Below are 110,868 nucleotides of genomic sequence, written 5' to 3' on the forward strand. Positions count from 1 at the left end.
CCAGGTAGGCGATGCGGAAACGCTCCGCCGGATCGCGTTCTCCCCGTGCCTCCGACAGCAGCCCGTCGGCCTTGCGCAGCAGGTCGCCGGCGCGGCCCGGGTGGCCCGGACGTTCAGTTTTCCCGGTCATTTCGCGTACCTCCCCACTCGCACACCCGAATCACATCTATAAGGACAACGCGTCCCGATCAGGCATTTCACCCGAGTCGATGATCGAACAGGCATTCGAAGGTTTCTGTTGGGTTTGAATATAGAGAGACCCACCGACAAGTTGAGGCGCCCACCGTGGCGCTACTGTCGACCCATCCGTCCGCGCCAACGAGAGTTGCGTCCAGCCGATGACCGCAGTCACCCCCAAACCGACGCCGGCACCCGTCGTGGTCGATCTGTCGGCCGCGACCCTGCGGCACCGGCTGCACGACGCCCTGGCGGTCTACGTCGCGGCCATGGACTACCCGCGCGGCACCGAACATCAGCGCGCGCCCATGTGGACCGAGCACACCACCCGCCCCGGCTGGCAGGCCGTGGCCGCGGTGCTGCCCGACGACGACGGACGACTGGACCTGCGCACCGCGCCCATCGTGGCCATCGCGTACGGCTATCACGGCGCGCCGCACCAGTGGTGGCATCAGCAGGTGTACAGCGGTATGCGGCGTACCGGCTGGCCCGAATCCGGCGCGCGGGAACTGCTTTCGGACTACTTCGAGCTCACCGAACTGCACGTGCACCCCGCCGCGCAGGGCCGCGGGCTCGGCGAGATCCTGCTCACCCGGCTGCTGCAGAACCGGCCCGAGCGCACCGTGCTGCTGTCCACCCCCGAGGTGGACCGCGAGTCCAACCGGGCCTGGCGGCTCTACCGGCGCCAGGGGTTCGGGGATGTGGTGCGGCACTTCATCTTCTCCGGCGACACCCGGCGGTTCGCGGTGCTCGGGCGGCGGCTGCCCCTGTGAGTAGGCGCGACAATGGTTCCCGCACAGTCGTAGTCGTCGGATCGGGGCACAACGCGCTGGTCGCGGCCTGCTACCTGGCCAAGGCCGGGCATCGGGTCGAGGTGCTCGAACGTGACACCGTGCTCGGCGGGGCCGTCTCCACCGTCGAACGGTTCCCCGGCCATCTGGTCGACCGGGGGTCCTCGGCGCACATCATGATCCGGCACACCGGGATCATCGAGGAGCTGGAGCTGGCCCGGTTCGGGCTGCGCTACATCGACTGCGACCCCTGGGCTTTCGCGCCCGCGCCCGCCGGGAGCGGGCTGGCGCCCATCGTGTTCCACCGGGATCTGGACCGGACCTGCGCGTCCATCGCCGCCGCCTGCGGGCAGCGTGACGCCGACGCGTACCGGCGGTTCGCGACCGTGTGGGGTCCGCGCAGCGCGCGGGTGATGCGGGCGTTCTCGGGCACCCCGACCGGCGGGCATCTGCTGAAGTCGTTCTGGGGCATGGATCCCCGCGAGGCGGCCGGGGCCACCGGGCGCGCCAGCGGCGGGGCCTTGTCCCGGGAGATGATGCAGACCGGAGACGCGCTGCTGGACAGCCTGTTCGACAGCGAACGGCTGAAGGCGGCGCTGGCCTGGTTCGGCGCGCAGTCCGGGCCGCCCATGTCCGAACCCGGGTCCGCGCCCATGGTGGGGTTCGCGGCGCTCATGCACACCTTGCCGCCCGGGCGCGCGGTCGGCGGCAGCGGCGCGCTGAGCGCGGCACTGGTGGCGCGGCTGGAGTCCGACGGCGGCGTCGTCTCCCCCGGCGACGCGGTGACCGCCCTGACCCGCCGCGGCGACCGGTGGGAGGTGCGCACCGCGAGCGGGCGAAACCTGGCCGCGGACACCGTGATCGCGGGCAGCCACATCCTCACCACCCTGAACCTGCTGGAGCAGGGCGGATTCGACACCGCGACGATCGCCGACTGGCGACGCCGCATCCGGGTGGGACCCGGCATCGGCATGGTGGTGCGCGCCGCGATCAGCGAACTCCCCCACTATCCCGGGGCCGAGACCGCCGAATCAGCGCACGGGCTGCAACTCCTCGTCACCGACCGCCGCGAGCTGCGGCGCGCTCACGGCGCGGCCCTGGCGGGCGACCTGCCGCCGCGCCCGGTCGTGCTGGCCATGACGTTCAGCGCCCTGGACCCGACCATCGCCCCCGCGGGCGAACATCAGGTCACCCTGTGGTCGCAGTGGCATCCCTACGACCTCGCCGACGGCAGCGACTGGTCCGCGCACGCCGAGACCGAGGCCGACCGCATCATCGCCGAAGTCGACGCCCTCGCACCGGGATTCGCCGCCTCGATCACCCAGCGTCACATCCAGACCCCCGCCGACCTGGAACGCGAGATGGGCCTGCTCGGCGGCAATGTCATGCACGTCGAGATGTCCATCGACCAGATGTTCATGTGGCGCCCCCTGCCCGAGCTCGCCAACCAGCGCGTCCCCGGCGCCCCCGGCCTCTACCTCACCGGCGCCTCGACCCACCCGGGCGGCGGCGTCTCCGGCGCCAGCGGCCGCAGCGCCGCCCGCCTCGTGGAGCGAGACCTGCGCCCCCGCCGCCTCTTCCCGCCCCGCCGATGACCGACCCCGCCCTATCGGGCCCCCGCCACGAAACCCATCGCCGGCCTGCCACGACTGCCTCGCCGGAACGGACCACCCTCTCGACCGAGCGACGGGCGGTGACGATCTCGGCGGTGCCCGCGGTGTTGTTGGTGCTGGTGCAGATCGCGTATCCGCTGGCGCACGGGGTCGGGCGGGATCGGGTGACGGTGGCGGTCGTATTGCTCTCGGCCGGTGCGGCTTTGACGCACGCGGCGGTGACGCGCGGGGTGCGGTGGGCGGCCGGGGTGCTGGTGATCGTGTCCGGGGTGGGGTTGGTGGCCGAGGTGGTGGGGACGGCTACCGGGATTCCGTTCGGCGGTTACGACTACGCGAGCGGGCGGTTGGGGCCCGAGGTGCTGGGGGTGCCGGTGGTGGTGCCGCTGGCGTGGACGGGCGGGTTGTACCCGGTGTGGGTGGTGGCCGGGCTGCTGGCGAAGGGGGCGGCCGGGCGGGTTTCGCTGACCGCGGCGGGGGCGGTCGGGTGGGATCTGTTCCTGGATCCGCAGATGGTGGCCGATGGGCAGTGGACGTGGCGGTCGCCGATTCCCGGGCTGCCGGGGCTGGGTGAGATTCCGGTCAGCAACTATGTCGGCTGGTTCGCGGTGGCGACGGTGATGGCGGGATTGCTGGAGTGGTGGGATCGGACGGCCGCGGGTTCGGGTGCGGCGCGGGCGGTTCCGGTGGCGGTGTTCGGGTGGACGTGGCTGGGGTCGACGCTGGCGCACGCGGTGTTCCTGGGGCTGCCGGTATCGGCGGTGTACGGGTTCTGCGGGCTCGGGGTGCTGGGGATTCCGCTGGTTCGGGGGCTGAAGGCCCGTCGAATCACGCTGTGGCCCGGGACGCATGGCACGATGTGAGCCGTGCAGCCGAGTCCGAACATGTCGACAGCAGAGGGAACACTCGAATCCGCCCCACCCCGGCGACGATCGCGGCGATGGGTGCGGACCGTGGCCGTGGTCCTGTTCGCGGGGCTGGCGGTCCTGTTGACCGGATGCCTGCGGGTGCAGGTGTCGATGGGCGTGTCCTCCAACGACCGGGTGTCCGGGCGCATCGTCGCCGCGGCCGTGCCGCAGCACGAGAAGGACAAGGGCCCGCAGCTCAAGGCCCCCGACGGCCTGTCCGGCAAGGTGCGGGTGGACTCCTACGCGCAGGACGGCTACGTCGGCAGCCAGGTGTACTTCGACGATCTCACCTTCGGTGAGGTGCAGCAGCTCGGCGGCCTCTCCGACCAGACCTCCGGCATGTTCAACCTGCTCTTCGCCCGCACCGGCGACCTGGTCACCCTGACCGGCCGGGTGGACCTGAAGTCGCTGCCGCCGCAGGGCTCCGACGTGCAGCTGACCGTCGCCTTCCCGGCGCGCGTCGCCACCACCAACGGCACCCGCGAGGGCGACTCGGTGGTCACCTGGAAGCTGCCGCCCGGCGATGTCAGCACGCTGCGCGCCGAAGTCGGCTACGCGGACCCGAACACGCGGTCCTTCGCCGGATGGGCGGGCATCGTCGGCGGCATCACCCTCGCGGTGGCCGCGGTGGTCGCGGTGCTGGCGTACATGACCCGCAACCCCGATCCGCCGGCCTACGTGCGCGCCGCGCGCTGGCTGCGCCCCGATCGCACCAACACGCGTTAGCACCCACCCCATGACTCTTGCCCCGAAGGCGGTGACGGCCGCGAGCGCCGTCGCCGCCTTCGGCGCATCGGTCGCCCTCGCCAATCGCCTCACCGTCCCCCGGCTGCGGCGCGGCGGGCCCACCGTCATCGAACCGGTCACCGTCTGCATCCCGGCCCGCGACGAGGCCGACCGGCTGCCCGAGCTCATCGCGGATCTGCGCGCCCAGCCCGATCTGCCGCGCCTGCGGGTCCTCGTCCTCGACGACGGCTCCACCGACGACACCTTCGAGGCGGCGCGCGCGGCCATCCGCGGCGACCACCGATTCCTGCTTTCCCGCAGCGACACCGATCCGGCGCCCGGCTGGACCGGCAAGACCGCGGCCTGCGCCCGGCTGGCCGAACTCGCCGACACCGCCGACGGCGTGCTGGTCTTCCTCGACGCCGACGTGCGGCTCGCGCCCGGCGCGCTGTCGGCCGCGGTCCGTGAACTGCGGTCGGCCCGAACCGATCTGCTCTGCCCGTGGCCCCGCCAGCTCGCGGTCTCCCCCGCCGAACGCCTCGTCCAGCCGCTGCTGTGCTGGTCCTGGGCCTCGACTCTGCCGGTCGCGCTGGCGAATCGGACCCGGCGGCCGTCGATGGCCGTGGCGTGCGGGCAGTTCCTGGTCTTCGACGCCGCCGCCTACCAGGCCGTCGGCGGGCACGCCGCGGTCGCGGACAGCGTCACCGAGGATCTGGCCATCGCCCGCGAGCTGCGGCGCGCGGGGCGGCCCACCACGCTGGTCGCGGCCGGACCGCTGGCCGAGACCCGGATGTACCGGGACGCGGCCGAGGTGAGCGAGGGCTACACCCGCTGGCTGTGGTCGGCCTACGGCGGGCCCGCGGGCAGTCTCGCGATCGGTTCGATTGCGGCGCTGGCCTTCTGGGTTCCGCCCATCGCGGCGGTGTGCGGGCGCGGACGGATCCGCCGGACGGGGCTGCTCGGCTGTACCGCCGCCGTCACGGCCCGCCTGCTGGCCCGCTCCACCGAGAACGGCGGGCCGGTCGACGCCACGGATGCCGTTGCGGCGCTGGCACACCCGTTCTCGGTGGCCGCCTACCTGGCCCTGTCGGCCCGGTCCCACCGCGCGCACCGCACCCGCGCGCTGCGCTGGAAGGGCCGGACCGTCGCCTGAGTCCCGATCAGGGAACCGGCGTCATCCCGATGGTCGGCAGGAAGAAGCAGGTGGCGTCGCCATTGCGGACCGTGCCGAACATGGCCGCCAGCACCGTGCCCGATCCCGTGTTCACCGGCACCGCGCGGACGCCGCCGGCCGGCAGGGCCGCGGTGAAGTAGTCGTGCACGGCCTGTTCGACCATGGGCCGCAACTCGTTCGGGACCTGCTGCGGGATCATCGCATTGAGCACCTGGTTCAGCGGGCCCATCGGCACCAGGCCGCCGCGGCCGGTGGTGGTGTTGAACCAGGCGACCTGCATGCCGGAGGTGTCCGCGCCGTCGGGGGCGATGCCGTAGGGCACGAAGGCGAACATGGCCTGGCCCGCCTTGACGGCCGAAAGATCCAGGCCGGGAATGGAGATCGCGTAGTGCGGCCACGGGCCCGGGATGCTGCCCGCCATGGCGGGGGACAGGCCCAAGGTGGTGCCGCCGAGACAGAACGGCGCGGCGGTCGGGTACAGGAAGGGCTTGATGCCCAAGGTCTGGAGTCCTTCGACGGCCTGACCGTAGGCCGACAGCCAGTCCGTCGGAGCGGCCGCCGGCCCGGCGGCATCGGACCGGCCGGTGGTGTCGGGGCGAGCCGCGGCGTCGGGACGGGCGGTGGCATCGGCGCGGCCTGTGGTCTGGTTCACCGCGGTGATGGCGGCAAGTGCGGCGGCGGCCTCGGGGCTCACCGCGGCGACCGCTGCGGCGCCGGTATCGGCCGGCGCCGGGGCCGCGGCGGCGGGTCCCGCCAGGGTTGCCGGTCCGGCGGCGGCGAGCACGGCGCAGGCGCTGACAGCGCCGGCCACCCGGGCGAAGTGGTGGAACACGGACATGAAGGGCTCCCCTCGAGGTCACGAGTCGTGAGGGGAAGGTACTCCGCTGACCAGTGCATTCCGGTGATTTGCTCCGGCATGCCGGAGCCGATTCACGGTGCGAACCGGTCCGTTCAGGCGTTCGCCGGAGCGGCCGAGACCGAATAGCCCAGATTCGCCAGCACTTCGCTGGTGGCCTTGGCGAAATTCAGGGTGATGAAATGCAGGCAGGGCGCGCCCTCGGAGATCAGGCGCTGCGCCATCTCCGTGGCGATCTGGATGCCCTCGGCCCGGACCGCCGCGCGATCCTCCTCCGGCCCGGTGCCCGCGGCCTTGCGCAGCCGCTCGATCACCTTCGCCGGGAGCGGACGGCCCGACAGCTCCTCCGCGCGCTCGACCGTGCGCAGCGAGGTGACCGGCATGAGCTCGGGAATGATCGGCTTCGCGCCCTCGATCGGATCGGCCGCGATGGCCCGATCCCGCAGGCGCAGATAGTGATCCACGTCGAAGAACATCTGGGTGATCGAATACTCCGCGCCCGCGCGCAGTTTCGACACCAGGAAGCGGGTGTCGTCGTCGAGGTCGGTGGAGCGCGGGTGGCCCTGAGGGAACGAGGCGACACCCACGTGGAAGTCGCCCAGGTCGCGGACGATGCGCACCAGTTCCTCGGCGTACTCGACGCCCTCGGGGTGCTTGAGCCACTCGCCCAGCACGTCGCCCGGCGGATCGCCGCGCAGCACCAGCAGATTGCGGATGCCCGAGTCGGCGTACGCGCCGACGATGGAGCGCAGTTCGGCGACCGAGTGGTCCACCGCGGTCAGGTGGGCGACGGTCAGCAGCGTGGTCTCGCGCGCCAGCTCGCCGGTGACCCGGATGGTGCGGTCGCGGGTGGAGCCGCCCGCGCCGTAGGTCATGGACACGAACGCCGGATGCAGCCGCTCGAACTCGCGGGCGGCCCGCCACAGGCGCGCCTCGCCGGCCGCGTCACGCGGCGGATTGAACTCGACCGAGAAGGGAATCGACCCGTCCGGACGGGGGCCCAGCTGCTGCACCACGGAGCGAGTTCCGGACACATGGGGTGTGCGGGAAACTCGGCCAGGGGTCGAATATCCCCGTACATTGTCGAAACTCACGCCAGTATTTTACGGGCCCGCACCCGGGCCCCGGACCCCGACCTGTGCCTATCCCAGCAGGTGGGACCGGACCGGGCCCGACCGATTCCCGGCCGCGACCCGGTGGTCGGTAGAGTCGGGGCGAACCCCGCGCGCGGACCTGACGCCCGCGCGATCGGGCCGGTCATCGGGGGCGTTCGCCATCGTCGCACGCGCACCGGGACCGATCACCGGGGGAATCGCGCTCGCGCCGCGCCGCGCACTCACCAAGGAGGCTCCCCTGTCCGCCGGACCCGGTACCCCGACCCGCCACCCGGTCGGCGCGGGATCACTCGTCGCCGCCGTGGAGGACCGTCTCACCGCCTTCTTCCGCACCCGCGAACCGATCGTCGAACCCCTCGGCCCGGTCTTCGTGGACGCGGCCGCGGCCCTGGAGGACTTCGTCATTCGCGGCGGCAAGCGCACCCGCCCCGCCTTCGCCTGGACCGGCTGGCTGGGCGCGGGCCGCAGCCCCGAGGACCCGGACGCCGACGCGGTGCTCACCGCCTGCTCGGCGCTGGAACTGGTGCAGGCGTGCGCGCTCATCCACGACGACATCATCGACTCCTCGCGCACCCGGCGCGGCTTCCCGACCGTGCACGTGGATTACGAACAGCGGCACCGGGATCAGCACTGGACCGGTGACGCCGACCACTACGGCGTCAGCGTCGCCGTCCTCATCGGCGACCTGGCCCTGGCCTGGGCGGACGACATGACCCGCGACGCCGGGCTGCCCGCCGACGCCGCCGCCCGCTTCGCCCCGGTCTGGGCGGCCATGCGCACCGAGGTGCTGGGCGGGCAGCTGCTCGACATCCACGGCGAGTCCGCGGGCGACGAGTCGGTGGAGGCCGCGCTGCGGATCAACCGGTTCAAGACCGCCGCCTACACCATCGAACGCCCGCTGCACATGGGCGCGGCGCTGGCCGGGGCCTCCCCCGACGTGATCGCCGCCTACCGCGAATTCGGCACCGACATCGGCATCGCCTTCCAGCTGCGCGACGACCTGCTCGGCGTGTTCGGTGACCCGGCGGTCACCGGCAAGCCGTCCGGCGACGACCTGCGTGAGGGCAAGCACACCGTGCTCATCGCCGAGGCCCTGCGGCGCGCCGACGCCACCGCGCCCGCCACCGCCGCGCTCATCCGCACCAGCCTCGGTACCGATCTCAGCGCCGAGCAGGTCGCCGAATTGCGCACGGCCCTCACCGACCTCGGTGCGGTCGACGCCGTCGAGCAACGCATCGCCTCGCTCACCGAGCAGGCCCTGACCGCGCTGGACGCCAGCACCGTGACACCGGACGCCGCCCGGCAGCTGCGCGGCATGGCGCTGTCGGCCACCGCGCGGCACTACTGACGCCGGATCCGACGGACAGCACGGGCCGCAGGAGGGTGGCATGAAAACGGTTGCGGGACCGACCGATCGGGTGGTCGTGGTCGGCGCGGGACTGTCCGGGCTCGCCGCGGCGCTGCACCTGCTGGCGGCCGGACGGCAGGTGACCGTGCTCGAACGCGACGACCGCCCCGGCGGGCGGGTCGGGTCCTACAGCGGACCGGACTACGAGATCGACTCCGGGGCAACGATTCTCACCCTGCCCGAACTCATCGACGAGGCGCTCGGCGTGGTCGGGCACACCCGGGAGTCGGTCGGCCTGACGATCCTCGACATGGCACCGGCCTACCGGGCGCGCTTCGCCGACGGCACCCAGATCGGCGTCTACTCCGACGAGGAGCGGATGGCCGACGAGGTCGCGCAGGTGCGCGGCCCCGCCACGGCCCGCCGCTACCGGCGGCTGCGCGGCTGGCTGAAAGGCGTGTACGAGGCCGAGTTCCGCCAGTTCATGGACACCAACTTCGAGTCACCCCTGGACATGGTGCGGATTCCGGAGAAGCGGACCGCACTGGCGCGGCTGGTACGGCTCGGCGCGTTCGGGCGGCTCGGTCCCAAGGTCGGTCGCGTGATCCGGGATCCGGACATCGCCCGGCTGTTCAGCTTCCAGGCGCTGTTCGCGGGCATGGCTCCGAACAAGGCGCTCGGCGTGTACGGCGCGATCCCGTACATGGACACCTGCCTGGGCGTCACCTACCCCGAGGGCGGCATGCGGGCCATCGCCGCGGCGCTGGGCCGAGCGTTCACCGCCGCCGGCGGGACCCTCGAACTGAACGCCGAGGTGATCGGCGTCGACTACACGGGCCGCCGCGCCACCGCCGTGCACACCGCCGACGGCCGTGTCTTCGACTGCGACGCCCTGGTGGTGACCGCCGACATCGGGTCGCTGACCCGGTTCGGGCTGCGGCATCGCCGCGGACTGCGGGCCTCCCCGTCCGCGGTGGTCGCGCACGGCACCATCCCCGCGGAGGTGGCGGCCGCCTGGCCGGTGCAGGCGCATCACACCATCGACTTCGGCGCGGAATGGGACCGGACCTTCGCCGAGATCGCGGCCCGGCGCGGCCGCGGCGCGCTGATGAGCGACCCGTCGCTGCTGCTCACCCGGCCCGCCCTCACCGATCCGACCCTCTACATCGACCGCCCCGAACAGCACATCGACGCCGCGGGACACCTGCGCGACACGGTCCGCTACGAACCGCTCTCGCTGCTCGCCCCCTGCCCGAATCTGGATGCAGCGCCGCTGGCCTGGGACGAACTCGGCCCGCACTACCTGCGCGAACTGCTCCAGGTGCTGGAAGCGCGCGGCTACCAAGGCATTTCGCGGCACTTCCGGGTCGACCACCTCGACACCCCGCGCACCTGGCGGGCCAAGGGCATGCTCGCGGGCACCCCGTTCTCGGCGGCACACCTGTTCCGGCAGACCGGTCCGTTCCGGACCCGGAACCTGGTGGCCGGGCGCGCGAATGTCGTTCTCGCAGGCTCGGGCACCGTGCCCGGCGTCGGCGTGCCGACCGTGCTGCTTTCGGGCAGACTGGCGGCGGCACGCATCACGGGTGACGTACGACATGCCGGTATCGGATCCGCCGACACCGGGGCGGTGGCGTCCGCGCACACGCACTAGACTGACCGCGTCCTGAACCAACGCGGCTGCCGCCGCTGACCTTTCCGGGGGGAACGACCGCCTATGCCGACCCCCGATATGGACGCAGCCACCCCCGACACCGGCGCTGTCGCCACCCGTCCCGCCGGCGCTCCGAGCACCACGGATGCCGCCGACCCGGACGCTCCGTCTCCGAGTGCCCGGACGAGCTGGCAGACCCGGGTGCGCCACGCCGCCGACTTCGCCCGCACCCCCGAGGGACACGCCGCGACGCTCGGCTTCTTCGGCGCCCTGCTGATCACCTTCGGCGGCTTCGGCGCGGGCGGCGTGCGGCGCAGCGACCCGCTGCTCGAGGCCATGCACCTGTCGTGGCTGCGGTTCGGGCACGGCCTGGTGCTGTCGTCGATGTTCGTGTGGCTCGGCGTGATCGCCATGATCACCGCGTGGGTCCGGCTGGGGCGCATCGTGATCGGCGGCCAGCCCGGCACCTCGGTCACCCTCAACGAACTGCGCGGCATCGTCGGCGTCTGGACCTTCCCGCTGCTGTTCGCGGTCCCCATGTTCAGCCGCGACGCCTACTCCTATCTGGCGCAGGGCGCGATGCTGCGCGACAACATCAACCCGTACCTGTACGGGCCGGTGGAGTTGAAGGCCAACGCCGCGGTCCTGCTCGACAATGTCAGCCCCGTCTGGACCACCACCACCGCGCCCTACGGGCCGGTATTCCTGCTCATCGGGCGCGCCATCACCACCATCACCGGGGACAACGTGGTGGCCGGGACCATCGCGCTGCGGCTGGTCATGCTGCCCGGGCTGGCGCTCATGGTGTGGGCGGTCCCGCACCTGACCAAGCACCTGGGCGGCAAGCCCACCACCGCGCTGTGGCTGGCCGTGCTCAACCCGCTGGTGCTCGTCCACCTCATCGGCGGCGTGCACAACGAGATGCTCATGGTCGGCCTGATGGCCGCGGGCATCGCGCTGGTGCTCGAACACCATCACGCCGCGGGCATCGTGGTGGTCGCCATCGGCGTGGCCGTGAAAGCGACCGCGGGCGTGGCGCTGCCGTTCCTGGTGTGGATCTGGATGATTCACGAACGCGAACGCCGCGCCGCCCAGCACGAGGGCGAACTGCCGCATCCGTTGCGCACCTTCGCCAAGATCGGCGCGCTCGGCGTGGCGGTGTTCGCGGCCGTGTTCGCCGTCGCCACCTTCGCGACCGGGCTGCGCGATCACCAGATCGGCTGGCTCACCGCGCTGTCGGGCTCCAAGAAGATCATCAACTGGCTCTCGCTGCCGACCATCATGGCCCACGTCGTCACCTGGGTGACTCCGCTGCCGATGGACAAGGTGCTGCCGTGGACGCGCATGCTGTGCGCGATCGCCATGGTCGCCATCCTGGTGTGGGCCTGGTGGCGGTTCAAGAACAGCGAGAAGGAGGCCGTGCTCGGCATTCTGGTCGCGTTCGTGGCCATCGTGATCCTGTCCCCCGCCGCACTGCCCTGGTACTACTCGTGGCCGCTGGCCCTGGCCGCGGGCTTCGCGCTGTCCACCCGGACACTGCAGGTCCTGGTCGGGTTGTGTACCTGGCTCATGCTGATCTTCCAGCCCGACGGCGCACCCGTGTCCGATTATGTGCACGGCACCCTCGCGATCGTCGCCGCCGTGGTGGCCGCGGTCTCGCTGTGCAAGGTGGATCCGCTGAAACTGCGTGCCGGACGCCCGCATTCCGATCAGCTCGCCGGCGCGCCCGCGCCCAGCCCCGCGTGATGCTGGACCGCGCCTACCGCGACTGCCGCCGCATCGCCGCCGCCCACGGACGCACCTACTTCCTCGCGACCCGGCTGCTGGAACCCGAGCGAAGACCGGCCGTGCACGCGCTGTACGCCTTCGCCCGCCTGGTCGACGACATCGTCGACGCGAGCGACGCGCCCAGCCGGGCCGCCGAATCCGCGGCCCGGCTCGACCGGATCGAACACGAACTGCGGGCCCGGCTGGCCGACGCGCCCACCGAACCGGGCGACAGCCACGAACAGCGGGTGCTGCTCGCGGTCTCCGACACCATCCGCCGGTACTCGATTGCCGCCGAACACTTCTGGGTGTTCCTCGACTCCATGCGCATGGACATTCCGGGCGCGCCCCAATACCGCGACCGCTACCCCACCATGGGCGAGCTCGAGGACTACATGCGCGGCTCGGCGGCCGCCATCGGGCTGCAACTGCTGCCGGTGCTGGGCACCGTCGTCCCGGTCGCCGAGGCCGAACCGGCCGCGGCCGCGCTCGGGGAAGCCTTCCAGCTCACCAACTTCCTGCGCGATGTCGGCGAGGATCTGGGCCGCGGCCGGGTGTACCTGCCCGCCGACGAACTGGCGGCCTTCGGCGTGGACGACGAATTGCTGTTCCACTGCCGCGAATCCGGCCGCACCGAGCCGCGGGTGCGGCGTGCGCTCGCACATCTGATCGCGATCAACAGGGGTGTCTACCGTCGCGCCACCCCGGGCATCGAACTACTGGCCCCGCGCGTGCGCCCGGCCATCCGGACGGCGGCCACCCTCTACGGCGGCATCCTCGACGAGATCGAGCGCGCCGACTACGCCGTCTTCACCGGCCGAGCGGTCGTCCCCCAGCACCGCCGGCTCCGGGTCGTGGCACGCGAATTCGTCGCGGCCAGTCCCCTCGGGAACTGACCGCGTCCGCGGTCGGGCTATGTCAGAAGGGGTCCGCGGCGGCGCGGCGGATCACTTCGCGGGCCAGCGGCCCGTGGATGGCGTCGATGGGACGGCCGGGCAGGGTTTCGTCCTCGGTGTAGATCCACTCGAGGATTTCCTGGTCGGTGTACTTGCCGTCACGCATGACCGTGATCAGCGGGGTCAGGTGCTTGGCGACGGCGCCGGTGGAGTCGAAGAACTCCTTCGGGATACCGGCGATACCGTCCCGGCGGACCGCGATGATCTGATGGTCACGCAGCATCTGATGGACCCGGGTCACCACCATGCCCAGCTGCTCGGCCACGTCGGGCAGCGGGATCAGGGTCACCGAATCCGGCAGGACGTCTTCGCTGCAAGGAAAGGCACTCACGCCGACCACGGTAGTCTCTCGCGTCGCCACAGTCGCATCACACCCCGACGCGGCTACCATCGGGTGAGCCGCGCTGGGCGGCATTGACGAAAATCGGAAGGGTCGCAGTTGATCGGCCAGATGCTGGAAGGGCGCTACCGCATCGACGCGCCGATCGCGCGTGGCGGTATGTCCATGGTGTTCCGGGGGGTGGACACCCGGTTGGACCGACCGGTCGCCATCAAGGTGATGGACCCGAAGTTCGCCTCCGACCCGCAATTCCTCACCCGCTTCGAACTCGAGGCGAGAGCGGTGGCCAAGCTCAAACACCCCTCCCTGGTGGCGGTCTACGACCAGGGCGTGGACGGTGACCACCCGTTCCTCATCATGGAACTGGTCGAGGGCGGCACCCTGCGCGAACTGCTGCGCGAACGCGGCCCCATGCCCCCGCACGCGGTGCGCTCTGTCGCCGAACCCGTGCTCTACGCCATCGGTGTGGCCCACGCGGCCGGGCTGGTGCACCGCGACATCAAGCCGGAGAACGTGCTCATCTCCGACTCCGGCGAGGTGAAGATCGCCGACTTCGGTCTGGTGCGCGCGGTCGCCGAGGCCAAGATCACCTCCGACAGCGTCATTCTCGGCACCGCCGCCTACCTCTCCCCCGAGCAGGTCACCAGCGGCAGCGCCGACGCCCGCAGCGACGTGTACTCCGCGGGGATCCTGATCTTCGAAATGCTCACCGGCCGAACCCCGTTCACCGGCGACAACTCGCTCTCGATCGCCCTGCAGCGGGTCGAGAAGGACGTGCCCGCGCCCGGCCGCCTGATCGGCGGCGTGCCCGCCGAGATCGACGAGCTGGTCGCGCACGCCACCGCCCGCGAACCCATGCACCGGTTCTCCAACGCCACCGAGATGGCCGACGAACTGCGCCGCGTCGCCCGCGAACTGCAACTGCCCGACTACCGGGTGCCCGCGCCGACCGAATCCGCCGAGCACCTCAGCGCCAAGTACCGGGTCGGGCCCACACCGGCCCCGCGCGGCCCCGTACATCCCCCGTCGCGGCCGATTCCGGGCGCGGCGGACCAGACCACCCGGTTCCAGGCCGATGCCACCACGCGGCTGCCTGCCGACCCGCCGACCGTGTTCGCGCCGCCGCAGCAGCCCCAGCACACCCGGGTCATGACCGCGGCGCGCGAGATCCCGGCCGAGTACCGGCAGAACGACTACGCCCCGCCGCCGGGCGCCCAGCACCCCGGCTCCGATCTGATCGAGGACCGCGGCAAATCGCGGCGCCGGGTCGTCGTGTGGCTGAGCATCGTGGTCGCGCTGGCGGTGCTGCTGGGCATCGGAGGCTGGTGGCTGGGCGTCGGGCGCTATTCGCCGGTGCCCACCATCGCCGGCATGGACACCCAGCGCGCGGTCTCCACGCTCGAGGACGCGGGCTTCGAGACCGAGACCCGCAACAAGCCCTCCGACATGATCCCGGTCGGCAACGTGGTCGGCACCGACCCGCCCGCCGGCACCCGCGTCACCAAGGGTTCCCTGGTCGCGGTGCTGGTCTCCAGCGGCAAGCCGAAGGTTCCCGACGTGAGCGCGGGCCAGGACGTCAGCTCGGTCAACAAGGCCATCCGCGACGCCGGGCTCACCCCCGTGGACGCGGGCGAGGTGGGCAGTTCCGCTCCGAAAGGCTCACTCGCCAAGGTGGATCCGGCGCCCGGCACCGTCCTCCCGGCCAACGGCCAGGTGAAGGTCTACCGCAGCAAGGGATCCCTGCCGGTCAAGGTGCCGGACCTGCGCGGCAAGACGCAGGAGGAGGCCAAGATCGCCCTGCAGAAGGCCGGACTCACCGTCAGCTCCACCCGCGAGCAGTTCGACCCGAAGATCAAGTCCGGCCAGGTGATCGGCACCGATCCGGCCGCGGGCACCAGCGCCGAAACCGGCTCCGGCGTGGTCCTGATCCTCAACAGCGCCCTCGACATGCCGAATCTGCTGGGCGCCAATGTCGGCACCGCGCGCGGCAAACTGCAGCAGATGGGGCTCTCGGTCACCGTGCGCCAGCTGGCGAACAACGACAGCTCGATCGTCATCTCGCAGAGCACCGCCCCCGGCGACGCGGTCGAACCCGGCTCCACGGTCACCATCGTCGCCATACCGTAACCGCCTCCCCGCGACTTCAGCAGGCAGCTGAGAGCCGCCGACCGTCTCGCATCCGGATCTCGGTTCGTATCAAACCGATTCTGGACGTACCCGACGAGTTACCCCCACCGCTACGAGATCAATAGTCGCCTTGGACAACGCAATACAGACGCGAGTGCCCGGACCGCTGACGTGGTCCGGGCACTCGAATCTTCTGCGAGCCGCATCCAGCTAGCGCAGCATCTCCGCGACCAGGAAGGCCAGTTCGAGGGACTGCTGGGTGTTCAGGCGCGGGTCGCACGCGGTCTCGTAGCGCTCCTCCAGATTGAGGTCCGAGATGTCCTGCGCGCCACCGAGGCATTCTGTGACGTTCTCACCGGTGAGCTCGATGTGCAGGCCGCCCGGGTGGGTGCCCAGCGCGTGGTGCACCTCGAAGAAGCCCTGCACCTCGTCGACGATGCGGTCGAAGTGGCGGGTCTTGTAGCCGGTGGACGCCTCGTGGGTGTTGCCGTGCATGGGGTCGCACTGCCAGATCACCTGGTGGCCGGTGGCCTGCACCTTCTCGATGATCGGAGGCAGCACGTCGCGGACCTTCTGGTTGCCCATGCGGGCCACGATGGTCAGGCGGCCGGGCTCGTTGTTCGGGTCCAGGCGCTCGACGTACTCCACGGCCTGCTGCGGCGTGGTGCTCGGGCCGATCTTGAGGCCGATCGGGTTGGCGATCAGCTCGGCGAACCCGACGTGCGCGCCGTCGAGCTGACGGGTGCGCTCACCGATCCACAGGAAGTGCGCCGACAGGTCGTAGAGCACCGGCTCGCCGGTGACGGGGTGCTCGCTCAGGCGCAGCATGGCCCGCTCGTAGTCGAGCACCAGCGCCTCGTGGCTGGCGTAGAGGCGGGCGCTGGACAGGTTCGGGTCGTTGACCCGGCAGGCCTTCATGAACGCCAGCGCGCGGTCGATCTCGGTGGCCATCTGCTCGTAGCGGGCCCCGGCCGGGGACTGCGCCACGAACTCGCGGTTCCAGTCGTGCACCTTGTGCAGATCGGCCATGCCGGCCGAGGTCAGCGAACGCACCAGGTTCATCGCCGCGGAGGCGTTGGCGTAGGCGCGGACCAGGCGCGACGGGTCGTGCTCGCGCAGCCCGGCGTCGGCGACCAGCGAGTTCACCATGTCGCCGCGGTAGGACTTGAGGCCCAGCGAATCGACGTCGGCGGAACGGGGTTTGGCGTACTGGCCCGCGATGCGGGCCACCTTCACCACGGGCAGGCTCGCGCCGTAGGTGAGCACCACCGCCATCTGCAGCAGGGTGCGGATATTGCCGCGGATGTGGGGTTCGGTGTTGTCGGCGAAGGTCTCCGCGCAGTCACCACCCTGCATGAGGAAGGCCTCGCCGCGCGCTACCTCGGCTAAGCGTAGGCGCAGTTCCTCGACCTCGGCGGGCACGCAGATCGGCGGCACGCTCTCGAGGACGGTGCGCATCTTCTCGGCCTGCTCGGGATCCCAGGACGGCTGCTGTAGGGCCGGTCGGGCGAGCGCCTCGTCGAGACGCCGACGGAGCTCGTCAGGCAGCGGAGGAAGTTCCGGCAGGCGATCGATCGGTACGTCGACGGTCCAGTTCACGTGTTCAGAATACGGATTGCTCTTGGACAGGCGAAGCACACCCAGGGCTGGTGTCCTCTCACCCGGCGCTCGGCCCGTACAGTTCGACAGAGGCAGACAGAGTCGAGGGAACCGATTGAAACGCGTTGACGAACGGAAGGGCTTCCGGTGGTTGCCGCCGAAAGCTAAGTCAGCGCGCTCCTTCCGGGTCATACCGAGCGATAATTTCGCGCGCCCAATCGAGCATATCCTCGACTCGCTGCCCGATCGGCTGACCCGTGATCCACAGTTCCAAATTCTCGGGCCTATTATCGAGCTTGTCACCATTGATATGGTGCACGTTCTCACCCCGATACAGCTTTCGGCCGAGAACCTGCTCCATGATCAAGCGATGCTCCAGCATCCAACCGCCTTCCGGAAGCCGGAGCAGCCGATAACCGAACGAAGTAATGCGACTACGACCGTCATGCGTACTCTTACGACGTCGTCCGGGCGCGCCTCGTCCCGGCGCGGCCTCGACCGAACCCCACCGGCGAATCTGCGTCTGATGAGGACGACAGACACCGCGCTTCAGGATGGCCGGGCGCTCGCAACCCGCAACCGAGCATCGCGGATACACCTCTTGGAGCTCCTTGACATAATGCCGATGACACATGCCACGCGAGTAGCGCTCCGGCACCGTCCGAGAGCAATCGGAAACAACACAAACTGATTCCACCTGAATACCCCCACGATCGATTTTACGCACCGCTCTTCAGGTTACTCGAAAGGACCATCGCTTGAGGTATTTTTACGATTCCGAATTCATTGAGGATGGGGTCGTAATAGACCTGGTGTCCATTGCGGTGGTCTGCGAAGATGGCCGCGAATTCTATGCGATCTCGAACGAATTCAATGCCGACAAAGCGGGCCCTTTCGTCCGGCGAAACGTACTGCCGAAACTCCCGCCCACCTCCTCGCCGCTGTGGCGTTCCCGTCAGCGCATCCGCGACGACCTCTACAAGTTCCTGGTCCCGCGCCCCGGCGTGGAACCCGAGCTGTGGGCCTGGGTCGGCGCCTACGACCATGTCGCGCTGTGCCAGCTGTGGGGTTCGATGGTGGACCTGCCCAACGCGCTGCCCCGCTACACCAACGAACTGCGCCAGCACTGGGACCAGCACGGCCGCCCGCCGCTGCCGCCGGTGCCGAAGGACGCGCACGACGCGCTGGCCGACGCCCGCCACAACCTGGCCAAATTCGAGGCCATCGAAGCCCACCGGCGGATCCGAGCGGTCTGAGCCGCGACACCGGGCATGCGAAAGGCCCCGGGAGACTTGGTCTCCCGGGGCCTTTCCGGTTCCATCCGACGGGGACTAGCCCGCCAGGGTCTCCGGGACGCGGTCGGCGTCGGGGCGGCTGCCCGAGGGCACGCCCTTCTTCAGGCTCGCGGCGTAGACGTCCACGTACTCCTGGTCGCCCATCCGCATCAGCTCGTACATGATCTCGTCGGTGACGGCGCGCTCGACGAAGCGGTTGCCGCCCATGCCCTCGTAGCGCGAGAAGTCGATGGGCGCACCGAACTTCACGGTCACCTTGCGCGGCCGCCAGCGGAACGGACCGGGCGGGCACACCTCGTCGGTGCCGATCAGGGCGACCGGGATCACCGGCACTCCGGTCTCCAGGGCGAGGCGTGCCACACCGGTCTTGCCCTTGTAGAGGCGGCCGTCGGGCGAACGAGTGCCCTCGGGGTACAGGCCGACCAGGCGGCCCTCACCGAGCAGCTTGCGCGCGGTGTTGAGCGCCGACTCGGCGGCGTCCGCACCGGAACGATCGATGGGATACTGGCCGGTGCCGGAGAAGAAGAACTTCTGCAGCCGACCCTTGAGACCGGGGGTGGTGAAGTATTCGGCCTTGGCCAGGTAGGTGATCCGGCGAGGACTCATCAGCGGGGTGAACAACCAGTCGGTGAACGACAGATGGTTGCCGGCCAGAATGGCCGCACCCTTCGGCGGAATGTTCTCGACGCCCTCGACCTCGGGCCGGTTGATGAGATGCATCAGCGGCCCCACCAAGACGAACTTCAGCAGCCAGTAGAACATCGCGTCCTTTCCCCTGTTTTCGATACCCGGGACCGGCCTCATTGCGGGCACCACCACTCGCTTGCCTACCCTACCGCCGAGACAACTCGGCAACCAACCGTGGTGACCCGTTTCTCTGATCCCGGGACCAAAGTCCCACGCTCCGGAATACCCAAGTCGGTGAGCAGGTCCCGCGCTCAGCGTCGCGCGGGGGCGACCGACACTGCGTTCGAGTCGGCGAGCACCGCCGCGCGCGCCAGTTCCGCCGCGCCGATCATGCCCGCGGCCTCACCCAATTGGGCGGTGCGGATACGGGCCAGGCGGCGGTGGCGGGCGCCGGTGATGGAACCGGCGTAGTGCTCGCGGGCCTCGTCGAGGAACAGCGGGGCCGAACTGCTGACGCCGCCCGCCACCACGATCAGGTCCGGGTCGAAGATGTCGCTCACGAACGCCAGGCCCAGGCCGAGCCAGCGCGCGAAGTCCGCCATCACCTCGAGGGCGACCGGGTCGCCGTCCTGGGCCGCGCCCGCCACCCGGCGACCGGTCAGCGAGCCCGGGTCCCGGCCCGCCTCCCGCGCCAGCACGGTGGAGCGCTGCGGATCGGTGGCCAGCAGTTCCAGCGCGGTGTCCACCAGAGCGGTTCCGCTGCAATACCGTTCCCAGCACCCGCGCTTGCCGCACGCGCAGGCCCGGCCGTTCGGGACCACCTGCAGATGCCCGAGTTCCGGTGCGACGCCGTAGCTTCCGCGATACAGCTGGCCGTTGATCAGGAGAGCCGCGCCGATGCCGGTGCCGATGGCCACCAGCACCACATTGCGCCCGCCCGCCGCCGCGCCGAACCGGTATTCGGCCCACAGCGCGGCATTCGCGTCGTGCTCCAGGATCACCGGCAGGCCGAGCCGATCGGTGAGCCGTTGCGCGACCGGGGCGTCCTCCCACGGCAGATGCGGGGCGAAACGCACGGTGGCGCGGTCCTCGTCGACGAAACCCGCTACCGCCAGCCCGACCGCGCCGATGGCGTGGCGGCCGCGCAGTTCGCGCACCGCGCGGGCCAGGCCGTCCTCGAGGGCGCGCGCCGAATGCGGGGTCGGCGCGGTCACGGTGTCGAGGACCTCGCCCGCACCGTCGACCACCGACGCCCGAATATTGGTGCCGCCCACATCGATACCCACGGTCAACGGCACATCCACACCGCCCGTCATGCCTTGATGGTTACGTCGATCGGCACATACTTGCCCCGTGTGGGCCGCCGCCCGGACTGCGCGGCGCGACCCGGCGCGGAGGCCTCACGACCGGACGGTCCCGCGGCCGGATCGCCCGGGGTCGCCGGTCGGGCGGGGTCGTCGGCGGGGCGTGCCACCGGCGGCCCGAACGGTTGCGCGGCGACGTCCACCCGATCGTCCGCACCGTTCGTGGCGCGAAAGCCCGTGCCCGACACCGGGTCCGGGTCCTCTGGGCGGCGTGCCGCGCCGGGGCCCTGCCCCATCGAATCGTCGGACTCGTCGTCGTCGTGGTGGTCCCGGGCGCGAGCCGCCGCACGACCCTGCGCACCCGCGACGAACCGCGCGAACACCGCCGCGAGGTTCGCGGCAGCGCCGTGGTGGCCGGCGGATTCGGCTGGGCTCGCGGTGGATTCGGGCCCCGTCGACCCGTGCTCCTCGTCGTGTTCGCCGCGGGCGTTCGCGTAGGCGTCGGCGAACGGCAGATCGCCTGCGCCGGACTCGGTCCCGGCTCCGTGCGAATACCGGTGCCAGGCTTGATATTCCGGCGATTCGGGATCCAGATCGGGCGGGATCACCGGGTCCACCGGCACCCCCGCGAGCGCCTCGCGCAGCACGGTCACGATGGCGGTGCCGTGTTCGGCGATGGCCGCCACCACGTCGTGGTGCTCGCCGCGCACGATCGCGGCGGCCGCGCACACCGGGCACCAACTGCAACTGGACCATTCGGTGCGCCCGTCGGACGCGGTGCGGCGCAACACCGGTTCCACGCGTTCGAGCAGGGCTTCGGCGAGCAGCCGTAACTCCTCGGCGAATTCGCCGAGGTTCTCCTCCGGGTGGCCGGGGCGGGGGTGGTGCGTGGTGGTCATTTCGGCCAGACCTGCGGGTCGGGCCGGAAGCGGATCACCAGGTGGTCGCCGTCGAGTTCGGCGGCGTCGACCGTGCACCGCCGCAATACCGGGGCCAGCCGCAATCGCCGCCGGACCCCGTCCGCTCCCACGATCAAATCGTCCTCCACTCGTCCCAGCCGCAGTGTCGACGCATCGACCACCGGCAGATGCATGCGCATCGCGAACACCGAAGCCACCCCCGCCCCGGACTCGAGCCGGACCACCGGTTCGGCGGCGACGGGCGGCGCCCCGTCCGCGTCTGTGCCAAGCATAGGGACCGGACGCCATCCCACCCAGTTACCACTCGCGTCCACCGCGTAGGACAGTGCGGCCAGCGAGCCCAACCCCACCGGTTCGGTCCCGGCATGCCCCACCACCTGCACCGGAACCTCGCTCAGCCGCTTGCGCAGCTCGGTCACCACGTCGAGTTGCTCACCGCGCCGGTTGAAATACCACTGCACCGCCGGATGCTCCGGCGCGGCCGGGTGCGGTTCGGGCATCTCCGGCAGCACCTTGTTGACCAGCACCGCGTCCAGGCGCAGGCCCAGCAGCGCGGCGGCCGAACGCACCCGCGCCGATTCCGCCACCGCCACCTGTTCGGCGACGGTCACCAGGCGCGCGCCGGTGCGAGTCCGATCCGCCAGCAGGTCACGGGCTTCGGTCACCGCGTCCACGATCTGTTCGACGGTCACCGCCAGCACCGCCTTGCGGAAGTCGGCGCCGATGGCCTCCATGGTGCGAGAGTGCGCGGGCCACACCCGTTCCAGATAGCCGAGCAGGGTGTCGGGGGCGGTCACGATGCGCAGCATGTCCGCCGAGGGCGGGCAGTCCAGCACGATCACGTCCCACCGCTGGTCCTTCGCGAACTGCGTGATCTCCAGCAGCGCCAGCAGTTCCTGCACCCCGGGCAGCCCGGTGAGCTCGGCGGGATCCAGTGCGCCCAGATCGAATCCGTGCTCGTGCCCGGCGCCGGAAGCCATCATCAGCACCTGCCGGAAGCGATCCTCCAGCAGCGCCAGCGAATCCACCTCGATGACGTCGAGGGCCGGCGCGGCGGCGGACCCGACCACCGGCAGCCCCGGATCGGTGGCCTCGGGGTCGCGGGCGAGATCCGGTGCGGCCGTGGCGAACACGGGCAGCGGAACGCTGGCCACCGCCGGTTTCGCGCCGTGGCGCAACCGGTAGCCGAGCGCGTCGCCCAGAGAGTGCGCCTGATCGAGGGAGGCCAGCAGCACCCGCCGCCCGGTCCGCGCGTAGGCGATCGCGGTCGCGCAGGCGAGGGTGGTCTTTCCGACGCCGCCCTTGCCGATGAACAGCTCGACTCGGGCGACGGGGCGGGTCGGGCGTTCGGTACCGCCGGCGGTCAGCCTTCGACCCGTTTCTTGAGTTCCTTGAGAGCGGTGTCGGTGATGACCTTCTCCGCCTTGCGTTTGAACATGCCGATCATCGGAATGTTCAGGTCGACGGTCAGCTCGTAGACCACCTGGGTGGTGCCGTCGGGCAGGGCGATCAGTTCGTAGGTGCCGTCCTGCGCCTTCTGCAGTTCCCCGGCGACCAGGCTCCAGCTGACCGCGCGGCCGTCGGGCCGCCAGGTGTAGGCCAGAGTGTAGGTGTCCTTCACGACCCCGGCGTCCAGCACAAAGCGCGCGGTGCGGGCCCGGCCGTCGGGTAGTTTGTCGAGGACTTCGACCGAGCGGGCCGCGGAGACCCATTCCGGATACGACTCCAGGTCGGCGATGACGGCCATCACTCGGTCCGAGGGGGCGTCGATCACGATCGACCGCTGAGTTCGATCGGCCATGGGCGGCAACGCTTCCTTTCTAGTGAGCGGCCGCGGGCGCGACCCCGGCCTTGCGCCCCGCCTCCAGGCGGGCCTTGATCTCGAACGACATGACCTTGCCCGCGACCCGGCGGGTGCGGTTGAGCGCCAGCAGGTCACGCCCGGACATACCGGCGACGCCGCCGCGCGGTTCGGCGTGCATGAAGTAATGCATGAGGACGCCGTCCAGCATCGGCTCGAGCCAGAGTTCCATGGTGCCCTCGGCGCCCCCGCTGACGGTCCAGCGGATTCCCTTGTCGCCCCGATCTTCCCGCACGTCCAATTGCAGGTCCGGCCACCACTGACGCCACCGCCCGCGATCGGCCAAGATCTCGGCCACGGCCTCGCCCGGCGCGGCGATGAAAGTCATATCGGCAACCTGGATACTGCTCACGCGGGTGAGCCTATCGCAGGATGCGTCACCCCTCAGACCCCGCGCCGACCTGGACCGGCGGCTCAGCCCAGGTGACTGGGGCGCAGGTTCGGATCCAGCAGCTGCTGTAGTCGCTGACCCATGAGATCCCAGCGCCACTGCTGCTGCACCCAGGCGCGGCCCGCCGCGCCCATGGCGGCCGCGGCGTCGCGGTCGGAGAGGATGTCGACGATGGCGTCGGCGAGCGACTCCAGCTTGCGGCCGTTGACCACCCGGCCGGTCTCGCCCTCGCGCACGGTCTCGGGCGCACCGCCCGAATTGCCCGCGATCACCGGTACTCCCGTGGCCGAGGCCTCCAGGAACACGATGCCCAGGCCCTCGACGTCCAGGCCCGCGCCGCGGGTCCGGCAGGGCATGGCGAACACGTCGGCGATGGTGTGGTGGGCGGCCAGCTCCTGCGACGGCACCCGGCCGGTGAACACCACACTGTCGGAAACGCCCAGGGCCGCGACCAGTTCGCGCAGCTTCTGCTCATAGGGTCCGCCACCCGCGATCACCAGCACCGCGCCCTTGACCCGCTTGCGGATATCGGGCATGGCCGCGATCAGCGAATCCTGCCCCTTGCGCGGCACCAGCCGCGACAGGCACAGGATGGTCGGCCGGTCCCCCAGCCCGTAGCGCGCCCGCAATTCGGCGCGCGCGGCCGGATCCGGCTTGAACACCTCGGAGTCCACGGCGGGCGGCAGATACTCGAGCGCCGACTGCGCGCCGAACGCCGCCGCGAACCGCCGCCGCGTGTACTTGCTGACATAGGTGACGACATCGGTGTGATCGCCGATGACCCGCAACGCCTGCCGCGCGCCGGGCAGCATCGACCAGCCCACCTCGTGGCCGTGGGTGGACGCGAGAATCCGTTCGGCCCCGGCCTTGCGCAGCACCGGCGACATCAGCGCCAGCGGCGCGGCCGCCCCGAACCACACCCGATCGCATTGCTCGTCGCGCAGAAGTTTCCTGGCTCGGCGCGCGACCAGCGGCGTCGGCAGCATCAGTGTCGTGGGATGCCGCACCACCTGGAACGGCTGCTGCGCGTCGAACTTCCAGTGGCTGTCGCCCTTCCAGCGCGGCGCGTACACCACCAGCTCGTCGGCGGGCAGCTGTTGGGCGAGCGCGTGCAGATACGACTGAATCCCGCCGGGTCGCGGCGGGAAATCATTGGTAACCAGCAGAGTTCGCCCCATGCCACAAACCTACTGCACCCGCGGACCAGGCGGCTTTACGCGCCCTCGGTCGTGCGGCTGGTGAGCCAGGCGCGCCAGCCGCCGACGAGGTCGGTGTAGGTGGTGCCGAGCGCGTCGCGCAGCACGGCCTCCACGGCGGCCCGGTCCTTCGGTCCGGAGGCCAGCTGCCGGTACAGGTCGACCAGGGCTTGATCGCCGTAGCGGTCGGCGATGAAAGCGCAGGCGGACCAGCCCTGTTCATACGCGAGCGAGGCCTTGCCGCTGGAGGGTTCGAACATCGCGTCGGCGGGGAGATCGGCGGGCAGGTCACCGGCGCGGGCGCGGGCGGTGAGGGTCGGGGCGATCTGGGTGACGGGGTGACGCATGCCGCGGTGCGCCGAATACTCGGCGAAACCCTCGAGCATCCACATCGGCGAACCGTCGACGGTCACCGCGCGGCTGGCCATGTGGGTGAGTTCGTGACGCAGCACCGAGCGCAGTCCGTCCGCGCCCAGGCGGCGTCCGGAGTCGGGCCCGAAAACCACGCGCTGCCCGGTCAATTGCGTGCCGGGCCGGTACGGGTCGGCGACGGTGGAGGCGGCGACCTCGGCGGGCACGTCACCGGTGGCGCGGGTCAGCGCCGCGAATTCCGAAGGGCTGGAGGCGACCACCACGACCGGCGCCCGATTCCAGTCCTGGCCCCACAGCGCGGAGACCGCCGCGGTGGATGCCGCGAGTTCGCTCGCCAGCACATCGAGGTCGGCGCGCTGGCCCGGATGGCCGAGCACGATGCCGGTCCGGCCCGATCCGGTCGGCACCGGTTCGGCGACCACCTTCCCGTAGGCGTCCATGGACCGCTTCACCAGCGGCACCTGCGGATCGGTGGCCTGGCTCGCGTCCTGGCCCGGCACCACCGCCCGCAGCGTCGGCAGCACCGAGTTCGGCAGCATGAGCAGCGCGCCGCACGCGCCGGTCAGGGCGCTGACCATGACCAGGGTGAGCACGAACTGGAACCGCCGTTTCGCCGACAGCCAGCCGCGGACCTGCCGCAGAGCGCTCATCGCCGCCTCTCGTTCAGTACCGACGAGCCGAATGGAACGGGGTCGAACCCAGCGGCGCGACCTGGACGGGAACGCCGAAAGTCGACGCGTGCAGCATCAACCCGTTGCCGGCGTAGATGCCCACATGCGAGATATCCGAGTAGAAGAAGACCACATCACCGGGCTGCAGGTCCTTCTCGTCGACCGGCGTGCCGTATCCGGCCTGCTGCTGCGAGGTGCGCGGCACGCTCTTGCCGACCTGATGGAAAGCCCACTGCACCAGGCCGGAGCAGTCGAACTGGTCCGGTCCGGTGGCACCCCAGACGTACGGATCGCCGACCCGGGTCAGGCCCGCGGCCAGCGCGCTGGTGCCCGAACCCGGGACCAGACCCTTGAGCAGGCTGTCGCGATCGAAGCCGGGCGGGAACATGGAGCCCGCGAGCGCGGACTTGTCACCGGCCGAGAGCTGGCCCCACGCGGCGATGACCTGGGCCATCGAGCCTTGCAGCGCAGCGCGTTTGGCCTCCAGGTCCGTGCGGACCCGGTCGGCGGCGGCGCTGGCGGCGCGGGCGGAGTCGGCGGCGGCGCGGGCACCGGATTCGGCGGCGGCGGCCGCGGTGGTGGCCTTCTGATACTGGGCCAGTTGATCATTGGTGCGCGCGCCCACCAGGTCCACGATGGACATCTGGTCGAGCAGCTGCTGCGGCGAATTGCTGACCAGTAGCGAGGTGATCCGGTTGGTGCGGCTGCCGAGCAGCGCGGAGGTCGCGGCGCGTTCGATGACCGGTTGGTAGCGGCGGATTTCGGCCTTGGCGGCGTCCAGCGTGGCGGCCGCGTCGGCGGCGCGCTGGTCGGCGGCGTCCGCGGTGGCGGACTTGGCGTCGAGATCGGCCTGGGCGTCGAGCGCCTGCTGATTCATCTGCTCGGACTGCCGGGAGAGGTCGATGAGCTTCTGCACCGCGTCGCCCGCGGAAGCCGGTGCGGCCACCGGATCGGCCCCGGCGAAGCCGTAGCCGCCGTAGGTGCCGACCATGAGGGCCCCGACCGTGAAGGCTCCTCCTACCAGTCGCCTGGTCCGCTCACTGTGTGTCCGCTGATGTCGCTGTTGCGCTGCCACCGCTGGTGTCGTCCCGTTCTCTTACCCCGAGCCGGTCAGAAGGTCTCGGTAAGATTACGAAACGGCGACCGCTTGTGTCCAGCAGGCCACGGAAGCATTACGGTCGCCGTTTCCCCCGCGGGTCGCCCGCCCGCGGTCGGCTGGGGGACGAATCCCCCGGTAGAGCAAGGGATCAGATGCGCGTGGCGCCCGAGAACGGCATCGACGAAATCGGGGCGACCTTGACGGGCTGACCGGAGGTCGACGCGTGCACGACATTGCCGTCGCCGATGTAGATGCCGGAGTGGCCGCCGCCGTAGAACGACACCACGTCGCCCGGCTCGAGGGCGTCGTAGGAGACCGGGCTGCCCGCACCGGCCTGCTCGTAGCTGGTGCGCGGCAGGTTGACGCCGGCCTGGGCGTAGGACCACTGGACCAGACCCGAGCAGTCGAAGGCGTTCGGGCCGGCGGCGCCGTACACGTAGGGGTCGCCGACGCGGCTCATGGCGGCGTCGACCGCGGCCTGACGGAAGCTGCGCTGCGGGCCGGGCGCCGGGACACCCGGGACCTCGATGCCGGGCAGAGCCGGGATGGTCACCGGCAGGGACTCGGGCAGGCCCGGGATCCCGGCGGGGAGCTGGATGGCGTCGGGCACGTCGATGACGCCGACGGGGGTGTTGACCGGCTGAGCGGCCGCGGGCGTAGCGGGCAGCAGCAGCGCGCTCAGCGTGGCAGCGCCGACGGCGCCGGCCGCGGCGGCGCGACGCGCAGTGCGCTGCATGCCCCGGACCTGTCGCTTGACGGTGGTGGTCGCCATGGTGAGGTACTTCCAATCTGCCCCGCGACGCCGCACCCGGTGGTGCGTCGGACTCCGCGAGGTCTCAGGAAGATTACGAGGACATAACGGTGCTTTGTAAAGCCGAGGTGGTCGATGCCTGACTCAAAATTGTTGCGCACTCGCATTTCGGTGCGACAAACGTCACAGCAATCACGAAACGATAACAGCGGCCGTTTTTCTGAGAGCGTCCTGAGAGCTACCCGCCGGTAGCAAGCGCCCGTCCGAGGCCCCTCCGACCTTGGCAAATTCCGCATAACTCCAGGTCATCGCCATGGCCCGCGACCTGGGGGATTCCCGGACCGACACCCGGCGCGCCCGGGCGCGGGACACCGGGCCAGCACTCGCCACACGCGAATCCGGACCAACCGCCCTCCCCCACAAAATTGATCCATTTTGTGAATAACTGTGACCCTGGTCACAAACGCGCATATTCGCTCAATTCGGGGATTTCATCTCGAGAATCGTCATCGTATTTTCGAGCATTTCCCCAGGCCGCCTCGAAAGATCAACTTCGGGCGGAGTTGTCGGACCCTGCGCCTAGGCTTGCCCCTCGTGTCCGGACAGCTGGCCTTCGATGAGCTCGAAACCCCGCTCTATGACACAACGTTCGTGGTCGTGGACCTGGAGACCACCGGAACCAGCCCCGAGGGCGACTCGATCACCGAGATCGGCGCGGTCAAGGTGCGCGGCGGTGAGGTGCTCGGCGAGTTCGCGACCCTGGTCAATCCGGGCTGCGCCATCCCGCCACAGATCGTGCAGATCACCGGCATCACGACCGCCATGGTGATCGACGCGCCCCGGATCGAGCAGGTGCTGCCCGGGTTCCTGGAGTTCGCGCGCGGCGCGGTGCTGGTCGCCCACAACGCCCGTTTCGATCTGGGCTTCCTGAAGGCCGCCGCCGCGAAGTGCGAAGTGGCCTGGCCCGCCTTCCAACACGTGTGCACCGTCCAGCTGGCCCGCCGCGTGCTGCCCAAGGACGAGGCGCCCTCGGCCAAGCTCTGGTACCTGGCGCAGCTGCTCGGCGCGGAGACCCGGCCGACGCACCGCGCCCTCGACGACGCCAAGGCGACGGTGGACGTGCTGCACGCGCTCATCGCCCGGGTCGGCAATCAGGGCGTGCACAGTCTCACCGAGCTGCTCGACTATCTCCCCGAGGTGACCCGCCGCCAGCGCGCGAAACGCGTGATGGCCGCGGACCTTCCGGCGACCCCGGGCGTGTACCTGTTCCGCGGCCCCTCCGACGAAGTCCTCTATATAGGGACGGCGGTGAATCTGCGCCGCCGCGTCCGCAACTACTTCACCGGTTCCGATACCCGCCCCCGCATGCGCGAGATGGTGCAGCTGGCCACCCGCGTCGATCATGTCGAGTGCGCGCACGGCCTGGAGGCGGGCGTGCGCGAGCTGCGGCTGCTGATCGCCCACACCCCGCCCTACAACCGGCGCTCGAAGTTCCCGCAGCGCGCGTGGTGGCTGACCCTCACCGACGAGCCCTTCCCCCGCTTCGCCGTCTCGCGCACCCCCACCCGGGATGCGCTGGGCCCGTTCACCTCCCGCACCGACGCCCAGGAGATCGCGGCCACCCTCGCCGAGCAGTCGGGCCTGCGCACCTGCACCACCCGCATCCCGCGGACGGGCCGCCACGATTGCCAGCCCGCCATCGTCGGCGGTTGCCCCGCAGCCACCGAGAACAGCCCCCTATATATAGAGGAGTACGAACCGACCCCCGCCGCCATCCGCGCCCTGTTCACCGGCGTGGACGACGCACTGCTGCACGCCATCGCCGTGAGACTCGAAACCCTTTCCACCGCAGAACATTTCGAGGCCGCAGCCCGCCTCCGGGACCGCACCGTCGCGGTGGTCCGCGCCCTGCGCCGCACCCAGCGCCTCACCGCCCTGGCCGCCATCCCCGAGCTGATTGCCGCCCACCCCGACGGCGCCGGTGGCTGGCAGTTCGCGATCATCCGCCACGCCCGCCTGGCCGCCGCGGGCACAGCGGTCCGCGGCATCTCCCCCATGGCCGTGGTCGACCGCCTCGCGGCCGCCGCCGAAACCGTCCTCCCCCAACCGCTCCCGGACTCCGGCGACACCCCCGCCTTCCCCCCGCTGCGTGGCGCCCTCCCCGAGGAGGCGGGCCTGCTGGTCCGCTGGCTCGAACAGCCCGGCACCCGCATCGTCCGCACCACCGACGGCTACGGCGAACCCCGCCTCGGCGCGGGCCCCTGGCTCGACTGGGTCGACCGCGCCGAGGCCGCTGCCCGGATCCTGACGCCGGGTGAACCGCTCACCTCCGACCCGTCGAACCCCTAAGCCTGTTCCAAGACGTCGAACGGGATCGTCGCCTCGACGGGATCATCGAGCAGGAGGACACGGCGGTGGACGTCGTGGGCGCGGTAGCGGCGGCCGGACCAGTCGAGGCGGTATTCCTCGATTTCCTCGATCCGCTCTTCTTTCTGGTCCAGTCGGACGATCAGATAGCGCGGGACGCCCGCCATGGCGTATTGGATGCGCTTGTCGGTGATGTCGGCGTCGATCGTCGATTCGGAGGTCACTTCGACGATGAGCAGGATGTGGTCGCGGACCGTATTCACGTTGTACGGCTCGCAGTCTCGGATCCAGATATCGGGGTACCGAATGTTCAGGCGGCGGTCGGCGGCGGCCGAATCACTGTCGGCGAAGCGGGCGGCGACGTCGGAATCAACCACCATGCATGGCCCCCCGGGGCGACGTCCTGCCTCCAGGAGCCCCGCCAGCCGTCGTACCACCCGGCTGTGCACCGGGCTCTGCGCCATCATCTGAACGACGCGCCCATCCACGATCTCGATGTCACCGAGCTCGGAAGTCGCTCCGTCGTCGAACTCCTCGGCTGTCACGCGCTGGGCGTCTTGCTCGTCGGGAGCGCTCATGCCGACCATCATTGCAGCTCGGCCGGTGACGAGCCAGGAACGGGGAAGGCCCCGAGTCGAATTCGACTCGGGGCCTTCCCTGGTGACGATCCGATCAGTGATCGGTCTGCTTGCCGGAGGCGGCGTTCTGGGCCGCTTCCAGCACGGAGAGCATCTTGTGCTCTTCCTCGTGGGCGATGGCGACGTTCTCCGCCTGCTCCGACGCGGGGTCGGGGCGCATGAACGAGCCGGTGCCGGGCTTGCCGGCGGAACCGAGCTTGGCCATCTTCTTGGGCACCGGGGCGCCCTGGTACTCCAGCGGGACCGGGTGGCCGTGCGAGTCGACCGGGCCGAGGGGCTGGTGGACCTCGATGTACTCACCGTGCGGCAGCCGCTTGATGACACCGGTCTCGATGCCGTGCTCGAGCACCGCGCGGTCGGACCGCTGCAGGCCGATGCAGAAGCGGTAGGCCACGAAGTACGCCAGCGGCGGGGCCAGCAGCAGCGCGATGCGGAAGAACCAGGTGGTGGCGTTCAGCGAGATGTCGAACTTCAGCGACAGGATGTCGTTGACACACGCCAGGGTCAGCACCATGTAGAACGCGATGGCCATGGCACCGATGGCGGTGCGGACCGGCACGTCGCGCGGACGCTGCAGCAGGTTGTGGCGAGCGGTGTCGCCGGTGAGGCGCTTCTCGATCCACGGGTAGGCGATCAGCACGGTGAACACCAGACCCATGATCAGGGCGACCCAGAACGGCGCCGGGACCGTGTAGCGGCCCAGGTACAGCTCCCACGGCGGCATGAGACGCGCCATGCCGTCGGTCCACATCATGTAGAAGTCCGGCTGCGAACCCGCGGAGACCTGAGACGGGTTGTAGGGACCCAGGTTCCAGATCGGGTTGATCTGGAAGACGCCACCCATGATCGCGACGATGCCGAGGGTGAGCGCGAAGAACGCGCCCTGGTCGGCGGCGAACACCGGGATGATGCGGGCGCCGACGACGTTCTTCTCGGTGCGGCCCGGTCCGGGGAACTGGGTGTGCTTCTGGTACCAGACCAGCGCGACGTGCGCGGCGATGAGCGCCAGGATGATGCCCGGCAGCAGCAGCACGTGCGCGATGTAGAGGCGCGGGATGATGATGGTGCCCGGGAAGTCGCCGGCGAAGATCAGCCAGTGCATCCAGGTGCCGATGACCGGCACGCCCATGGTGATACCACCGAAGGCGGCGCGCAGACCGGTGCCCGACAGCAAGTCGTCGGGGATCGAGTAGCCGAAGAAGCCCTCGAACATGGCCAGGATGAGCAGCAGCGAGCCGATCACCCAGTTGGCCTCACGCGGCTTGCGGAACGCGCCGGTGAAGAAGATGCGGAACAGGTGGATGATGATCGACGCCGCGAACAGCAGCGCCGCCCAGTGGTGCACCTGGCGCACGAACAGACCGCCGCGCACCTCGAAGGAGATGTTCAGCGCGGTCTCGTAGGCCCGCGACATGGTGACACCGCGCAGGGGCTGGTAGGCGCCCTGGTAGACGGTCTCGCTCATGGACGGGTCGAAGTACAGCGTCAGGTAGATGCCCGACAGCAGCAGGATGATGAACGCGTACAGCGCGATCTCACCGAGCAGGAACGACCAGTGGGTCGGGAAGACCTTGTTGATCGATCGCTTGGCGAACGCAGCCATGTGGTAGCGCTCGTCCATTTCGTTGGCCTGGACGGCCGCTTTGCTAGGGCTCATGAACGACGCTCCCAGAAGGCCGGGCCGAGCGGCTCGATGAAGTCGCCGGCGGCGACCAGGTAGCCATCGGCATTGACGGTGATCGGCAGCTGCGGCAACGCGCGGGCGGCGGGACCGAAGACCGGCTTACCCCACTCGGTCGCGGAGAACTGCGACTGGTGGCAGGGGCACAGGATCCGGTTGGTCTGCTGCTCGAACAGTGAGGTGGGGCAGCCGAGGTGAGTACAGATCTTCGAGTAGGCGAAGTAGTCGCCGTAGTTGAAGCTCTCCTGGCCCTTGCGCTTGATCGCGGTCTGGGCGTCGTGCGGGCGCAGACGGATCAGCATGACCGCGTTGCGGATTCCGCGCAGCGACTGCAGGGTCGCGTGCTCGTCTCCGCGCCAGGATTCCTTCCAGGGGAAGACGGTTTCCATGGCGCCGCCGTCGAGGTCCTCCGGCTTGACCAGGACGATGTCCTCGGGGCGGCCGGTGTCACGGCGCAGGAAGACGGTCTCGCCGGGGTAGTCCGGGGTCCAGCCCGAGACCCACAGCGGCGACTTGTCGCGCTTGGCCCACGGGTTCTTGATCATGCCGCCGACGAACAGGAACAGCGCGCCGACGCCGACCAGGCCCGCGCCCAGGCCCGCGGTGCGGGTGATGAGCTTGCGGCGGCCCAGGGTGGAGGTGTCGGCGGCGTCCTGCAGCTGCGCGACCAGGGTGCGCCGGTTGACCTCGGAGGACGGGCCGTCGTGGCGGTCCTGGATGGAGATCTCGGCGGGGATGAAGTGCTTGCGGATCAGCACGATCGCCACACCGACGGCCAGCACGGCGATGCCGAGGGTCAGGCCGTAGAGCGGGGTGGTGAGGGTGTACATCCCGTTGCCGTCCTGGTTGCGGCCCTTGTACTCCCAGGGCCAGAACAGGAAGACGCCGATCAGAGCGGCACCCGCGAGCGCGGAGATGCCGAACCACAGGGCCACGCGACGCTCGGCGCGCTTCTCGGCCCGGGTGCCCTCGACCGGCCAGCGGGGGGCGCGGTAGGCGACGTCGACGCCGTCGAGCTCGGTGCCGAGCTTGACCAGCTCGTCCCGCGACATGGCGTCGAGCTGCTCGTCGGTGGGTTCGGTGGGGTTGTCCCCCATGCTGTTTCGCTCCTGTTCACTCATGACCGGGAACCGATCCACATCGCGGAGCCGACCAGGGCCACGATGCCGACGACCCAGATCGCCAGGCCCTCGGTCGCGGGACCGAAGCCACCGAGGCCGTAGCCGCCCTCGGACTTGGTCTCCATGCGGTCCTTGATGTACGCGACGATGTCCTTCTTCTCGTCCGGCGTCAGCTGCCGGTCGGAGAACTTGGGCATGTTCTGCGGGCCGGTCAGCATGGCCAGGTAGATCTGCTGCTCGCTGGCTTCTTCCAGCGGGGGCGCGAACTTGCCGGAGGACAGCGCGCCGCCCTTGCCGGTGAAGTTGTGGCAGGAGGCGCAGTTCAGGCGGAACAGCTCGCCACCGCGGCCGAGGTCGCGGCCCTCGATGAGGGATTCCTGGGCGACCTCGCCGTTGGCGTCGCGCACGACGGTCGGGCCGCCGCCGTTGGCCTGGACGTAGGCGCTGATCGCGTCGGTCTGGTGCGCGTCGAACTTCGCCGGCTTGCGCACGATCTGCGCCTCGTTGCGGGCGGCGGGCATGCGGCCGGAGGAGACCTGGAAGTAGACCGCGGCCTCACCGACGCCGATCAGGCTGGGGCCGCGATCCGGGACACCCTGCAGGTTGACACCGTGGCAGGTGACGCAGGAGGTGTCGTAGATCTGCTTGCCCTCGCGGATCAGCGCGGACTGATCCTCATGCGCGGTCGCCACCTGAGCCTGCGGGGTCAGGGCCGATGCCGCGAAGCCGGCTCCGACGAGGCCCATCAGGAGGACCAGCCCGCCGGCCAGCTTCCGGCGAATGCGGCGCTGCTTGCGGGTCTTGGTGGCCTGGCCGATCCCCTCGGGATCTGGCGCTGACGGGGGAGATGAACTCATCTGTGTCCCTTTGGAGTAGACGGAACCGACTTGTACAAGTTTGGGTTGCCGATGGCGGGCAGGCTCAGGGGGGTGGGTGCCGTGCTCGGCGTGTCCGTTGTTAGCGGACGAAGTAGATCGTCGCGAAGAGGCCGATCCAGACGATGTCGACGAAGTGCCAGTAGTACGACACGACGATCGCCGCGGTGGCCTGCGCCGGGGTGAACTTGCTGAGCTTGGTACGCACCAGCAGGAAGATGAACGCGATGAGACCGCCGATGACGTGCAGACCGTGGAAGCCCGTGGTGATGTAGAACACCGAGCCGTACACCGAGCTGGAGATCGTGGTGCCCTCTTTGACGAGGTTGGTGTACTCGTAGCCCTGGCCGCCCACGAAGATCGCGCCCATGATGAAGGTGAGCAGGTACCAACGGCGCAGGCCGAACACGTCGCCCTTCTCCGCGGCGAAAACGCCCATCTGGCAGGTGAAGGAGGACAGCACCAGCACCGTGGTCACCGGCACGGCCAGCTTCAGGTTCAGCTCGGTCGGCTCCGGCGGCCAGACGCCGTGTGCCTGGGCACGAGCAACGAAGTACATGGCGAACAGGCCGGCGAAGAACATCAGCTCGCTCGACAGCCAGATGATGGTACCGACGCTGACCATGTTGGGCCGGTTCAGCGAATGCACACGCTGGGTAATGGCCGATCCTGGGGTCCCTACTGCGGTCGTCACGCCGGTAAGTATGACTTGTCGTAGTACGACAGGCGTAGGCGGGTACGAAACTTTGTCGTACGTGTCGGAAAGCCCAGGGCGAGCATGGCTCTCGCCGGGTCCCCGGCGTGTCCGCGCAGAGCCTAGATTGCGCAGGTAAGAGGAAGCTGAGGCCCCTTTTCGGGGCCCGCGAGAGGGAGTCGACGTGAAGTCGTGGTGGCGGCGGTGGCGAGGGCGCGGCGGCGCAACACAACTGGATCCGGCGCGCCCGGATCTGGTGGTGGTGGCATCGAGTTTCGATGACGCGGAGGCGTGCTCGGCGGCCCTCGGCAAGGCCTTGGACTGGACGGCGGATCAGCCGGTGGTGCTCAGGCACCATCTGCGCCTGCCCGCGGCCCAGGTGAATGCGGTGCAAGTCATTGCCGCGCAGGGCGGCTATGAAACCGCCTCGGTCTCCGCCGCGGACCCCGCGAAGCTGGTCTTGCAGCGCGTGCAGATCCTCGACGCCGTGCACTGCTCCCAGGAGCGTTCCCGGATGGCGGGCCTGGCCCAGCGTCACGACGGCGACGCTCTGGGCTGGGACGCCCTGCAACCCGCCGAGCGGCCCCGATAATCGGGGGTTCGGTGGCGAAGCACCCGGAGAGTCCCGGGAGTCGGGTTCCCGGCACTAGGCTTGCCTCCGAACCACACTGGTGTCCGGGCATCCGGCAACGGGAAGAGAAGGCAATGAGCGCGCGCAGCTGGCGAGAAGTTCTCGGCATCCTCACCGACGGCAACGACCTGTCCTCGGACGAGGCCGCGTGGGCGATGAACGAGATCTTCACCGATAACGCCACCTCGGCGCAGATCGCCGCCTTCGGTGTGGCCCTGAAGATGAAGGGCCCGACCCCGTCGGAGTTGAACGGTCTGGCCGGGGGCATGCTCTCGCACGCGCGCCGGGTGCGCCACGACGGCGCGGCGGTGGACATCGTCGGCACCGGCGGCGACCGGTCGGGCAGCGTGAACATCTCCACTATGTCCTCGATCGTGGTGGCGGCCTCCGGGGTTCCGGTGATCAAGCACGGCAATCGCGCGGCCTCCTCCAAGAGCGGCGGCGCGGATGTGCTGGAGGCGCTGGGCGTGAAGATCGCCCTGGGCCCGGAGTCGGTCGAGGAGTGTGTGCGGCGGACCGGGATCGGTTTCTGTTTCGCGCCGGTGTTCCATCCGTCGCTGCGGTTCGCCTCGCAGGCGCGCGGCGAGATCGGGATTCCGACGGTCTTCAATATCCTGGGCCCGCTGACCAATCCGGCGCAGCCGGGCGCGGGCCTGATCGGCTGTGCGTTCCGGGAGCTGGTGCCGGTGATCGCGGGCGTGTTCGCCGAGCGCGGGGCCTCGGCCCTGGTGGTGCGCGGCAATGACGGCCTGGACGAGATCACCACCGCCGACACCTCCGACGTGTGGGTGGTGGCGGGCGGCAAGCTGCACGAAACCACCATCGACCCAACGACTCTCGGCATCGAGCGGGTGGATCCGTCGGCGTTGAAGGGCGGCGACGCGGTGATGAACGCGGCGATCGCGCGAGCGATGTTCGCCGGCGAGCCGGGTCCGGTGCGGGACGCGGTGCTGTTGAACTCCGCGGCCGCGCTGGTCGCGTTCGACCTGACCGCCGACGATGTGCACGCCGATCTGCACGGCAAGCTGGCCGAGGCCCTGAAGCGGGTGGCGGAGACGGTGGATTCGGGTGCGGCCACCGCGCTGCTGGAGCGCTGGGTGACCGTCTCCAACGAGCTCGGCGCGGACTAGCCGGCTTTCGTGGCCTCGACGAACCGGCGCATGGCATCGAAACTCTTGATGCCGGGCGCGGTTTCGAGCGAGCTGGACACGTCGACGCCGAAGGGCCGGTGGGTGGCGATGACCTCGGCGACATTGTCGGGGGTCAGCCCGCCCGCCAGCACCACCTGACCGGGCGCTGTCTCGAGCCAGTCGGGGAATGCGGCGAAGACGCCGGAGCCGTGGCTGGCGTCGTAGAAGAAGTACCGGCAGCTCTGGCCGGGTTCGGGCCGCTCGGCCGAGCAGTAGGCCAGGTTCGGCAGGTCGGTCCAGTGGTAGAGCTGAATGATGTCGAAGTCGTCGATCACCTCGTCGACTTCGCTCTTGTCGAAGGCGACCACGAAGGATTCGATCCGGCCGCGCGCGTAGGCGGCGAGTTCGCGGGCCCGCGCGGGTTCGACGTACCGTTTGCTCTTGGTGGTGCCGACCACGCCGATGGCGGTGTAGCCGAGGTCGACGGCCCAGTCGATCTGTTCTTCGGTGGTCAGTCCGCAGACTTTCACGAACATGGGTTCCTGCCTTTCCCTGGGCGGATTGCTCAGAGTGTCCTGGGAGTTCGGGGCCCGCGGCGTCGCGTGGTCGTTCGGCCGCCCGCGGCGGCGTTACAGTTCGGCTATGCGATACGCGGTGGTGCTACCCGGCCTGGTGGTCGTGCTTCTGGGCCTCGGAGTCTCGGTGAGCGCCGCTCATCCCTCGGCTCGGGCCGAGTCCACCGATCCCGACGCGCTGTCGGTGGACGGCCGCAGCTACGGTGTGCCGTCCGATTGCGTGACCGTCCACCACTGGCCGCATCGACTCCATGTCGCCAATGCGACCGGGCTGCCGGCCAGCGTCTACCTGCTGCCGGGCTGCAAGGGCGGGGTCACGCACGTGATCGAACCGGGTCAGAGCGGCCGGGCGCTGGGCGCGTCGGTGCTGACCCGCTGATCCGGGCGGCTATTCGCCGATCGAGAATCCGGCTTCCACGTCCGCGCGCGAGTAGGACTTGAACGCGATGTGGGTGGCGGTGCGCAGCACGCCGGGCGTCTTGTTGATGTGCCCGGTGACGACGTCGGCGATCTCCTCGTGGTCGCGGACCCGGACCTTGGCGATCAGGTCCACATCCCCCGCGCACGAATAGACCTCGGTCACCCCCTTGATGTCGGCCAGTTCCTGCGCGGTCTCCGGAATCCGATCCGGTTCGGCGGAGATCAACACGATCGCGGTAATCATGTGCCCAACTCTAGTGGTTCGCCGAGCAGGTCGGCGGCGGCGCGGTGGATCTTGGCGAGCGCGGACATCAGGTGTTCGCGTTCGTCGGCGGTGAGGTCGGCGGTGACCTTGTCCGACAGCGCCTTCCGACCGGCCTCGACGGGTTCGCGCAGTTCGCGGCCGTGATCGGTGAGCCAGAGCCGGACCAGCCGGTTGTCCTTGTCGTCCCGCCGGCGCGTGAGCAGTCCGGCCGCGGCCATCCGGGTGGCCATCTTGACCACGGTCGGCGTCGTGACATTCAGCGCCGCGGCCATCTCCCCCGGCGTCCGCCCGTCCTGTTCCCACAGCGCGGCCAGCACATGGTTCTGCCCGAGATGCAGCCCGAGGCGCCGCATATCCCGATCAGCCAGGGCGCGCAGCACTTTCGAGGTGAGCCCGTGCAGATCGAGAAATTCGACTGAATCGCCGGCGGCCACGAAGCCTCCTTCGCACAGTGGCGTTGACGTTCGATCGTTAGCCGTCTAACGTTTTTCAATAGACGGCTAACGATCTGGAGAAGCCATGCTACTGCTGACCGGAGCGACCGGGAACATCGGCCGCGAACTCACCCGCATCCTCGATTCCCACCACACCGATTTCCGCGCCCTGGTACGCGATCGGACCCGTGCCTCGACCCTGCCCGCCCGCGCCGAGGCCGTGCTCGGCGATCTCGACGACCCCGCGAGCGTGGACCGCGCCATGTCCGGAGTCACCGCCCTGTTCCTCCTGGTCCCCGGCATCGGCCTCGACCACACCCGCACCCTGCTGCGCGCCGCCGAACGAGCGGACGTGCAGCGAATCGTCCTCATCTCCTCGGCCCACGTCCTGATCGACCCCCTGCCCGCCATGGGCACCTGGCACCGCGACCGCGAGAACCTGGTGCGCGACACCGGAATTCCCGCCACGATCCTGCGCCCCGGCGGCTACATGTCCAATGCCCTGGAGTGGATCCCCCATCTCCGCTCCGGCGACCCGATCCTGGACCCCTCGGGCCCCGGCCGTTTCGCCCCCATCGACCCGGCCGACATCGCGGAGGTCGCGGCCCGCTGCCTGACCGAGCCCGGCCACACCGGGCAGGCTTACCACCTCACCGGCCCGGACCCCCTGACCGCCGCCGAACAGGTCACGATCCTCGCCCGAATCCTGAACCGGGACATCAAGATTCGCGAGACGACGACACCCGAGGAGGCGATTGCCGCCCGATACCCCCACGGCGCTCCCCCGGCCCTGGCCGCCGCCATCCTCGAAGGCTTCGCACTACTGCGAGCAAATCGCGCCGACGCCCGGACCGACACCGTCACCGAACTGCTCGGCCGCCCGCCACACTCCTTCGCGGCATGGTGCGAGGCACACCGCGCCGCCTTCACCGACTGACGGACTCCCCGAATTCTCTTGCACCGGTCGCGGGATGCGAACCGCGACCGGTGTACTCGGAACCGCTACTTCCTGGCAGGCTCGATCGCTAATGTCGAGCGCATGGACGCGGTGCAGGTGCAGAAGAAGCTCGAGCTGTCTCCTGATGAGGACTTCATCCTCACGGTGTGGCAGTACCGGATGATGCAGCGCGACATCGCCGCATCGAAGGGCAAGCACCTGCCGTCCAAGCGCGAAATCCGCAATGCCTTCCGCGACGCCGCGGTTGCGGCGATCATGCAGCGCAGCGAGAAAGATTGGTCCCGCGCTATCGCTGAGGTTGTCAGCCAGATCCTGGTGGAGGGCGAGTCTCCGAATCTCGAGGCGCTCGAATCCGCTGGGCCAGAGATCTTCTCGGTCGTGGCCCGAAGGTCACGAGCTCTGCTTCTGCTGATCGACTTGTATGGCTTCGAGCCATGGGTGGAGGGCAGGTGGGAGAAGGCTGTCCGCGCCGAGGCTCTCGTCGCAGCTCATGGATCGATGGATCAACTTCATCCAGAAGACCTCCATGCTGTGGAAACCGCATACAAGGACGCGATCAAGAAGCTGTCGAAGGCGAGTAACTGGAGCAAGTACGCGCTCCTCGCCGGAGCCGGTCTCGGACTCGGTGTCCTGACCGGCGGTCTCGCCGCACCCGCAATCGCGGGTGCGTACGGAGCGCTTGTTCTCGGCTATTCGGGCGCGGTCGCCACTTCCGCGGGCATGGCCGCGATCGGTGGCGGCTCTCTTGCCGCCGGTGGTCTGGGAATGGCCGGTGGTGCTGCCATCATCACCGGCGTCAGCGGCGCGGTAGGGGCCGGGGCAGTCACGCTCGCGGGTAAGGCATCCGGGTTCACGGCAGCTCGCATCGCGGCCGACGCCATCCGACTCCACGTCGTAACTCAGCTTGTCCTTCGTGATGTCGACGGAAACGAAGAGGCAGCGAAGGCCGTCATCGTCAGTCTCCGCGAGCGAGTCACAAACCTCGGCAAGACCGTCGTGGCCCTTGCCGAGCGAATCGACGATCTCCGTGCGCAACTCGAGGCCAAGCAGGCGGAGCTGAGCGCGGAGAGGGGCCAACGCCTGGCTGCCGAAGATCGCGTCGCTCGCTTCCGCATCGTCGCCGACCGGCTCAAGGAGCGTGTCGCCGGGCCTGAGAGTGAGGAACTCCAGGCCCTGATCGCCGAACTCGAAGACCTCGAGAGCGAGAAGAAGACCGTCGAGGGCCTTGCTCAGGGCGTCTGCCTCCTCGCAGACGACCTCGAGGACGCGGCGTGAGCACCGCCGGCAACGACTCCAGCGACCGGGTCTCGCCGATCGATGACGACTACATTGGCAACTTGGACGCACTCACACGCGACCTGGACGACATCGAGCTGATCGCCGCAACAGCGCTTTCGGACAAGCCGATCGACCAGGCAGCGAGTGAGCGTATCGCGAGCATTCCGACAGACCTCACCTATTCCGAACTCACATCCCGTCATCAGGATCGTCGCGCAGTCGAGGGTTGGGGAGAGCCCGAACTGGCCGATATCCTCGACCCGATCGCGCTGGAACAGCTCGATGGATGGCGGGCAGCCCAACGGATTTCGTGGGAACGAAGCGACCTGGTGGTGGTCGGCATCGCGGGGCTTATCGGCGCGTTCGGCAACCTCTACGACAACTGCGTAGACGCTTCGGTTCTCGGTGGCCTGTCCTTACTGAAGAAGAGCGACCTGCTGCGCCGGTGGGAGAGGGAGGCCGCCCGACTTCCGATCGATTACACCGGTCCAAGATTCGGCGGTCCGGCCCATCGCGTCCGGTCCGCGGGCCACGACATCGGCCGGTTCTTCAACGCCCTCGATCAGATCCGCACCGGAACCTTCGAAGGAATCTGGTGGAACGACGGACAACGGATGGTCGAGCGCGTGACGGCAACTCGATCCGGTCTACCGTTCGTGCAGGCACCCGAGCCACATCTCGCGCTCGCTCTCTTGCTGAAGCACTGGGTCGCCGACTTTGTCACTCCGATGAACCTTCCGCTGCCCGGGTGGACGCTTCTCTGCGAGATGCCGAATCCCGACCTGCGGAAGTTCGCCAATGACGCGTACGCAGGCACCAATGCCGGTAACGGGTTGAACCTTCGCTCCGCAGTATTGACACCTGGGCTGGGGATGGTCGCGACCGATGTAGTCGTGCGAACCCACTCGCACCTCGGGGCCTACCTTTCCACGGGCACCGCACGCCTGACGACCTCCGCGAGGGCCAAACACACGGAGATGCTTCTCGCCGCGCACTCGGTAGCCGGGGCGGTCAGCTTGTCGAAGACCGCGGCGGCGACAATCGCTGGTGAAACCGCAGTTGCCGCTCGACATCTCAATATTCCTGTTCTCATGCGGATCGGCATGCTCGCGCTGAAGGTCCGCTCCGATGCCGCGGCCCGCGCGGAAGCCGGAGCACCGTCGTGGGAACAGCTGCTCGCTGCGGAGGCCGCGACTTGGACCTTGCCCGAGGCCGTCACCATCGCAGACCTGTTGATGACCTAGCCGTGCCCGGACGCCCAGGACGTGCCGGGGCCCCGGAAAACCTGCGGACCTGTGCCGAGGTGTCACGACTTCGAGCCCCGTCAGCTTCCGACAGCGCATTCCATCGAATCCGTCTGCATGGCCGCGCATTCCAGCCGAGGCGAACGAGCTGCTGCGCCCAATTGCGGTGGCGGGCACGACACCGGAAGCCATCCAAACCTGCCGTATCCACGAATCACAGTGGTGCAGGTGCGGAGACGATGTTCCGCAGATACGGAGGAATCCTGCGTGAAAACGCGGAAGAAATCAGTGTGTAAATGCGGAAAATATTGCCCCGGAAAGCCGCCTTGTAGTGCATAGTAACGGCATGGATGTCCTGCTCACAGGAATCGCGCCTCGTCGGCTCTGCAACGTGCTTCAGGCTCGGGTCGCCGAGGAGCCCGTTGTCGTTCTCAATGGACCTCGCACTGTCGGCAAGAGCACCCTGTTGGCGCACCTCGCGGCCGCCACCAATCGGAAGGTCATCGACTGTGATGATCCAGCGACCCGGGCCGCGGTCCGCAACGACCCGGGGCGATTCGTCGGGGGAGACGACTTGGTGCTGATCGACGAGTATCAGCTTGTCCCGGAACTACTCGATGCGATCAAGGCCGAACTCAACCGCGACCTGCGGCCGGGACGGTACGTACTCGCAGGGTCCACTCGCTATTCAACGCTCCCTCAGGCCGGCCAGTCATTGACCGGCCGAGTCGACATCCTCGACGTCCTACCCTTGTCCCAGGGCGAAATCGCCGGCACACGAGAGGGTTTGATTCACAGCCTCCTGGAGGGCGACCAGCCGGACTTCAGCGGCTTCACATCCGATACCAGCCGGGACGAGTACGCACGCCGGATCACCTCCGGCGGCATGCCGGTCGCCCTGCGCCGCCCGCCGGGACGATCACGAAACCGATGGTTCGCGAACTACCTCGAGCTCGTCCTCGAACGGGATGTGATCGAACTCAGCCGCGTTCGCCAACGAGAGATGCTGCCACGTCTGCTCGAGCAGCTCGCCGCCCGCACCGCGCAGGTGCTCAACATCTCCACGGCAGCACAGAACATCGGCATGGAGAAGTCCAGCGCCGAGAACTATGTCCGGCTGCTCGAAGCCGTCTTCCTCGTCCACCGACTGCCAGCCTGGGGAACCACCCTTGGCTCACGGATTGCCCGCCAGCCGAAGCTGCATGTCGTCGATTCCGGCGTCGCGGCCTGGCTGCTCGGCCTGACACCGGGCAAGATCGCCGCGGCAGATCCAGCAGTCCTCACCCAATACGGCCATCTCACCGAAACCTTTGCGGTCGGAGAGATTCTCAAACAACTCAGCTGGTGGGATGCCCCGGTCACGGTCGGCCACTTCCGCACCGGTACCGGTGATGAAGTCGACCTCGTGGTGGAGGCGGACGACGGCTGCGTGATCGCGTTCGAGTTCAAGGCCGGAACCCGAATCCACGGCGAAGATCTCCGCGGCATCCGCGCGCTCCGAACCAAACTCGGCAACCGCCTGACGACCTCGATCATCCTCTACACCGGCCCACACGCCTACCGCCATGAGGAAGGCAGCCTGGTGCTCCCGCTCGATAGTCTGTGGACCGCGTCGAGTGGACACGGAGCCCCCTGAAACTCCTTGCGCCAGTGGCGGGATTCGAACCCGCGACTTCTGCCATCACACCGGCTGGACCACCCCACGTCCTGCGCGCCAGGGCGTCGGTGGCGACAAGGACAGTAACCGCCCGCCGCGGAAATCGGTATCGAATTTCCGCGGCGGGTGGGCGGTCACCACTGGCCGGGGGTGTATTCGCCGCCCAGTTGCCCGGAGATGACGTTGAGGCGGTTCCAGGCGTTGATGGTGGCGATGAGGGAGATGAGGGCGCCGATCTGGTCGTCGTCGTAGTGCTTGCGGACCTGGGCCCAGGTGTCCTCGGTGATGGCGGTGGAGGTGTCGGCCAGGCGGGTGCCTTCCTCGGTGAGGGCCAGGGCGGCGCGTTCGGGGTCGGTGAAGACGGTGGATTCGCGCCAGGCCGCGATCATGGCCAGGCGGACGGGGGTCTCGCCGGCGTGGGCGGCGTCCTTGGTGTGCATGTCCAGGCACATGCCGCAGTTGTTGATCTGCGAGGCGCGGATCTTGACGAGTTCCTGGGTGGCCTTGGGGAGGCTGGAGTCGTCGATGACGCGAGCGGCGGTGACGATGCGCTTGCTGAACTTGGCGGCGATCTCGTTCTCGTACAGGGCGAAGCGGGTCATCGTTCTCTCTTTTCTGGTGGGTGTTCGTTGGCTTCATGAGGTTGACGATGTGGCCCGCACAGGTGTGACATCGCCTCGCGTGTGAGGCCGGTCACCCCCGGAAAGAGGGGTCTGGCGCGAAAAGTGAATCTGGATTTCACCAATTCGCCTCCGCGCGGCACGATCCCACGCGATCATGAATCGGTAGATTGTGAACCGACCGGTAGTCACATCCCGGCTACCTAGGGGGTTGCGATGCTCGAATCAGGCAGACACCGCCGCGTCTCGTCCGCGAGCCAATGGCAGTGGGTTGTTCCGCAGCTGCGGCGCACCCCGCCCGGCCGACATCATCGGCAGACACCGAACACCTTGCGCACCAAAACCTTACAGGCGCTGCTCCCCGGAGCGACGGTCGTCGCCCTGGCGGCGGTGTCGACCCCGGCGCACGCCGAGGCGGTGAACCCGCCTCCCGCCGATTCACCCGCCCCGCCGCTCGCGGACTCGGGCACCCAGCCATCGGCCGAGTGGGAGGCGCCGCAACAGGTCGCCTCGGAGACCCGGCTAATACCGGGCGACTCGGCGGACCGGCCGCCGCAGGTCGATCCGGTGTTCGGCCTGTCCCAGGACCTGCCGGAGGCCTTCGACGCGGTCAAGTCGATCAATATTCCGGGCATGGATCTGCCGGGCCTGGATCTGCCCGCGCTGTTCACCCCCGACACCGCGATCGTGGTGCTCGGCTACGGCCTGCTCGCCGACGGCCAGATGCGCCCGGAGCTCATGGCCCGCCTCTCCGCGGGCTACGTCTCGGCGCTGCTGTCGCCGCAAGCCCCGGTCATCGTGACCGGCGGCAATCCGCAGAACGGCGTCACCGAGGCCGATGCCATGGCCGACTGGCTGGTCGAGCGCGGCATCGACCGCAATCGCATCCACACCGAGACCAAGGCGAATTCGACGGTCCAGAACGCCGCTTTCTCGGCGCATCTGATGGATGTCATCGGCGCGCACGCCGCGATCCTGATCACCTCCGCCGATCACATCGCGCGGGCGCTGACGAATTTCCGGGCTGCCGGAATCTCGGTGGTGGCCACCCTGACCCCGGATTCCGCGCCGCTGTCGGCGCAGCCGTTCGGGCCGGGCGCGAAGTAGGCCGGTACGGAACTCGAAGGCCCGCCGATCGATTCGATCGGCGGGCCTTCGGCGTGCGATGGGCTCAGGCGAGGTAGCGGGCGATGCTCTCGGCGACGCAGGCGGGCTTGTCCGCGCCCTCGATCTCGACGGTCATGGTGCGCACGGCCTGCACACCGCCGGGAATATCGGTGACGGTGTCGAGGGTGAGCCGTCCGCGAATGCGGCTGTCGACCAGCACCGGATTGATGAAGCGAACCTTGTCGAGCCCGTAGTTGATCGCCATGTTCGCCGCGCTGACGGTCATGATCTGCCCGGTCATCGGCACCACCAGCGACAGGGTGAGGAACCCGTGGGCGATGGTGCGGCCGTAGGGTCCGGCGGCGGCGCGGGCGGCGTCGACGTGGATCCACTGGTGGTCGTCGGTGGCGTCGGCGAAGGTGTCGATGCGCTGCTGGTCGACGGTGATCCAGTCGCTGACGCCGAGTTCGGTTCCGGCGGCGGCCCGCAGTGCGTCGAAGTCGCTGAAGTCGATCATGGTCCTGCCCTTCAGAGGTATCGCTGCTTCAATTCGCGTTTGAGGATCTTGTGGGTCGGCCCCATCGGCAGCTCGGTGACGAACTCGACGCGGCGCGGGTACTTGTACCGGGCCACATGCTCTTTCGCGTACTCGATGACCTCCTCGGCGGTGAGTGGTCCCGACGGCACGACGACCGCGAGGATCTCCTCGCCGTAGTTCTCGTCCGGTACCCCGATCACCGCGACCTGCGAGATGTCCGGGTGCCGCAGCAGCGCGGCCTCGACCTCGGTCGGGTACACGTTGAACCCGCCGCGGATGATCATCTCCTTGATCCGGTCCACGATCCGCAGGTAGCCGTCCTCGTCCTTGACGCCGAGGTCCCCGGTGCGGAACCAGCCGTCCACCATGACTTCCGCGGTGGCGTCGGGTCGTCCGGTGTAGCCGCCGAACACATTGTGGCCGCGGATCACGACCTCGCCGATGGTGCCGGCGGGTTGCAGGTCGATGCGTTCGCGGACGGCGGCGTCGGCGATCTCGACGTCGACGCCCCACACCGGGTGCCCGACGGTGCCGGTCTCGGGGCCGAGCAGCGGCTGGTTCACCGTTGCGGTGGGCGAGGTTTCGGACAGCCCGTAGCCCTCGAGGATGTGCGCGCCGTACACCTTCTCGAACTCTTCGATGATGACCGGCGGCATGGCGGCGCCGCCGCTGATGCACAGCCGCAGCGCGGGCAGCGTGGTCGCGGTCGCCGCGGCCTCGAGCAGCCCGTGGTACATGGTGGGCACGCCGTGGAAGGTGTTGACGTTCTCGGCGACCATGAGCTCGATGGCCTGTGCCGCATCGAATCTCGGCATGAGGACCAGGGTCGCGCCGAGCCGCCAGTGCGAGTTCATGGACACGGTCTGCCCGAACACGTGGAACAGCGGCAGCGCGCCCAGCGCGATGTCCTCACGTTTGACCTCGTTGGCGTCGAAGGCGTTGACCGTCGCGCACATGACCATATTGAGGTGGCTGAGTTCCGCGCCTTTGGGGCGGCCGGTGGTGCCGCTGGTGTAGAACACGACGGCGGTGTCGAGCGGACTGCGGGCCACGAACGCCGGGATCGCTTCCCCGGTCAGCTCTTTCGGGTTCACGCAGGGGATTCCGGCGCGGCTCGCCGCCTCCTGGCCGACGGCCTCGACCATCGGATGGCACACCATCACCGTGGCACCGCTGTCGCGCAGCACGTATTCGGCCTCGTCGGCGGTGAGCAGCAGATGCACCGGCACCACGGTCGCGCCCGCCGCCAGGATGGCGAAGTACGCGCGCGGGAAGTCCGCGGTATTGGGTCCCATGAGCGCGACCCGGTCCCCCGGCCGGACCCCGAGTTCGATGAGGGCCCCGGCCTGTTCGCGCGCCTGCCGCCACAGTTCGCGGAAGGTGATGCGCTGTTCGCCCTCGATGAGGGCGAGATGGTCGGGCCGCCGCCACGCCGGTTCGGCGAGGATGCTGGCCAGGGACAGGGTCGCGTTCATCTACAGCCCCATGTCCTTCGCGATGATCATCTTCATGACTTCGCTGGTGCCGCCGTAGATCCGGTTGACGCGGTTGTCGGCGTAGAGGCGGGCGACCGGGTATTCATTGATGAACCCGTACCCGCCGTGCAGCTGCAGGCAGCGGTCGATGACCCGGTGGGCGACCTCGGTGCAGAACAGCTTGGCCGACGCGGCGTCCGCGGCGGTCAGGGTGCCGGCGTCGAGGGCTTCCAGCGCCCGGTCGACCACGGCTTCGGCGGCGTCCACCTCGGCCTGGCAGGCGGCGAGCTCGAACTTGGTGTTCTGGAAGCTGGCGACCGGCTGCCCGAAGACATTGCGCTGCTGGGTGTATTCCTTGGCGAACCGAATCGCGGATTTGGCCTGCGCGTACGCGCCGACGGCGATGGACAGCCGCTCCTGCGGGAGGTTCTGGCCGAGGTAGGAGAAGCCCTTGTGCTCCTCGCCGAGCAGATCCTCGACCGGCACCCGCACGTCGGTGAAGTTGAGTTCGGCGGTGTCGGAGACCTTCAGTCCCAGCTTGTCGAGCTTGCGGCCGACACTGTACCCGGCGGACGTGGTGTCCACCACGAACAGCGAGATGCCGTGGCGGCGATCGTGCTCGGCGGGTGCGGCGGTGCGGGCGCACACGATCACCCGGTCGGCGAGCACACCACCGGTGATGAAGGTCTTGGACCCGTTCAGCACGTAGTGCGTGCCGTCCTCGGAAAGCTTTGCCGTGGTGCGCATTCCGGCGAGGTCGGAGCCGGTGCCGGGTTCGGTCATGGCGATGGCGAACATGATCTCGCCGGTGACGAAGCCGGGCAGCCAGCGCTGCTTCTGCTCCGCGGTGGCCAGGTTCTTGATGTAGGGCAGGCACAGCCCGACATGCACCCCGGACCCGCCGAACGACACCGCCGCCCGCGCGCACTCCTCCATCAGAATGGCCTGGAACTTGAACGATTCGATGCCCGCGCCGCCGTACTCCTCGGGCACCTCGATGCCGAAGACGCCGAGTTCGCCCAGCTTGTAGTAGAAGTCGCGGGGCGCGATCCCGGCGGCGTACCACTCCTCGTAGACCGGCACGACCTCCGATTCGATGAAGGCGCGCACGGTCTCGCGGAAGGCGTCGTGGTCTTTGTCGAAAACTGTTCTCTGCATGGATATCTCTCTCGCGATTAGAGGCGACGGCCGCCGTCGACGTAGATGGTCTGCCCGGTGACGAACGAGGCGTCGTCGGAGACCAGGAACGACACCACGTTGGCGATGTCGGCGGGCTCACCCACGCGGCGCAGCGGCGTGATCTTGGCGGCCTCGGCGCGGAACTCCTCGGGCGAGACGCCGACGCGGGCGGCGGTGGCGTCGGTCATCTCGGTGACGATGAATCCGGGCGCGACGGCGTTCACATTGATGCCGAACGGCCCCAATTCCATGGCGAGCGTGCGGGTCAGGCCCTGGATGCCCATCTTGGCGGCCGAGTAGTTGGCCTGCCCGCGGGCGCCGAGCGCGGACACGCTGGAGGTGTTCACGATCTTGCCGGACTTCTGCTTCACCATGTACTTCTGAGCCTCGCGGGTGCACAGGAAGGCGCCCTTGAGGTGCACGGACATGACCAGATCCCAGTCGTCGACCGACATCTTGAACAGCAGGTTGTCGCGCAGCACGCCGGCGTTGTTGACCAGCACGTCCACCGAGCCCAGTTCCGCGGCGATGCGTTCGAACGCGGCGGCGACCTGGGCCTCGTCGGTGACGTTGCAGCCCACCGCGATCGCGGTCCCGCCCGCGGCGGCGATGGCGTCCACGGCGTCCTTGCAGGCGGCTTCGTCGAGATCGACGATGGCGACGGCGAATCCGTCGGCGGCCAGGCGGGCCGCGGTGCCCGCGCCGATTCCGCGGGCGGCGCCGGTGACGACTGCGACTTTCGACATCTTGGGTATCTCCCTGGGTGAGTGGTCAGTTGAAGGCGTTCACGCCGGTGAGGGCGCGGCCGATGAGCAGTTTCTGGATCTGGCTGGTGCCCTCGTAGAGGGTGAGGACACGGGCGTCGCGCAGGTACTTCGCGACCGGGTACTCGTCGATGTAGCCGTAGCCGCCGAACACCTGGATGGCATTGTTGGCGGCCTTCACCGCGGCCTCGCTGGCGAAGAGTTTGGCGACCGAGGCCTCGGTGCCGAACGGCTTGCCCTTCTCCACCAGGTCCGCGACCCGCCAGGTGAGCAGCCGCGCCGCCTCCACGTCGACGGCGATGTCCGAGATGAGTTCCTGGACCAGCTGATACGCGGCGATCGGCTTGCCGAACTGCTCGCGCTGCCCGGCGTATTTCACCGACTCCTCGAGGCAGCCGCGCGCGACGCCGACGCATCCTGCGGCCACACCCATGCGGCCCTTGTCGAGGGCGGCCATGGCGATCTTGAAGCCCTGGCCGAGGTCGCCGAGCCGATTGGCGTCGGGCACCCGGACCTGGTCGAGAACCAGTTCGGCCGTGGCCTGGCCGCGCAGCCCGAGCTTGCCCTTGATCTCGGTGCGGGTGAAACCGGGTGCGTCCGTGGGCACCAGGAACGCGGTGACGCCCTTGGGGCCGGGCCCGCCGGTGCGCGCGAAGATGATGGCGACATCGGCCCAGGTGCCGTTGGTGATGAAGATCTTGGTGCCGGACAGCAGCCAATCGTCGCCGTCGGCAACGGCTTTGGTGATCAGGCTGCCCGCGTCCGAGCCGGTGCCGGGTTCGGTGAGCCCGAAGCAGCCCAGCGCCTGCCCGGCGCACAGCCGCGGCAGCCATTCCCGTTTCTGCGCCTCGGTCCCGTAGGTCTTGATCGACTTCGACACCAGGCCCAGGGACACCGACACGATGCCGCGCACCGAGCTGTCGCCGCGGCCGAGTTCCTCGAGCAGCAGGCAGTAGTCCAGGGCGGTGCCGCCGGAGCCGCCGTACTCCTCGGGGATCTCGATGCCGAGGAAGCCCATGTCGCCGAGTTTGCCGACGATGGCGGTGTCCACCGATTCGGCCCGGTCCCACGCGGCGGCGTACAGGACGACTTCCTTGTCGACCCAGGCGCGGGCCAGTTCGCGTAGTTCGCGCTGCGACTCGCCGAGTTCGAAGTCCATGGTTGCGATAGCTCCTAACCAAACGTTGTTAGGTTTATGACTCGAAGTTATCCTAACAGTGTTCGGTTTATCAAGGACCGGGTGTTAAATTCGACGTCCGCCGGTGTCGCACCGGCCGATCGACCGCAGGAGGTGAGCCCGATGGCCCGGCCGAAAGTGCCGTTGCTGAGCCGCGAACGCATTCGCGACGCGGCCCTGACCCTGATCGACCGTGACGGGCTCGGTGAGCTCTCCATGCGCAAGCTGGCCGCCGAACTGGGCGTGCAGGCGGCCTCGCTCTACACCCACTACCCCACCAAGGACGCGGTGCTCGACGACATCGCGGGCGGTCTGATGGCTCGCGTCGACGTCTCGGCGTTCGATCAGGGCTGGCGGGTCGGCCTCACCCACTGGGCGCACTCCTATCGCGACGCCCTGGTCCGGCACCCCAACTTCGTGGCCTACCTGGCGGCGGGCCCCGGCACCCGCGACGAGAATCTGCGCGCCGCCGACGCGGTCCACGGCGGTCTGGTCGCCGCGGGCTGGCCGCCGCGCGACGCCACCATGATCGGCGCGGCCACCCGCTATCTGGTCATGGGCGCGACCATGGGTTCCTTCTCGCGCGGCTTCGTCGACGACGTGCAGGTGTATCGGGACCGCTACCCGCATCTCGAGCAGGCGCACCTGCTGCGCGCCAAGGCCGACGAAATCGATGCCGAGAGTTTCGAATTGGCGCTGTCGGCCTTCACCGACGGTCTGCAGTTGCGTTTCGAGGCGATCGAGCAGCAGCGGGCCCGCCGACGGCGGTAGCCGTTCACTATCAGCGGACCATTTTTGGTCAATTGTCCGAATTTGCTGCGGAAGTGCCGAACCCCCGCTAACCTGCCGCGCATGTCTGGAACTCGTGCATGGGTGGCCGCCGTCGCGCTGGCCGCACTCCCGCTGGCGTCGGCCGCCCCGGCGACGGCCGCTCCCGTGGTGAACAAGGTCGTGGTGATCGGCATCGACGGCACCCTGTGGAGCGAGGTGCAGGCGGCGAACGCGCCGAACCTGGGCCTGCTCGCCGCGCAGGGCACCCTGGCCCGGACCTCGATCGCCCCGCACACCACCATGTCCTGCGTCTCGTGGGCGACGGCGCTGACCGGCGTGTGGGACACCAAGCACGGCATCAAGGACAACGACGCCACCTGCAACCCCACCCCTTTCGCGCAGTATCCGACGGTGTTCACGCAGTTGGAGCGCTACAAGCCGAGTCTGGCGACGGCGTCGCTGGGCACCTGGGACAAGATCGGCATGATCGCGCGGACCGGAAGTCCGGCGGCCGACAAGGTGTCGGTGACGCAGGTCGACCCGACGGGCGCGGGAGTCTGTGAGACGACGGCGGATTCGGTCGCGGCGTCGAAGGTGGTGTCCTCGATCACCGACGACGGCGCCGATTTCACCTTCACCCACCTCGATCAGGTCGATATCGTCGGCCACACGCTGCGCGGGGTATGGCCGCAGGCCTACCGTGACGCCATCGGCCGGGTGGACACGCTGGTCGGCAATATCACCAAGGCGGTGGACGACCGGGCCCGCACGCACGCCGACGAGCGCTGGACGATCCTGGTGACCACCGATCACGGCCACAAGCCCGAGGGCGGGCACGGCGGTCAGAGCGCCTACGAGACAGCGAGTTTCGTGATCGCGCGCGGCCCCGACTTCACCGCCGGCGCCCAGAACAACGGCTACGCGCTGGCCGACATCACCCCGACGGTGCTGGATCTGCTGGGCGCCCCGGCGGATCCGAACTCCGACGGCCGGTCCATGCGGCTCGGCGGTTCGGGCGATCCCGCCGCGACTCCGCCGAACACGCCCGCCCTCGATTCCGGGCTCACCGGTTCGTCGTCGGGTTCGGCGCAGATGCTGATGGTCAACAACCCGCTGTGCCTGGTAGCCAGCGGCTCGGCCGGTGGCTCCTACGGCAAGTAGGCCGCTCGACATCGAAAAGCCGGTCCCGGGTTCGGTTCCCGGGACCGGCTTTCGCGTCGGTGGGTGATCAGGAGATGAGACCCGCCGCCTCCGCGTACCCCGCGGGCGCGGGCTCCTCGGCGGGCCCGTACACCATGTGCACCACCCCGGTCTTGAACGGCGTGGCCGAGATCAACCGCAGCGGAACCGAATTCCCGTCGTCGAACAGCCGCACCCCGCCGTTGCGCAGCGCCACCGGATGCACCAGCAGATGCAGCTCGTCCACCAGTCCGGCGGCGAGCAGCTGCACCACCACCGACGGCGAGCCGCTCATCGCGATATCCCCGCCGTCTTCCGCCTTGAGCGCCGTGACGCCCTCGACCAGGTCGCCGCGCAGCTGCTCGGAGTTCCGCCACGTGAACTCCAGATCCTGGTGCGAGACCACGACTTTCCGCATATCGCCGAGCGCCTTCGCGAATCCGGCGTCCTCGCCGCCCGCGGCCTCCCGCTCGGGCCATGCTCCCGCGAACCCTGCATAGGTGGCCCGCCCGAACACCAGGGTGTCCGCCCCGGCGATCTGAGCCGAAACCGCTTCCCCCATCTCGTCATTGAAGTACGGGAAGTGCCAGTCCTGGGGCTCCGCCACGATTCCGTCGAGCGAAATGAACAGTCCCGCCGTTACCTTGCGCATCAGTGTGCTCCTTGCCGATCAGTAGTCGAATGTCTCGCGCGCTTACCTGATACGACGGCGTCCCGGCCCCGAATTCATCGCTCCCCTGCCCAATTCCCCCCGACTCGCCCCCGCGCGCCCCACCACCGCCACCACGCCGCCCATCCCATGGTGCGCCGGTCCCCGCCCCTCATACGGTTGAATCCCGCCTTGTGGAGCCAAACGTGAAGCGACTGCTCTTCATCACCGCCGCGGTCATCCTCGCCGTATCCACCTACACCTACGCCCTCTCCCCCGGCCACTACGGCGCCGGCATCGCCCTGGGCGCCGTCCTCACCCTCTGGTTCGTCGGCAAAGCCATGGACTAGCCCCCACCTCGAGACGTTCGCCGATGTCGATGGCGAGGGCACGCAGCTTGGTGAGGTTGACGCCGTGGTCGTCGACGTGCCGCTCATTGACGGCGCGGGCCTTGGGTCCTCCAGGGCCGCCAGATCGGCCAGGGCGGCGGTCAGGGTCGGCTCGGAAGCGCTGGTCACACGAACTCACGATAGCGCCGATCGTGATCTCCGAGCGGGAACGGGTATGCGGCAAGTAGCCCTGTCCGACCTGGTTGGGAGGTTGTCATGACCGCTGATCCCCAGCGGGCGAAGCGTCCGGTGAGTGCGGTGCTGGCCGGGCCCTACGGCCATCCGTTCCATCCGATCCTGGTCACCGTGCCCATCGGGGCGTGGGTGGCGAGCGTGGTCTTCGACCTGGCCTCACATGTGGCGGGAGATCCGGACGCGCTGGCCTACGGCGCGCGGTGGCTGATCGCCATCGGCGTGCTGGGCGCGCTGGCCGCGGCGACCGTCGGGTTCCTGGATTTCCTGGCCATTCCGGCCGGAACCCTGGCCTTCCGCATCGGGTTGACGCACCTGAGCCTGAATCTGGCGGTGACCGCGGCTTTCGCCCTGAACTTCTGGTGGCGCGGCTCGCCCGACGGCGCGGTGCCGATCGGCCCGCTGGTGCTGTCGCTGGTCGCGCTGGCGACGTTGTCGGTCTCCGGCTATCTCGGCGGCAAGCTCGCCTACCGCTACGGCGTCCGGGTCGCCGACGAGTCCACCCAGGCGGAGGGTTTCCGCCGCTGAATCCCCATCCCCTCGCATTCGACAGGAGTTCGTCATGGCCATCGCGGCACTGATCACCTGGCTGCTCACCGCAACGGGTGGCTTCGTCCTGCTCGGCACCTGGATCGCCAAAGGCGGTGTGCGCGAACCACGTACCAGCCACCTGCCCCCGCCCGTCATCTTCGGCCATTTCCTGCTGGCCGTGATCGGGCTGGTGCTGTGGATCATCTATCTCGTCGTCGATTCCGACGCTCTGGCCTGGGTCGCCTTCGGCTTCCTGGTGCCGGTGGCGGCGCTCGGTTTCGTGATGCTGCTGCGCTGGCTCCCGATCTACCGGGCGTCCCGCGTTGCCGACGCGGAACCGGCTCCGGTGTCGATCCCGGGCCGGGAACCGGCGGAACGGCATTTCCCCGTGCTGGTGGTCGGCGGCCACGGCCTGTTCGCCGTGATCACCGTCGTTCTGGTGCTGCTCACCGCGCTGGGGGTGGGAGCGAGCTGAGGGAATCATCAAGCGTGTGCGGTCTTTCCGCCGTCGATCACCAGTTGCGCGCCGGTGAGGTAGGGGAATTCGGGCGAGGCCAGGGTCAGCGCGAAGGCCGCGATCTCCTCCGGCGTGGCGAGCCTGCCCAGGCCGGGCACATTCGATGCGGCCCACTGCTTCATGGCGACCCGGTAGGCGTCGTCGGGTAGGTGGCCGATCGGGCTCGCGTTGCGGACGAGGTCGGTGTCGGTGGTTCCCGGGACCAGGGCGTTGACGCGAATCCCGTGACCCGCGTAGTCCAGTGCCGCGGATTGGACCAGGCCGACGAGACCTCGTTTGCTCGCCGTGTAGGCGGCGCGGCCGGAATCGGTGGCCAGCGCATTGCTCGACGCGGTGACCACGATCGTTCCGCCGCCGCGGCGGATCAGGTGCGGGATCTCGTATTTCATGGCCAGGAAGCTGCCGCGCAGGTTGGTGTTCACGACACGGTCGAACTCGTCGGCGGAGTACTCGTGCAGGGGCTTCTGGATGGTGATGCCCGCATTGTTGAACGCGACATCGAGTCCGCCGTAGCGCTGCACGGCGGCGTCGACGAAGTCACGGACATCGGATTCGATCAGGACGTCGGCGTGGATGTAGGTGGCTTCGCCTCCCGCCGAGCGGATCTCGCGCTCGACGGCGCGACCCCGGTCGACGCGGCGTCCGCAGAACGCGACGCGCGCGCCCTCGGCGGCGAACAGGCGGGCCGCGGCGGCGCCGATCCCGGAGGTCGCTCCGGTGATCACGACGACCTTGTTCTCGAACCGTCGCGCCGAGGGGCGCAGGTGTGGCGGATTCGCGTCGGCCGCGAGCGCGACTCCGCTCGCGACCCCCGCGGCCGCGCCGGCCACCAGTCCCCCGGCCACCGCACCCAGGACCCGGCGGCGGCTGGGACCCCGCTGTGGTGACTGCGCGTCCGGATCAGAGGACTTACCCGTCTTCGTGTCGTCGTTCGTCGGATTGTCGTTGAGGCTCATGCCTTTCACCCTCGCCGCCGAACCGGCGCGAGGGATCCGACCACGGGCCCCTCCCAATGGCCCGATGTCGGAGAACGATCTCCTCCCTGCGGAGGAATCGCCACGCCCTGCGCGTGCGCCATCATGGGAACGTGGTTGGTTCCTCCGGCGTCACCCGAAGTGCCGAGTCGCTGCTCGGCGAGCGCATGCTGCCGGTCCGCCTCGCCGTGCTCGCGGTGCCGGCAGCCGGTTGTCTGCTGCTGCTCGGGAACCAGCCGACGGTCTTCGACTGGGCGACAGGCCTTCTCGCGGTGCTGGCGACAGCTCTCGGGGTGCGCCGCCCGATGGCGGCCTCTTTGCTGACGACCGGGCTGCTGGTCCTCGGCTTCGAATTCGGCCATACCGGACCGATTGTCGCGAAGGTGGCGGCGGCATTCGCCCACGCGGAGCTGACCGCTCGCCGCGGCGGCTGGCGCTCATGCCTGGCCGCGGTCGCCTTGGGGGCCGCCTACCTGCTGCATCCGGTCGGCGGAACGGCGGTGATGCTGTATCGCGCGGTGGTGATGGCCGTGTTGCCGCTGTTCATCGGCGGTCTGCTGCGCGCCGCGTGGGCCCGCGCCGAACAGTCCGCCCGTGAGGCCGACGCGCTCGAGCAGCGCCGGGAGGGCGAGATCGCCGCAGCCCGGGAATCCGAACGGACCGCCATCGCCCGCGAACTCCACGACCTGATCGCCCATCACGTCTCCTCGACCGTGCTACGGGTCGGAGTCGCCCGCCACGCGGTACCGGACGCGCCGCCCGTACTCCTCGAGGTCCTCGACGACATCCACGCCACCGGCAAGCAAACCCTCACCGATCTGCGGAAATTGGTGACGATCCTGCGCGATCCGGCAAGTGACGGCGCATCCTTCCTGTCCCCGGCGGACCTGCCCGCCGCGCTCACCGAGACCGTCGAACGCGCCCGCCGTGGCGGCCTGGCCGTGACCGCGAACGTGGCCGTGGACATCACGGCGGTGGACGCCTTACGCGCGCTGACCGTGCTGCGCCTGACCCAGGAAGGGCTGTCCAATGCCGTCAAACATGCCGGACCGGAGACCAGCGTGTGGTTGACCATCTCCGTCGACAGCACCGGCGACCTCGATTTCGCCTTACGGGACAACGGCTCTCCACGACCGGCCCCGTCCCGGCTGCCCGGCGGGGTCGGCCTGATCGGGCTGCGCGAGCGGGTCGAGCTACTGGACGGCCTGTTCGACGCCGGACCGAACGGTTCCGGCTGGCGGATCACCGCCCGTCTCCCGCGGCGCATCGGCGCGGCCGCATGACGATCCGCGTACTCCTCGTCGATGATCAGCAATTGGTCCGCGCGGGCCTGCGCATGCTGTGCCACACCGCCGACGACCTGGAGGTGATCGGCGAGGCTTCCGGCGGTTCGGACGCCGTGCGACTGGCCGCGGACACCACACCCGACGTCATCCTGATGGACTTGCGCATGCCCGGCATGGACGGAATCCGCGCGACCGAACGCATCCTGGCCGCCCGCCCGTCCGCCCGGGTGCTGGCCCTGACCACCTTCGACGACGACGATCACCTGTATCCGGCGCTGGAAGCCGGGGTCTGCGGATTCCTCGTCAAGGACGCCGCTCCCGCCGACCTGCTCGACGGCATCCGCCGCGCCGCGATCGGCGAACGCCCGTTCTCCCCGGACGTCCTGCACCGCTTGGTCGAATCGGCGGTGGCCGCACGCGCCGACGGCGAACTCGACACTCCCCCGGAACTGTTCACGCTGACCCGCCGTGAGGCGGATGTGCTGGCCCTGCTCACCGAGGGCCTGTCCAATGCCGAGATAGCCGCACGCCTGGTCCTGGGCGTCACCACCGTCAAAACCCACGTCACCAACCTGATGGCGAAGACCGGCTCCCCCAACCGGGTCCGCCTCGCCATCTACGGCCTTCGTCACGGCGCGCACTGAGACCCGGAAAGAACTCGGGCCCCGAGCTGAGTTCAGCTCGGGGCCCGCATGTTTCGGGACTTACTTCAGCCGCAGGCTGCCGAAGAGGCCTTCCTTCTCGGAGTTCGGCCCGGCGGTGAAGTACAGCGCGTCGGCGTCGCCGAGGCTCTCACCGTTGCCGAACATCAGACCCCACAGGCCGTCGATCTCGGCGGGCTTGCCGTCGGCGTCGCGCAGGTAGTCGACGAACTTGCCGGACTGGTCGTCGAGGGCGAGGATGTGGCCGGCGCCGGCGAAGTTGCCGATCAGCAGCTTGCCGGAGAGCGGTCCGAAGCCCTGCGGGGCGACGACGACGGCCCACGGCGCGTTGAGGCGGCCGTCGGCGTCGATGGTGCGAACCAGCTTGCCGCTCTTGTCGAATTCGGCGACCTGGCCCTTCTTGGCCTTGTTGCCTTCCTTCTTCTCCTGGTCCTTGTCGAGGGAGTCCTCTTCGCCGACCTTGAGCTTGTTCGGGTCGCCGCCCTCGGAGCCGGTGATGGCGTAGGTGACGAACACGCGGTCGCCGATGGTGGCGACGTTGAACGGGGCCGGGTCGCCGACCTTGATCTTCTTGCCCTTGGTGGCGTCGGCCGGGTCGACGGCGTCACCGGTGGCGAAGGGGTTGGCGAAACCGGTGGTGGGCACCAGCTTCCAGTTCTTGTCGAAGGTGCGGACCTGCGGGTCCTTGCCGAAGTCGGCGGCCAGCAGCTTGGTGCCGGACGGGTCGAGGGCGATGCCCTTGAAGTTCATGCCCTGGGCGGTGCCGTCGTATTCGAGGACAGCGGGGCCGTCGTGGCGGACGATCGCGCCGCCCGCGCCCTGCTCGGTCCAGCCGGAGATCTTGCCGGAGTCGGTGGCGAAGATGAATCGCGCGGAGCCGGTGAGCTTCTCGTCCTTGCCGTCGTAGCTGACGGGCTGGTCCTTCACCAGGAAGATGTCGGAGGTGATCGGGGCCGGGTTGAAGACGACGCCGGTGGTCTTGCCCTCGCCCTCGTCGCCGTCCTCGTCCGGGATGGAGTCGGCGCCGGGGATGGTGACCAGCTTGAGCGGGTCCTGGAACATCTTCTGGTACTTGGCGTCCGGGGACTTGGTGACGTCGCCGACGTACTGGAAGGAGTAGCCGCCCGCGCCGACCCAGAAGTGGCCGCCCGCGCCCTTGGGCCGGTCCGCGATGCCCCAGGCGTTGATGAAGTTGGGGTCGGTGAACTGGGCCTTGTCGGATGCCTTGTTGGAGGCGATGTTGACCTGGGCGTAATGGTTGCCGTCGAGGGCCTTGACGTCGTCGGAGTCCGACTTCGTGCTGCCGCACGCCGCCGCCACGACCAGCGCCGCACCCAGCGCGGACACCCGCAGCAGGGTCTTGCGGCCCGGGGTACCGCTCGCTCGTCCGTTCATGTCAGTCCTTCCAACGAAACGCCCAGGTTCGGCGTTAGGTGACGCTAACCATAACTGGGTGAAACGCCCCTGTCGTTAGGGGACCCTCATTTCTATTCGGAAGTGATATTCGCGCCGGTCCAGGGCGCGCGGAGCAGTCCGCGAGCCGTGTCGGAACCGTCCAGAACGCGGGTGACACGACTGGTGAACCGCCAGCCTTCGGGGGTACGGGCGAGGCGGAAGTGGTTGGCCCCGGCACGCCAGACGAAGAACTCGCCGTCGCGGTGGCGGATCAGCAGGGATTCGCACACGGCTTCGGCGGTGTCGCCATCCAGGGTGACCGCCGCCGGGCCCAGGAAATGCGCCGATCCGGCCGCGATCAGTGATTGATGCGCGGTCGAGTCGACCATGGCGCGCACGTCTTCGCGGCTGCGCATGTGCCAGCCCTCGACGTCGTATTCGCCGTCCTCGGTCCACAATTCGGCGACCTCGTCGGCGACCCCGGCGTCCACGAGCGGGCCGTAGGAGGCGATCAGTCGCGTGATGGCGAGCTCGTCCTCGAGGCGCAGCAGCCGGGCTTCGAGGGCGGCGAGACGCTCGTCGGTCATGGGAGTCCTTCTGCTAGACGAGATGGCAGTCGACGAGTTCGCGGAGAGCGGCGAGTTGCTCGCAGTAGTGCCCGGCGTCGGTGGCGCGCACGGTGCAGGTCAGGTGGGTGGCGCCCGCGTCGCACAATGCCGTGAGCCTGCGCAGCGAATCCGCTTCGTCGCCTTGCGGATCCAGCGGGGCGCCGGGCGAGAGCACGATGTCGAAGCCCTCGGGAACCGTCACCGTGGCGAGCATGTCGGCGATCTGCTCGGCCTTCAGCCCGAACGGCACCCACCCGGTGCCGAGTGTCACCGCCCGGCGCAGGGATCGGCGGGTGCGGCCGCCGACCCAGATCGGCACGGCGTGGTCGATCGCATGGGGTTCGATGACGAAGTCCTCGGCTTCCCGGCGGCCCCAGGCCCGTTTCAGTCGTGCCAATGCCGCGTCGGCGAGTGCGCCCCGGTCCTCCCAGGCCGCGCCGAGCAGCGCGAATTCCTCGGCGAGAGAACCGACTCCGACGCCGAGCACGACGCGGCCGTTGCTCAGCCGGTCGAGGGTCCCGTAGCTCTTGGCCAATGCCAGCGGATGGTGGTAGCCGAGCACGAGCACCGAGGTGGCGAGCCGGATCCGGCTGGTGTGCGCGGCCAGATAGGACAGTGTCGCGAGGGGATCCCAGTAGGTCGCGCCGCGCACGGCGGCCGCCGCGGCGGGCACCCCGACGTGGTCCGCGCAGGTGAGGTGGTCGAACCCGAGTTCGTCGGCGGCCCTGGCGATCCGGGTGAGTTCCTCCGCCCCGGCCGTGGCTTCCCACGGTGACGCGATCCCCGGAAACTGCACGACGATGGGTGTGGACAGTCCGAGCCGCACGGTCATCGCGCCACCCGCTCGGGCAGTCCCATGAGCCGTCGCATTCCGCGATCGGCGCGCAGCACGGCGGTCGCCCGATCCGGGTCGTTGCGCTGCGCGGCCCCTGCCTCGTTGCCGGACATGATGTGGACCGGACCGTGCCCGAGGTTCGACAGTCCTTCGCGCGCCACGTCATCGGGTTCGGACACCGTCATGCCGGGCACGTCGAAGTTGAGGCCGACCCGTTCCATGGCGGGTGTCCGCGTCACCCCGAGCACCAGTTCCAGGACGTCGACCCCGTATTCGCCGAGTTCGAGCCACAGGCTTTCGGCGAAGATCCGCCCGAACGCCTTCACCCCGCCGTACACGGTGTGATGCTGCGACCCCAGATATCCCGCGAGCGACCCGACCATCAGGATCCCGCCCCGCCCACGGGTTTTCATCCGCGCCCCGAAGTGGTGGATCAGTCCGAGCGGCGCGGTGATGTTCAGATCGATGACCTGCTGGAACGCGGTCAGATCGCCGTCGACGAAGGGCGCACTGTGGGTATTGGCCCCGGCATTGAGCACCAGCAGCCCGACCTCGACGTCCTCGACCGCGGCCACGATCCGGCCTACCGCCGCAGGGTCGGTCAGATCGGTTGCGAGCGTCCGCACCTCGACCCCGAGCTCCCGGCATTCCGCGGCCGTGGCCTCCAGCGGTTCGGCCCGCCGAGCCACCAGTAGCAGCCCGATCCCGGCGGCCGCGAGTTCCCTCGCGAACGACCGTCCGACCCCCTCCGATCCCCCGGTGATGACCGCCCACGGCCCATAACGCTGCGGGTCTACACCGCTCATTGCGACTCCCTCACCTGTGAGATCGAACTCGGTCCCTTCCAGTTCTACAAACTTCCACCCAGAAAAACTAGAGTGAATTCTAGTTATCGGACAGAAGGTGGTTCCATGCCGCGCATCCAGGACTCCCGCGCCCCCGGCCGCGTCTCGACGGCCCGGCAGCTGGAACGCCAGCGCGCCATCCTCCGCTCCGCCGCCCGCCTCGGCGCCGAGCACGGCCTCGAACGAGTCCAGATGTCCGAAGTAGCCCAGTCCGCCGGAGTAGCCCTCGGCACCCTGTACCGCTACTACCCCTCCAAACACCACCTCTTCGCAGGCGTCCTCGACGGCGCTGTCCGCGAACTGCCCCACCCCACCCCGGTTCCCGGCGACCCGATCACGGGCGCGTCCGAATTCCTGGCCGCCGCCGTCGATGAACTCCTCCGCCACCCCCACCTGGCCCGCGCCATGATCGTCTCGATGAACGCCGTCCGCGCCGAAGGCCACGCACTGCGCGCCGAACCCCCCGCCGCGGCTTCCTCCGCCGCGGCGGCCGTCCTCGAAACCGACCACATCATGCCCGAGCGCATCCTCTCCGCCGCCGGCATCACCACCCCCACCGACGAGGACCGCCGCCTGGCCCGCCTCCTCGAACAATGCACCTACGGCATCCTCACCTGGACCATCGCCGGCCGCCTCACCACCCCCCAAGCCGTCTCCGACGTCCACCGAGCCTGCACCCTCCTCCTCGCCCCCTGGCGCGAACAGCCCTGACCCCCAACCGGTTTGCCCCGGACTCGGGGCCACCCGGCCTCTCCGCTCAGATCAATTCCCTACTCGTGCACGAGGTTACGGCCTCGAATGCGGCTGGCGAACATGCCCCGGCCGACGATTCCTCCTCGCGCTCGAAACACGGTGTGCATCGTCCACATTGGCGTGTCAGAGATCTTGGTTATCGTTCCGAGCGCCGCCGTCTCACTGCGTCGCAGCACCCGGCAGCCACGCGTAATTGGCTGTGCGCGAGCCGTATTTCGCGTACCGGTTGATCGATTCTTTGCTGAACGCGGCCAGTCGTCCGGAGACATAGAGCCGGCGTGGAACGTCATCGCGGCGCGAGGCTTGCACGACCCCGTCTCGGCGCCCGAGGCTGAGCGCTTGGCCGGTGTAGCCCATGGAGAATCGCTTCGGCGCCCGGCCCGCGATCAACCGCGCCAGCGTCGTGGCCGCGTGCGCGCCCTGCGGTGTGGCGGTCGCGCAGGCGAATCGGGCGTTCGGCACGGCGGCGCAATCGCCGACGACGAAGATCCTCGGATCACCTGTGCTGCGCAGGAACTCGTCGACCACCGCACGACCGTCGCGGGTCACCGGCAGGCCGCTGCGCGCCGCCAGATCGGGCACCCCCGACACGATCGCCCACAGCGTGAGCTCCGATGCCAGCACCTCACCCGAGCCGAGGGTGATCGTGCCGCCACCGGCGTCCACGTCGACGACCGTGTCTCGTACGAGGTCCACCCCCAGCCGTTCGAGGGCGTCGATCACACGCTGCTGCGCGCCCGGGGACAAGCTCGCGCCGATGGCCGCGCCCACCAGGCGGACCCGCAGGCGCGGGTGTGCCGCGGCGATCTCACTCGCGGTCTCGATCCCGGTCAATCCACCCCCGACAACCGTCACCGTGTTGTCCTCGGTCAACTGCCCCAGCTGGTTTCGTGCCTGCCGCGCCCCCTCCCAGGTGCCTACCGGGACCGCGCCCGCCGGTGCCTCCACGGTGCTGCCGACCGCCAGCACCGCGTAGTCGAACCCGAGTTCGCCACCATCACCCATGGTGAGGACGCCGTCGCCGATCTTGTCGACCGCGCCGACACGCAAGGCGATTCCAGCCCGCAGCATCGCGGTCAAAGGCGTTGCCGCACTCCCTGTTCCGGCTATCTGTTCATGCAACCGAACTCGCTCGACGAACTCCGCACGCGGATTGACCACGGTGATCTCCGCGTCCCGCACCCTCCTGGCCAGCCGGTTCGCCGCGATGGTTCCCGCGTATCCAGCACCCACTACCACGATTTTCATCGGTTTCTCCCCTATTCGAACCGGACCGCGTATTCGATACGCGGTCAGTGATTTCCGTCGGCGGGCCCACTCAGCGCGAAGCCGATGACCTCACGCAGTTGTTCGAGTGGCGACCCGCCGACGGCGGCTTGGTTTCCCGCGGTCATCACGATGCCCAGGTAGGCGAAGTACACGATCCGCGCCCGCCGCGCGGCCTCCGCCCGATCCAATCCGGTCCCCGCGAGCACGTTCTCGATTTCAGCGACCAGCGCCAACGCGAGCTCGGCGAAGATCGCCGATTCGTGCGTGCCACGGACGATGATCGAGCTGTACTCGCGAGACAGCCCGGGATCCTGCGCGAAGTACACGATGAACGGCTCGAACAACGCCATGACAGCCTCGCCCGGCGCCTCGGGCAGTTCCCCACCCTCGCCACGAGCCCGATGAACCGCCCCGATCCATTCGTCGAACACCGCGACCAGCAACGCGTCCTTGTCCCCGACCGCCATCACCGACCCCGTGCTGACCCCGGCGTCCGCGGCGATCTGCCGAACGGTTGTCGCTGCGAAACCCTGTGCACGGAACAGCCTTTCAGCCGCCGCCAACACCTTCCGCCGCGTCGAGTCACGCGCCTCGACCCGCGACTGAACACGTTCACTGAACATGTTCAGTACACTCCCCCACTTCCCGTCACCTGTCAAGGATCAATCGCCCACAGGCTTTCGACGTTTGCCGGCGGCCAGCCCTTCTCGTCGCTGTCCATGGGCCCGGTTTCCGGCTCGCCTAGGCCAGGTACGGAAGCTGTGGATCACGCTGGCGAGCGGAAGAAACCATCGGATCTCCTCCAGCACCGACTCCATCACGGCTCCAAGCCAAGGTGCGTATGCGAGCCAACATATTCCGGAGCCCGGAGGGCACGCACAGCGTCGACGGCAAGAGACACTGCCCAAGTAACACAGGTGCCAACTCCTCAGCGCACAGTCGATTCGGCAGCCGCGGACACCCGGTTGGCGCACAGCGACGCGGACTGGACGGTTCGTATACCCTCCGAAAGGTCCACTTCGGAAGGGGGCGATCCGACGTGGCTCGCGCTCTTCTTCACGTCAATGGTTGTGTGGGGTAAAGAGATGGCGAGTAGCGACGTCGAGCTGGCGGCACGGTGGTGGCAGTGGGCGATGTCGGTGCCGAACGCCAAGAATCCGGTAGTCGACGAGACCGGCGAGTTCGCCGCGATGGATCAGCCGACGGATGTCTGGTTCCTGGCAGGCACTTTCGGTGGGCGAGTCGAGCGGCGGTGCACGATCCCGCACGGCCGACCGATCTTCTTCCCGGCTTTCAACATGTTCCAGAAGGTCCCGGACGGCTTGTTCGCGCGTGGCGAGGTGCCGGTGGCGCCCGCGCCGTCCGGCCACGCCGCCTTGAACGGAGTCCCACTGCCGGTACGAGCAGTGACCAACGACAAGGCATTCCGCGTCACGGCGGCAGCGGGCGCCCCCTTCGGCTACACCGGCCGCTTCAAGGCCAAGGCGTGGGGCCTGTGGGTTCGCCTCGACGATCTCGCACCCGGCGACTACGTCCTCACCTTCGGTGGCGAATACGAGCCCGGCGGCTTCTGGGTCGAAGTCACGTATCAGTTGGAGATCCGCTAGTTCCGGCCCGCAGACCCAAGGCACCGAACCGGTCGGAGCCCCTGGGTACAGCCGAGCTGTGCCACCATCGTGGCCGGCTCGGTCAGGCCGACGGGTGCAGGTTGTCCAGCATCAGGGTGAGGGTGAACGTGAAGCGGTCGGGGCCCGTGCCGGAGGTGAGTTCGGCGGCGTAGCGCCGGGTTTGCGGGAAGGTGTCGGCGGGCAGCGCGGTGAACCGCTGCACCAGTTCCTCGCGGCTGACGACCCATTCCTGGTTCGGGTGTTTGCGCCGCTGCTGGACCAGCGACTGCTCCAGGGCGTAGGCACTGACGTAGAGGGACATCGCGTCCAATGCCCATGCGGCGGTGCGGGGTTCGATTCCACCCGTAAGAAGGATCGCGAACATTCCCTCCCGGACCCGCAGGGCCTCGAGGTTCGTGGGGACCATGGCCAGGGCGGCGCGTGAGACTCCGGGGTATTTCAGGTATTGGTCGCGGATCTGGCTGAACACGTCGAGGAGCTGATCGCGCCAGGTGGCCGGATCCGGTTCGGGCAGCACGATTTCGGCACTGAGCCTGCCGACCAGCAGATCGTCGATATCGTCCTTGTTGACGATGTGCGCGTACAGCGACGACGGCCCGGTGCCGAGCAGCGCGGCGACCCGGCGGATGGTCAGCGCGTCGTAGCCCTCGGTGGCGACGACCTCCAGTGCGGCGTCGGTGATCCGAGTGACCGTGATGGGCTCCTTGCGGCGCGAGGACGCCGCGGTCTCGTCGGCGGATTGGGCGTGACGAGCCGCTCGGCGCTGTCGGGGAGCTGCTGGCATGCCGGTCACTATAGCTTGACACGAACTTAGTTCCCCCAGTAGAACAATGTTCGTTAGAGTAGAACTAAGTTCGTTCGGAGGTGCGTAATGCGAGTTTCCGTTATCGGAGCCGGTCTCGGTGGCCTGTGCCTGGCGCAGGGTCTGCGCGGAGCCGGAATCGAGACCGCGGTGTTCGAACGGGATCCGGCGATCACCGCCCGGTTCCAGGGCTACCGGCTGGTGCTGAACCAGGTGGGCTTCGACGCGCTGCGCGGCTGCCTACCCGAGCGCTGGCACCCGCTACTGGACGCCGTAGTCGGCGACGCCTACGGCGAGCGGCTGATCCTGGACCCGCAGCTCAACAAGATCGGCGAGCTCGAGCCGGGCCGCAACGCCATTGTGGTCGACCGCGACGTGCTCCGCCACCTGCTGCTCACCGGCCTGACCGTGCACACCGGCAGCGCACTGACCGGCTACGACCTGCTGGCCGACGGCCGGGTCGAAGCCCGGTTCGCCGATCGCGATCCGGTCACCGCGGACTTGCTCGTCGGAGCCGACGGCGTCAACTCAGCCGTCCGATCGGTCCTGTCCCCGAAGACCATCCCGACCGACACGGGCGTCCGGTTCGTCATCGGCCGCACTCCGCTGACCGAGCAGTTCACCAGCCTGTCCCGAGCATTCGGCTCGAAGATCGCCGGCGACGGAGTGAGTCTCCTGCTCGGCGCAATGCGTTTCCGCACCCCACCGAAGCAGGCCGCCGAAGCGCTCGCCCCCGAAGTGACCCTGCCCGACATCCACGACTACGTGCGCTGGGCCATGATCCTGCCCCCGAACGGCTCACTCGGCCCCGAAACCCCGCAGGAGGCAGTGCTTTCCAGAATGCCCGGCTGGCACCCGGACCTGCGCGCCCTGATCGAGCAGTCCGACCCCGACAACAGCACCCTGCTCTCCATCCGAGTGGTCGAACCCGGCCAACGCTGGACCCCCGGCCCGGTCACCCTGCTCGGCGACGCCATCCACGCCACCTCACCGACCGGCGGCAACGGCGCCAACACCGCCCTGCGCGACGCCGACCTCCTCCGCCGCACCCTCACCCAAACCCCCACCCTCCTCGACGCACTCGACACCTACGAACGCCACATGCTCACCTACGGCGCCGAAGCCGTCCGCCTCAGCCTCTCCGCCCTCCCCGCCTACACCTCCCAGAGCAAATAACCCTGACGGCGGCCTTCCGGTTCGACGAGGAACCGACCATGACTGCTTGTCTCTAGCGGCTGGCCACCGACAGCAACCGTCACCCGCGCCGGCCGGTTCGGCCAGCGCGGTATGCGGCATGTCAGTGCGTTCCTCAGTAATGGCCGATGCCGTAATACTGGTCGGATGCGGTGGATTCGCGACTACTACGCGGACGAGGACATCTGGCTCCTCATCGAACTCGATGATGATGGCTGGCCGAACCGACAGGTCGATCTTCGAGGTGCTGACGGTGAGCCGCTCACGGCTGCGGCGCTCGCGGAGGTCATACGTGCGCGAGACCACGGGGGAATTGCTGAGGTTCAGGCATATGAAGGCAAATACGGTGTCCTCGCGGAGGGCAGCGCCGCCGATTGGGACTTCGAGGGAAGTGCCCTCGACGAAATGACGGCTGAGGAATTCGAAACTGCGTGGACCGTGGCTCGCCAGGCGATAGAGCACCGATGGTCCACCAGTAGCTGAGCGGGGTTTCGGACCACACAAGCCGCTCGGTCATCGGCATCAGCGTGCATAGCTGGGACCCGTACGGCGCTCTGCGCGTTGATCTTCGGCAGCCTCGCGCTGGCCGACTCGGTCGGCGCGCCACGGGCGCTCCAGTGCGTTTCGGTTGGCGGGATTATTGCGGTGGAATGGGACGCTCATGTGCCGATTTGGGGGTACATACCAGCGGGCTGCCCAGCCAAGCCGGAGTGACCCGCCCGCTGCCGGGTCGGCGCGAGTCCAGCGATTGTCCAAAAACCAAGCACTTGTTAGGGTTTCGGGATGGAGCTTTCCGGTCCAGTGGCTGGTCCGATCAACCTGATCTCGACGTTCTTCCCACTGTCCGATGTCGGTTACGTCGCCGAGGAGTACCTCCTGTCCGGTACAGCCGGGTCCTACCGCCTGACCGGCTCGGCCGGTGCCGACGGGGAGTGGGCGACCGAGCCGGACGGCCTCGCACCGTTCACGACCAGACTCGTGGTGTACCGGCCGGTCGAGGGCTACTGCGGAACCGCTGTCGTGGAGTGGCTCAACGCCTCCTCCGGTGCGGACGCGCCGCCGATCTGGCTGCTGGCACACCGGCATCTCATCCGGGCCCGGATGGCCTGGATCGGGGTTTCCGCACAGTACGCGCCGATCCACGGCGGCAGCGTCATGGCCGCGGCCGCCGAGGAAGACGACACCTGGAACTCGGTCCTGCTGCCGCCGCTGAAGCAGTCGGATCCGGTGCGGTACGCCGATCTGTCGCACCCTGGGGATGCCTACTGCTACGACATCTACCGGCAGGCGGGAGAACTGGTTCGAAGGCTGCTGCCAGGGACCCGGCAGTTGCTCGCGGCCGGGCAGTCCCAATCCGCGGCCACGCTCGTGACATATGTGAATGCCATTGCGCCGCATGGCTCGCCGTACGACGCGTACCTCATCGACGGGCGGCCGGGCCGCCCTGCCACGCTGACCGGCTTGGTGGACCCCGAGGCGCTGGACGGCGGTACGCGGGTGCGTGCGGATTCGACCGCGCCGGTGCTCGTGCTCCAAACCGAGTTCGAGGTGGTCGGTCTCATGCGCTCGATTGCCGCCCGCCAGCCCGACTCCGACCGGTTCCGGCTCTGGGAGCTGGCTGGTGCCGCGCACGCGGACTCCTACAGCGTCGGTGCATCGTTCACCGACTCGGGCTTCCTGACCGCGGAGGAGCTGGCCGAGCGGATGGCGCCGCGACGCAATCCACTGGGCGTCGATTTCCCCGAGCCGATCAATTCCGGGCCACAACATCACTACGTAGTCCAGCGAGCCATCGCGGCGCTGTCCCAATGGGCCGATGGCGGACCCGCTCCGGCGCAGGCCGATCGGCTCACGGAATCCGCCGGGGAACTGGTGCTCGACGCCCATGGCAACGCGCTGGGTGGCATCCGCACGCCGTGGATGGACGTACCGCTGGTGGTGCTGTCCGGGCTCGGACAAGAGGACGGCGGCCCGGCGATCATGTTCGGCTGCACGCGACCACTCCCGGGACCCCCTCCGGACGACTACCTCCGAGCATTCCGAGTGGCAACCGACAAGGCGGTCGCGGCCGGCTTCTTGCTGGCTGAGGACGTACCGGAAATCGTTGCCACGGCAGCCGCGAATCAAGCGATGAGCATCAAGGACGCATCCCGATAGCACCACCGATCAGCTGGTGGTCACCGCGTGAGAACTTGTGGCGTCGGTGAATTCGAAAGTAATGCTCGCGTCGTCTCGCGTATTGACGTCGGAGATGCTGCTCCGACTATCGGCGCAGCGGCCGTGGGGGGATGGTGTGGGGAATCGGCGACGGTCACGGCCTGCGTACTCACGATGTCGCCGGATTCCGGGTGGGCGGCCTGTCGTGCTGGGAGAACTGGATGCCCCAAGCCCGTCACGCCCTGTATGCCGACGGGGAAACCCTCCATATCTCCACCTGGCCCGGATCGGTCCGAAACACCCGAGACATCACCCGATTCGTCGCGCTGGAAGGTCGGGTCTATTCCCTGGCCGCCGGAGCCGTGCTCGACTACAGCGATGTACCTGAGGACTTCCCGTTGCGAGACATGCTGATCTCACAAGGCAAGCCGGCCGGCTATGACGGCGGCTCCGCGATCGCCGGGCCCGACGGCGACTGGCTGGTCGAGCCGGTGATCGGTGCGGAACGCCTCGTGGGCCGATTTCGATCCCGCCCGGTTAGCCCAGGAACGACAGAATTTCGATCCCGCCGGCCACTACTCTCGCTCCGATGTCTTCTCGGTCACTTTAGACCGCCGCCGGTCCCCGGCAACCTTTCTCGACGACTAGCTACTGCCTGCGTTGCGGCGCAATTCGTGCAAGGGAGTCGATACGTCGCGGCCGGTGCTGAGCCGCGGCCGGTCGATCGGAATCTCGGTCAGTGGTAAGGTCTCCCGCATCGAAGCCAACGACCTCTTGGCCAATTCCTGATAGACCTTGACGCCGTTGGCTTTCCACCGCAAGGTCTGCTCATCCAAGGGCCGGGTCTCGGTGACCGGGTTACCGACCGCGAGATGCTCTGCGGGGATCGCCGTGTCCGCCCGAACCATGCTTCCGGCGCCCACGAGCGCGCGGGCTCCCACCCGTGCGCCATCCATCACGATTGCGTTCATGCCGACCATCGCCCCCGACTCGATGACGCAACCGTGCAGTACCGCACCGTGTCCGATGTGGGATTCGTTCTCCAGCACCAACTCTCGCCCCGGAAACGAATGCAGCACGCAGCCATCCTGAACATTGGATCCCGCACCGATGACAATCGGGCCGAAGTCGCCTCGGACGCTGGCCACCGGGCCGATGTAGCAGCCACTTTCGACCACGACATCTCCGATCAGCACCGCTGACGGGTGCACGAACGCGTCGGCGGCTATAACCGGTATAACTCCGTCAATTTCATAGCTGGGCATACCCACTCCTGTTCCCCCGGGCGGGCCCGGTCAGTTCCGGAGCCTCTCACAACGTCTCGGGACGTCAGAATTCGGCGTCGAAGCAGGGCTTGAGCCTGTAATCGGCAGTTGCGGTCGTTCTGCACCGCAACGGGATCCGGCCGCCCGCGCCCCGCGCTGGCCGGTTCGGTCAGCGCGGTATGCGGCATGAGCGGATATTCGAGTTCTGGGGCTTCATCGTGTTGAGTGGGGTGATGGGTCTGGCGCGCAAGGGAACTCGAATTCTCGACGTTGACGGCGAGCGCTTCAGATGGGTCGTCGCACCTGACGACGAACCTGGTCTCGCCATCGTCGTCGAGATCGCCGAAGGCCAGGGACAACGCATGGTCACATGGGTCGACCACGGCACAGTCATCACGCCCGGTGTGGTCGCGGAGATAATTCGCAAGGCTCTCCGCAACGGATGGACTCCGAAGCAGCGAAATCGACAGATTACCTACCGCGTTCAAGATGCCAAGTTCACAACCTGGCCATCTCTGGCACCATGAACCGCTCACTGCACTGAATTCGGTATTACAGCGCGTACGCAGTCCGTACGCAGCAGCGCCACACGGCACCGGCTCTCACCAACGAGCCCAACGACGATTCGCCCCGGTCAGACCAACCCGCCAACGCCGCCAACCACTCACATGCCGGGCAAAACAGACTCAGGAGGCCCCCCTGAAGCGGGTATCGCAGGTTCGAATCCTGCCGAGGGCACACCATCAGCGCCGGATATCGCCGAAGTCCCCGGCCGAGCGCCTACCCTGAACGACACGAATGCCCCACCGGATAGGTCCCGGCGGGGCATTCGTCCGTCCGGGCAGTGATCAGGCTGCGATGCGGTGTGACCCGGGCCTTCGGGCGGGCGTTGCGTCCCTCACCGGCCGCGGTCGTCTCGTGTGGGCGGCAGTGGCCCGTCGCTCCCGTTCGATCCGCACTCTGATCGCACTCACACTGTTCTCCGGGGGGATTCGCTCCGGCCAGAGCGTGGCCCGGAGCAGTGCGCCGCCGGGGACCAAGAACGCCAGCATCCACCCCCAGAACAGGGCGGTCTCGTGGTGGGCCAGGTAAGTGATCATCTCTCCAGGTCCTCTCGCGCCAAATCTGTTGGACTCCAATGAATCTCACGAACACTTACGTGCTCCACTTCGATGACGGTCACGCTCAGCGGCTCCAGGGCCGACACGTCGGTCTCCAGTTCGCGCAAATGCGCCGGGTATTCGTCCATGGGCACGGGCCAACCGTCCGCGCCTACCACCGACCACGACCCGTCCGAGCCCTGGAGGTAGCGACCCCCGGGCTCCACGCGCCGCGGCGCGGATTGCCTTGCGGGCCGCGCCCTTCGGCGGCTCATCGCGCGTACCTCCGGAACTTCGTGGTCCAGGCCGCACGCCCTCTGGGGGTGATCGACCATCGGGACGCGTGCGGGACGGCCATTACCAGCCCGCGTGACTCCAGTTGCCCGATCGCCCGGCGGGCCGACCAGCCGGTGATCCCAGCCTGTTCGCCGATCTGCGCTGCGGTCAGCCTCTCGCCGGGTGCGAGCACCCCCAGCACCGCCGCCTCTGCCATCGCCCCGGCTGCCATCGGCACCCCCTTGTAGTCAAAATCCGTCCCCGCACTGCCCGAACGCGCCTTAGCGTATACGCAGCTGCGTATACGCACAAGGCTCACGCACGCACAGGTTTTGATGTGTCATGACTGCCAACACCCACAATGGGTATACGCAGTTGCGTATACTGAAGATCATCCATTGCACTGCACCAAGCATCGAGGGGGCTGAAACGTGGTGGGAGAACCTGCCTACGTCTCCATCGCAGGCGAGTACGCGCACCGAATCCGAACGGGGATACTGTCACCCGGATCTCAGCTGCCCAGCCTCGCCGAGATGGCCGCCGACAACGGCGTCTCGGACATTGTGATCCGCAGGGCGATCAAGCTCCTGCTAAGCCAAGGCCTGGTCCGCACGATCGAGCGTCGCGGGACCTTCGTCGCAGATCGACCGAACCTGATCCGGGTCTCGCCTGAACGGCAAATGGAAAGTCCCGAAACAACCTTCGGTCATGAGTCTGATCACGCGGTTCGAATCGAACGCGACTCACAGCGCATACACGCTCCCGCGACCATCGCGGAGCCGCTGGGCCTCGCCAATGGCGCTGAGATCACCCACGTCGCCACCCGTACCAGCGAGAACGGCAAACCGATCTCGATCTCCGATTCCTACCAACCCGTGGGCATCCACGGCACGACTGCCGCGGCGTTCCTGGAGGAGACGATCGCCGACCGACTACCGACACAAGCCCATGCCACATGGCTTGGTACGCCCGCAGGCGAGTTGGTCAAGACGGTCCATCAGCGCTTCGTCGACCCTGATGGCCGAGTGATCATGATTTCCGACGTGTCCTATCCGCTCAACCGGTACGACGCGTTCGTGTTCCGCATGGCACTCACAGGTGACGACGAGTCCTGAAGGCGACTACCGGCGCACCCACCCTTGAGCGACGTCGGACAGGTTCCACCACGAAACATATTGGGATGGAGCAGATTTAAGCTCCCAACCTTCGACCAGTGCATCGAAGAAGGCATCATCACCGGTCTTGCCGCCCTTGGGTTCACCGACGAAGATCAGTCGTTGACCTCCGTGCGCGGCAAACCGCGCGAGGGCCTCGGAGGCCATCGGACTTCCCCATCCGGGCGGCCAGCACATCAGAAGCGTGTGATCGGCCTTGCCGTCGGTCCGATCCAAGTACTGTTCCACACTGCCGATGCCATGCCAGACATCACGCTGACCAGCGGCGTCGGGGAACGAGACGTTATCGGCGATATCCGGCGGTTCCGAGTCGTAGGCGTCTGTCTCCACCCCTGCACGCTCGAGCTGCGCAGCCCAATACCCACGCCCTGCACCGAGTTCGACGACACTACTTGCTCCGCAGAACTCCCGGACCCACATGACCGTTCGTGGGGACGGGATGGCGTACGCGTATGCGGACTGAAGGATCGTTTGAGCGAACGCGAGTCGAGCACTACCGGACGGTTTGCCACCATCCACAACCCATCGGCCATCCCGCTCTGACACCGAAGACTCCACGATGTCCCAGTAGGGATTCCCGCTTGGAGACTCGCCGCCCGTCATGTAGTGCACAAGCTTCAGATCGAACGCTGCGTCGGCATCCTGATCACCCGTGCCAGGCAACATCGGCGCGGTCTCCAGGTACTCCGCGACCCTCGGGTACCGTGCCCGCAAGCCCTGCTCGTCACCGAGTAGCGCGGCCAGCTCACTCCGCCGCTCGGGAGTCAGCGCGAGATCAGCCATGACCCCAATTCTGCCTGTCCGCCGATCAATGTAGTTCCACTTCAATATGATCGGGCACGTCAGGCCCAGCCGGCCCGTCGACTTCTGACCTCCGCACCGAACGTATCGAGTGAGGAAGCCCAGTCGATCCCGCCTCACCGAATCGGGCGCCAGCATGTCCCCGCAGCGCCTCATCCCGCTGTTGGCCTCGCCCTTCCTCTTTGGCCCGATCGTCTCGCTCCAGGAGGATTCGACAGGGGCCGGATCGAGCGATCAGCGGCACGAGCGCGCACTCGCCTCAGCCGTAGTCAGGTGCTTCCGTCAGGGGGAAGTCGCGGCTATGCGGTGATCGCGGCGACTGGGTCGTGGAGTTGGGCGATCAGCTCCAGCACAGTGGGCGGTGCAGCTCTGAGATCACCCTCGATTCGGAGTTTGCCACTGGCCGTCGCGATTTGGCGCTGGTGTTGAGAAACGGCGATGGCTTCGGGGTCGCCTGCCCAGACCCGTCGCGAGAGCTCATGGTGCGTCGCGTAGTCAGCGACGACGCGGATATCGGCATTGCTGACGGATCCTGCCCGGGCCTCGAGGCTGTTGCCGTGGATGTGGATGAACCAACTGAGTGTGCCTGCAGGTGTGTTGGCGCGGTCGACTGGTGGGCTGGTGAGGTCCTCGCAGATGACGTAGTCGAGTGAACTCAGATCGTGGCCTTGCAGCAGGTCGGTGATGATCGATTGCACGGCGTCGAGCCATTCGGTGCTCACGTATTCGTACGTGTCTGTAGATGCCATCTGACGAATGGTTTCACGGATAGGCGGCCTGCGCTTGCGGTGGTTTGCGAAGGCGCGGGTGTCGTTTGCGAAATCAGTTTCGGTGGAGTGGAACATATTTCCTCACCGCACGGACAGGCCGCAGCGACATTGAGCGGGCCTACCGCGGTGCCGCACTGGCCCGCCGAGCCCGCGGCCCGGTCCCGAACGCCCGGGTCGCGGCAAACGAGGGCGTCCGGGAGGCACTATCAGACGGGCCGAGCCTCCAGGTAGTCCGGTGCACCCGCGGCGCGCAAGAGCAGCCGCACGGACCATGGCGCCCAACGAGAGGGCGGGTCGGATCCGAGCATCGGCTCTACCGCTGTGACAGTTCGTCCATTCCACTCGAGCTCGAACCTGCCCGCCATCAACACGTTGCGGACCCAGTCCGACTCTCGACCATGGCTCAAGGCGATGCGATACCGGTCGTGATGGCTGAACACTGCCACCGGGCTTCGGTATTCACGTCCGGAAATACGCCCGTGATGGACCAGCACTGCCCAAGCAGGGATCAACTGCATCATCCGGAATGCCAGACGGTTGATGACCCGGCGCTCAAGTCGGGCTAAGTTGCGTGAAAAGGGCACAGTCTCCATCCTGCCTGCCGCGCTCGCGGCGGACCTTGGCGGCAGACGGTGGCCGTATGGATCGAGGTGGTTTGGCAAATCAGTGCGTTCACAGGCGGGTGCGACGGCCGCCTGGACCGAGCGGTCAGCGGCATGAGCGGACGTATCAATGGGCCCGATTCTTCTCCGACAAGAACTCTTCGAGTAGATCGAAAGTAGCCTCGAGCACCGCAGTTTCCTGTTCAGGCGTAAAGGCGCTCACAAAGTCCCAGTCCGGCAGCGCTAACTGCCCGACCAGGGTCCACCACGCCAAATTGGTGCCTTGACACGGGTGGTTCGCCAACAGCCACTGTTGAAAGCCTTCGAGGCTCAGCCCCCCGAATCTTCGGGCGGCGAAGTCGTATCCGTTGAGGAACCCCACTACTCCCTGTAGGGAGACACGGCCGATGTACATCCCAGGTCGCTTGATGAACAGCGTCAGGTACTGGCGGTCGCTCAGGTCGTCCAGCACGATCTGTCTGTCGGCACCATAGTGCGGCAGCGGGGCGTCGCGTTTACTCACCCGCACACAGAATCACAGCTTGGGGCCGTTCAGGCACCACATTCGGCAGAAGCGGACGTTCTGCGGCACACCAGTTTCCGGCCGGTGTTGCCCGCGCTGGCCGGTTCAGCGCGGTATGCGGGTCAATATCGGATACGTACTGTCGTCAACCACGTCTACCTCTGCGATCTTGTAGTCGGCTGTCGTACTCTCTGCACCTGGCCAGCCAATGGTCCAATCGTGCTGCGACTCCGAGTTCAGACAACACGTACGGTTCGGAACCGCCGTGGGATATGAGGTTCGGGGAGGCCAGGCTCGCGGTCATGTCCAACCCGTGTAGATAATCCAGGCCGAGTGCGGCCATGGCATCCGTTGGTGTGCCGACATCAGCACCCTCCACCCACGGCTTCGCCCAGTCATGGGCTGCCTCACGAGTCAGATCACCTACCAGCACTCGTCGCCAAACACTTTCGACCTCAGACCGCTTCGGCCATTCGCCTTCAATCGCCATCGAGATGATTATGGATTCCGTCGCTCGGCGGTGTGGGCGTGACGCGGGCGGCAGTCGGCTCGGGCCCGGTGGGCCCCTACGACCCGAAGTCGATCCGGGCGCTTGGGTGCGCGGCGGTGATCCGGTCGCGGACCTCTCGGGGGAACCGGTTGCCGTAGAGGTCGACGGTCTCGAGGTCGGGGAGCGTGTCGAAGTCGGGCGGCAAGTCTTCGAGGCCGTTGAAGGCCAGGCGGACGGTCCGCAGCCGGCGGAACGTCCCGATCCCGGCGAAGTGCTCGGGCTTGAGCCGGCGGCGCTTGCCGTCCCGGCGCCACCTGTCGATCCGGAGTTCCTCCAGACCGGTCAGCTCCATGGCGAACAACTCCCGGAGGAAGGCGTGCCCGGGCTCCGGGCCGCGGCTGCTCTGCCCGCTGAAGCCGAGGACCCGCAGCGCGGGCAGGCGGCCGAGGTCCGGCAGCGGGTCGCGCAGCAGGCCGAGGCTGCCGCCGAGGTCGAGGTCCACCAGCCGGGTCAAGTGGAGCAGGCTGTCGGGGACGGTGTCGAAGTTGTTGCAGCTCAGATCGAGCCGGCGCAGGTTCGGGAAGGTGGTGACCACCTCGGGGAAGGTCAGTAGGTACCGGGCGGGGCTGCCGGACATCGACACCTCCTCGACGCCGGTCAGGCCGCGCGCGGAGTCGGGGAACACGACGTTGGTGCCGTCGGCGACCAGCTTCCGCAGCCCGACCAGGCCGCCGAAAGTGTCCGGCAGGACGAACCGCGTCGACTCGGGCGGCATCCGTCCCGGCTCGTACTCCGCGTCGGTGCGGACGGACAGCCCGGAGATGTCGAGTTCCTCCAGCGCGGACAGCCGCCCGACGGCGGCGGGCAGGGTGAACTCGACCTCGTTCTCGTCCAGGGATGAGTTGCCGGCGACGCGCAGCACCCGCAGCCCGGCCAGGTCGCCGATCGATCCGGGCAGGGCGGTCAACTTGCAGTCGCGCACCGACAGGTGCTCCAGTCCGGTGAGCGTCCCGATCTCCTCGGGCAGCTCGCGGATCGGATTGCGGTCCAGGATCAGGGTGCGCAGCCACGGCATCCGGAGCACCTCGGCGGGGAACGCCTTCAGCTTGCGCCCGGTCAGGTCGAGATGGTCGGCCTGGTCGGCCAGGACCCGGGACAGCTGGTCGTCCAGCGCCGCGGCCGCCGACTCGCGCGCCGACCGGGCCCCGGGCCGCAGGACGGGCAGCCCGGCACGCAGCCGGTTCAGGAACGCCTTGATGTCCAGGCGACCCTCGTCGTCGACGACCTCGGGCACGAACGCCTCGGCGAGGCCGTTCCCGGCGACGAAGTCGGCGTCCCGGTCGCAAACGCCGAGGTTGTCCACCCAGCGCGCGCCCGGGGCCGCCAGTGCCATGTGGTGGTCGAAGTGGATCGCCCAGGGGGTGTCGACCACCCCGGCCGCCAGGGAGCCGTGGTTGTAATAGCCGTACACCATGTGGGTGAAGGTGCCGTCGTGGATGCGGATCTCGGCGTCGCCGGCTTCCAGCGTCTCGGCCCGGGTATGGCCGCCGACGTAGAGCCCGGGCCAGTCCTCGTAGAGCGCGATCGGGCCGTTGACCGTCAGGTCACCGGTCACCACGATCAACTCGACATCGCCGTCGCCGTCGGCGCCCACACCGCGCAGCTCGGCGACGGCGGACAGGAAATCCCCGTCGAGGGTGAGGTCAGCGTCGAAGAACAGCACCGTGGGATCGTCGGGATCGTCTGCGGCTCCCTCGAATTCGGCGGACAGCACGCCGCCCAGGCGGGCGTCCACGTCGGCGTAGGACAAGAGGTCGGGCATGGAAAAGGTCGACATGCGGGAGAGCATATGTTCGTGGCTCGGCTGTGTTGCGCGCTCGACCAGCCGCCGTCACGAAAGCCGAGTAGTCCCACTGCATACCGGTAACAGCATCCGGTGCCAATTGCTGGACTTCAGCGCGCAACTCGCCCTCGACCGCGAACTGCCAAGCCGTGAAGCCCTGTCCATGCCGCTGCTGGAAGCTCCCGTAGTCCAACCAGACGGTGACCCCGTCAAGGCACCAACGCCCATCTTCCTCACGGGGAGCCAACGTCCCATCGGTCGACATCCCCTCCCGCTGGAAGAGAGCCCGTAGAACGGGCAATACGGCATTGGCCTGTCCTGTGTCGATCCACTGAACATGAAAGTCGGCACGAAACCACCCTGAACCCAAGTGGTCACCACCACGCTGAACAGTGGACGCCGACAGTGCTCCGCTGTGGTCTTCCAGGTGATCGCACCACGCCAGATTCCTCACCTGCCGAACGTTAGGGCACACCCACGACATAACTCACGGCCGTCCTGAAGCGAGCGCTCAGCGACATGCCAGTGCGTTTGCCGCGTCGGTGACGGGATGCGCTGGCGTGCATTGCAATTACATGTCTGCGATCAGGATGAGGAGAACCATGGACTGCCCTGGCCCGTGGTGGCCGACCCCTGAAAGTCGGGGCAGCCCACAGTTGTGAAGTCGCCGCGCTTCACTCGTTGGGGTCTGTAGGGTTCGGCGACCCCACACCAGGGGAACCCGCACCAGGAGAACAATGAGCACGCGCATTCGCCTCGGCCGCAGAATTGGCTGGGGCACAACAGGACTGGCCGCCATCATGGCCGTTGTCGCAATCGGCGCGCCCACCGCGTCCGCCGATGTCCACACGCTCGCTATCTATCCCACCGGTCAAACCTATTACGTCGGAGGCTCCTACGAGCTGGTCTCCACGACCGCGCCGACGACGGCGTGGGTGACCTTGTCCGACAACGGCCAGTGCATCGGCGGCATGCGGTCGAGGCCGGTCAACAATGTCGATTCCATCAATCTGGTCGCGAAACTGAACTGGGTCCCATCGACGGCGGGCCATCACGTCCTCACCGCCGCCGACAGCCGGACCACCAAGACGTTCGAGGTCGACGTGCTGGCCGCACCCGCGGGAACCGTCCCCGCCGCGCCCGCCCAACCCAGCGGTTGCAGTCCGCTGGAACGCTTCCTCAACTCCGGCAGCGGCTAGGCCACCGAACGAGTCGGCCGCCGAAATTCAGTACCTCTGGGTGGCGCCGCGATCTGCCTCCGAGACACCGCTGGCCGGACACGACAGCGTGTCCGGCCAGCGGATTGTCGTAGATCAGAGCTCGAATTCGGCTCGGACCTGGTCTTCGGTGAGGCCGTAGTCGGCGAGCGAGTACTTGTGGACCGGTTTTCGGTCGCCGGACTTGCTCTCCTCGTCGAGGGCGGTCATGGAGGAGCGCGCCGAGTCGGTGTAGTCCAGCCCGAACTTCGAGTAGATCTTCTCGACGGTGGCGAACGGGTCCGCGCGCAGTTCGTCGAATTCGATGTCCAGGAACTGATCCGGGTTGTAGCGGGCGCGTGCGGTATTGAATTCACGCAGGCCGCGCGACCACAGTTCCAGCTGGGACGAACCGATCTTCTCGCCCACGAAGGTGGTGGACCAGCCCGCGGTCGCCTGCTCGGACAGACTGCACGAGGAGCCGACGATGGTGACCGGGTCGCGGTGGGTCTGGATGATCAGCGCGTCGGGGTACACCTTCATCAGCGCGTCCAGGGCGAACAAATGGCTGGGGTTCTTGAGAACCCAGCGCCGTTCGTCGCCGAGCCCGATCAGCTGCAGGTTCTGCTTGTGCCGGGTGTAGGCGTCGGTCCAGTCCTGCTTGCGCAGCCATTCCGAATACGTCGGCAGGTAGGCCAGCGATTCGTAGGAGATGGATTTCACGGTCTGGCGCAGCAGCTGCCAGCACTCCTCCACCTCGGCGGCGGTCATGTAGTGCACGCCCATGAATTCCGGATTCTCGATCCGGTGCTGGGCGAAGCCCTTGTCGACGGCCTGGTAGACGGGGTTGTCGGCCCAGGTGTCGCGGGGCGGTCGCGGCTGCGGGAAGTCGGCGAGCCACATTTCCAGGGCCTGGTGCTGCGGGTCGGCGGCGAGCAGGCGGTGCAGGGCGGTGGTGCCGGTGCGGGGCAGGCCGGTGACGAAAATCGGGCGGGTGACCTTGGTTTCGGTGTACCCGGGGTTGGCCTTCCAGCTGGCTTCGCTCAGCGCGCGGGCGACGAGCGCGCCGCGCAGGAAGTAGCGGCTCATCTTGGAGCCGATCTCGGTGAGCCCGGCGTCGCGCTGGTAGGAATCCAGCAGCACGCCCAGCGCCTCGTGGTGGTCGTCGGACCCGAAGTCGGTGAGCCCGCAGACCTTGGTGGCCGAGGCGTGCAGGTCCTCGACGGTGCCGACGTTGGTACGTCCGGTCATGGTGATGAAACTCCTTGCTCAGACGTGGTATTCGCCGCAGTTGACGTCGATGGTCTGCCCGGTGACGGCGTTCGCGAACGGCGACATCAGGTAGACGATGGTCTGCGCGATCTCGTCGGGCAGCGGCAGCCGCTTCAGGTCGGATTTGGACGCGGTCTGCTGGTAGACCTGCTCCTCGGTGATGCCGTACTTCTTGGCGATCTCCGCGAAATACCACTTCAGCTGGTCGGTCCAGATGTAGCCGGGCAGCACGCTGTTGACGCGAATACCCTTCTCCCCCAGCTCGGTCGCCAGGGTCTGCGACATGGCCAGCAGCGCCGCCTTGGCGATCTTGTAGCTGCCGTAGCGGGGCTCGCTGTGCCGCAGCACCATGGAGTTGACCATGACGATCGACCCCTTGGTCTCGGCCAGCCCGGGCGTGAACGCCTGCGTCATGCGCAGATTGCCGAGCACGGTCAGGTCCACGCTCTCGCGGATCTGCTCGAAGTCGGTGCGCGCCAGCGGCTTCATCGACGGCACCTTGAACGCGTTGTTCACCAGCGCGTCGACCCGGCCGAACGTCTCGAGGGTCTGCTTGGCGAGGTTCTCGACGGTCGCCTCATCGGTGATATCGGTGGGCACGCACAGGGTTTCCGCGCCGCCCTCGGCCGCGATCTCGTCCGCGACCTCCTTCAGCTTGGATTCGGTGCGCGCGGCCAGCACGACCTTGGCTCCGGCGGCCGCCGCCTCGAGCGCGATGGAACGGCCCAGACCGGGCCCGATTCCGCTGACCACGACGACCTTGCCGTCCAGCAGACCGGTCTTCAGACGGCTCATCCCAGCATCCTTTCCGCGAAGGCGCGCTGGCGTGCGGCGATCCGCTCACGCCATCCGGCCTCGTCGATTCGATTCAGTTCATGGTGCGGCAGGCGTTCCGCCACTTTGTCGAACGGCACCAGTTCGATGGTCGGCCCGTCCTCGGGCGTCATCGTCCGAGAGACCCGCTGCCAGCGGAACTGGAGGATGCCGAGCTTGCGCCCGGTGGTCTCGATCCAGTTGGCGACGCCCGGATTCCGCGCCGAGACGACCATGCGGATCATCCCGTCCGGATCCACCTGCGCCTGGCGGTGATTCAGCGAGGTCTGGTGGTTGACGTAGTCGAGGGAGATGTACCAGCGGCTGCCCAGCTGGAATCCCTGGTACGGCGCATCGGATTTCGGCACGGTGATGATGAGCGCCTGGTCGTCCTCGAGCTCGAAGTGCCCGACCGAGGAGTACTGGGTGCTCAGCCCGCCCGGCGTGAGCCGCGGTTCGGTCAGCGTGTTGACCGGCAGGTTCAGGTAGAACCACTTCGGGAAGTTGAACCAGGTGTGCACCCGGGTCAGCAGCATGCGCCCGGCCGCCCGGTACCGCTTGCGCAGCTGTTCCACGCCCGCTTCGACCGGCGCGGTGCCGATGGTGTCCACCCGCTCGATGCGAATGGTGCCCTTGCGCTCCGCGTTCCAGTCGCCGTACACCTCGCGCACGGCCAGCATGGACGCGCCCTCGGCGAGCACGAAGTAGTTCGGCTCCGGGTTCTCCTTGGGCGGCCCGAAACGCAACTGGTAGCTGCCGTCCGCGTTGATCTCCAGCCGGCGGTCGTCGAACGCGTCGTCGCCGTTGGGCACATCGGAGGCGGTGTAATCGCCCTTGAGCACCTGGAAACTCAGGTCGACGGTGCTGCCGCGCACGCCGGTGAGCAGGTATTCCGCACCCGGTTCGATATTGGCGCTGTAGTACAGCGTGTCCGGATTATCCAGGCCCATCTTGGTGTAGGGCCCGGTCGCGGTGACCAGGTACGGGTGTGAGGTGCCGTGCGCCCGGGACAATTGCAGCACCGCGGCGATACCGGCCTGCAGATAGTCGTATCCCTCGGCCAGATCGTGCGGGTCGCGGATGAAATCCGCACCGGCGATGAGCTTCTCGGCCTCCGCGACGGCCGCCAGGAACGGTTCCGTGAGCGGCTGTTCGGCCTTGTCGTTGTCTGTCATCAGCTGTCAGCGATCCCTAGTGTCTCTCGAATTCGATGGGCGATCTCGGCCGGCGTCCCGTCCGAGGGGGTGATGGTGAGGTCGGCGAACTCCGGCCGCTCGTACGGCGAGCTGACACCGGTGAATTCGGGCAGTTCCCCGGCGCGGGCCTTCCGGTACAGGCCCTTCGGGTCCCGCAGCTCGCACTCTGCCAGGGGCGTGTCGACGAAGATCTCCCGGAACGGAAGATGCTTGGCGTCGTGCAGTTTCCGCGCCTCGCGTCGTTCGGCGCGGAAGGGGCTGATCAGCGAGACGATCGCGACCACGCCCGCGTCGGCGAACAGCGCCGCCACCTCGGACACGCGGCGGATGTTCTCGCGGCGATCCTCATCGGTGAAGCCCAGGTTCTTGTTCAGCCCGTGCCGCAGATTGTCACCGTCGAGCAGATAGGCGGGCTGCCCGGAGGCGATGAGCTGACGCTCCAGTTCCACTGCGATGGTGGATTTCCCGGAGCCCGACAGCCCGGTCAGCCACACCGTCGCGCCGGTGCTGAGCCGCTGCCCACGCTCCACGGCGGAGCTGTGCCACACCACGTTCGAGGCCTTGTGCCCGACCTTCGGCGCGCCCGTGGAGCGTCCGGTGATCATGCCCGCGGCCACCGTCTGGTTGGTGGTCTCGTCGATGAGGATGAAGCTGCCGGTGGCCCGGTTCTCACGGTACGGATCGAACAGCAGCGCCTGCCGGCTCTTGAGGGTGAGGCGCCCGATGTCGTTGAGCCCCAGCGTTTCCGCGTCGGTCTGCCGGTGCAGGGTGTTCACGTCGAGCCGGTAGTCCAGGTCGGTCACCTCGACCTTGGAGGTCTGGGTGGCGGTCCGGATCGAGTACGAGGCGCCCGCGCGCAGTTCGATGTCGTCGGAGAACCAGCACACCATGGCGTCGAGTTCGCGATCGGTGTGCGGCTGGTTGCCGGGCCGGGCGAGCATATCGCCACGGCCGATGTCGATCTCGTCGTCGAGGGTCAGTGAGACCGCCATGCCGGTGAACGCCTCGTCCACCTTGCCGCCGCCCGGCCCCCAGATCTGGTTGACGTGGCTGGTGCGCCCCGACGGCAGCACCACGACCTCGTCGCCCGGCTTGAAGATGCCGCCCGCGACGGTGCCCGCGTAACTGCGCTGACTCTCCCCGTGCGGCCGGATCACGTACTGCACCGGCAGCCGGTTGTCGATCAGGTTGCGGTCGGAGGCGACGTGCACTTCCTCCAGGTGCCGCAGCAGCGGCGGCCCCGGATACCAGCCCGCGGTGCGCTCGGAGGCGTCCACCACATTGTCGCCGTGCAGCGCCGACACCGGCACGAAGCTGAGGTCGCCGACATCGAGCTTGGTGGCGAAATCCGCGAATTCCGAACGGATCTCCTCGAACCGCTGCTCGGACCAGTCGACCAGGTCCATCTTGTTCACGCACAACACCAGGTGCCCGACGCCCAGCAGCGAGGACAGGAAGGCGTGGCGACGGGTCTGCTCGGAGACGCCCTTGCGCGCGTCGACCAGGATCAGCGCCAGGTCCGCGGTGGACGCGCCGGTCACCATGTTCCGGGTGTACTGCACGTGCCCGGGAGTGTCGGCGATGATGAACTTGCGTCGCGGCGTGGTGAAGTAGCGGTAGGCGACGTCGATGGTGATGCCCTGCTCGCGCTCGGCGCGCAGGCCGTCGGTGACCAGCGACAGGTCGGGTCCGTCGCCGCCGCGCGAGAGGCTGGCCCGCTCGATGGCGTCGAGCTGATCGCTGAACAGGCTCTTGGAGTCGAACAGCAGCCGCCCGATGAGGGTCGACTTGCCGTCGTCCACACTGCCGGCGGTGGCGATCCGTAACAGGTTGCGGCGCATCAGAAGTAGCCCTCTCGCTTGCGATCTTCCATGCCGGACTCGGAGATCCGGTCGTCGGCGCGGGTGGCGCCGCGCTCGGTCAGGCGGGTGGTCGCGGTCTCGGCGATCACCTCGACCGGGTTGGACGCGCCGGATTCCACGCAGCCCGTGCAGTCGGCGTCGCCGAGGGTGCGGAACCGGACGGTCGCCTCGAATCGCCGCTCGTCCGCGCTGAATTCCAGGAATCGGTTCTCCGCCAGCAGCATTCCATCGCGCTCCACCACGGTGCGGCGGTGCGCGTAGTACAACGACGGCAGCTCCACCTCGGCCTGGTCGATGTACTCCCAGATGTCGAGCTCGGTCCAGTTGGACAGCGGGAACACGCGAATGTGCTCGCCCTTTCGATGCCGCCCGTTGTAGAGGTTCCACACCTCCGGCCGCTGCGCGCGCGGATCCCACGCGCCGTACTCGTCGCGGAAGCTGAACACCCGCTCCTTGGCGCGCGCCTTCTCCTCGTCGCGCCGCGCCCCGCCGAAGACCGCGTCGAAGCGGTGCTCGCGGATGCTGCGCAGCAGGGTGGCGGTCTGCAGCCGGTTGCGGGTCTCGCCCGGGCGCTCGGTGACCCGGCCCGCGTCGATATCGTCCTGCACCTTGCCGACCAGCAGCTGGGCGCCCAGTCGCGCCGCCGTGCGATCCCGGAAGTCGATGACCTCGTCGAAGTTGCGCCCGGTGTCGATGTGCAGCAGGGCGAACGGCAGCGGCGCGGGCCAGAACGCCCGCCGCGCCAGTTCCAGCATGACCGCCGAGTCCTTGCCACCGGAGAACAACAGCACCGGCCGCTCGAAGGTGGCCGCCACCTCCCGAATGATGTGCACCGATTCCGCCTCCAAGGCGTTCAGGTGCGACAGCTCATATCCCGTGCGCATCTCTCGTCCCATTCGCCGCGTCTGTCGAACCGGTCGGGTTCTTGCCAACCCTTGCGGTGTCGAATATTCGACGCTATTGTTCGATAATGTGACACCGACGATAAGTCGGTACCGGGCGACGGTCAATACCCACGCCCGAATTGGCGCGCACCGTCATCACCGGAATCGGCCGCGCCACCGCCGGGACCGGCCCGGTCGGGGTCACGCCGCCGTGCGTGACCGATACACCGACCGATACGATTTCCGCGCGCCCCTCCCGCACCGCGGGACCGACACATGCAGGAATCGAGTTGCCTGAATCCACCACCGCACCAGTGGCTTCCACCCCCGCGACGGTGACCGAACCCTGCGCGTCGCCCCCGACCCACCGCGTCGTGCAGGCGATCGAACTGCTGTCCCGGCATTCCGGCGAGCGCCTGTCCCTGGCCGCGATCGTGCGCGCCACCGGCATGTCCCGCGCCACCGCGCACGCCGTGCTCACCCAGCTGTGCGCCGACGCCTGGACCGTCCGCGACCCCGAGGGCAACTACAGCCTCGGCCTGGGCCTGCTCGCCGTGGCCCGCCGCGCCGACACCGCCTTCCCGGTCCGCAGCCTCGCCCTCGGCGCGATGCACACCCTCGCCGCCGACGCCGGCGTGCCGGTCTTCCTCGCCGAACGCGAATTCCAGAGCGGCTCCCGCGCCGCCGCCAAGCCGGACGCCGCCCCGGACACGATCGTCATCACCGAAGTCCTGGGCACCCCCTCCGCCCCCTGGATCCGCCCGGCCCGCCGCATGCCGTTCGCCCCGCCGGTCTGCCGCGAATTCGTCGCCTGGGCGCCCGAATCCGAGCGCGCCGCCTGGCTCGCCGCCGCCGACCCGGCCCACCGCGACCGCCTCGCCGCCGTCCTCGACGCCATCGCCACCCGCGGATACTCCGTCGAGCGTTTGGCCGACGACTCCGCCCCGATGCTGGAAGCCCTGGGCGCCCTACGTCATTCGCCCGTCACCGATCCCCTGCGCCACCGCCTCAGCGCCATGATCGCCGACCTCATCACCATCGACTACCTACCCGACGAACTGGGCGACCAGAACGCCGTCGTGTCCGTAGCCGCCCCCATCTTCTCCCCCGACGGCCCCGTCATCGCCTCCATCGTCGCCTGCCCCGACACCAATCTCTCCGCGGCGGGCCTCGGCGACCTGGCCGCCGCCACCATCGCCGCCGCCGACACCGTCACCACCTCCCTCCGCAGCTGACACCCGCGGGCCACCGACAACGGAGCCGAGTCATAGCGCAGTGCGCGGCGTCGCCGCGCCGCGGACTACGTCGCCGCGCTGTGACAACTCGTGCGGGCCGCGGATCTCCTCGCACACTCGCAAGACGGCCCGCACCGAGTCGGTGCGGGCCGTCGAATCAGACTGCGACGTCAGCGATTCGCCAGTTCGGCGAGCTGGAAGGCCAGCTTGTAGCGGAACGCCGGAATGCGGGCGAGGGTGCTGATCACCAGGTTGCGGATCATGCGGGCGGGGCGGGCACGGAGGGTGGCCATGCGGGTGACCCGGTCGGTGAAGGCGACGACGTCGAGAGCCACCGGGCGACGGGTCTGCTCGTAATCGTCGAGGAGCGAGGCGGGGGCGCCCGCGACCACGGCGGCCAGCAGGCGACCGAGGACGACCGCGTCCTGGATGCCGGTGTTCATGCCCTGACCGCCCGCGGGGCTGTGGACGTGGGCGGCGTCGCCCGCCAGCAGGACGCGGCCCGCGCGGTAGTGGTCGGCGACGCGGTGGTGGACGCGGAAGCGTGAGCTCCAGACGATCTCCTCGACCTTCGCGTGGGCGCCCGGGCGGCGGGCGTCGACCAGGCCCTGCACGTAGGCGAGGTCCTGGTGCTCGGGCGCTTCGGCGACGGTGGCGACGATGCGGAAGCGGTCGGGCCGCGCGTCCGGCAGCGGGGCGATGACGGTGACACCCTCGGGCGAGAGCTGCAGGCAGACTTCGTCTCGCGGCTCCGGCCAGGTCATGCGGACATCGGCGAGGACGAAGGACTCGGGATAGGTGGCGCCGGTGAAGCCGATCCCGGCCGCCTCCCGCACCTTGCTGTGCATGCCGTCCGCGCCGATGACCCATTCCGCGCGAACCGAATTCGCGACGCCGTCGGCATCGGTGAAGTCGACGGTGACGCCGTCCGCGTCCTGGGTGAGCCCGGTGACCTCGGCGTGCCGGACCACCTGCACGCCCGCCTTCTCCAGCCGTGCCAGCAGGATCGCCTCGGTGGATTCCTGACCGAGCATGACGGTGTAGGGGTGTTCGGTGGGCAGCCCCGCGAAGGAGACGCGGGCCAGCGTCCGGTCGCCGTCGCGCATGACGAAGTTCGGCACCACGAGCCCCTGCTCCAGCAGCCGCTCGGTGACCCCGAACTCCTCGAGCACCTCCAGCGTGCGAGCGTGCACCACCACCGCACGCGAGGTGTTGGCCCCCTCGGCGAGCCGATCGAGCAGCACCACGTCCACGCCCGCGTCGGCGAGCGCGATTCCGGCGGTCATGCCGGCGGGACCGGCACCCACGATGACGACCTGGGCGGTGGCGGGCACTGCGTTCATGACAACTCCCGAATCTATGCCAACACTTGTTGGCCAACGTCTGTTGAATTAGACGGTACGACTCGGTCAGCGCGATGTCAACAGTTGTTGGCCAACGATTGTTGGCAACATTTCAGCGGTCGGTCGCCGCGGCCAGGGACTGGAAGACTCCCGCTGTGCGGCTGTGCGGGGTCGCGCAGTAGACGATCACCCGCTGATCGGTGTCGGAGATGTGCAGCACCTGGCACTGGAAATCCAGCGGGCCCAGTTCCGGATGGCGGATGCGTTTGCGGTGGGTGCGGCGCACCTCCACGTCGTGCGCGCCCCACATGTCGGCGAAACGTGGTGAGGTGCCCAGTAATTCGGTGACCAGCGCGGCGAGCGCCGGATGCCCCGGGTAGCGGGCGTAGGCCGCGCGCAGGTCGGCGATGAGGGCGCGGGCGAAGTCGCGGGTGTCGGCCTCGGCCCACTGCGGGTGGTCGACGGCCTCCCGGAACATCCAGCGGATCATATTGCGCTCGTGACCGGGCACAGTGTCGAGATCGCCGACGAACGGGGTCGCGGCCCGGTTCCAGGCCAGCACCTCGTAGGTGGCGTCCACCACGTAGGCCGGGGTGGCGAGCGCGTCGAGAATGGTCCGGACCGACTGCGGCACCGTCTTGTTCGGCCCCGCCACCACCGGCGGCGCCTCCCCCGCGATCCGGAACAGGTATTCGCGTTCGTCGACGGTCAGCATGAGCGCGCGGCCGATCGCCGCCAGCACCTGCCTCGAGGGTTTCGCCCCGCGCGCCTGCTCCATCCGGATGTAGTAGTCCACCGAGATCCCGGCCAGCTGCGCCACCTCCTGACGCCGCAGGCCGGGCGCGCGGCGGTTCAGGCCCAGGGGCAGTCCGACGTCGGTGGGTGTCAGCCGGTTGCGCCTGGCCTTGAGAAAGGCCGCGAGCTCGCTACGGTCAGCCATGACTCCAGTGTGGGCCGGTATTCCCGTCCAGGGTGGTACAAACCGGTCCTCCCGCGGAATCCGCTGCCGCGCGAAGCTTTTCACATGAGCGAAACAGCATTCATCACCGGAGCCAACAAGGGCATCGGCTACGAGACCGCCCGGCAGCTGGCCGCGCGCGGCATGACCGTCCTGATCGGCGCGCGCGACCCCGGACTCGGGCAGGCCGCCGCGGACAAGCTGCGGGCCGAGGGCGCGGACGCCCACTTCATCCAGATCGACGTCGCCGACGAGGATTCCGTCGCCCGCGCCGCCACCCGCATCGAGTCCGAGTTCGGCAGGCTCGACGTGCTGGTCAACAACGCCGCCATCACCGGCGGTCTGGAAGGCGACGGCAAGGCGTCCTCGGGCACCCTCGCCACCCTGCGACACGTGTACGACACCAACGTCTTCGGCCTGATCGCGGTCACCAACGCGCTGCTGCCACTGCTGCGGCGCGCGGAGGCCGCGCGAATCGTCAACGTGTCCAGCGAAGTCGGCTCCCTCACCGCGCGCACGGATCCCGACAGCCCGCTGTCGCGGATGCCGTCCGCGATCCCCTACACCGCGTCCAAGACCACCGTGAACATGGTGACGGTCCTCTACGCGCAGGAGCTGCAGGACACCCCGATCAAGGTGAACGCCGCCAACCCCGGCTACACCGCCACGGATCTGAACGGCCACAGCGGTTTCCGCACCCCCGAACAGGGCGCCGAACCCAGCGTGTACCTGGCGACCCTGCCCGCCGACGGACCGACCGGCACTTTCTGGGGCCACGTGTGGGGTAGCGAGGAGTACGCGCGGCTCGCCTGGTGAGCGCTACCAGCTGCCCGTCGACGGCGGGTCGCCACGGTGCCACATATCGTTGCGATCACGCATACAGCGCGGCTGCCACCATTCGTGGAGTTGCTTGCAGTGGTGGATAAACCAGGCGTCGCCCTGATCGCCGCCGCCATCGCGGTCCGAGCCCTGGTCGTTGTGGCGAGCGGCGACCGGGCTCGCCACCGCAGTGGTCGCCGGCGCGGCCTGGGCCGCGGCCAGGCCCGTCACCAGTGGCGCCGTCACCAGCACGGCCGCCAGCGCGGCCGCGGGAGTTCTTCCGAACATAGGATCACTTCTTCGTATCACGGAGTGCACCAATACGATCCATGACCAATCCCCCAGCCCTTCCAGGCGTGGACCGCGACGACCATTGAACGCCGCCCGCGTCACGCCGCAAGGGCCACCGGGATCCACTTTCAGCGGATCTTCCGCTTTCGGACGTAATAAACCGTCTATACGACTGGACGCCCGCTCGTCTTCTCGTGCAGCAGCAGAAGCGAATACGCGGCAACGGTCTGCGCGTCCACGATCGCCCCCGTCCGGATCAGGTCCTCGAACTCGTCGCGGGTGAACCACCCCGACTCCATGTCCGCCTCCGACGGCTCCCGCTCGTGCGGCCCCTCGGTCAGCTCGGTCGCCAGCACCACCGTCCCGTAATGCGTACTGGTCGCCGGAGCCGGAGCCACCTTCCCCAGCACCGTCAGCGTCCCCGCCCGCAACCCGGTCTCCTCCCTCAGCTCCTGCCGGGCCACCTCGACCAGATCGCCCTCTCCCGCCACCGCCCCACCCGGGAACTCCCAGCACCGCCGCTGCAACGGATACCGGAACTGCTCCACCAGATGGAACCGCTCCCCGTCCCACGGAATCACGATCGCGAAGTCCGACTTCCGGATGAAGGCATAGATCGACTCCTCCCCATCGGCCTGCCGGACCACATCCTCCCGCAGCGTGATCCACCGATTCGAATACACCTCACGACCGCTCACCGTCTCCATGCCCCGATCCTCCCTCATCCGGACCGAGATCAGCGGAGTCCGGAGATCGCGGGCTACTATCCGGCCGTGCGTGTGGGAGGGAAGCAGGTGACCGAGGGCGCGGCCGTGGCCGCGGTGGCCGCGGTATCGGCTGGATTCACGGCGATCTACTGGCGCGACCATCCGCTGATGGCGCTGTTCCCCTGGTACTACTACGGCGCGCTGATGCTGGCAGTCCTGATACACGAACTCGGACACCTGGCGGTAGGACGACTTTTCGGCGCGTATCCCCTGATCGTGTGCATCGGAACGCGGCCCGGCGCCGGTGGTCTGCGCTTCGAACTCGGTTCGGTGACGGTGCGGCTGGGTCTGTATCCGGGCGGACGGGTGCACTGGTCGGTGCGACCGAGCCCGCGCGGCGAGCGGCTGACCGTTGCCGCGGGTCCGCTCGCGAACCTGATCTCCGCGGGCATCTTCGCCGCGGTCTGGGCGCAAGCAGCTCTGCCGCTGCCGGTGGGGTTTTCGTTGACGGCGCTTTCGGCAATGCTCGGGCTGAGCAACTTGCTGCCGTTCCGAACTCGCGACGGCAGCTACAGCGACGGCGCGCAGCTCTTCGGAACCGTCCCGGCCGACGCCGTGCCGACGCTGTCCGACCGGACCCGCATCGACTTCGACAGCTCCCCGCCGCCCGACCCTCAGCCCGCCGCCTCCAGCGACGAGACCCTCCAGCGGGCCGCCGGAACGGTCCGGGCACTGTGCGAGATCGCGCTCACCAAACCCGATCTCTCCACCGCCGAGCTGGAGCTCACCGGCACCCGCATCGCCTGGCTGGCCGAGAACGCCCCGCGCACACCGCAGGTCGAGGCCGTGCTCGCACTCTACGAGCGGCGCGTGGGCGTCGCGTCAGAGCTGGCGGGCGGGAGCTAGCGCGTCGCGGGCGTCCATGAGGGCGAAGCCGAGTAGGTTCTCGCCGCGCCACAGCGCCGGGTCGGCGGCGTCGGGATTCTCGGCGCCCAGCCCGATGCCCCAGATGGTGTCGCGGGGTGCGGCTTCCACCAGCACCTTCTCGGTGGTGGCGAGCAGGAAGTCGCGCAGCGCGTCGTGCTGGCCGAATTTGGCGATGCTGCCGCGCAGCACGATGTCGAAGCGGTGGGCTTCCCAAGTGTCCTGATCGAAGCCGGAGATGGCACGGCCCAGGCGTTTCGCGTCCGCGGGGGTGTCGCTGGTGAGGATGCGGGTGCGCATGTCCTCGTCGCCGAACAGGCGGGCCTTCTCGGCCATCATGAAATGTTCGGCGCTGGAGTAGGTCTGGCCGTCCACGGTGAAGTCGATGGGCCACCACTGGCTGAGCACCCATGTGCCGACCTCGTGCCCGGGGGTGCGGGTGTGCCCCCAGAAGAAGAGGAACTCCGGTCTCGCTCCGGCCGCCATATCCGCTGCAAGCTGCGCCCTGTCCACGCCGCGACCCTAGCCGACCCAGATGACACAGTCGTGAAGAAATCCCGCCACACCGGCGACGCGCCGCCCGAATCAGCGGGCCAGCGCGCGTAGTCGGGCCATGACCTCGGCGGGCGGATGGTCCTGGACCCGGAAACGCGGCGGGTCGTACTCGTCGGCGAGTTCCAATGGCACCAGCCCGGACACGTCGTCCCAGGCCACCCGGAAGACATCGCCGTCGCCGGTGACGAAGCAGATGAAGTCCGCGGCGGGCAGCAGATTCGTGGCGCCGTCGGTCCAGGAGGTCATGGTGTACTCGCTGCCGTCGGGCGCGCTCACCAGCAGCAGCTCCATGATCGCGCCCTCGCGGTCGTCCTCCTCGCGCAGATTCTCGGTCTGCGACCGGTACGCGCCGACCACGAGTTGCGCCTGCGCGTGCCGGATCTCCGCGTACGCCGGATGATCCTCGGGCACCCGCAGCGGCGTCAGGTCACCGTTGTCGTCCACGGTGTACGGCACCGCCGACAAGGGTCGCAGCGCGGCCTCGTGCCGTTCGGAGGCCAGCGCGAGCAGTTGCGGCATGGCCGCGGGCGTCGCGCCGAGCACGACCAGCATGCCGAGGTGTCCCGGTAGGAAAAGCAGTGGCGTGGTGCCGGTTCGGGCCCCCACCCCCGCCAGCCAGCCCGCCACCAGCGGCAGCGAGCCGACGTAGTTCTCGCCGTCGTCATCGGTGAAGTCCAGCACCCGCACGCCCTCCGCCTGATCGAAGGCGGTCATGGTGCTCATGGCCAGTTCGGTGAGATTGGCGTGCGCGACCGCGTACACCTGCTCCTCGTCCACTCCCCAGCGCGAAAGATCCTGCCGTGTCACGAATTGCACGGTGCTGGGCAGATCGATCACCACCAGCTCGCACAGATACGGCAGCGCCGGCCGGGTGAGCACCATGTCCCGGCTGTCCGCCTCGGCGACCCGCACCGCCCCGTACCCGGCCCGCCGCACCACCGGCCGCAGCTTGGGCGACACCTCGTCCCAGCTCTCCCGCGCGGCGGGCGGCAACAGCATGCTGTCGATCACGGCGAACAGCTCCGCGCCGACCTTCCCCCCGAACCGGCGATAGAGCATCTCCAGTTTCAGTGTCGCGGCGTACCCGTTCCGCAGCCGGCACGCGATCTCGAACGCCTCCGGGTCGAACCGCGCGAATTCCACCACCTCGTACCCCCGCACCTGCTCCAAGATCTTCTTGCCGAACCGATCTCGCGGCGACCCGAAAACCCCACCCAGGAAACTCATAGGCCGGACTCTACGCGCGAGCGCAATTCGCGCGGTTGTGGTTAGCTGTAGCGCCATGAGCACGCCCGTCTCCACCCACCCCGACGAGTTTCTGCCCCGCGACACCGCGGATGTGGTTCGGACCGTTCGGGATTCACGTCGTTCGACGAAACCGCTGATCATCCGGGGTGGGGAACGTCCGGACGAGGAGTTCGGACTGCCCGTGCAGGGCACCACCCTGAGCATGCGGAAGATGAACCGCGTGCAGGTTGTCGACGCCGATGCCAGGACTGTGCGCGTGCAGGCGGGGGCACGGCTGTCCGACATCGATCGCACCCTGGGCGCGCACGGGCTCGGGCTGCCCATCGTGGGCGACCATCGCGACATCACGGCGGGCGGATTCGCGGCGGTGGGCGGGCTGTCGGCGGCGTCGCATCGCTTCGGCATGTTCTCCGACAATGTCGTCGAACTCGAATACGTCGATCAGGACGGGCGATTCGGCACCTGCGGGCGCACCCACCACGCGGAACGCTTCCGCAAGATCCTGGGCGGCGGCGGGCGCACCGGCATCATCACCGCGCTCACCCTCGAGGTGACCGGCGTGGACAAGGACCGCACCTGGCTCACCACCGACGCGCACCGCTTCCTGGACTTCGACACCTGGGTGGAGCACTCCTTCCGCGAGATCCAGTCCCCGGGCGACTCCATGCTGCAGGTGGGCCGCTGGATCGATACCGCGCCGCTGAAGGTCGCGCGCCCGGTCGGCACCGGCACCGTGCAGCTGGGCACGGTCCGTTTCGGCCAGTGGTCGAGCCTGCACCCCACAACCCCCAATCTGTCGCTGCGCGCCCGGCGTGAGGTCGGCGCCCGCGCCCGGAAGTCGCTGGGCGCCATCGCCGCCTCGGCGGGCGGCCGCGCCGGCATGCCGGTCCGCAATGCCGCGGCGGGCGCGCTCATGTTCGCTCCGAAGGTGCTGACGCTGCGCGACGCGGAGTACCTGGCCGACACCGTGATCAGCTCCTCGGAGCGCGGACCGGCCTACCGCATCTCGCTTTTCGCGCCCATGTCCAACTACGCGCGGGTGTTCCACGGCCTGCACGACCTGTTCTCCGGGCACCGCGAGCGCACCGGCTGCTTCACCGTGATCTCGGCCATGACCTATGGCGTGCGCTCCCGTTACCTGCGTGAACTCGACGACGAGGACCACGGCTTCATCACCTTCACCTGCCGGTTGCGTCCGGCGGCGCTGCCCTCGGAACTGTTGCGGGACATCGTGTCCGGAATCGACGAGATCTGTGTGGCCGAACGCGCCCGGCGTTATGACCCGACCGAATAGAATGTGTTCCGCCGCTCACCCAGCAATCGCGTAGCGCAAATCAGCTATCGGTTGGCAGCCGGGAGGCGCGGCGGTATCGATACTGTCGGCGGGGTATCGGTGCATGGTTCATGCTCAATCCTCTGATGAAGGTTGCCTGTCCCATGATCGAATTCCGTGCTGCCCGCCGCCCCCGTACCGCCGGTGACCCCGAGGGCGAACGCCCGCTCGAGGGCAAACGCGTGGTCATCACCGACGCCACCTCCGAGATCGGCCGAGAAACGGCCCGACTACTCGGTTTTCACGGCGCGGAGGTCATCCTGGTCGCGCGCACCGGCGCCCAGCTGGTCGAGGATTGCGCCACCATCATCGAAGCCGGCGGCCGCGCCCACTGGTACCGCTGCGACATCGCCGCCCTCGGCGATGTCGACCAGCTGGTCGAGTGGCTGCTCACCGAATTCGACACCGTCGACGTGCTGGTCAACAACACCGGCCGCCCCAGCCGCCGCCCGGTCCTGCAATCCCTGGACCGGTTCCGCGACTACCAGCGCATGATGGCGGCCTACTACTTCGGCCCGCTGCGCCTGACCCTGGGCCTGCTCCCCGCCATGCTCGCGGGCGGTTCCGGCCACGTGGTGAACGTCGGCCCGTGGAGCCCGGAGAGCGGGGCCGCCCCGAACTTCGCCTCCTACGCGTCCGCCCAGGCCGCCTGGACCACCTTCGGTCAGTGCGCCGACGCCGAGCTCTCCCCGCGCGGCATCCACGTCTCCACGGTCCAGTACCCGATCTTCGACGGCGCCACCAGCGCTCGCGCGCACGCCGAATACGGGACCATCGATCCGGCCGAGGCCGCCCGCTGGATCGAGACCGCCATCCACACCCGCCCGTCCCAACTGACACCGAGGTTCCCGCGCGCCCTGCTGGGTCTGGCGTCGATGTCGCCGCGCACCACCCGCCTCAAACACGCGCTCGGCATCTGAAGACCTCCGAACGGTCCCCCCCCCCGAACAGCAAAGCGCCCCATCCGGATTCGGATGGGGCGCTTCGAGTTGTGCTCCGGATCAGTGCTTTTCCGGGCCCAGGTGGTACTCGAACACCAGGCCGGCGACGGCCGCGAGCACGCAGACCACGCCGATGCCGATCAGCCAGAACTGGAAGAACGCCAGGCCCAGCGCGGTGATGGAACCCGCACCGGCCAGCAGGATGGGCCAGAACGAGCCGGGCGAGAAGAAGCCCAGGTCGCCGGCGCCGTCCACGATCTCGGCCTCCTCGTAGTCCTCGGGACGCAGGTCCAGACGACGGGCGACGAAGCGGAAGTAGGTGGCCACGATCAGCGCCAGGCCGCCGGTCAGCACGATGGCGGTGGTGCCCGCCCACTCGACTCCGGTGCGGGACTGGCCGGTGAAGTAGCCGTAGATCACGGCCACGATCACGAAGAAGACCGTGAGCAGTTCGAAGATGCGAGCTTCGACCTTCATGTCAGTTCATCCTCACTTGGCGTCGGCGAGCTCGTTGCCGCGCGCCTTGCGGTCGGTGTTGAACGGCTTGGTGGAGGTCGCCACCGGCGACTGACCGATCGCGGAGAGCGCCTCGCCGTTGGTCTTGTGGTCCTTGATCCGCGCGTCCATGTACTTCTTGAAGTCGTCCGGCGAGACGACCCGGATCTCGAAGTTCATCATCGAGTGGAAGGTGCCGCACATCTCGGCGCAACGGCCGACGAACGCGCCTTCCTTCTCGATCTTGGTGATCTGGAAGACGTTGTCCGAGTTGTTCTGCTTCGGGTTCGGCATCACGTCGCGCTTGAACAGGAACTCCGGCACCCAGAACGAGTGGATGACGTCGGCCGCGGCCAGCTGGAACTCGATGTTCTTGCCCGAGGGCAGCACCAGGACCGGGATCTCGTTGGAGGTACCGACGGTCTCGACCTTGTCGTAGTGCAGGTAGGAGATGTCGTTCGCGGGCAGGCCGTTGTTCGGGCCCGGCTGCGGGTGGCCATCCTTGGTCGCTTCCTTGTAGCGATCCTTGATGTCCTCGTTCATGTCCTGGCGCTCGGTGTCGACACCGTCCCAGACCGGCGAGCCGTCCTTCAGGTCGACCTTCTGGTAGCCGAACTTCCAGTTCCACTGGAACGCCGTCACGTCGACCACGACGTCCGGGTTCTCGACCTTCTCGTGCACGTAGTTCTGCACGACGACGGTGAAGTAGAACAGCACGGCGATGATCACGAACGGGATCGCCGTGTAGCTCAGCTCCAGCGGCACGTTGTAACCGGTCTGCCGCGGGAACTCCGGGGAGTTCGCCTTCTTGCGGTGGAACGCGATGGTCCAGAAGGTCAGACCCCAGACCAGCACACCCATCGCCAGCGCGGCGAGCACGGACCAGGTCCACAGCTCGCGCATCCTGGTGGCCTGCGGCGTGATGCCCGAAGGCCAGCCGAATCGAAGCCAAACGTTGTCGATCGAGCAGCCGGAGACGAGCATCGCGGTCATCCCCAAGGACACCGCCAGCCCGGCCCGCCGAAGGATGCGGCCCCGCCGACCCTGGGCGGGTCGTGCCCCTATCGCCTCGCTCGCCTTGTGCGCCACGCTCAACGCCTTCCTGGTCGTCATTCCGACACCGCGCCGCCCGGGCTCCCTTCCGCCGGACGACACATAATCAGCACAGTTCGGGAGCTCGGGGAAGGGTACACGCGAACGCGCAACCGACCCTGAGAGTTTCCCAAGTACTACGCAGCGTAGACCAACAAGGGGCCCCCGTTGCGACGGGGTCCTGTCCGACACTCCGGAAACCTCATATGCAGTGGATACGGGCTCTGGCGGCGGGATCTGCACGGGTACGGCATACTCGGGCAGTAGGTTTCGCGTGCAGCGTGCCCGTGCGGGTACGCCCCAATCCTTATGACTCCGGAAAGAGGTTCTCGGCGCAGTGTGTGGTCTGCTCGGATTTCTGACAGCTAGCACAGCTACTACTCCGGACGGGCGGACGGTCGAGACCACCGCTGCACAGGTATACGAGGCGCTGCACTGCCAGCGCCACCGCGGCCCGGACGAGCGGGGCACCTGGAACGACGAGCGCATGATCTTCGGCTTCAACCGCCTGTCGATCATCGATATCGAGCACTCGCACCAGCCGCTGCGCTGGGGTCCCCCGGAGAACCCCGAGCGCTACGCCATGACCTTCAACGGCGAGATCTACAACTATCTGGAGCTGCGCGCCGAGCTGAAGGAAGCCCACGAGGCCGAGTTCGGCGACCAGCCGATGTTCCGCACCGAGGGTGACGGCGAGGCCATCGTGGCCGCCTTCCACTACTGGGGCGCCAAGGCCGCGAGCCGGCTGCGCGGCATGTTCGCCTTCGCCATCTGGGACACCGAGCTGAACAAGCTGTTCCTGGCCCGCGACCCGTTCGGCATCAAGCCGCTGTTCATCGCCACCGGCGCGGGCGGCACGGCCTTCTCCAGCGAGAAGAAGAGCCTGCTGGGCCTGCTCGCCGAGCTGGAGCTGACCGACGCCCTGGACCCGCGCGCGCTCGAGCACTACACGGTGCTGCAGTACGTCCCCGAGGCCGAGACCCTGCACAAGGACATCCGCCGCCTGGAGTCGGGCTGCTACGCCTGGATCGAGCCCGGCAGCGCCCCGCAGGTGACCCGCTACTTCAACCCGCAGTTCCGGGTGCAGAAGTTCGCGGCGGGCTCGGAGGCCAAGCGCTACAAGGAGATCGCCGAGGCGCTCGAGGACTCCGTCGCCAAGCACATGCGCGCGGACGTCACCGTCGGCGCGTTCCTGTCCGGCGGCATCGACTCCACCGCCATCGCCGCGCTGGCCATCCGCCACAACCCGAACCTGCTGACCTTCACCTCGGCGTTCGAGCGGCAGGGTTACTCGGAGGCCGATGTGGCCGCCGAGACCGCCGAGGCCATCGGCGCCAAGCACTACATCCGCATGGTCTCCCCCGAGGAGTACGCGGCCTCCATCCCAGAAATCGTCTGGTACCTCGACGAACCCGTCGCCGACCCGGCACTGGTGCCGCTGTACTTCGTGGCCAAGGAGGCCCGCAAGCACGTCAAGGTGGTGCTCTCCGGCGAGGGCTCCGACGAGCTGTTCGGCGGCTACACGATCTACCGGGAACCGCTGTCGCTCAAGCCCTTCGAGTACCTGCCCAAGCCGCTGCGCAAGCTGGCGGGCAAGGTGTCGGACCGGATCCCGGAGGGCACCCGCGGCAAGAGCCTGCTGCACCGCGGCTCGCTCACCCTGGAGGAGCGCTACTACGGCAACGCGCGCAGCTTCAACGACGCCCAGCTGCGGTCGGTGCTGCGCGAGTTCCGGCCCGAGTGGACGCACCAGGACGTCACCGCCCCGATCTACGCCATGCAGGGCTACCACTGGGACCCGGTGGCGCGCATGCAGCACCTGGACCTGTTCACCTGGCTGCGCGGCGACATCCTGGTCAAGGCCGACAAGATGACCATGGCCAACTCGCTGGAACTGCGCGTCCCGTTCCTGGACCCCGAGGTGTTCAAGGTCGCCGAGAAGATCCCGGTGGACCAGAAGATCACCAAGGAGACCACCAAGTACGCGCTGCGCCGGGCGCTCACCGACATCGTGCCGCCGCACGTGCTCAACCGGGCCAAGCTGGGCTTCCCGGTGCCGCTGCGGCACTGGCTGCGCGGCCCGGAGCTCTACGACTGGGCGCGCGCCCAGATCACCGAGTCGGGCACCGACCACCTGCTGAACAAGCAGGCCATCCTGGCCATGCTGGAGGCGCACCGCACCGGTCCGGTCGACCATAGCCGCCGCCTGTGGACGCTCATCGTGTTCATGATCTGGCACGGCATCTTCGTGGAGAACCGGATCAAGCCCGAGATCCAGGAGCCGACCTACCCGGTCAACCTCTGACCCGCACGCGACACACCGGAGCGCCACGCCCGTGAGGGCGCTCCGGGCCCGCGTCGCCGCAGTACGGTGCTGGCCATGAGCCACCCCTTCGCACCTTTCTCGCGTCGCCGGATGCTCGAACTGGGCGCCCGGACGCTCGGCATGGGCGCTGCGGCCGCCCTCGGACTAACCGCCTGCGGCACCTCGGACAATGGATCCGGCACCACCGGCGCCACCTCGGCCTCCAGCGACGCCAAGGACATCGCCGCCGACGCCTACGTGTTCGGTTACCCGCTGGTCCTCATGGACGTCACCCGCGAAACCGGGGGCCCGGCAAACCAATTCGTGCACCAGAATCCGCCCACCCCCGAGGTGCGGCAGGTGGTGCGGCTCAACCTCGACACCCTGTACTCGCAGGCCTGGCTGGATCTGCGGCCGGAACCGATGGTGTTGCAGGTACCCGAGATCAAGGGCCGGTACTGGCTCATGCAGTTCCTCGACGCCTGGACCAATACGGTGCACGATCCCGCCAGCACCAATCCGCGCGTCAAGAACGCGCCGCAGCAGGCGCCCTACACCTACCTCGTCACCGGACCGGGCTGGAAGGGCACGGTGCCCGACGGCATGACCCAGCTGGCCATGCCGACCGGCACCACCTGGCTGCTCGGCCGTATCGAATACAAGGGTGAGGGCGACATCGAGCGTGTGCGGGCGCTCCAGCACCAGTTGAAGCTGGCCCCGCTCAGCGTCTGGGATTCCGGCGAGGTGCAGGGCGGTCCGGGGGCCTTGGCCGCGGGCGGCGGCGCGCCCGCCCAGATGGTGGGGGCCATGGACGGGCCCACGTTCTTCGCGCGCATGTGCACGGTCATGGCGGTCAATCCGGCCGACGAGGACGCTGTCGACGCCATGAAGCGCTTCGCCACCATCGGCATCACGCCGGGCGGAGCGGCCACCGTGCCCGCGGACGTGCTCAACGCGGGCCTCGCCGACGGCCGCCGCGCGCTCACCGAGTACCGGGATCCCAAGTCGCAGTACCAGAACGGGTGGCTCTTCAATCTGGAGGTCGGCGCGTACGGCACCGACTATCCGCTGCGCGCGCAGATCGCCGCGCTCGGCCTGGGCGCGAATCTGCCCCGGGACGCGGTGTATCCGACGATCGACGCGAATGCGGACGGCGACAGCCGATTCCGGGTCACCTTCGCCCAGGACCAGCAGCCGCCGGTGGGGGCGTTCTGGTCACTCACCGCCTATGACGGCGAGTCCTACCTGGTGCAGAACCCCGCGCGCATCTACTCGGTCGGGCATCTGGTCCCGCTCTCCCCCGCCGAGGACGGCACCATCACGATCGCGGTGCAGAACGCCGATCCCGGGTCGGAGGTACCGACCGGGCACTGGCTGCCGATCCCGGAGTCCGGGCGGTTCTCCCTCACGCTGCGGCTGTACGCGCCGAAGGACAGCGTGCTGAACGGGAAGTGGGAGGTCCCGAAGCTGGAGAAGCTGTCCTGACCCGGGCGCGCCCGTCGTCAGTCGGCGGGCGCGTGGTGGCCGCGGGCGAGGCGGGCGCGCGCACCCGCGATGATCGTGATGATCATGACCGTCATGACCTGGAGCGCGGTCAGGCCGGCCGCCGGTGGTGGCGGCTCCGGCGCGGCGACTTCGACCGGCTGCCGAGGCGGCGGCGGGATCGGCGCCGGGGCGGGCGGGACCACCGCGGGCAGCGGAGCCACGACGGGAGCGGCGGCCGGGACCACCGCGGGGGCGGCCGGCGGGATCAGCAGGGGGATACCGGGTTCCGGCGCCATCGGGACAGGCAGCAACAGCATGCAGGTCAGCAGGGCGCTGCCGGTGGCGGCGCTGCCGACCACCACACTGCCCGCCCCGGCCGAGCCCGGACCGACCAGTCCGCTGGAGCCGGGGATGAAGCCGGGGCCGATCAGGCCCGAACCCATGCCACTGCCCGTGAGGATGCCCATGCCCAGCGCCGCACTGCCGACCACGGCGCTGCCCGCGCAGGCGGTGAGAACACTGCCGGAGTCGAGGCCGAGGAGACCACCGAGGGCGTTGGGGATGGCGATCGGAGTCGCGGGCGGTTCGGGTGGCACGAGACCCGATGCCCCCGCGGTCGTTTCGCGCCGGATGTCCGGGCTGCTGCTGCCGAGATCCAAGGCGGTGATCGGATTCGGGCCCGCGGGGTTGCCGGTGACGACCCGGCCGCCCGGTTGGCCCTGATTGCCGGAATAGCTACTGCCGGTGCCCAATCCGAGCGCGCTGCCGGTGGGCGCGTCGATCGGCGCGGCGGTGTCACCGGGATCCGGTCCCCCGCCCGCGCTGCCGCTGATGATCTCCCCGATCGACGGCAGCCCCGGGTCGGCGGCGGCGACATCGGGATGGAGGGCGAGCAGCGCCGCGGCCACCGGGACCGCTGTCACCGCCGCGAATCCTCTTGCTGTTCTGCGGTTTCCGTTCACGGGTGCCTCCGAGAAGCCGAGCGGGTTACGCGGTCGCGACGGTCAGCGGGGACTGCCGCCGCTGGACGGCGTTTCCGCGGCGATGTGCTGGAAACGCGCGAGGGCGAGTTCGTAGGCGTCCTTGGCGACGTGATTGCCGCCGGAGAAAGGCCGATCGAGCTGATAGACGGCCACGATGACCGCGCCGATCACCAAACCGAACAGACCGGTCATCAGGATGCTGCGCTTGGTGACCACGACACCGGAGAACACGGTGCCGAACAACAGCATGCCGGTCGCGAACCACAGGGCCACGTAAAGGAATCCGGGCAGTCGGTACCCCGCATCCAGGCCGCGGTCGTAGCGGGCGTCGGTGATCGCCTCGACCGCGGTCGCCGCCTTGTCCTGGGTGGCCTTGGCATCCGGGTCGGTGGCGGGCGCGGCGTCCACGGCCTCGCGCAGATCGTCCAGGGTGGACTGCGCGGCCGGGCTCAGGCGGCGCTGCTCGTCCATCACCTTCCACTCGTCGCCGATCACCTGCTTGGTGTAGGCGGTCACCAGGGCCTGGATCTGCTTGCGGTCCTGTTCGGGCATGCCGTTGGCGCTCTCATAGACATTCACCAGCGCCTTGCCCTCGGCGACCGTGTGCGCGTGCGAGGTGTCGTACTGCTGCCACAGGATCACCACCACGAAGGCCACGATCGCGGCGAAGAACATATTGACCATGTCCAAGGTCATGGAGCCCGCGCCGGAATCGTCGCCGTGCCGCCAGGACCTCGGGCGCACCCGGTCCCCCAGCACGAAGATTCCCACCGCGATGCCCGCGAAGAGTGCCAATACCCCCAGCTGCAACAGAATTCCGAGCATTTCGCGACTCCGTTTCCGGCCGGGTGCATGCGATCAGAAGGTATTCGCGGCCACGGGTCGGTCGGATTGCGAACGGAGGACGAACTGTTATACGAGTGTCCGAATCCCAACCCCGCCAAGGCCGGGACGCGTTTTCCGGTCCACTCTCAGCGACCGAGCGACAACACCGCTGCGGCCGCAGTGACACTCAATTCCAGTGCGGCGCCGAGCACATCGCCGTTCAACCCCCCGAATCGCCGCACACAATGCCGCACCAGCACCATGGCCCCCACCAGCCCCACAACCACCGCCACCGGCCCCTGCCACACATTCCCGGTCACGAACACCGCTGCCCCGCAGGCGATCACACTCCACCCGACCCCCACCACGGGCGCCTGCGTCCCCGCCACCAACGCGCCGAACCCGGCCCCCGGCGCCGCCTCGATCCCCCGCCGACACGCCAACACCACCGCGACCCGCCCGACCGCAACAGCCACGACGACCGCCGCCCACCGCCCCTGCTCGGCAAGCACGCCCAGCGAAATCGCCTGAATGGCAACAGCGAACACCAACGCCGCCACCCCGAACGGCCCCGCTCCGCCACTCTTCATGATCTCGCGAGCCCGCTCCGGCGGACCGTAGCTCCCGAGCCCATCCATGGCGTCGGCCAGCCCGTCGACGTGCATCCCGCGCGTGATCAACGCGAGCCCGGCCACCACGACAAACCCGGCCAGCAGCCCCGAGGCCCCGAGTTCGCCCAGCCCCCAAAGCAATCCGGCCGCCCCACCGCCGAGCAACACCCCGACCACCGGAGCCCACCCGATCGCCCGGGCAGCAACCGACCGGTCGACTTCATCCGGCCCTCGAACCGGCAGCACCGTCAGCCAGGACACCGCCAGCCGAAGCCCGTTCACCGATCAGGCCTCAGCGGCTTCCGCGTCGGCGTCGGCGGTGCTGACTCCGGCTTCGGCGAAGGTGGCCATCTCGCCGAGGGTGGCGACGGCGGCGCGCAGCAGCGGGAGGGCGGCCACCGCGCCGGAGCCTTCGCCCAGGCGCATGTTCATGTCGACGAGCGGCTCGAGGTCGAGACGCTTCAGGGCGATGGTGTGGGACGGCTCGCTGGAGCGGTGGCCCGCGATCCACCAGGCGCGGGCGCCGGGGGCGAGCTGGTCGGCGACCAGGGCGGCGGCGGTCACCACGACGCCGTCGAGGATGACCGGGGTGCGACGGGCCGCGGCACGGGCCAGGAAGCCCGCCATGGCGGTCAGATCCGCGCCGGAGGCGGTGCGCAGCAGGGCGACCGGGTCCTTGAGGACGGGGCGGGCACGCCACATGGCGTCGCGGATGGCGGCGGTCTTGCGGATCCAGCCCGCGTCGTCGACGCCGGTGCCGCGGCCGACCGCCACCACCGGCTCGGTGTCGGTGATGGCCGCGATCAGCACGGTGGCGGGCGTGGTGTTGCCGATACCCATGTCGCCGGCGATGAGAAGGTCGGCGCCGGAATCGATTTCCTCGTCGGCGATGCTCGCGCCGGCCGCGAGCGCCGCCTGCACCTCGGCCTCGGTCAGCGCGTCCTCGCGGTCGATCGAGCCGCTGGAGCGCCGCACCTTGTGTCGCGAGATCTCCGGCGCGGTGTCGCCGTCGACGGCGATGTCGGCCACGCGCACGCTGGCATCGGCCAAGCGCGCCAGCACATTCACGGCCGCGCCGCCGTGCAGGAAGTTGGCGACCATCTGCCCGGTCACCTCGCTCGGATACGCGGACACGCCGTGCTGCGCCACCCCGTGATCCCCGGCGAACACCACGACGCGGGCCCGCTCGAACTGCTTGGGCGGGCACACGCCCTGGCACGCGGCGACCCAGTTGGCCAGCTTCTCCAGTCGGCCCAATGCCCCTGCGGGCTTGGTCAATTGCGCCTGCCGCTCCTCGGCGGCGGCCCACACCAGCGGATCCGGTCCGGTCACAGGACCGAACGAGATGCGGGCGGGCTTGGTGAGCACTGGGGCACTCTGCGCGCCGTCAGCCAGCGACTCTCCACCCGTCTCGCCGTCGGCGGACGCGACGCCCACCCCGGCGGCGGCCGCGGAATCGGCGGTCGCCGAGCCGAGTTCGGCACCGGCGGTTCCACTTTCGACGTCGGCACCCGAGCCGTCCGGTCGGCCCGATCCGCCGTCGGTGGCGGCCTGCGCCACGGCGGCCGCCGAAACCGACGCCACCGCAACCTGATCCGCTCCGCCATCGGAGGCATCGATCGAAGTCGCCACCGTGAGCGATGAATCCGCACCGGCCGCATCCGACAGCGCGGCGCCGGACACGACCGCCCGGTCGGGCTTGACCCGCACCGGCTGCCCCGCGACCACGAGGAAGACCTCGTCGCACACCTCGGCGAGGCGCTGGTTCAGCGTTCCGATCTCGTCACGGAACAGCCGCCCGGAGGCGGTGGCGGGAATGACGCCGAGCCCCACCTCGGGGCTGACGATGATCAACCGCTGCGCGTAGCCGGAGACGGCGGCGACGAGCGCGTCGATGTCCGGCCCGACGGTGCCGCGCGGCGATTCCCAGGCGGCGCGGGCGTCGATGCGCCCGGTCAGCCAGGTGCCGAGGTCGTCGACGAGGGTGGCGGCGGTGGGCTCGCCCAGCGCGGCGATCGGATCGCCCTCCACGATGGTCCAGCTCGCGGGCCGCCGGGCCCGGTGCGCCGCAATGCGTTCGGCGAAGTCGGCGTCGGCGGGGTCGACCGCGGCGGTGGCCACGTACCGCACCGCCTCCGACGCGACGAGCTGTTCCGCGAAGGCCGACTTGCCGGACCGGGCGCCACCGAGCACCAGGGTCCGCAGCGGCCGATCGGTTGTCTGAGCACTGTGCGACACGTCAGCACGGTATCAACTGTGCCCGTGCTCCGGCCGAGTAGGCACGGCCATCCCGGGTGCGGGAGTCAGTGGTTCTTCTCGTTGTGCACGCACTGCACCTTCAGGTCCTTGGCCGTGTACGACCAATCGGTCCCCTGCGGGCAGTCCGAGCCGTGCGCCACGCTGGCGATGATCTTGCCGTCGTGCTGCTTGGAGCAGGCCACCAGCTTGTCGTGGTTACTCGTCGCACCGCCGACGATGCACTCCCCCACCGCGGTGCGCGGATCCGTGCATCCCGCCGTCGCCGAAACCGCCGCCACCGCCAGCGGCACCGCCGCGATCATCACTGCCCACCGCATGAGTGCGCATCGTAACGGCCCGAGCCCGCTCAGGAGACCCTGGATCCGAATCGCCGCCGGTACTCCACGGGCGCGATCCCCACCAACCGCTGGAAGTGGTGCCGCAACAGCGCCCCCGACCCGAATCCGCAACGGTGGGACAGCGATTCGAGGTCCAGGTCGGTGTCCTCCAGCAGCTGTTTGGCCAGCAGTACCCGCTGCCCGGTCAGCCATTTCACCGGCGTGGTCCCGGTCTCGGCGGCGAAGCGCCGTGCGAAAGTGCGCGTCGACATGGAACTGCGCGCCGCCAGTGACTCCACCGAATGCGGCAGGTCCAGATGCTCGCCCATCCAATGCAGCGTCTCGCTGAGCCCCTCGGATTCGCAGGCCACGACCGGCCGCTCGATGAACTGCCGCTGTCCGCCGTCGCGCTGCGGCGGAACCACCATGCGCCGGGCGATAGCATTGGCGACGCTGCTGCCCAGCTCGCGGCGCACCAGGTGCAGGCAGGCGTCGATGCCGGCCGCGGTGCCCGCGCTGGTGATGAGATTGCCCTCGTCGACGAACAGCACGTCCGGGTCGACGGTGGCGAGTGGGAACTGTTCGGCCAGCAGGTCGACGTAACCCCAGTGGGTGGTGCATTTGCGCCCGTCGAGCAGTCCGGCCGCGCCCGCCAGGAACGCGCCCGAGCACACGGTCAGCACGGTGGCCCCGGCCGCGGCGGCGTCGCGCACGGCGTCGATGACCCGCGCGTCGATCTTCGCCTTGCCGTCGCGGATCGGAAAGGCCGGAATGGCAACCAGATCCGCGTCGCGCAGTTCCTCGAGCCCGTAATCGGGCGTGACGTGGATGCCCGGCGAGCTGGACTTCAGCGGTTTCCCCGGTTCGAGCCCGCAGACCCGGAAGTCGAAGAGGGGCAGGCCCTGCGCGGTCCGGTCGAGCCCGAAAACCTCACAGACCACGCCGAATTCGAACATGGCGAGGTTGTCGTTGAGTACGACGGCGACCTTGGAGAGCATGTCGCGATCCCATCTGGCCGGATATTTGCGAACTATGTCAGAACAGCCACTGTTGGCCGAAAGTTCCCTACTGAAAACTTACTGCCATGGATGCACTGTCCGCAATCGTCGCAGCCGGAACCGCGATCACCGCGCTCGGCACCCTGACCTTCGGCCTCATGGCCGCAGAGACCACCGCACACCTCGACGAGGAAGAGGCCCGCGCATGACCGCCATCACCTCCGGACACGGCCACTACCGCTCCGCGACCGCCACCTCCCGCGCCGGCCTCGCCGTCCGCCGGATCACCGCCCTGTTCGCCGCGGCCGGCCGCGCGGTCCCGCTGCACCGCGACAACACCTGGGAGCTCGCGGGCTCGACGAACGTGGTCGATCGGGACCACGCCCGCGTCGCCCTGGAATTGCGGGCGCTCTCGGCCTACCGAGAGCAGAACTGATCGCTAGATCGCGTCGCCCGGGCTCACCTGCGGCTTCGGCGCGCGCATGCGCCGCACCTGCGAGGCGCGCACGAAGGCGTACCAGCCCAGCGAGAACGCGGAATCGGTGCTGTCCGGGAAGCGCTCCCGGACCCGGTTGCTCACGATCCGACCGAGCACCACGCCCTCGATGATCATGAACAGCATCATCACCAGCATGGCCAGCGTCACGATCGCCTGCAGCGCGGGCGAGAGGATCATGCTCAGGATCAGCACCAGCGCCAGCGGCATGAACAAGCCGAGCAGGTTGCGGCGGGCGTCGACGATGTCGCGCACGTACTTCTTGACCGGGCCCTTGTCGCGCGGGAGCAGGTACTGCTCGTCACCGGCGAGCATGCGGGCGCGGCGGTTGTTGACGTCGGCGCGACGCTCGGCCGAGGACGCCTTGCGCTCCTCCTTGGTGCCGCGCAGCGCCTTGCGGCGGGCCCGGGCCTCCTTGGCGGTCTTGGGCGCGGGCGCGACCGGACCGCGGCGGCGACCCTGCGCCTCGCGGCGCGACGGGGTCGGACGCCCTTTACCCAGGGTGACGGTCGTGTCCGCCACCGCGGCACCGGCGTCGGTGCTGGTGCTGTCGGAGGTGGGGGTGGACTCGCCACGGCGCAGGAACTTCACGCCGACCAGGCTAACAATCCCGCCTCTCCGAAACTTCAGCGCCCAGCTGAGAGCCGTTTGCCGACCTGCATGCGGGCCGGCGGTCGAGAGCCAACCCGATTCTGGACGTCCCCGGCGAGTTACCCTCGCCACCCGAAATCACTTGTCACCTCGGCACACCCCCGGAGCTATTTGTCAGCGACGACGCAGCCTGACCGTTCCGCTGGATAAGCGCCGCGTAGGATAGGGAATAGTCGCCCGCCGACGGGTGTTGACAGGCTTCGAGCCATACCCTCACGGGCTGGCCCACACGCCACCACAAATGGGTCCCTTAGGAGAGTTCATGACTGTTGAGAACGAGACCACCACCCATGGTGCGACTCTGACCGAGGCCGCCGCCCTCAAGGCGAAGGCGCTGCTGGACCAGGAAGGCCGCGACGACCTCGCCCTTCGCATCGCGGTTCAGCCCGGTGGCTGCGCGGGCCTGCGCTACCAGCTCTTCTTCGACGACCGCACCCTCGACGGCGACCTGGTCGTGGAGTTCAACGGCGTGAAGCTCGCGGTCGACCGCATGAGCGCCCCCTACATCCAGGGCGCCTCGATCGACTTCGTCGACACCATCGAGAAGCAGGGTTTCACCATCGACAACCCGAACGCCACCGGCTCCTGTGCCTGCGGCGACAGCTTCAACTGAGCTAGCTCCCGAGTTAGCACCGCGCAGCGCGGAACATCTTCCAGGATGTTCCGCGCTGTCGCGTGTCCGGTTATTTTCGTAGGTGCGGACCACTGTCGGCCGCCTCCCCCACTCGAAGGATCCACCCGTGACCATCGCCGTGTCCGCGTCCATCGCGACCGATCACCTCATGCGCTTTCCGGGCAAGTTCTCCGATGTGCTGCTGGCCGATCAGCTGCAGCATGTTTCGCTCAGCTTCCTCGTCGACGATCTGGTGATCCGCAAGGGCGGCGTCGCCGGCAACATCAGCTACGCCATGGGCGTGCTGGGCCGCACCCCGCTGCTGGTCGGCGCGGTCGGCCAGGACTGGGGCGACTACCGGAAGTGGCTGGAGGACAACGGCGTCGACTGCTCCGCGGTCCGGGTGTCCACGACCGCGCACACCGCGCGCTTCGTCTGCACCACCGACGAGACCATGGCGCAGATCGCGTCCTTCTACCCCGGCGCGATGGCCGAGGCCCGCGAGATCGACATCACCGAGCTGGCCGCCGGCCGCGAACTGGAGCTGGTGCTGATCGGCGCCGACGATCCGGAAGCCATGCTGACCCACACCGATCAGTGCCGCGCCGCCGGAATCCCCTTCGCCGCCGACCCCTCCCAGCAGCTGGCCTTCCTCGACGGCGAGACCATCCAGCGCCTGATCGACGGCGCCGACTACCTGTTCACCAACGAGTACGAGTGGGGCATCCTGCTCCAGAAGACCGGCCTGTCCGAAGCCGAAGTCGCTGAGCGCGTGGGCATCCGCATCACCACCCTCGGCTCGAAGGGCGCCAAGATCGTCGACCGCGACGGCTCCGAGCTGTTCGTGGACGTGGTCCCCGACATGGCCAAGGAGGACCCGACCGGCGTCGGCGACGGCTTCCGCGCGGGCTTCCTGACCGGCCGTTCCGCGGGCCTGTCGCTGGAGCGCTCGGCCCAGCTGGGTTCGCTGGTCGCGGTGCACGTGCTGGAAACCGTTGGGCCGCAGGACTGGACCCTGGACCACGACGTGGCGATGAAGCGCCTGCGCGAGGCCTACGGCGCCGAGGCCGCGAACGAGATCGAGCCGATCCTGCGCTGACGGCCACCGCGCCGCCGACAGCCGCACGCTGATCCGATCAGCGTGCGGCTTTCTCGTACGACCGGCCGCCGCGCTCCGAATCGCCGCCCTCCCGTTGCCGGTCCGGGTTCGGACGAATGCATCGCCCGCAATACGCTGTGAGGCATGTCCTCCGACGACCGTCTGTACTTCCGCCAGTTGCTCTCCGGCCGCGACTGGGCCGTGGGCGACCCGATCGCCACCCAGATGCGCAACTTCGCCTACCTGATCGGTGATCGGGATACCGGCGAATGCGTGGTCGTCGACCCCGCTTACGAGGCGGCCCAGCTGGTGGAGATCGCCGAGGCGGACGACATGCGGCTCACCGGAGTCCTGGCCACCCACCACCACCCCGACCACGTCGGCGGCTCGATGATGGGCTTCACGCTGCGCGGCGTGAAGGAACTCCTGGAGAAGACCGACGTGGCGGTCCACGTCAATGCCGAGGAACTGCCGTGGGTGGCCAATGTCACCGGCATCGCCCCCTCCGAGCTCACCGGTCACTCGCACGGCGACAAGGTCGCGGTCGGCGGCTTCCAGATCGAACTCCTGCATACCCCGGGCCACACTCCCGGCAGCCAGTGCTTCCTCTTCGAGGACCGCCTCATCGCCGGTGACACCCTCTTCGTCGACGGCTGCGGCCGCACCGACTTCCCGGGCGGCGACTCCGACGCCATGTTCCGCAGCCTCCGCTACCTTGCGGACCTGAAGTCCAACCCGACGGTCTTCCCGGGCCACTGGTACTCGGAGGAGCCCAGCGCGTCGCTGTCCCACATCCGCGACCACAACTACGTCATGCGCCCCCAGACCCTCGAACAGTGGCACATGTTCATGCCCAGCTGACGACATCCCGCCGAGGCGCTCGCAGCAGCCCGATCGCGAGAACGAGCGCATCGGCTGCCGGGCTGCTGGCGGCCCGGTCGCGTTCGTCCGGCGGCCGCGGCCGACCACCTCTCGATACAGCACGACCGCCCCGAAACTCTTTCGGGGCGGTCGTGTTTCGCTTGCGGGAGGCTATGCCAAGGTGCGTAGCCAGCCGTGGCTGTCGGCGAAGGTGCCGCGCTGGATGCCGGTCAGCGTGTCGCGCAGGGCCATGGTGA

Annotated in this window: 115 protein-coding genes (2 of these 115 cut by a window edge); 48 read left to right on the top strand and 67 right to left on the bottom strand. The window is 68.6% G+C overall.

The genetic code is table 11. The annotated features are described in order from the left end of the window. On the bottom strand, positions 1–130 hold the 5' end (the start) of the coding sequence (locus tag ACQP06_RS24525) for an SAV_6107 family HEPN domain-containing protein (protein ID WP_379106485.1). Its footprint begins 311 nt before the window's first position; only the first 130 of its 441 coding nucleotides appear in the window; it begins with the start codon at positions 128–130; its stop codon lies off the left edge, out of view. 208 nt (positions 131–338) lie between these two features. Between ACQP06_RS24525 and ACQP06_RS24530 the strand changes: the two genes are divergently transcribed. The 5 genes from ACQP06_RS24530 to ACQP06_RS24550 all read left to right on the top strand — a co-directional run bounded on the left by ACQP06_RS24530 (position 339) and on the right by ACQP06_RS24550 (position 5,365). After that, on the top strand, positions 339–950 hold the full coding sequence (locus ACQP06_RS24530; RefSeq protein WP_357286695.1) for a GNAT family N-acetyltransferase: 612 nt from the start codon (positions 339–341) through the stop codon (positions 948–950). Continuing rightward, on the top strand, positions 947–2,563 hold the full coding sequence (locus ACQP06_RS24535) for a phytoene desaturase family protein (RefSeq protein WP_433666803.1): 1,617 nt from the start codon (positions 947–949) through the stop codon (positions 2,561–2,563). The genes ACQP06_RS24530 and ACQP06_RS24535 overlap by 4 nt, the downstream gene beginning before the upstream one ends. 98 nt (positions 2,564–2,661) lie before the next feature. Further along, positions 2,662–3,441 (top strand): carotenoid biosynthesis protein, encoded by a 780-nt coding sequence (locus ACQP06_RS24540; RefSeq protein ID WP_433666804.1) that lies wholly within the window; start codon positions 2,662–2,664, stop codon positions 3,439–3,441. 21 nt (positions 3,442–3,462) lie between these two features. Further along, positions 3,463–4,212, top strand: coding sequence for an LppM family (lipo)protein (locus ACQP06_RS24545; RefSeq protein WP_433666805.1), 750 nt, complete (start codon positions 3,463–3,465; stop codon positions 4,210–4,212). Positions 4,213–4,222: 10 nt separating this feature from the next. Further along, positions 4,223–5,365, top strand: a complete 1,143-nt coding sequence (locus tag ACQP06_RS24550) for a glycosyltransferase (protein WP_433666806.1) — start codon at positions 4,223–4,225, stop codon at positions 5,363–5,365. Between the two features lie 7 nt (positions 5,366–5,372). On the opposite strand, the gene ACQP06_RS24555 is transcribed toward ACQP06_RS24550, so the two are convergent. Then, a complete protein-coding gene (locus tag ACQP06_RS24555; RefSeq protein WP_433666807.1) occupies positions 5,373–6,224 on the bottom strand; it encodes a hypothetical protein in 852 nt (283 codons plus the stop codon). A 113-nt stretch (positions 6,225–6,337) separates the two neighbouring features. Beyond that, a complete protein-coding gene (locus ACQP06_RS24560) occupies positions 6,338–7,336 on the bottom strand; it encodes a methylenetetrahydrofolate reductase (protein WP_379280355.1) in 999 nt (332 codons plus the stop codon). Positions 7,337–7,595: 259 nt separating this feature from the next. On the opposite strand from ACQP06_RS24560, the gene ACQP06_RS24565 reads away from it, so the two are divergent. The 4 genes from ACQP06_RS24565 (at position 7,596) to ACQP06_RS24580 (ending at position 13,022) form a co-directional block, all read left to right on the top strand. Continuing rightward, positions 7,596–8,705 carry a polyprenyl synthetase family protein gene (locus ACQP06_RS24565; RefSeq protein WP_433673423.1) on the top strand — a complete coding sequence of 370 codons (1,110 nt, stop codon included), beginning with the start codon at positions 7,596–7,598 and terminating at the stop codon, positions 8,703–8,705. A 40-nt stretch (positions 8,706–8,745) separates the two neighbouring features. Next, entirely contained in the window at positions 8,746–10,359 is a 1,614-nt protein-coding gene (gene crtI / locus ACQP06_RS24570) for a phytoene desaturase family protein (RefSeq protein ID WP_433666808.1), read from the top strand. Positions 10,360–10,422: 63 nt separating this feature from the next. Beyond that, positions 10,423–12,105, top strand: coding sequence for an alpha-(1->6)-mannopyranosyltransferase A (locus tag ACQP06_RS24575; protein ID WP_433666809.1), 1,683 nt, complete (start codon positions 10,423–10,425; stop codon positions 12,103–12,105). Next, positions 12,105–13,022: a phytoene/squalene synthase family protein gene (locus ACQP06_RS24580; protein ID WP_433666810.1), complete on the top strand. Its 918-nt coding sequence runs from the start codon at positions 12,105–12,107 to the stop codon at positions 13,020–13,022. The genes ACQP06_RS24575 and ACQP06_RS24580 overlap by 1 nt, the downstream gene beginning before the upstream one ends. Before the next feature lie 22 nt (positions 13,023–13,044). Here the strand turns inward: ACQP06_RS24580 and ACQP06_RS24585 are convergent, their stop codons facing one another. Further along, a complete protein-coding gene (locus ACQP06_RS24585; RefSeq protein ID WP_433666811.1) occupies positions 13,045–13,413 on the bottom strand; it encodes an Rv2175c family DNA-binding protein in 369 nt (122 codons plus the stop codon). Between the two features lie 108 nt (positions 13,414–13,521). Here ACQP06_RS24585 and pknB point away from each other — a divergent pair, with 108 nt between their 5' ends. Continuing rightward, a complete protein-coding gene (gene pknB, locus ACQP06_RS24590; RefSeq protein ID WP_433666812.1) occupies positions 13,522–15,549 on the top strand; it encodes a Stk1 family PASTA domain-containing Ser/Thr kinase in 2,028 nt (675 codons plus the stop codon). Positions 15,550–15,759: 210 nt separating this feature from the next. Here pknB and ACQP06_RS24595 read toward each other — a convergent pair whose 3' ends face one another. Further along, a complete protein-coding gene (locus tag ACQP06_RS24595; protein WP_357094978.1) occupies positions 15,760–17,148 on the bottom strand; it encodes a class II 3-deoxy-7-phosphoheptulonate synthase in 1,389 nt (462 codons plus the stop codon). Between the two features lie 169 nt (positions 17,149–17,317). Further along, complete coding sequence (locus tag ACQP06_RS24600) at positions 17,318–17,530, bottom strand: HNH endonuclease signature motif containing protein (protein WP_433666813.1); 213 nt, start codon at positions 17,528–17,530, stop codon at positions 17,318–17,320. Between the two features lie 376 nt (positions 17,531–17,906). Here ACQP06_RS24600 and ACQP06_RS24605 point away from each other — a divergent pair, with 376 nt between their 5' ends. Next, positions 17,907–18,404: a polyadenylate-specific 3'-exoribonuclease AS gene (locus ACQP06_RS24605; RefSeq protein WP_433666814.1), complete on the top strand. Its 498-nt coding sequence runs from the start codon at positions 17,907–17,909 to the stop codon at positions 18,402–18,404. A gap of 75 nt (positions 18,405–18,479) precedes the next feature. Here the strand turns inward: ACQP06_RS24605 and ACQP06_RS24610 are convergent, their stop codons facing one another. From ACQP06_RS24610 to ACQP06_RS24655, 10 genes are all read right to left on the bottom strand, one after another. Further along, on the bottom strand, positions 18,480–19,205 hold the full coding sequence (locus ACQP06_RS24610) for a lysophospholipid acyltransferase family protein (protein ID WP_379279610.1): 726 nt from the start codon (positions 19,203–19,205) through the stop codon (positions 18,480–18,482). Between the two features lie 176 nt (positions 19,206–19,381). Next, a complete protein-coding gene (locus tag ACQP06_RS24615) occupies positions 19,382–20,386 on the bottom strand; it encodes an ROK family glucokinase (protein WP_433666815.1) in 1,005 nt (334 codons plus the stop codon). Continuing rightward, the gene (locus tag ACQP06_RS24620) at positions 20,383–21,273 is read right to left on the bottom strand and encodes a hypothetical protein (RefSeq protein ID WP_433666816.1); all 891 of its coding nucleotides are present in this window, start codon (positions 21,271–21,273) and stop codon (positions 20,383–20,385) included. Before ACQP06_RS24620 ends, ACQP06_RS24615 begins: the two co-directional genes overlap by 4 nt. Further along, complete coding sequence (locus ACQP06_RS24625; protein WP_433673424.1) at positions 21,270–22,661, bottom strand: ArsA-related P-loop ATPase; 1,392 nt, start codon at positions 22,659–22,661, stop codon at positions 21,270–21,272. Before ACQP06_RS24625 ends, ACQP06_RS24620 begins: the two co-directional genes overlap by 4 nt. After that, positions 22,658–23,095: an SRPBCC family protein gene (locus tag ACQP06_RS24630; protein WP_357286651.1), complete on the bottom strand. Its 438-nt coding sequence runs from the start codon at positions 23,093–23,095 to the stop codon at positions 22,658–22,660. The genes ACQP06_RS24625 and ACQP06_RS24630 overlap by 4 nt, the downstream gene beginning before the upstream one ends. A gap of 19 nt (positions 23,096–23,114) precedes the next feature. Next, a complete protein-coding gene (locus ACQP06_RS24635) occupies positions 23,115–23,507 on the bottom strand; it encodes a polyketide cyclase / dehydrase and lipid transport (protein ID WP_357094963.1) in 393 nt (130 codons plus the stop codon). Positions 23,508–23,569: 62 nt separating this feature from the next. Further along, entirely contained in the window at positions 23,570–24,724 is a 1,155-nt protein-coding gene (locus ACQP06_RS24640) for a glycosyltransferase family 4 protein (RefSeq protein WP_433666817.1), read from the bottom strand. Between the two features lie 35 nt (positions 24,725–24,759). Further along, complete coding sequence (locus tag ACQP06_RS24645; RefSeq protein ID WP_433666818.1) at positions 24,760–25,764, bottom strand: hypothetical protein; 1,005 nt, start codon at positions 25,762–25,764, stop codon at positions 24,760–24,762. A gap of 13 nt (positions 25,765–25,777) precedes the next feature. Beyond that, entirely contained in the window at positions 25,778–26,776 is a 999-nt protein-coding gene (locus ACQP06_RS24650; protein WP_433666819.1) for an NlpC/P60 family protein, read from the bottom strand. A gap of 256 nt (positions 26,777–27,032) precedes the next feature. Then, positions 27,033–27,656, bottom strand: coding sequence for a C40 family peptidase (locus tag ACQP06_RS24655; protein WP_433666820.1), 624 nt, complete (start codon positions 27,654–27,656; stop codon positions 27,033–27,035). Positions 27,657–28,229: 573 nt separating this feature from the next. Here ACQP06_RS24655 and ACQP06_RS24660 point away from each other — a divergent pair. Continuing rightward, the gene (locus ACQP06_RS24660; protein ID WP_433666821.1) at positions 28,230–29,984 is read left to right on the top strand and encodes a DEDD exonuclease domain-containing protein; all 1,755 of its coding nucleotides are present in this window, start codon (positions 28,230–28,232) and stop codon (positions 29,982–29,984) included. Here the strand turns inward: ACQP06_RS24660 and ACQP06_RS24665 are convergent. The 5 genes from ACQP06_RS24665 to ctaE all read right to left on the bottom strand — a co-directional run bounded on the left by ACQP06_RS24665 (position 29,981) and on the right by ctaE (position 35,011). Beyond that, positions 29,981–30,580, bottom strand: a complete 600-nt coding sequence (locus ACQP06_RS24665; protein ID WP_433666822.1) for a Uma2 family endonuclease — start codon at positions 30,578–30,580, stop codon at positions 29,981–29,983. The genes ACQP06_RS24660 and ACQP06_RS24665 overlap by 4 nt on opposite strands. Positions 30,581–30,674: 94 nt before the next feature. Beyond that, positions 30,675–32,297: a cytochrome bc1 complex cytochrome b subunit gene (gene qcrB / locus ACQP06_RS24670; protein ID WP_433666823.1), complete on the bottom strand. Its 1,623-nt coding sequence runs from the start codon at positions 32,295–32,297 to the stop codon at positions 30,675–30,677. Beyond that, positions 32,294–33,442 (bottom strand): cytochrome bc1 complex Rieske iron-sulfur subunit, encoded by a 1,149-nt coding sequence (gene qcrA / locus ACQP06_RS24675; RefSeq protein WP_433666824.1) that lies wholly within the window; start codon positions 33,440–33,442, stop codon positions 32,294–32,296. The genes qcrB and qcrA overlap by 4 nt, the downstream gene beginning before the upstream one ends. Beyond that, a complete protein-coding gene (qcrC, locus tag ACQP06_RS24680; protein WP_357094943.1) occupies positions 33,439–34,299 on the bottom strand; it encodes a cytochrome bc1 complex diheme cytochrome c subunit in 861 nt (286 codons plus the stop codon). Before qcrC ends, qcrA begins: the two co-directional genes overlap by 4 nt. A gap of 100 nt (positions 34,300–34,399) precedes the next feature. Beyond that, positions 34,400–35,011 (bottom strand): aa3-type cytochrome oxidase subunit III, encoded by a 612-nt coding sequence (ctaE, locus tag ACQP06_RS24685; RefSeq protein ID WP_357094941.1) that lies wholly within the window; start codon positions 35,009–35,011, stop codon positions 34,400–34,402. 184 nt (positions 35,012–35,195) lie between these two features. Between ctaE and ACQP06_RS24690 the strand changes: the two genes are divergently transcribed. Further along, positions 35,196–35,603 carry a hypothetical protein gene (locus tag ACQP06_RS24690; RefSeq protein ID WP_357094938.1) on the top strand — a complete coding sequence of 136 codons (408 nt, stop codon included), beginning with the start codon at positions 35,196–35,198 and terminating at the stop codon, positions 35,601–35,603. Positions 35,604–35,716: 113 nt separating this feature from the next. Further along, positions 35,717–36,772 carry an anthranilate phosphoribosyltransferase gene (gene trpD, locus ACQP06_RS24695; protein ID WP_433666825.1) on the top strand — a complete coding sequence of 352 codons (1,056 nt, stop codon included), beginning with the start codon at positions 35,717–35,719 and terminating at the stop codon, positions 36,770–36,772. Here the strand turns inward: trpD and ACQP06_RS24700 are convergent. Then, positions 36,769–37,308, bottom strand: coding sequence for a phosphoribosylanthranilate isomerase (locus ACQP06_RS24700; RefSeq protein WP_433666826.1), 540 nt, complete (start codon positions 37,306–37,308; stop codon positions 36,769–36,771). The genes trpD and ACQP06_RS24700 overlap by 4 nt on opposite strands. A gap of 106 nt (positions 37,309–37,414) precedes the next feature. On the opposite strand from ACQP06_RS24700, the gene ACQP06_RS24705 reads away from it, so the two are divergent. After that, on the top strand, positions 37,415–37,726 hold the full coding sequence (locus tag ACQP06_RS24705) for a hypothetical protein (RefSeq protein WP_433666827.1): 312 nt from the start codon (positions 37,415–37,417) through the stop codon (positions 37,724–37,726). A 9-nt stretch (positions 37,727–37,735) separates the two neighbouring features. On the opposite strand, the gene ACQP06_RS24710 is transcribed toward ACQP06_RS24705, so the two are convergent. Both ACQP06_RS24710 and ACQP06_RS24715 read right to left on the bottom strand, forming a co-directional pair. Next, positions 37,736–38,011, bottom strand: coding sequence for an Lrp/AsnC family transcriptional regulator (locus ACQP06_RS24710; protein WP_213560441.1), 276 nt, complete (start codon positions 38,009–38,011; stop codon positions 37,736–37,738). After that, positions 38,008–38,466, bottom strand: a complete 459-nt coding sequence (locus ACQP06_RS24715; protein ID WP_433666828.1) for a MarR family winged helix-turn-helix transcriptional regulator — start codon at positions 38,464–38,466, stop codon at positions 38,008–38,010. Before ACQP06_RS24715 ends, ACQP06_RS24710 begins: the two co-directional genes overlap by 4 nt. 85 nt (positions 38,467–38,551) lie before the next feature. On the opposite strand from ACQP06_RS24715, the gene ACQP06_RS24720 reads away from it, so the two are divergent. The 4 genes from ACQP06_RS24720 to ACQP06_RS24735 all read left to right on the top strand — a co-directional run bounded on the left by ACQP06_RS24720 (position 38,552) and on the right by ACQP06_RS24735 (position 43,582). Next, positions 38,552–39,403 (top strand): NAD(P)H-binding protein, encoded by an 852-nt coding sequence (locus ACQP06_RS24720; RefSeq protein ID WP_433666829.1) that lies wholly within the window; start codon positions 38,552–38,554, stop codon positions 39,401–39,403. A 102-nt stretch (positions 39,404–39,505) separates the two neighbouring features. Further along, a complete protein-coding gene (locus ACQP06_RS24725) occupies positions 39,506–40,699 on the top strand; it encodes a hypothetical protein (RefSeq protein ID WP_433666830.1) in 1,194 nt (397 codons plus the stop codon). Then, entirely contained in the window at positions 40,696–41,946 is a 1,251-nt protein-coding gene (locus ACQP06_RS24730) for a hypothetical protein (protein WP_433666831.1), read from the top strand. The genes ACQP06_RS24725 and ACQP06_RS24730 overlap by 4 nt, the downstream gene beginning before the upstream one ends. Positions 41,947–42,292: 346 nt before the next feature. Then, complete coding sequence (locus ACQP06_RS24735) at positions 42,293–43,582, top strand: ATP-binding protein (protein WP_433666832.1); 1,290 nt, start codon at positions 42,293–42,295, stop codon at positions 43,580–43,582. A 155-nt stretch (positions 43,583–43,737) separates the two neighbouring features. Here ACQP06_RS24735 and ACQP06_RS24740 read toward each other — a convergent pair whose 3' ends face one another. Continuing rightward, positions 43,738–44,205, bottom strand: coding sequence for a carboxymuconolactone decarboxylase family protein (locus tag ACQP06_RS24740; RefSeq protein ID WP_433666833.1), 468 nt, complete (start codon positions 44,203–44,205; stop codon positions 43,738–43,740). 348 nt (positions 44,206–44,553) lie between these two features. Between ACQP06_RS24740 and ACQP06_RS24745 the strand changes: the two genes are divergently transcribed. Next, positions 44,554–45,330 (top strand): YdcF family protein, encoded by a 777-nt coding sequence (locus tag ACQP06_RS24745; protein WP_433666834.1) that lies wholly within the window; start codon positions 44,554–44,556, stop codon positions 45,328–45,330. 64 nt (positions 45,331–45,394) lie between these two features. On the opposite strand, the gene ACQP06_RS24750 is transcribed toward ACQP06_RS24745, so the two are convergent. From ACQP06_RS24750 to ACQP06_RS24770, 5 genes are read right to left on the bottom strand one after another with little or no spacing between them, the layout of a single operon-like run. Continuing rightward, positions 45,395–45,847 (bottom strand): MaoC family dehydratase, encoded by a 453-nt coding sequence (locus ACQP06_RS24750; protein WP_433666835.1) that lies wholly within the window; start codon positions 45,845–45,847, stop codon positions 45,395–45,397. Positions 45,848–45,858: 11 nt separating this feature from the next. After that, positions 45,859–47,343 carry a long-chain-fatty-acid--CoA ligase gene (locus tag ACQP06_RS24755; protein WP_433666836.1) on the bottom strand — a complete coding sequence of 495 codons (1,485 nt, stop codon included), beginning with the start codon at positions 47,341–47,343 and terminating at the stop codon, positions 45,859–45,861. Continuing rightward, complete coding sequence (locus ACQP06_RS24760; protein ID WP_433666837.1) at positions 47,344–48,501, bottom strand: acyl-CoA dehydrogenase family protein; 1,158 nt, start codon at positions 48,499–48,501, stop codon at positions 47,344–47,346. It abuts the gene before it with no gap. Positions 48,502–48,518: 17 nt separating this feature from the next. Further along, positions 48,519–49,268 (bottom strand): 3-oxoacyl-ACP reductase FabG, encoded by a 750-nt coding sequence (gene fabG, locus ACQP06_RS24765; protein WP_433666838.1) that lies wholly within the window; start codon positions 49,266–49,268, stop codon positions 48,519–48,521. Between the two features lie 25 nt (positions 49,269–49,293). Continuing rightward, a complete protein-coding gene (locus ACQP06_RS24770) occupies positions 49,294–50,445 on the bottom strand; it encodes an acyl-CoA dehydrogenase family protein (protein ID WP_433666839.1) in 1,152 nt (383 codons plus the stop codon). A gap of 141 nt (positions 50,446–50,586) precedes the next feature. Here ACQP06_RS24770 and ACQP06_RS24775 point away from each other — a divergent pair, with 141 nt between their 5' ends. Next, positions 50,587–51,234 (top strand): TetR/AcrR family transcriptional regulator, encoded by a 648-nt coding sequence (locus ACQP06_RS24775; protein WP_433666840.1) that lies wholly within the window; start codon positions 50,587–50,589, stop codon positions 51,232–51,234. A gap of 81 nt (positions 51,235–51,315) precedes the next feature. Continuing rightward, positions 51,316–52,395, top strand: coding sequence for an alkaline phosphatase family protein (locus ACQP06_RS24780; protein ID WP_433666841.1), 1,080 nt, complete (start codon positions 51,316–51,318; stop codon positions 52,393–52,395). Positions 52,396–52,462: 67 nt separating this feature from the next. Here the strand turns inward: ACQP06_RS24780 and ACQP06_RS24785 are convergent, their stop codons facing one another. Then, positions 52,463–53,065: a dihydrofolate reductase family protein gene (locus ACQP06_RS24785; protein WP_433666842.1), complete on the bottom strand. Its 603-nt coding sequence runs from the start codon at positions 53,063–53,065 to the stop codon at positions 52,463–52,465. 203 nt (positions 53,066–53,268) lie between these two features. On the opposite strand from ACQP06_RS24785, the gene ACQP06_RS24790 reads away from it, so the two are divergent. The 3 genes from ACQP06_RS24790 (at position 53,269) to ACQP06_RS24800 (ending at position 54,649) form a co-directional block, all read left to right on the top strand. After that, positions 53,269–53,412: a hypothetical protein gene (locus tag ACQP06_RS24790; protein ID WP_433666843.1), complete on the top strand. Its 144-nt coding sequence runs from the start codon at positions 53,269–53,271 to the stop codon at positions 53,410–53,412. Positions 53,413–53,667: 255 nt separating this feature from the next. Beyond that, positions 53,668–54,171: a DUF2231 domain-containing protein gene (locus tag ACQP06_RS24795; protein WP_433666844.1), complete on the top strand. Its 504-nt coding sequence runs from the start codon at positions 53,668–53,670 to the stop codon at positions 54,169–54,171. Positions 54,172–54,205: 34 nt separating this feature from the next. Continuing rightward, positions 54,206–54,649, top strand: coding sequence for a hypothetical protein (locus tag ACQP06_RS24800; RefSeq protein WP_433666845.1), 444 nt, complete (start codon positions 54,206–54,208; stop codon positions 54,647–54,649). 8 nt (positions 54,650–54,657) lie between these two features. Here ACQP06_RS24800 and ACQP06_RS24805 read toward each other — a convergent pair whose 3' ends face one another. Beyond that, complete coding sequence (locus tag ACQP06_RS24805; RefSeq protein ID WP_433666846.1) at positions 54,658–55,647, bottom strand: SDR family NAD(P)-dependent oxidoreductase; 990 nt, start codon at positions 55,645–55,647, stop codon at positions 54,658–54,660. Positions 55,648–55,778: 131 nt separating this feature from the next. On the opposite strand from ACQP06_RS24805, the gene ACQP06_RS24810 reads away from it, so the two are divergent. Together ACQP06_RS24810 and ACQP06_RS24815 are read left to right on the top strand one after the other, a co-directional pair. After that, positions 55,779–56,948, top strand: coding sequence for a sensor histidine kinase (locus ACQP06_RS24810; protein ID WP_433666847.1), 1,170 nt, complete (start codon positions 55,779–55,781; stop codon positions 56,946–56,948). Next, complete coding sequence (locus tag ACQP06_RS24815; RefSeq protein ID WP_433666848.1) at positions 56,945–57,595, top strand: response regulator; 651 nt, start codon at positions 56,945–56,947, stop codon at positions 57,593–57,595. Before ACQP06_RS24810 ends, ACQP06_RS24815 begins: the two co-directional genes overlap by 4 nt. A gap of 60 nt (positions 57,596–57,655) precedes the next feature. Here the strand turns inward: ACQP06_RS24815 and ACQP06_RS24820 are convergent, their stop codons facing one another. From ACQP06_RS24820 to ACQP06_RS24835, 4 genes are all read right to left on the bottom strand, one after another. After that, positions 57,656–59,008 (bottom strand): TIGR03118 family protein, encoded by a 1,353-nt coding sequence (locus ACQP06_RS24820; RefSeq protein ID WP_433666849.1) that lies wholly within the window; start codon positions 59,006–59,008, stop codon positions 57,656–57,658. 92 nt (positions 59,009–59,100) lie between these two features. Then, on the bottom strand, positions 59,101–59,595 hold the full coding sequence (locus ACQP06_RS24825; RefSeq protein ID WP_433666850.1) for a nuclear transport factor 2 family protein: 495 nt from the start codon (positions 59,593–59,595) through the stop codon (positions 59,101–59,103). Positions 59,596–59,608: 13 nt separating this feature from the next. Then, positions 59,609–60,442, bottom strand: coding sequence for a TIGR03619 family F420-dependent LLM class oxidoreductase (locus ACQP06_RS24830; RefSeq protein WP_433673425.1), 834 nt, complete (start codon positions 60,440–60,442; stop codon positions 59,609–59,611). Positions 60,443–60,444: 2 nt separating this feature from the next. After that, entirely contained in the window at positions 60,445–61,257 is an 813-nt protein-coding gene (locus ACQP06_RS24835) for an SDR family NAD(P)-dependent oxidoreductase (protein WP_433666851.1), read from the bottom strand. Positions 61,258–61,362: 105 nt separating this feature from the next. On the opposite strand from ACQP06_RS24835, the gene ACQP06_RS24840 reads away from it, so the two are divergent. Next, on the top strand, positions 61,363–62,007 hold the full coding sequence (locus ACQP06_RS24840) for a TetR family transcriptional regulator (RefSeq protein ID WP_433666852.1): 645 nt from the start codon (positions 61,363–61,365) through the stop codon (positions 62,005–62,007). A 201-nt stretch (positions 62,008–62,208) separates the two neighbouring features. Here ACQP06_RS24840 and ACQP06_RS24845 read toward each other — a convergent pair whose 3' ends face one another. Together ACQP06_RS24845 and ACQP06_RS24850 are read right to left on the bottom strand one after the other, a co-directional pair. Continuing rightward, complete coding sequence (locus ACQP06_RS24845) at positions 62,209–63,297, bottom strand: NAD(P)/FAD-dependent oxidoreductase (protein WP_433666853.1); 1,089 nt, start codon at positions 63,295–63,297, stop codon at positions 62,209–62,211. A gap of 44 nt (positions 63,298–63,341) precedes the next feature. Further along, entirely contained in the window at positions 63,342–63,941 is a 600-nt protein-coding gene (locus tag ACQP06_RS24850; RefSeq protein ID WP_433666854.1) for a TetR/AcrR family transcriptional regulator, read from the bottom strand. A gap of 462 nt (positions 63,942–64,403) precedes the next feature. Here ACQP06_RS24850 and ACQP06_RS24855 point away from each other — a divergent pair, with 462 nt between their 5' ends. Then, entirely contained in the window at positions 64,404–64,925 is a 522-nt protein-coding gene (locus ACQP06_RS24855) for a hypothetical protein (protein ID WP_433666855.1), read from the top strand. Positions 64,926–65,007: 82 nt separating this feature from the next. Here the strand turns inward: ACQP06_RS24855 and ACQP06_RS24860 are convergent, their stop codons facing one another. Continuing rightward, positions 65,008–65,730, bottom strand: a complete 723-nt coding sequence (locus ACQP06_RS24860; protein ID WP_433666856.1) for a TetR/AcrR family transcriptional regulator — start codon at positions 65,728–65,730, stop codon at positions 65,008–65,010. Between the two features lie 87 nt (positions 65,731–65,817). Here ACQP06_RS24860 and ACQP06_RS24865 point away from each other — a divergent pair, with 87 nt between their 5' ends. The 4 genes from ACQP06_RS24865 to ACQP06_RS24880 all read left to right on the top strand — a co-directional run bounded on the left by ACQP06_RS24865 (position 65,818) and on the right by ACQP06_RS24880 (position 69,845). Beyond that, positions 65,818–66,924 carry an FAD-dependent oxidoreductase gene (locus ACQP06_RS24865; protein ID WP_433666857.1) on the top strand — a complete coding sequence of 369 codons (1,107 nt, stop codon included), beginning with the start codon at positions 65,818–65,820 and terminating at the stop codon, positions 66,922–66,924. 165 nt (positions 66,925–67,089) lie between these two features. Beyond that, a complete protein-coding gene (locus ACQP06_RS24870; protein WP_433666858.1) occupies positions 67,090–67,425 on the top strand; it encodes a hypothetical protein in 336 nt (111 codons plus the stop codon). A 318-nt stretch (positions 67,426–67,743) separates the two neighbouring features. Then, the gene (locus ACQP06_RS24875; protein ID WP_433666859.1) at positions 67,744–69,099 is read left to right on the top strand and encodes an alpha/beta hydrolase domain-containing protein; all 1,356 of its coding nucleotides are present in this window, start codon (positions 67,744–67,746) and stop codon (positions 69,097–69,099) included. A gap of 131 nt (positions 69,100–69,230) precedes the next feature. Then, entirely contained in the window at positions 69,231–69,845 is a 615-nt protein-coding gene (locus tag ACQP06_RS24880) for a nitrilase-related carbon-nitrogen hydrolase (protein ID WP_433666860.1), read from the top strand. Here the strand turns inward: ACQP06_RS24880 and ACQP06_RS24885 are convergent. Then, positions 69,744–70,364, bottom strand: coding sequence for a gamma carbonic anhydrase family protein (locus tag ACQP06_RS24885; RefSeq protein ID WP_433666861.1), 621 nt, complete (start codon positions 70,362–70,364; stop codon positions 69,744–69,746). The two genes, ACQP06_RS24880 and ACQP06_RS24885, sit on opposite strands and share 102 nt — an antisense overlap. A 179-nt stretch (positions 70,365–70,543) precedes the next feature. Between ACQP06_RS24885 and ACQP06_RS24890 the strand changes: the two genes are divergently transcribed. Beyond that, positions 70,544–70,891 carry a hypothetical protein gene (locus tag ACQP06_RS24890; RefSeq protein ID WP_433666862.1) on the top strand — a complete coding sequence of 116 codons (348 nt, stop codon included), beginning with the start codon at positions 70,544–70,546 and terminating at the stop codon, positions 70,889–70,891. Between the two features lie 569 nt (positions 70,892–71,460). Here ACQP06_RS24890 and ACQP06_RS24895 read toward each other — a convergent pair. Then, positions 71,461–71,619, bottom strand: coding sequence for a hypothetical protein (locus tag ACQP06_RS24895; protein WP_433666863.1), 159 nt, complete (start codon positions 71,617–71,619; stop codon positions 71,461–71,463). A 555-nt stretch (positions 71,620–72,174) separates the two neighbouring features. Between ACQP06_RS24895 and ACQP06_RS24900 the strand changes: the two genes are divergently transcribed. After that, positions 72,175–72,855 (top strand): GntR family transcriptional regulator, encoded by a 681-nt coding sequence (locus ACQP06_RS24900; RefSeq protein WP_433673426.1) that lies wholly within the window; start codon positions 72,175–72,177, stop codon positions 72,853–72,855. 6 nt (positions 72,856–72,861) lie between these two features. Here ACQP06_RS24900 and ACQP06_RS24905 read toward each other — a convergent pair whose 3' ends face one another. The 5 genes from ACQP06_RS24905 to ACQP06_RS24925 form a co-directional block, all read right to left on the bottom strand. Continuing rightward, a complete protein-coding gene (locus ACQP06_RS24905; RefSeq protein WP_433666864.1) occupies positions 72,862–73,698 on the bottom strand; it encodes a hypothetical protein in 837 nt (278 codons plus the stop codon). 317 nt (positions 73,699–74,015) lie between these two features. Continuing rightward, positions 74,016–74,561: a hypothetical protein gene (locus tag ACQP06_RS24910; RefSeq protein ID WP_433666865.1), complete on the bottom strand. Its 546-nt coding sequence runs from the start codon at positions 74,559–74,561 to the stop codon at positions 74,016–74,018. Between the two features lie 131 nt (positions 74,562–74,692). Further along, positions 74,693–75,079 (bottom strand): nitroreductase/quinone reductase family protein, encoded by a 387-nt coding sequence (locus ACQP06_RS24915; protein WP_433666866.1) that lies wholly within the window; start codon positions 75,077–75,079, stop codon positions 74,693–74,695. A gap of 136 nt (positions 75,080–75,215) precedes the next feature. Then, positions 75,216–75,611, bottom strand: coding sequence for a hypothetical protein (locus ACQP06_RS24920; protein ID WP_433666867.1), 396 nt, complete (start codon positions 75,609–75,611; stop codon positions 75,216–75,218). A gap of 566 nt (positions 75,612–76,177) precedes the next feature. After that, on the bottom strand, positions 76,178–77,938 hold the full coding sequence (locus ACQP06_RS24925; protein ID WP_433666868.1) for a leucine-rich repeat domain-containing protein: 1,761 nt from the start codon (positions 77,936–77,938) through the stop codon (positions 76,178–76,180). 743 nt (positions 77,939–78,681) lie between these two features. Between ACQP06_RS24925 and ACQP06_RS24930 the strand changes: the two genes are divergently transcribed. Continuing rightward, positions 78,682–79,143 (top strand): hypothetical protein, encoded by a 462-nt coding sequence (locus ACQP06_RS24930; protein WP_433666869.1) that lies wholly within the window; start codon positions 78,682–78,684, stop codon positions 79,141–79,143. 114 nt (positions 79,144–79,257) lie between these two features. Here the strand turns inward: ACQP06_RS24930 and ACQP06_RS24935 are convergent, their stop codons facing one another. The 5 genes from ACQP06_RS24935 to cysD are packed head-to-tail and all read right to left on the bottom strand — an operon-like array spanning position 79,258 to position 85,167. Then, entirely contained in the window at positions 79,258–80,397 is a 1,140-nt protein-coding gene (locus ACQP06_RS24935; protein ID WP_433673427.1) for a sulfotransferase family protein, read from the bottom strand. Between the two features lie 12 nt (positions 80,398–80,409). Beyond that, positions 80,410–81,207: an SDR family oxidoreductase gene (locus tag ACQP06_RS24940; protein WP_379273674.1), complete on the bottom strand. Its 798-nt coding sequence runs from the start codon at positions 81,205–81,207 to the stop codon at positions 80,410–80,412. Further along, entirely contained in the window at positions 81,204–82,400 is a 1,197-nt protein-coding gene (locus ACQP06_RS24945; protein WP_433666870.1) for a hypothetical protein, read from the bottom strand. The genes ACQP06_RS24940 and ACQP06_RS24945 overlap by 4 nt, the downstream gene beginning before the upstream one ends. Then, positions 82,400–84,262, bottom strand: coding sequence for an adenylyl-sulfate kinase (gene cysC / locus ACQP06_RS24950; protein WP_433666871.1), 1,863 nt, complete (start codon positions 84,260–84,262; stop codon positions 82,400–82,402). Before cysC ends, ACQP06_RS24945 begins: the two co-directional genes overlap by 1 nt. Further along, complete coding sequence (gene cysD / locus ACQP06_RS24955) at positions 84,262–85,167, bottom strand: sulfate adenylyltransferase subunit CysD (protein WP_433666872.1); 906 nt, start codon at positions 85,165–85,167, stop codon at positions 84,262–84,264. Before cysD ends, cysC begins: the two co-directional genes overlap by 1 nt. A gap of 314 nt (positions 85,168–85,481) precedes the next feature. Between cysD and ACQP06_RS24960 the strand changes: the two genes are divergently transcribed. Beyond that, entirely contained in the window at positions 85,482–86,402 is a 921-nt protein-coding gene (locus ACQP06_RS24960; RefSeq protein WP_433666873.1) for a helix-turn-helix domain-containing protein, read from the top strand. Positions 86,403–86,572: 170 nt separating this feature from the next. On the opposite strand, the gene ACQP06_RS24965 is transcribed toward ACQP06_RS24960, so the two are convergent. Continuing rightward, positions 86,573–87,745, bottom strand: a complete 1,173-nt coding sequence (locus ACQP06_RS24965) for an FAD-dependent monooxygenase (protein WP_433666874.1) — start codon at positions 87,743–87,745, stop codon at positions 86,573–86,575. 112 nt (positions 87,746–87,857) lie between these two features. Continuing rightward, positions 87,858–88,685 carry a helix-turn-helix transcriptional regulator gene (locus tag ACQP06_RS24970; RefSeq protein ID WP_357094813.1) on the bottom strand — a complete coding sequence of 276 codons (828 nt, stop codon included), beginning with the start codon at positions 88,683–88,685 and terminating at the stop codon, positions 87,858–87,860. A gap of 84 nt (positions 88,686–88,769) precedes the next feature. Here ACQP06_RS24970 and ACQP06_RS24975 point away from each other — a divergent pair, with 84 nt between their 5' ends. Further along, on the top strand, positions 88,770–89,519 hold the full coding sequence (locus ACQP06_RS24975; protein WP_433666875.1) for an SDR family oxidoreductase: 750 nt from the start codon (positions 88,770–88,772) through the stop codon (positions 89,517–89,519). 3 nt (positions 89,520–89,522) lie between these two features. Here the strand turns inward: ACQP06_RS24975 and ACQP06_RS24980 are convergent, their stop codons facing one another. Further along, positions 89,523–89,810, bottom strand: coding sequence for a hypothetical protein (locus ACQP06_RS24980; RefSeq protein ID WP_433666876.1), 288 nt, complete (start codon positions 89,808–89,810; stop codon positions 89,523–89,525). A 167-nt stretch (positions 89,811–89,977) separates the two neighbouring features. Further along, positions 89,978–90,520, bottom strand: coding sequence for an NUDIX domain-containing protein (locus ACQP06_RS24985; RefSeq protein ID WP_433666877.1), 543 nt, complete (start codon positions 90,518–90,520; stop codon positions 89,978–89,980). Between the two features lie 66 nt (positions 90,521–90,586). Between ACQP06_RS24985 and ACQP06_RS24990 the strand changes: the two genes are divergently transcribed. After that, positions 90,587–91,426 carry a site-2 protease family protein gene (locus tag ACQP06_RS24990; RefSeq protein ID WP_433666878.1) on the top strand — a complete coding sequence of 280 codons (840 nt, stop codon included), beginning with the start codon at positions 90,587–90,589 and terminating at the stop codon, positions 91,424–91,426. On the opposite strand, the gene ACQP06_RS24995 is transcribed toward ACQP06_RS24990, so the two are convergent. Together ACQP06_RS24995 and ACQP06_RS25000 are read right to left on the bottom strand one after the other, a co-directional pair. Next, the gene (locus tag ACQP06_RS24995) at positions 91,403–91,957 is read right to left on the bottom strand and encodes an NADAR family protein (RefSeq protein ID WP_433666879.1); all 555 of its coding nucleotides are present in this window, start codon (positions 91,955–91,957) and stop codon (positions 91,403–91,405) included. The two genes, ACQP06_RS24990 and ACQP06_RS24995, sit on opposite strands and share 24 nt — an antisense overlap. Positions 91,958–92,029: 72 nt before the next feature. Then, entirely contained in the window at positions 92,030–93,226 is a 1,197-nt protein-coding gene (locus tag ACQP06_RS25000) for a hypothetical protein (RefSeq protein ID WP_433666880.1), read from the bottom strand. Positions 93,227–93,281: 55 nt separating this feature from the next. On the opposite strand from ACQP06_RS25000, the gene ACQP06_RS25005 reads away from it, so the two are divergent. Continuing rightward, the gene (locus tag ACQP06_RS25005) at positions 93,282–94,541 is read left to right on the top strand and encodes an FAD-binding oxidoreductase (RefSeq protein WP_433666881.1); all 1,260 of its coding nucleotides are present in this window, start codon (positions 93,282–93,284) and stop codon (positions 94,539–94,541) included. A gap of 143 nt (positions 94,542–94,684) precedes the next feature. Beyond that, a complete protein-coding gene (locus ACQP06_RS25010) occupies positions 94,685–95,500 on the top strand; it encodes an SDR family NAD(P)-dependent oxidoreductase (RefSeq protein WP_433666882.1) in 816 nt (271 codons plus the stop codon). Between the two features lie 81 nt (positions 95,501–95,581). On the opposite strand, the gene ACQP06_RS25015 is transcribed toward ACQP06_RS25010, so the two are convergent. Both ACQP06_RS25015 and ctaC read right to left on the bottom strand, forming a co-directional pair. After that, positions 95,582–95,998, bottom strand: coding sequence for a cytochrome c oxidase subunit 4 (locus ACQP06_RS25015; RefSeq protein WP_433666883.1), 417 nt, complete (start codon positions 95,996–95,998; stop codon positions 95,582–95,584). A gap of 12 nt (positions 95,999–96,010) precedes the next feature. Next, on the bottom strand, positions 96,011–97,009 hold the full coding sequence (gene ctaC / locus ACQP06_RS25020; protein WP_357095242.1) for an aa3-type cytochrome oxidase subunit II: 999 nt from the start codon (positions 97,007–97,009) through the stop codon (positions 96,011–96,013). Positions 97,010–97,445: 436 nt separating this feature from the next. On the opposite strand from ctaC, the gene asnB reads away from it, so the two are divergent. Both asnB and ACQP06_RS25030 read left to right on the top strand, forming a co-directional pair. After that, entirely contained in the window at positions 97,446–99,413 is a 1,968-nt protein-coding gene (gene asnB, locus ACQP06_RS25025; RefSeq protein WP_433666884.1) for an asparagine synthase (glutamine-hydrolyzing), read from the top strand. 75 nt (positions 99,414–99,488) lie between these two features. Beyond that, the gene (locus ACQP06_RS25030) at positions 99,489–100,898 is read left to right on the top strand and encodes a DUF1254 domain-containing protein (RefSeq protein WP_433666885.1); all 1,410 of its coding nucleotides are present in this window, start codon (positions 99,489–99,491) and stop codon (positions 100,896–100,898) included. A 17-nt stretch (positions 100,899–100,915) separates the two neighbouring features. Here the strand turns inward: ACQP06_RS25030 and ACQP06_RS25035 are convergent, their stop codons facing one another. The 6 genes from ACQP06_RS25035 to ACQP06_RS25060 form a co-directional block, all read right to left on the bottom strand. After that, entirely contained in the window at positions 100,916–101,821 is a 906-nt protein-coding gene (locus tag ACQP06_RS25035) for a hypothetical protein (protein ID WP_433666886.1), read from the bottom strand. An 81-nt stretch (positions 101,822–101,902) separates the two neighbouring features. Further along, positions 101,903–102,706, bottom strand: a complete 804-nt coding sequence (locus tag ACQP06_RS25040; protein ID WP_357094782.1) for a DUF4239 domain-containing protein — start codon at positions 102,704–102,706, stop codon at positions 101,903–101,905. Between the two features lie 146 nt (positions 102,707–102,852). Beyond that, on the bottom strand, positions 102,853–103,599 hold the full coding sequence (locus ACQP06_RS25045) for an adenosylcobinamide-GDP ribazoletransferase (protein WP_433666887.1): 747 nt from the start codon (positions 103,597–103,599) through the stop codon (positions 102,853–102,855). Positions 103,600–103,602: 3 nt separating this feature from the next. Continuing rightward, positions 103,603–105,555: a nicotinate-nucleotide--dimethylbenzimidazole phosphoribosyltransferase gene (gene cobT, locus ACQP06_RS25050; protein WP_433666888.1), complete on the bottom strand. Its 1,953-nt coding sequence runs from the start codon at positions 105,553–105,555 to the stop codon at positions 103,603–103,605. Between the two features lie 65 nt (positions 105,556–105,620). Then, on the bottom strand, positions 105,621–105,893 hold the full coding sequence (locus ACQP06_RS25055; protein WP_433666889.1) for a hypothetical protein: 273 nt from the start codon (positions 105,891–105,893) through the stop codon (positions 105,621–105,623). 29 nt (positions 105,894–105,922) lie between these two features. Beyond that, positions 105,923–106,891: a helix-turn-helix domain-containing protein gene (locus tag ACQP06_RS25060; protein WP_433666890.1), complete on the bottom strand. Its 969-nt coding sequence runs from the start codon at positions 106,889–106,891 to the stop codon at positions 105,923–105,925. Positions 106,892–106,977: 86 nt separating this feature from the next. Here ACQP06_RS25060 and ACQP06_RS25065 point away from each other — a divergent pair, with 86 nt between their 5' ends. Then, positions 106,978–107,100, top strand: coding sequence for a hypothetical protein (locus tag ACQP06_RS25065; RefSeq protein ID WP_433666891.1), 123 nt, complete (start codon positions 106,978–106,980; stop codon positions 107,098–107,100). Next, on the top strand, positions 107,097–107,327 hold the full coding sequence (locus ACQP06_RS25070) for a hypothetical protein (protein WP_433666892.1): 231 nt from the start codon (positions 107,097–107,099) through the stop codon (positions 107,325–107,327). Before ACQP06_RS25065 ends, ACQP06_RS25070 begins: the two co-directional genes overlap by 4 nt. Before the next feature lie 3 nt (positions 107,328–107,330). Here the strand turns inward: ACQP06_RS25070 and ACQP06_RS25075 are convergent, their stop codons facing one another. Next, a complete protein-coding gene (locus ACQP06_RS25075) occupies positions 107,331–107,978 on the bottom strand; it encodes a DUF3043 domain-containing protein (protein ID WP_433666893.1) in 648 nt (215 codons plus the stop codon). 322 nt (positions 107,979–108,300) lie between these two features. Here ACQP06_RS25075 and ACQP06_RS25080 point away from each other — a divergent pair, with 322 nt between their 5' ends. The 3 genes from ACQP06_RS25080 (at position 108,301) to ACQP06_RS25090 (ending at position 110,611) form a co-directional block, all read left to right on the top strand. Then, a complete protein-coding gene (locus ACQP06_RS25080) occupies positions 108,301–108,651 on the top strand; it encodes a HesB/IscA family protein (RefSeq protein ID WP_040815950.1) in 351 nt (116 codons plus the stop codon). Between the two features lie 127 nt (positions 108,652–108,778). Continuing rightward, positions 108,779–109,750 (top strand): carbohydrate kinase family protein, encoded by a 972-nt coding sequence (locus ACQP06_RS25085; RefSeq protein ID WP_433666894.1) that lies wholly within the window; start codon positions 108,779–108,781, stop codon positions 109,748–109,750. Positions 109,751–109,894: 144 nt separating this feature from the next. Further along, positions 109,895–110,611, top strand: coding sequence for an MBL fold metallo-hydrolase (locus tag ACQP06_RS25090; RefSeq protein WP_433666895.1), 717 nt, complete (start codon positions 109,895–109,897; stop codon positions 110,609–110,611). Positions 110,612–110,782: 171 nt separating this feature from the next. Here the strand turns inward: ACQP06_RS25090 and ACQP06_RS25095 are convergent, their stop codons facing one another. Next, positions 110,783–110,868 carry the final stretch of a branched-chain amino acid aminotransferase gene (locus ACQP06_RS25095; protein ID WP_433666896.1) on the bottom strand. Its footprint extends 1,015 nt past the window's final position, so 86 of the gene's 1,101 nt are visible here — the last part of the coding sequence; the start codon falls outside the window, past its right edge; it ends in the stop codon at positions 110,783–110,785.

The organism is Nocardia sp. CA-136227, assembly GCF_050955695.1.
GTDB lineage: Bacteria > Actinomycetota > Actinomycetes > Mycobacteriales > Mycobacteriaceae > Nocardia.

What these genes read in the sequence shown, in the direction of transcription:
- ACQP06_RS24620 (WP_433666816.1), bottom strand. Translation starts at nt 21,273, where the DNA reads ATGACCACCACGCACCACCCCCGCCCCGGCCACCCGGAGGAGAACCTC.
- ACQP06_RS24850 (WP_433666854.1), bottom strand. Translation starts at nt 63,941, where the DNA reads ATGTTCAGTGAACGTGTTCAGTCGCGGGTCGAGGCGCGTGACTCGACG.
- ACQP06_RS24770 (WP_433666839.1), bottom strand. Translation starts at nt 50,445, where the DNA reads ATGGACTTCGAACTCGGCGAGTCGCAGCGCGAACTACGCGAACTGGCC.
- trpD (WP_433666825.1), top strand. Translation starts at nt 35,717, where the DNA reads ATGAGCGCGCGCAGCTGGCGAGAAGTTCTCGGCATCCTCACCGACGGC.
- ACQP06_RS24825 (WP_433666850.1), bottom strand. Translation starts at nt 59,595, where the DNA reads ATGACCGACGAGCGTCTCGCCGCCCTCGAAGCCCGGCTGCTGCGCCTC.
- qcrC (WP_357094943.1), bottom strand. Translation starts at nt 34,299, where the DNA reads ATGAGTTCATCTCCCCCGTCAGCGCCAGATCCCGAGGGGATCGGCCAG.
- ACQP06_RS24780 (WP_433666841.1), top strand. Translation starts at nt 51,316, where the DNA reads ATGTCTGGAACTCGTGCATGGGTGGCCGCCGTCGCGCTGGCCGCACTC.
- ACQP06_RS24580 (WP_433666810.1), top strand. Translation starts at nt 12,105, where the DNA reads ATGCTGGACCGCGCCTACCGCGACTGCCGCCGCATCGCCGCCGCCCAC.
- ACQP06_RS24600 (WP_433666813.1), bottom strand. Translation starts at nt 17,530, where the DNA reads ATGCTGGAGCATCGCTTGATCATGGAGCAGGTTCTCGGCCGAAAGCTG.
- ACQP06_RS24545 (WP_433666805.1), top strand. Translation starts at nt 3,463, where the DNA reads ATGTCGACAGCAGAGGGAACACTCGAATCCGCCCCACCCCGGCGACGA.
- ACQP06_RS24805 (WP_433666846.1), bottom strand. Translation starts at nt 55,647, where the DNA reads ATGAGCCTCAACGACAATCCGACGAACGACGACACGAAGACGGGTAAG.
- ACQP06_RS24915 (WP_433666866.1), bottom strand. Translation starts at nt 75,079, where the DNA reads ATGGAGACTGTGCCCTTTTCACGCAACTTAGCCCGACTTGAGCGCCGG.
- ACQP06_RS24630 (WP_357286651.1), bottom strand. Translation starts at nt 23,095, where the DNA reads ATGGCCGATCGAACTCAGCGGTCGATCGTGATCGACGCCCCCTCGGAC.
- ACQP06_RS24705 (WP_433666827.1), top strand. Translation starts at nt 37,415, where the DNA reads ATGCGATACGCGGTGGTGCTACCCGGCCTGGTGGTCGTGCTTCTGGGC.
- ACQP06_RS24610 (WP_379279610.1), bottom strand. Translation starts at nt 19,205, where the DNA reads ATGTTCTACTGGCTGCTGAAGTTCGTCTTGGTGGGGCCGCTGATGCAT.
- ACQP06_RS24855 (WP_433666855.1), top strand. Translation starts at nt 64,404, where the DNA reads ATGGCGAGTAGCGACGTCGAGCTGGCGGCACGGTGGTGGCAGTGGGCG.
- ACQP06_RS25030 (WP_433666885.1), top strand. Translation starts at nt 99,489, where the DNA reads ATGAGCCACCCCTTCGCACCTTTCTCGCGTCGCCGGATGCTCGAACTG.
- ACQP06_RS24870 (WP_433666858.1), top strand. Translation starts at nt 67,090, where the DNA reads ATGCGGTGGATTCGCGACTACTACGCGGACGAGGACATCTGGCTCCTC.
- crtI (WP_433666808.1), top strand. Translation starts at nt 8,746, where the DNA reads ATGAAAACGGTTGCGGGACCGACCGATCGGGTGGTCGTGGTCGGCGCG.
- ACQP06_RS24665 (WP_433666822.1), bottom strand. Translation starts at nt 30,580, where the DNA reads ATGAGCGCTCCCGACGAGCAAGACGCCCAGCGCGTGACAGCCGAGGAG.
- ACQP06_RS24550 (WP_433666806.1), top strand. Translation starts at nt 4,223, where the DNA reads ATGACTCTTGCCCCGAAGGCGGTGACGGCCGCGAGCGCCGTCGCCGCC.
- ACQP06_RS24800 (WP_433666845.1), top strand. Translation starts at nt 54,206, where the DNA reads ATGGCCATCGCGGCACTGATCACCTGGCTGCTCACCGCAACGGGTGGC.
- ACQP06_RS24925 (WP_433666868.1), bottom strand. Translation starts at nt 77,938, where the DNA reads ATGTCGACCTTTTCCATGCCCGACCTCTTGTCCTACGCCGACGTGGAC.
- ACQP06_RS24725 (WP_433666830.1), top strand. Translation starts at nt 39,506, where the DNA reads ATGGACGCGGTGCAGGTGCAGAAGAAGCTCGAGCTGTCTCCTGATGAG.
- ACQP06_RS24845 (WP_433666853.1), bottom strand. Translation starts at nt 63,297, where the DNA reads ATGAAAATCGTGGTAGTGGGTGCTGGATACGCGGGAACCATCGCGGCG.
- ACQP06_RS24785 (WP_433666842.1), bottom strand. Translation starts at nt 53,065, where the DNA reads ATGCGCAAGGTAACGGCGGGACTGTTCATTTCGCTCGACGGAATCGTG.
- ACQP06_RS25065 (WP_433666891.1), top strand. Translation starts at nt 106,978, where the DNA reads ATGGATGCACTGTCCGCAATCGTCGCAGCCGGAACCGCGATCACCGCG.
- ACQP06_RS25010 (WP_433666882.1), top strand. Translation starts at nt 94,685, where the DNA reads ATGATCGAATTCCGTGCTGCCCGCCGCCCCCGTACCGCCGGTGACCCC.
- ACQP06_RS25070 (WP_433666892.1), top strand. Translation starts at nt 107,097, where the DNA reads ATGACCGCCATCACCTCCGGACACGGCCACTACCGCTCCGCGACCGCC.
- ACQP06_RS24815 (WP_433666848.1), top strand. Translation starts at nt 56,945, where the DNA reads ATGACGATCCGCGTACTCCTCGTCGATGATCAGCAATTGGTCCGCGCG.
- ACQP06_RS24640 (WP_433666817.1), bottom strand. Translation starts at nt 24,724, where the DNA reads ATGGGGCGAACTCTGCTGGTTACCAATGATTTCCCGCCGCGACCCGGC.
- ctaC (WP_357095242.1), bottom strand. Translation starts at nt 97,009, where the DNA reads ATGACCGCGATGCTCGTCTCCGGCTGCTCGATCGACAACGTTTGGCTT.
- ACQP06_RS24720 (WP_433666829.1), top strand. Translation starts at nt 38,552, where the DNA reads ATGCTACTGCTGACCGGAGCGACCGGGAACATCGGCCGCGAACTCACC.
- ACQP06_RS24775 (WP_433666840.1), top strand. Translation starts at nt 50,587, where the DNA reads ATGGCCCGGCCGAAAGTGCCGTTGCTGAGCCGCGAACGCATTCGCGAC.
- ACQP06_RS24750 (WP_433666835.1), bottom strand. Translation starts at nt 45,847, where the DNA reads ATGATCGACTTCAGCGACTTCGACGCACTGCGGGCCGCCGCCGGAACC.
- ACQP06_RS24970 (WP_357094813.1), bottom strand. Translation starts at nt 88,685, where the DNA reads ATGGCTGACCGTAGCGAGCTCGCGGCCTTTCTCAAGGCCAGGCGCAAC.
- ACQP06_RS24865 (WP_433666857.1), top strand. Translation starts at nt 65,818, where the DNA reads ATGCGAGTTTCCGTTATCGGAGCCGGTCTCGGTGGCCTGTGCCTGGCG.
- ACQP06_RS24645 (WP_433666818.1), bottom strand. Translation starts at nt 25,764, where the DNA reads ATGAGCGCTCTGCGGCAGGTCCGCGGCTGGCTGTCGGCGAAACGGCGG.
- ACQP06_RS24965 (WP_433666874.1), bottom strand. Translation starts at nt 87,745, where the DNA reads ATGAACGCAGTGCCCGCCACCGCCCAGGTCGTCATCGTGGGTGCCGGT.
- ACQP06_RS24910 (WP_433666865.1), bottom strand. Translation starts at nt 74,561, where the DNA reads ATGTTCCACTCCACCGAAACTGATTTCGCAAACGACACCCGCGCCTTC.
- ACQP06_RS25005 (WP_433666881.1), top strand. Translation starts at nt 93,282, where the DNA reads ATGAGCACGCCCGTCTCCACCCACCCCGACGAGTTTCTGCCCCGCGAC.
- ACQP06_RS24650 (WP_433666819.1), bottom strand. Translation starts at nt 26,776, where the DNA reads ATGGTCGGCACCTACGGCGGCTACGGCTTCGCCGGGGCCGATCCGGTG.
- ACQP06_RS24885 (WP_433666861.1), bottom strand. Translation starts at nt 70,364, where the DNA reads ATGCCCAGCTATGAAATTGACGGAGTTATACCGGTTATAGCCGCCGAC.
- ACQP06_RS25060 (WP_433666890.1), bottom strand. Translation starts at nt 106,891, where the DNA reads ATGCTCTCCAAGGTCGCCGTCGTACTCAACGACAACCTCGCCATGTTC.
- ACQP06_RS24740 (WP_433666833.1), bottom strand. Translation starts at nt 44,205, where the DNA reads ATGACCCGCTTCGCCCTGTACGAGAACGAGATCGCCGCCAAGTTCAGC.
- ACQP06_RS24890 (WP_433666862.1), top strand. Translation starts at nt 70,544, where the DNA reads ATGCGGCATGAGCGGATATTCGAGTTCTGGGGCTTCATCGTGTTGAGT.
- ACQP06_RS24755 (WP_433666836.1), bottom strand. Translation starts at nt 47,343, where the DNA reads ATGAACGCGACCCTGTCCCTGGCCAGCATCCTCGCCGAACCGGCGTGG.
- ACQP06_RS24700 (WP_433666826.1), bottom strand. Translation starts at nt 37,308, where the DNA reads ATGTTCGTGAAAGTCTGCGGACTGACCACCGAAGAACAGATCGACTGG.
- qcrB (WP_433666823.1), bottom strand. Translation starts at nt 32,297, where the DNA reads ATGAGCCCTAGCAAAGCGGCCGTCCAGGCCAACGAAATGGACGAGCGC.
- ACQP06_RS24860 (WP_433666856.1), bottom strand. Translation starts at nt 65,730, where the DNA reads ATGCCAGCAGCTCCCCGACAGCGCCGAGCGGCTCGTCACGCCCAATCC.
- ACQP06_RS24975 (WP_433666875.1), top strand. Translation starts at nt 88,770, where the DNA reads ATGAGCGAAACAGCATTCATCACCGGAGCCAACAAGGGCATCGGCTAC.
- fabG (WP_433666838.1), bottom strand. Translation starts at nt 49,268, where the DNA reads ATGTCGAAAGTCGCAGTCGTCACCGGCGCCGCCCGCGGAATCGGCGCG.
- ACQP06_RS24710 (WP_213560441.1), bottom strand. Translation starts at nt 38,011, where the DNA reads ATGATTACCGCGATCGTGTTGATCTCCGCCGAACCGGATCGGATTCCG.
- ACQP06_RS24795 (WP_433666844.1), top strand. Translation starts at nt 53,668, where the DNA reads ATGACCGCTGATCCCCAGCGGGCGAAGCGTCCGGTGAGTGCGGTGCTG.
- ACQP06_RS25000 (WP_433666880.1), bottom strand. Translation starts at nt 93,226, where the DNA reads ATGAGTTTCCTGGGTGGGGTTTTCGGGTCGCCGCGAGATCGGTTCGGC.
- ACQP06_RS24905 (WP_433666864.1), bottom strand. Translation starts at nt 73,698, where the DNA reads ATGGCTGATCTCGCGCTGACTCCCGAGCGGCGGAGTGAGCTGGCCGCG.
- ACQP06_RS25040 (WP_357094782.1), bottom strand. Translation starts at nt 102,706, where the DNA reads ATGCTCGGAATTCTGTTGCAGCTGGGGGTATTGGCACTCTTCGCGGGC.
- ACQP06_RS24880 (WP_433666860.1), top strand. Translation starts at nt 69,231, where the DNA reads ATGGTGTGGGGAATCGGCGACGGTCACGGCCTGCGTACTCACGATGTC.
- ACQP06_RS25055 (WP_433666889.1), bottom strand. Translation starts at nt 105,893, where the DNA reads ATGCGGTGGGCAGTGATGATCGCGGCGGTGCCGCTGGCGGTGGCGGCG.
- ACQP06_RS24940 (WP_379273674.1), bottom strand. Translation starts at nt 81,207, where the DNA reads ATGAGCCGTCTGAAGACCGGTCTGCTGGACGGCAAGGTCGTCGTGGTC.
- ACQP06_RS24615 (WP_433666815.1), bottom strand. Translation starts at nt 20,386, where the DNA reads ATGACGGGCGGTGTGGATGTGCCGTTGACCGTGGGTATCGATGTGGGC.
- qcrA (WP_433666824.1), bottom strand. Translation starts at nt 33,442, where the DNA reads ATGAGTGAACAGGAGCGAAACAGCATGGGGGACAACCCCACCGAACCC.
- ACQP06_RS24985 (WP_433666877.1), bottom strand. Translation starts at nt 90,520, where the DNA reads ATGGAGACGGTGAGCGGTCGTGAGGTGTATTCGAATCGGTGGATCACG.
- ACQP06_RS24840 (WP_433666852.1), top strand. Translation starts at nt 61,363, where the DNA reads ATGCCGCGCATCCAGGACTCCCGCGCCCCCGGCCGCGTCTCGACGGCC.
- ACQP06_RS24835 (WP_433666851.1), bottom strand. Translation starts at nt 61,257, where the DNA reads ATGAGCGGTGTAGACCCGCAGCGTTATGGGCCGTGGGCGGTCATCACC.
- ACQP06_RS24555 (WP_433666807.1), bottom strand. Translation starts at nt 6,224, where the DNA reads ATGTCCGTGTTCCACCACTTCGCCCGGGTGGCCGGCGCTGTCAGCGCC.
- ACQP06_RS25015 (WP_433666883.1), bottom strand. Translation starts at nt 95,998, where the DNA reads ATGAAGGTCGAAGCTCGCATCTTCGAACTGCTCACGGTCTTCTTCGTG.
- ACQP06_RS24760 (WP_433666837.1), bottom strand. Translation starts at nt 48,501, where the DNA reads ATGCAGAGAACAGTTTTCGACAAAGACCACGACGCCTTCCGCGAGACC.
- ACQP06_RS25090 (WP_433666895.1), top strand. Translation starts at nt 109,895, where the DNA reads ATGTCCTCCGACGACCGTCTGTACTTCCGCCAGTTGCTCTCCGGCCGC.
- ACQP06_RS24655 (WP_433666820.1), bottom strand. Translation starts at nt 27,656, where the DNA reads ATGGCGACCACCACCGTCAAGCGACAGGTCCGGGGCATGCAGCGCACT.
- ACQP06_RS24735 (WP_433666832.1), top strand. Translation starts at nt 42,293, where the DNA reads ATGGATGTCCTGCTCACAGGAATCGCGCCTCGTCGGCTCTGCAACGTG.
- ACQP06_RS24530 (WP_357286695.1), top strand. Translation starts at nt 339, where the DNA reads ATGACCGCAGTCACCCCCAAACCGACGCCGGCACCCGTCGTGGTCGAT.
- ACQP06_RS24980 (WP_433666876.1), bottom strand. Translation starts at nt 89,810, where the DNA reads ATGTTCGGAAGAACTCCCGCGGCCGCGCTGGCGGCCGTGCTGGTGACG.
- cysC (WP_433666871.1), bottom strand. Translation starts at nt 84,262, where the DNA reads ATGCGCCGCAACCTGTTACGGATCGCCACCGCCGGCAGTGTGGACGAC.
- ACQP06_RS24820 (WP_433666849.1), bottom strand. Translation starts at nt 59,008, where the DNA reads ATGAACGGACGAGCGAGCGGTACCCCGGGCCGCAAGACCCTGCTGCGG.
- cysD (WP_433666872.1), bottom strand. Translation starts at nt 85,167, where the DNA reads ATGCGCACGGGATATGAGCTGTCGCACCTGAACGCCTTGGAGGCGGAA.
- ACQP06_RS25080 (WP_040815950.1), top strand. Translation starts at nt 108,301, where the DNA reads ATGACTGTTGAGAACGAGACCACCACCCATGGTGCGACTCTGACCGAG.
- ACQP06_RS24930 (WP_433666869.1), top strand. Translation starts at nt 78,682, where the DNA reads ATGAGCACGCGCATTCGCCTCGGCCGCAGAATTGGCTGGGGCACAACA.
- ACQP06_RS24575 (WP_433666809.1), top strand. Translation starts at nt 10,423, where the DNA reads ATGCCGACCCCCGATATGGACGCAGCCACCCCCGACACCGGCGCTGTC.
- ACQP06_RS24945 (WP_433666870.1), bottom strand. Translation starts at nt 82,400, where the DNA reads ATGACAGACAACGACAAGGCCGAACAGCCGCTCACGGAACCGTTCCTG.